At 44.9% G+C, this 112401-nt stretch carries 95 protein-coding genes, 2 tRNA genes, 2 rRNA genes, 1 other RNA gene and 2 pseudogenes (2 of these 102 running past the window's edge); 45 read left to right on the plus strand and 57 right to left on the minus strand.

Annotation, left to right across the window (positions count from 1 at the left end):
* Together rpoB and PLE7327_RS19265 are read left to right on the plus strand one after the other, a co-directional pair.
* Positions 1 to 127, plus strand: partial view of a DNA-directed RNA polymerase subunit beta gene (rpoB, locus tag PLE7327_RS19260; protein WP_015145446.1) — the 3' end only. It extends 3158 nt beyond the left edge of the window; 127 of the gene's 3285 nt are visible here — the last part of the coding sequence; its start codon lies off the left edge, out of view; it ends in the stop codon at positions 125 to 127.
* Between the two features lie 105 nt (positions 128 to 232).
* Positions 233 to 4156: a DNA-directed RNA polymerase subunit beta' gene (locus PLE7327_RS19265; protein ID WP_015145447.1), complete on the plus strand. Its 3924-nt coding sequence runs from the start codon at positions 233 to 235 to the stop codon at positions 4154 to 4156.
* A 228-nt stretch (positions 4157 to 4384) separates the two neighbouring features.
* On the opposite strand, the gene PLE7327_RS19270 is transcribed toward PLE7327_RS19265, so the two are convergent.
* On the minus strand, positions 4385 to 4855 hold the full coding sequence (locus tag PLE7327_RS19270; RefSeq protein WP_015145448.1) for a DUF4079 domain-containing protein: 471 nt from the start codon (positions 4853 to 4855) through the stop codon (positions 4385 to 4387).
* A gap of 136 nt (positions 4856 to 4991) precedes the next feature.
* Between PLE7327_RS19270 and PLE7327_RS19275 the strand changes: the two genes are divergently transcribed.
* The 5 genes from PLE7327_RS19275 (at position 4992) to phaB (ending at position 11190) form a co-directional block, all read left to right on the plus strand.
* Positions 4992 to 6446, plus strand: a complete 1455-nt coding sequence (locus PLE7327_RS19275) for an ankyrin repeat domain-containing protein (RefSeq protein ID WP_015145449.1) — start codon at positions 4992 to 4994, stop codon at positions 6444 to 6446.
* A gap of 305 nt (positions 6447 to 6751) precedes the next feature.
* Positions 6752 to 7576, plus strand: a complete 825-nt coding sequence (locus PLE7327_RS19280; protein ID WP_015145450.1) for an undecaprenyl-diphosphate phosphatase — start codon at positions 6752 to 6754, stop codon at positions 7574 to 7576.
* Positions 7577 to 7793: 217 nt separating this feature from the next.
* Positions 7794 to 8873, plus strand: a complete 1080-nt coding sequence (gene egtD, locus PLE7327_RS19285; protein ID WP_015145451.1) for an L-histidine N(alpha)-methyltransferase — start codon at positions 7794 to 7796, stop codon at positions 8871 to 8873.
* Between the two features lie 219 nt (positions 8874 to 9092).
* Complete coding sequence (gene phaA / locus PLE7327_RS19290) at positions 9093 to 10283, plus strand: acetyl-CoA acetyltransferase PhaA (protein ID WP_015145452.1); 1191 nt, start codon at positions 9093 to 9095, stop codon at positions 10281 to 10283.
* Between the two features lie 184 nt (positions 10284 to 10467).
* On the plus strand, positions 10468 to 11190 hold the full coding sequence (phaB, locus tag PLE7327_RS19295) for an acetoacetyl-CoA reductase PhaB (RefSeq protein WP_041393604.1): 723 nt from the start codon (positions 10468 to 10470) through the stop codon (positions 11188 to 11190).
* Positions 11191 to 11365: 175 nt separating this feature from the next.
* Here the strand turns inward: phaB and aceA are convergent, their stop codons facing one another.
* From aceA to PLE7327_RS19310, 3 genes are all read right to left on the minus strand, one after another.
* Complete coding sequence (gene aceA, locus PLE7327_RS19300) at positions 11366 to 12859, minus strand: isocitrate lyase (protein ID WP_015145454.1); 1494 nt, start codon at positions 12857 to 12859, stop codon at positions 11366 to 11368.
* A gap of 104 nt (positions 12860 to 12963) precedes the next feature.
* Positions 12964 to 14595, minus strand: coding sequence for a malate synthase A (gene aceB, locus PLE7327_RS19305; RefSeq protein ID WP_015145455.1), 1632 nt, complete (start codon positions 14593 to 14595; stop codon positions 12964 to 12966).
* A gap of 1188 nt (positions 14596 to 15783) precedes the next feature.
* The gene (locus tag PLE7327_RS19310; protein WP_015145456.1) at positions 15784 to 16122 is read right to left on the minus strand and encodes a ribbon-helix-helix domain-containing protein; all 339 of its coding nucleotides are present in this window, start codon (positions 16120 to 16122) and stop codon (positions 15784 to 15786) included.
* A gap of 851 nt (positions 16123 to 16973) precedes the next feature.
* Here PLE7327_RS19310 and phaE point away from each other — a divergent pair.
* The 3 genes from phaE (at position 16974) to PLE7327_RS19325 (ending at position 20321) form a co-directional block, all read left to right on the plus strand.
* Positions 16974 to 18065, plus strand: a complete 1092-nt coding sequence (gene phaE / locus PLE7327_RS19315) for a class III poly(R)-hydroxyalkanoic acid synthase subunit PhaE (protein WP_015145457.1) — start codon at positions 16974 to 16976, stop codon at positions 18063 to 18065.
* A gap of 87 nt (positions 18066 to 18152) precedes the next feature.
* Positions 18153 to 19247: a class III poly(R)-hydroxyalkanoic acid synthase subunit PhaC gene (locus tag PLE7327_RS19320; RefSeq protein ID WP_041393606.1), complete on the plus strand. Its 1095-nt coding sequence runs from the start codon at positions 18153 to 18155 to the stop codon at positions 19245 to 19247.
* A gap of 123 nt (positions 19248 to 19370) precedes the next feature.
* Complete coding sequence (locus PLE7327_RS19325) at positions 19371 to 20321, plus strand: patatin-like phospholipase family protein (RefSeq protein WP_015145459.1); 951 nt, start codon at positions 19371 to 19373, stop codon at positions 20319 to 20321.
* A gap of 175 nt (positions 20322 to 20496) precedes the next feature.
* Here the strand turns inward: PLE7327_RS19325 and PLE7327_RS19330 are convergent, their stop codons facing one another.
* Together PLE7327_RS19330 and PLE7327_RS24990 are read right to left on the minus strand one after the other, a co-directional pair.
* The gene (locus tag PLE7327_RS19330) at positions 20497 to 21318 is read right to left on the minus strand and encodes a class I SAM-dependent methyltransferase (protein ID WP_015145460.1); all 822 of its coding nucleotides are present in this window, start codon (positions 21316 to 21318) and stop codon (positions 20497 to 20499) included.
* Between the two features lie 128 nt (positions 21319 to 21446).
* Positions 21447 to 21872, minus strand: a complete 426-nt coding sequence (locus tag PLE7327_RS24990) for a hypothetical protein (RefSeq protein WP_015145461.1) — start codon at positions 21870 to 21872, stop codon at positions 21447 to 21449.
* 653 nt (positions 21873 to 22525) lie between these two features.
* Here PLE7327_RS24990 and PLE7327_RS19340 point away from each other — a divergent pair.
* Positions 22526 to 23227, plus strand: coding sequence for a GDSL-type esterase/lipase family protein (locus PLE7327_RS19340; protein WP_051036483.1), 702 nt, complete (start codon positions 22526 to 22528; stop codon positions 23225 to 23227).
* A 116-nt stretch (positions 23228 to 23343) separates the two neighbouring features.
* On the opposite strand, the gene PLE7327_RS19345 is transcribed toward PLE7327_RS19340, so the two are convergent.
* The 9 genes from PLE7327_RS19345 to PLE7327_RS19385 all read right to left on the minus strand — a co-directional run bounded on the left by PLE7327_RS19345 (position 23344) and on the right by PLE7327_RS19385 (position 31221).
* The gene (locus PLE7327_RS19345; RefSeq protein WP_015145463.1) at positions 23344 to 23616 is read right to left on the minus strand and encodes a hypothetical protein; all 273 of its coding nucleotides are present in this window, start codon (positions 23614 to 23616) and stop codon (positions 23344 to 23346) included.
* Positions 23617 to 24015: 399 nt separating this feature from the next.
* Positions 24016 to 24420 (minus strand): CAAD domain-containing protein, encoded by a 405-nt coding sequence (locus tag PLE7327_RS19350; RefSeq protein WP_015145464.1) that lies wholly within the window; start codon positions 24418 to 24420, stop codon positions 24016 to 24018.
* Positions 24421 to 24496: 76 nt separating this feature from the next.
* Complete coding sequence (locus tag PLE7327_RS19355) at positions 24497 to 25291, minus strand: matrixin family metalloprotease (protein ID WP_051036484.1); 795 nt, start codon at positions 25289 to 25291, stop codon at positions 24497 to 24499.
* Positions 25292 to 25522: 231 nt separating this feature from the next.
* Positions 25523 to 25756: a preprotein translocase subunit SecG gene (gene secG / locus PLE7327_RS19360; RefSeq protein WP_015145466.1), complete on the minus strand. Its 234-nt coding sequence runs from the start codon at positions 25754 to 25756 to the stop codon at positions 25523 to 25525.
* Positions 25757 to 25811: 55 nt separating this feature from the next.
* Positions 25812 to 27410, minus strand: a complete 1599-nt coding sequence (gene gpmI / locus PLE7327_RS19365; protein WP_015145467.1) for a 2,3-bisphosphoglycerate-independent phosphoglycerate mutase — start codon at positions 27408 to 27410, stop codon at positions 25812 to 25814.
* 214 nt (positions 27411 to 27624) lie between these two features.
* A complete protein-coding gene (locus PLE7327_RS19370) occupies positions 27625 to 28143 on the minus strand; it encodes a hypothetical protein (RefSeq protein ID WP_015145468.1) in 519 nt (172 codons plus the stop codon).
* A gap of 65 nt (positions 28144 to 28208) precedes the next feature.
* Complete coding sequence (locus PLE7327_RS19375) at positions 28209 to 29246, minus strand: M42 family metallopeptidase (RefSeq protein ID WP_015145469.1); 1038 nt, start codon at positions 29244 to 29246, stop codon at positions 28209 to 28211.
* A gap of 21 nt (positions 29247 to 29267) precedes the next feature.
* Positions 29268 to 30596, minus strand: a complete 1329-nt coding sequence (locus PLE7327_RS19380) for a dihydroorotase (RefSeq protein ID WP_015145470.1) — start codon at positions 30594 to 30596, stop codon at positions 29268 to 29270.
* Between the two features lie 94 nt (positions 30597 to 30690).
* Positions 30691 to 31221 carry a DUF4330 domain-containing protein gene (locus PLE7327_RS19385; RefSeq protein WP_015145471.1) on the minus strand — a complete coding sequence of 177 codons (531 nt, stop codon included), beginning with the start codon at positions 31219 to 31221 and terminating at the stop codon, positions 30691 to 30693.
* Positions 31222 to 31477: 256 nt separating this feature from the next.
* Between PLE7327_RS19385 and speA the strand changes: the two genes are divergently transcribed.
* On the plus strand, positions 31478 to 33469 hold the full coding sequence (gene speA / locus PLE7327_RS19390) for a biosynthetic arginine decarboxylase (RefSeq protein WP_041393614.1): 1992 nt from the start codon (positions 31478 to 31480) through the stop codon (positions 33467 to 33469).
* A gap of 135 nt (positions 33470 to 33604) precedes the next feature.
* Here the strand turns inward: speA and PLE7327_RS23740 are convergent.
* The 3 genes and pseudogenes from PLE7327_RS23740 to PLE7327_RS19405 all read right to left on the minus strand — a co-directional run bounded on the left by PLE7327_RS23740 (position 33605) and on the right by PLE7327_RS19405 (position 36558).
* Positions 33605 to 34446: pseudogene (locus tag PLE7327_RS23740) on the minus strand (IS5 family transposase).
* A 35-nt stretch (positions 34447 to 34481) separates the two neighbouring features.
* Positions 34482 to 34901, minus strand: a complete 420-nt coding sequence (locus PLE7327_RS19400) for a PH domain-containing protein (RefSeq protein ID WP_041392387.1) — start codon at positions 34899 to 34901, stop codon at positions 34482 to 34484.
* Positions 34902 to 34908: 7 nt separating this feature from the next.
* On the minus strand, positions 34909 to 36558 hold the full coding sequence (locus PLE7327_RS19405; RefSeq protein WP_015145474.1) for an LA_3751/LA_3752 family putative glycosyltransferase: 1650 nt from the start codon (positions 36556 to 36558) through the stop codon (positions 34909 to 34911).
* 20 nt (positions 36559 to 36578) lie between these two features.
* Here PLE7327_RS19405 and cofH point away from each other — a divergent pair, with 20 nt between their 5' ends.
* The 5 genes from cofH to PLE7327_RS19430 all read left to right on the plus strand — a co-directional run bounded on the left by cofH (position 36579) and on the right by PLE7327_RS19430 (position 40438).
* A complete protein-coding gene (gene cofH / locus PLE7327_RS19410) occupies positions 36579 to 37706 on the plus strand; it encodes a 7,8-didemethyl-8-hydroxy-5-deazariboflavin synthase subunit CofH (protein ID WP_015145475.1) in 1128 nt (375 codons plus the stop codon).
* A 272-nt stretch (positions 37707 to 37978) separates the two neighbouring features.
* A complete protein-coding gene (locus PLE7327_RS19415) occupies positions 37979 to 38443 on the plus strand; it encodes a ferredoxin (protein ID WP_015145476.1) in 465 nt (154 codons plus the stop codon).
* 201 nt (positions 38444 to 38644) lie between these two features.
* Positions 38645 to 39292, plus strand: coding sequence for a response regulator transcription factor (locus tag PLE7327_RS19420; protein WP_015145477.1), 648 nt, complete (start codon positions 38645 to 38647; stop codon positions 39290 to 39292).
* Positions 39293 to 39402: 110 nt separating this feature from the next.
* Positions 39403 to 39474, plus strand: a tRNA-Thr gene (locus tag PLE7327_RS19425).
* Positions 39475 to 39667: 193 nt separating this feature from the next.
* Positions 39668 to 40438, plus strand: a complete 771-nt coding sequence (locus tag PLE7327_RS19430) for a pentapeptide repeat-containing protein (RefSeq protein ID WP_015145478.1) — start codon at positions 39668 to 39670, stop codon at positions 40436 to 40438.
* Positions 40439 to 40447: 9 nt separating this feature from the next.
* Here the strand turns inward: PLE7327_RS19430 and PLE7327_RS19435 are convergent, their stop codons facing one another.
* From PLE7327_RS19435 to PLE7327_RS19480, 10 genes are all read right to left on the minus strand, one after another.
* Complete coding sequence (locus tag PLE7327_RS19435; protein ID WP_015145479.1) at positions 40448 to 41323, minus strand: Tab2/Atab2 family RNA-binding protein; 876 nt, start codon at positions 41321 to 41323, stop codon at positions 40448 to 40450.
* 218 nt (positions 41324 to 41541) lie between these two features.
* Complete coding sequence (locus PLE7327_RS19440) at positions 41542 to 42537, minus strand: glycosyltransferase family 2 protein (RefSeq protein ID WP_015145480.1); 996 nt, start codon at positions 42535 to 42537, stop codon at positions 41542 to 41544.
* A gap of 115 nt (positions 42538 to 42652) precedes the next feature.
* Positions 42653 to 43606 (minus strand): glycosyltransferase family 2 protein, encoded by a 954-nt coding sequence (locus PLE7327_RS19445; protein WP_015145481.1) that lies wholly within the window; start codon positions 43604 to 43606, stop codon positions 42653 to 42655.
* Positions 43607 to 43629: 23 nt separating this feature from the next.
* Positions 43630 to 45264 carry a glycosyltransferase family 39 protein gene (locus PLE7327_RS19450; protein ID WP_015145482.1) on the minus strand — a complete coding sequence of 545 codons (1635 nt, stop codon included), beginning with the start codon at positions 45262 to 45264 and terminating at the stop codon, positions 43630 to 43632.
* 12 nt (positions 45265 to 45276) lie between these two features.
* A complete protein-coding gene (locus PLE7327_RS19455) occupies positions 45277 to 47361 on the minus strand; it encodes a hypothetical protein (RefSeq protein ID WP_015145483.1) in 2085 nt (694 codons plus the stop codon).
* Between the two features lie 48 nt (positions 47362 to 47409).
* Positions 47410 to 48984: a hypothetical protein gene (locus PLE7327_RS19460; RefSeq protein WP_015145484.1), complete on the minus strand. Its 1575-nt coding sequence runs from the start codon at positions 48982 to 48984 to the stop codon at positions 47410 to 47412.
* Between the two features lie 60 nt (positions 48985 to 49044).
* Positions 49045 to 50259 (minus strand): hypothetical protein, encoded by a 1215-nt coding sequence (locus tag PLE7327_RS19465; RefSeq protein WP_015145485.1) that lies wholly within the window; start codon positions 50257 to 50259, stop codon positions 49045 to 49047.
* 14 nt (positions 50260 to 50273) lie between these two features.
* Complete coding sequence (locus PLE7327_RS19470; protein WP_015145486.1) at positions 50274 to 51755, minus strand: MBOAT family protein; 1482 nt, start codon at positions 51753 to 51755, stop codon at positions 50274 to 50276.
* A gap of 53 nt (positions 51756 to 51808) precedes the next feature.
* Positions 51809 to 52969: a glycosyltransferase family 39 protein gene (locus PLE7327_RS19475; protein WP_015145487.1), complete on the minus strand. Its 1161-nt coding sequence runs from the start codon at positions 52967 to 52969 to the stop codon at positions 51809 to 51811.
* A gap of 108 nt (positions 52970 to 53077) precedes the next feature.
* A complete protein-coding gene (locus PLE7327_RS19480; RefSeq protein ID WP_015145488.1) occupies positions 53078 to 54967 on the minus strand; it encodes a DCC1-like thiol-disulfide oxidoreductase family protein in 1890 nt (629 codons plus the stop codon).
* Positions 54968 to 55511: 544 nt separating this feature from the next.
* Here PLE7327_RS19480 and PLE7327_RS22895 point away from each other — a divergent pair.
* Both PLE7327_RS22895 and PLE7327_RS19490 read left to right on the plus strand, forming a co-directional pair.
* The gene (locus PLE7327_RS22895; protein ID WP_015145490.1) at positions 55512 to 56258 is read left to right on the plus strand and encodes a response regulator transcription factor; all 747 of its coding nucleotides are present in this window, start codon (positions 55512 to 55514) and stop codon (positions 56256 to 56258) included.
* A gap of 354 nt (positions 56259 to 56612) precedes the next feature.
* Complete coding sequence (locus tag PLE7327_RS19490; protein WP_015145491.1) at positions 56613 to 57101, plus strand: hypothetical protein; 489 nt, start codon at positions 56613 to 56615, stop codon at positions 57099 to 57101.
* A gap of 3 nt (positions 57102 to 57104) precedes the next feature.
* On the opposite strand, the gene PLE7327_RS19495 is transcribed toward PLE7327_RS19490, so the two are convergent.
* Positions 57105 to 58349, minus strand: a complete 1245-nt coding sequence (locus PLE7327_RS19495) for an NAD(P)/FAD-dependent oxidoreductase (RefSeq protein ID WP_015145492.1) — start codon at positions 58347 to 58349, stop codon at positions 57105 to 57107.
* Positions 58318 to 59271 (minus strand): hypothetical protein, encoded by a 954-nt coding sequence (locus PLE7327_RS19500; protein ID WP_015145493.1) that lies wholly within the window; start codon positions 59269 to 59271, stop codon positions 58318 to 58320. The genes PLE7327_RS19495 and PLE7327_RS19500 overlap by 32 nt, the downstream gene beginning before the upstream one ends.
* Before the next feature lie 326 nt (positions 59272 to 59597).
* Here PLE7327_RS19500 and PLE7327_RS19505 point away from each other — a divergent pair, with 326 nt between their 5' ends.
* Positions 59598 to 60269 carry a response regulator transcription factor gene (locus PLE7327_RS19505; protein ID WP_015145494.1) on the plus strand — a complete coding sequence of 224 codons (672 nt, stop codon included), beginning with the start codon at positions 59598 to 59600 and terminating at the stop codon, positions 60267 to 60269.
* Between the two features lie 8 nt (positions 60270 to 60277).
* Here PLE7327_RS19505 and PLE7327_RS19510 read toward each other — a convergent pair whose 3' ends face one another.
* Entirely contained in the window at positions 60278 to 60766 is a 489-nt protein-coding gene (locus PLE7327_RS19510) for a low molecular weight protein-tyrosine-phosphatase (RefSeq protein ID WP_015145495.1), read from the minus strand.
* A gap of 239 nt (positions 60767 to 61005) precedes the next feature.
* On the opposite strand from PLE7327_RS19510, the gene PLE7327_RS19515 reads away from it, so the two are divergent.
* Complete coding sequence (locus tag PLE7327_RS19515; protein ID WP_015145496.1) at positions 61006 to 61641, plus strand: OmpA family protein; 636 nt, start codon at positions 61006 to 61008, stop codon at positions 61639 to 61641.
* 777 nt (positions 61642 to 62418) lie between these two features.
* Here the strand turns inward: PLE7327_RS19515 and PLE7327_RS19525 are convergent.
* The gene (locus PLE7327_RS19525) at positions 62419 to 63390 is read right to left on the minus strand and encodes an aldo/keto reductase (RefSeq protein ID WP_041392394.1); all 972 of its coding nucleotides are present in this window, start codon (positions 63388 to 63390) and stop codon (positions 62419 to 62421) included.
* A 78-nt stretch (positions 63391 to 63468) separates the two neighbouring features.
* Complete coding sequence (locus tag PLE7327_RS19530; protein WP_015145498.1) at positions 63469 to 64059, minus strand: thylakoid membrane photosystem I accumulation factor; 591 nt, start codon at positions 64057 to 64059, stop codon at positions 63469 to 63471.
* Between the two features lie 70 nt (positions 64060 to 64129).
* On the opposite strand from PLE7327_RS19530, the gene PLE7327_RS19535 reads away from it, so the two are divergent.
* Both PLE7327_RS19535 and PLE7327_RS19540 read left to right on the plus strand, forming a co-directional pair.
* Complete coding sequence (locus PLE7327_RS19535; protein ID WP_015145499.1) at positions 64130 to 64624, plus strand: J domain-containing protein; 495 nt, start codon at positions 64130 to 64132, stop codon at positions 64622 to 64624.
* A gap of 89 nt (positions 64625 to 64713) precedes the next feature.
* Entirely contained in the window at positions 64714 to 64986 is a 273-nt protein-coding gene (locus PLE7327_RS19540; protein WP_015145500.1) for a DUF3143 domain-containing protein, read from the plus strand.
* Positions 64987 to 65022: 36 nt separating this feature from the next.
* Here PLE7327_RS19540 and ssrA read toward each other — a convergent pair.
* Positions 65023 to 65406: a transfer-messenger RNA gene (gene ssrA, locus PLE7327_RS23745) on the minus strand.
* A gap of 195 nt (positions 65407 to 65601) precedes the next feature.
* Between ssrA and hemB the strand changes: the two genes are divergently transcribed.
* Positions 65602 to 66588: a porphobilinogen synthase gene (gene hemB / locus PLE7327_RS19545; protein ID WP_015145501.1), complete on the plus strand. Its 987-nt coding sequence runs from the start codon at positions 65602 to 65604 to the stop codon at positions 66586 to 66588.
* A 217-nt stretch (positions 66589 to 66805) separates the two neighbouring features.
* Positions 66806 to 69052 carry an alpha-amylase/alpha-mannosidase gene (locus tag PLE7327_RS19550; RefSeq protein WP_015145502.1) on the plus strand — a complete coding sequence of 749 codons (2247 nt, stop codon included), beginning with the start codon at positions 66806 to 66808 and terminating at the stop codon, positions 69050 to 69052.
* Between the two features lie 4 nt (positions 69053 to 69056).
* Here PLE7327_RS19550 and PLE7327_RS19555 read toward each other — a convergent pair whose 3' ends face one another.
* Positions 69057 to 69548 carry a GNAT family N-acetyltransferase gene (locus PLE7327_RS19555; protein ID WP_015145503.1) on the minus strand — a complete coding sequence of 164 codons (492 nt, stop codon included), beginning with the start codon at positions 69546 to 69548 and terminating at the stop codon, positions 69057 to 69059.
* 250 nt (positions 69549 to 69798) lie between these two features.
* Between PLE7327_RS19555 and PLE7327_RS19560 the strand changes: the two genes are divergently transcribed.
* On the plus strand, positions 69799 to 70668 hold the full coding sequence (locus PLE7327_RS19560) for a LysR substrate-binding domain-containing protein (protein WP_015145504.1): 870 nt from the start codon (positions 69799 to 69801) through the stop codon (positions 70666 to 70668).
* A gap of 1 nt (position 70669) precedes the next feature.
* Here PLE7327_RS19560 and PLE7327_RS19565 read toward each other — a convergent pair whose 3' ends face one another.
* Together PLE7327_RS19565 and PLE7327_RS26770 are read right to left on the minus strand one after the other, a co-directional pair.
* A complete protein-coding gene (locus PLE7327_RS19565) occupies positions 70670 to 71530 on the minus strand; it encodes a trypsin-like serine protease (RefSeq protein WP_015145505.1) in 861 nt (286 codons plus the stop codon).
* A 383-nt stretch (positions 71531 to 71913) separates the two neighbouring features.
* Positions 71914 to 71985 (minus strand): hypothetical protein, encoded by a 72-nt coding sequence (locus PLE7327_RS26770; protein WP_371265305.1) that lies wholly within the window; start codon positions 71983 to 71985, stop codon positions 71914 to 71916.
* Positions 71986 to 72417: 432 nt separating this feature from the next.
* On the opposite strand from PLE7327_RS26770, the gene PLE7327_RS19570 reads away from it, so the two are divergent.
* Together PLE7327_RS19570 and PLE7327_RS19575 are read left to right on the plus strand one after the other, a co-directional pair.
* Complete coding sequence (locus tag PLE7327_RS19570; RefSeq protein ID WP_015145506.1) at positions 72418 to 74049, plus strand: hypothetical protein; 1632 nt, start codon at positions 72418 to 72420, stop codon at positions 74047 to 74049.
* Positions 74050 to 74414: 365 nt separating this feature from the next.
* Complete coding sequence (locus PLE7327_RS19575) at positions 74415 to 77201, plus strand: pitrilysin family protein (protein WP_015145507.1); 2787 nt, start codon at positions 74415 to 74417, stop codon at positions 77199 to 77201.
* Between the two features lie 3 nt (positions 77202 to 77204).
* Here PLE7327_RS19575 and PLE7327_RS19580 read toward each other — a convergent pair whose 3' ends face one another.
* The 3 genes from PLE7327_RS19580 to PLE7327_RS19590 all read right to left on the minus strand — a co-directional run bounded on the left by PLE7327_RS19580 (position 77205) and on the right by PLE7327_RS19590 (position 80041).
* Positions 77205 to 78431, minus strand: coding sequence for a glycosyltransferase family 4 protein (locus tag PLE7327_RS19580; RefSeq protein ID WP_015145508.1), 1227 nt, complete (start codon positions 78429 to 78431; stop codon positions 77205 to 77207).
* Positions 78432 to 78554: 123 nt separating this feature from the next.
* On the minus strand, positions 78555 to 78788 hold the full coding sequence (locus PLE7327_RS19585) for a hypothetical protein (RefSeq protein WP_015145509.1): 234 nt from the start codon (positions 78786 to 78788) through the stop codon (positions 78555 to 78557).
* A 281-nt stretch (positions 78789 to 79069) separates the two neighbouring features.
* Complete coding sequence (locus PLE7327_RS19590; protein WP_015145510.1) at positions 79070 to 80041, minus strand: integron integrase; 972 nt, start codon at positions 80039 to 80041, stop codon at positions 79070 to 79072.
* 298 nt (positions 80042 to 80339) lie between these two features.
* On the opposite strand from PLE7327_RS19590, the gene PLE7327_RS19595 reads away from it, so the two are divergent.
* Together PLE7327_RS19595 and PLE7327_RS19600 are read left to right on the plus strand one after the other, a co-directional pair.
* Positions 80340 to 81305, plus strand: coding sequence for a XamI family restriction endonuclease (locus tag PLE7327_RS19595; protein ID WP_015145511.1), 966 nt, complete (start codon positions 80340 to 80342; stop codon positions 81303 to 81305).
* Entirely contained in the window at positions 81280 to 82866 is a 1587-nt protein-coding gene (locus PLE7327_RS19600; RefSeq protein ID WP_015145512.1) for an Eco57I restriction-modification methylase domain-containing protein, read from the plus strand. Before PLE7327_RS19595 ends, PLE7327_RS19600 begins: the two co-directional genes overlap by 26 nt.
* Before the next feature lie 95 nt (positions 82867 to 82961).
* Here PLE7327_RS19600 and PLE7327_RS19605 read toward each other — a convergent pair whose 3' ends face one another.
* Positions 82962 to 83540 carry a hypothetical protein gene (locus PLE7327_RS19605; RefSeq protein WP_041392397.1) on the minus strand — a complete coding sequence of 193 codons (579 nt, stop codon included), beginning with the start codon at positions 83538 to 83540 and terminating at the stop codon, positions 82962 to 82964.
* On the opposite strand from PLE7327_RS19605, the gene PLE7327_RS24540 reads away from it, so the two are divergent.
* Both PLE7327_RS24540 and PLE7327_RS26775 read left to right on the plus strand, forming a co-directional pair.
* Positions 83524 to 83751, plus strand: a complete 228-nt coding sequence (locus PLE7327_RS24540) for a hypothetical protein (protein ID WP_144266150.1) — start codon at positions 83524 to 83526, stop codon at positions 83749 to 83751. The two genes, PLE7327_RS19605 and PLE7327_RS24540, sit on opposite strands and share 17 nt — an antisense overlap.
* Before the next feature lie 30 nt (positions 83752 to 83781).
* Positions 83782 to 83901 (plus strand): excisionase family DNA-binding protein, encoded by a 120-nt coding sequence (locus PLE7327_RS26775; RefSeq protein WP_144266151.1) that lies wholly within the window; start codon positions 83782 to 83784, stop codon positions 83899 to 83901.
* Between the two features lie 170 nt (positions 83902 to 84071).
* On the opposite strand, the gene PLE7327_RS19610 is transcribed toward PLE7327_RS26775, so the two are convergent.
* The 3 genes and pseudogenes from PLE7327_RS19610 to PLE7327_RS19620 form a co-directional block, all read right to left on the minus strand.
* Positions 84072 to 84539, minus strand: a complete 468-nt coding sequence (locus tag PLE7327_RS19610) for an NAD(P)-dependent oxidoreductase (protein ID WP_371265306.1) — start codon at positions 84537 to 84539, stop codon at positions 84072 to 84074.
* Between the two features lie 119 nt (positions 84540 to 84658).
* Positions 84659 to 85251, minus strand: a pseudogene (locus PLE7327_RS19615) (Uma2 family endonuclease).
* A gap of 111 nt (positions 85252 to 85362) precedes the next feature.
* Positions 85363 to 86781 (minus strand): sodium:alanine symporter family protein, encoded by a 1419-nt coding sequence (locus tag PLE7327_RS19620; RefSeq protein WP_083888346.1) that lies wholly within the window; start codon positions 86779 to 86781, stop codon positions 85363 to 85365.
* Positions 86782 to 86901: 120 nt separating this feature from the next.
* Between PLE7327_RS19620 and PLE7327_RS19625 the strand changes: the two genes are divergently transcribed.
* The 3 genes from PLE7327_RS19625 to PLE7327_RS19635 all read left to right on the plus strand — a co-directional run bounded on the left by PLE7327_RS19625 (position 86902) and on the right by PLE7327_RS19635 (position 89428).
* Positions 86902 to 88245, plus strand: a complete 1344-nt coding sequence (locus tag PLE7327_RS19625) for a Mur ligase family protein (RefSeq protein ID WP_041393634.1) — start codon at positions 86902 to 86904, stop codon at positions 88243 to 88245.
* 258 nt (positions 88246 to 88503) lie between these two features.
* Positions 88504 to 89055, plus strand: a complete 552-nt coding sequence (locus tag PLE7327_RS19630) for a DUF4168 domain-containing protein (RefSeq protein ID WP_015145516.1) — start codon at positions 88504 to 88506, stop codon at positions 89053 to 89055.
* Between the two features lie 55 nt (positions 89056 to 89110).
* Positions 89111 to 89428 (plus strand): hypothetical protein, encoded by a 318-nt coding sequence (locus tag PLE7327_RS19635; protein WP_015145517.1) that lies wholly within the window; start codon positions 89111 to 89113, stop codon positions 89426 to 89428.
* 226 nt (positions 89429 to 89654) lie between these two features.
* Here the strand turns inward: PLE7327_RS19635 and PLE7327_RS19640 are convergent.
* A tRNA-Val gene (locus PLE7327_RS19640) sits at positions 89655 to 89726 on the minus strand.
* 113 nt (positions 89727 to 89839) lie between these two features.
* Here PLE7327_RS19640 and PLE7327_RS19645 point away from each other — a divergent pair.
* From PLE7327_RS19645 to malQ, 4 genes are all read left to right on the plus strand, one after another.
* Positions 89840 to 90391, plus strand: coding sequence for a metal-binding protein (locus PLE7327_RS19645; protein ID WP_015145518.1), 552 nt, complete (start codon positions 89840 to 89842; stop codon positions 90389 to 90391).
* A gap of 22 nt (positions 90392 to 90413) precedes the next feature.
* Complete coding sequence (locus PLE7327_RS19650; RefSeq protein ID WP_015145519.1) at positions 90414 to 90752, plus strand: MGMT family protein; 339 nt, start codon at positions 90414 to 90416, stop codon at positions 90750 to 90752.
* Between the two features lie 303 nt (positions 90753 to 91055).
* Positions 91056 to 92273, plus strand: coding sequence for an ABC transporter permease (locus PLE7327_RS19660; RefSeq protein WP_015145521.1), 1218 nt, complete (start codon positions 91056 to 91058; stop codon positions 92271 to 92273).
* A gap of 93 nt (positions 92274 to 92366) precedes the next feature.
* Complete coding sequence (malQ, locus tag PLE7327_RS19665; RefSeq protein ID WP_015145522.1) at positions 92367 to 93872, plus strand: 4-alpha-glucanotransferase; 1506 nt, start codon at positions 92367 to 92369, stop codon at positions 93870 to 93872.
* 88 nt (positions 93873 to 93960) lie between these two features.
* Here malQ and PLE7327_RS19670 read toward each other — a convergent pair whose 3' ends face one another.
* The 4 genes from PLE7327_RS19670 to PLE7327_RS19685 form a co-directional block, all read right to left on the minus strand.
* Entirely contained in the window at positions 93961 to 94953 is a 993-nt protein-coding gene (locus PLE7327_RS19670) for an adenosine kinase (RefSeq protein WP_015145523.1), read from the minus strand.
* A 106-nt stretch (positions 94954 to 95059) separates the two neighbouring features.
* The gene (locus PLE7327_RS19675; RefSeq protein ID WP_015145524.1) at positions 95060 to 95665 is read right to left on the minus strand and encodes a 50S ribosomal protein L25/general stress protein Ctc; all 606 of its coding nucleotides are present in this window, start codon (positions 95663 to 95665) and stop codon (positions 95060 to 95062) included.
* 68 nt (positions 95666 to 95733) lie between these two features.
* Positions 95734 to 97074, minus strand: coding sequence for an adenylosuccinate synthase (locus tag PLE7327_RS19680; protein ID WP_015145525.1), 1341 nt, complete (start codon positions 97072 to 97074; stop codon positions 95734 to 95736).
* Positions 97075 to 97165: 91 nt separating this feature from the next.
* On the minus strand, positions 97166 to 99232 hold the full coding sequence (locus PLE7327_RS19685; protein ID WP_015145526.1) for a DNA polymerase III subunit gamma/tau: 2067 nt from the start codon (positions 99230 to 99232) through the stop codon (positions 97166 to 97168).
* A 923-nt stretch (positions 99233 to 100155) separates the two neighbouring features.
* Here PLE7327_RS19685 and PLE7327_RS25000 point away from each other — a divergent pair.
* Entirely contained in the window at positions 100156 to 100308 is a 153-nt protein-coding gene (locus PLE7327_RS25000; RefSeq protein WP_015145528.1) for a hypothetical protein, read from the plus strand.
* A gap of 420 nt (positions 100309 to 100728) precedes the next feature.
* Here PLE7327_RS25000 and PLE7327_RS19690 read toward each other — a convergent pair whose 3' ends face one another.
* Positions 100729 to 101169 (minus strand): hypothetical protein, encoded by a 441-nt coding sequence (locus PLE7327_RS19690; RefSeq protein ID WP_015145529.1) that lies wholly within the window; start codon positions 101167 to 101169, stop codon positions 100729 to 100731.
* 97 nt (positions 101170 to 101266) lie between these two features.
* Positions 101267 to 101647: a phasin family protein gene (locus PLE7327_RS19695; RefSeq protein ID WP_015145530.1), complete on the minus strand. Its 381-nt coding sequence runs from the start codon at positions 101645 to 101647 to the stop codon at positions 101267 to 101269.
* Between the two features lie 155 nt (positions 101648 to 101802).
* On the opposite strand from PLE7327_RS19695, the gene gcvH reads away from it, so the two are divergent.
* Together gcvH and gcvP are read left to right on the plus strand one after the other, a co-directional pair.
* Positions 101803 to 102198 carry a glycine cleavage system protein GcvH gene (gene gcvH / locus PLE7327_RS19700; RefSeq protein ID WP_015145531.1) on the plus strand — a complete coding sequence of 132 codons (396 nt, stop codon included), beginning with the start codon at positions 101803 to 101805 and terminating at the stop codon, positions 102196 to 102198.
* A 121-nt stretch (positions 102199 to 102319) separates the two neighbouring features.
* A complete protein-coding gene (gcvP, locus tag PLE7327_RS19705) occupies positions 102320 to 105283 on the plus strand; it encodes an aminomethyl-transferring glycine dehydrogenase (protein WP_015145532.1) in 2964 nt (987 codons plus the stop codon).
* A gap of 99 nt (positions 105284 to 105382) precedes the next feature.
* Here gcvP and pgeF read toward each other — a convergent pair whose 3' ends face one another.
* Both pgeF and PLE7327_RS19715 read right to left on the minus strand, forming a co-directional pair.
* Positions 105383 to 106243, minus strand: coding sequence for a peptidoglycan editing factor PgeF (gene pgeF / locus PLE7327_RS19710; protein ID WP_041392400.1), 861 nt, complete (start codon positions 106241 to 106243; stop codon positions 105383 to 105385).
* 252 nt (positions 106244 to 106495) lie between these two features.
* Entirely contained in the window at positions 106496 to 106717 is a 222-nt protein-coding gene (locus PLE7327_RS19715; RefSeq protein WP_015145534.1) for a Nif11-like leader peptide family natural product precursor, read from the minus strand.
* A 266-nt stretch (positions 106718 to 106983) separates the two neighbouring features.
* On the opposite strand from PLE7327_RS19715, the gene PLE7327_RS19720 reads away from it, so the two are divergent.
* Positions 106984 to 107886, plus strand: a complete 903-nt coding sequence (locus PLE7327_RS19720; RefSeq protein WP_015145535.1) for an alpha/beta fold hydrolase — start codon at positions 106984 to 106986, stop codon at positions 107884 to 107886.
* A 16-nt stretch (positions 107887 to 107902) separates the two neighbouring features.
* Here the strand turns inward: PLE7327_RS19720 and PLE7327_RS19725 are convergent, their stop codons facing one another.
* A complete protein-coding gene (locus PLE7327_RS19725) occupies positions 107903 to 109315 on the minus strand; it encodes a family 10 glycosylhydrolase (protein ID WP_015145536.1) in 1413 nt (470 codons plus the stop codon).
* 301 nt (positions 109316 to 109616) lie between these two features.
* A complete protein-coding gene (recF, locus tag PLE7327_RS19730; RefSeq protein WP_015145537.1) occupies positions 109617 to 110780 on the minus strand; it encodes a DNA replication/repair protein RecF in 1164 nt (387 codons plus the stop codon).
* A gap of 120 nt (positions 110781 to 110900) precedes the next feature.
* On the opposite strand from recF, the gene crcB reads away from it, so the two are divergent.
* Both crcB and PLE7327_RS19740 read left to right on the plus strand, forming a co-directional pair.
* Positions 110901 to 111356, plus strand: coding sequence for a fluoride efflux transporter CrcB (crcB, locus tag PLE7327_RS19735; RefSeq protein WP_015145538.1), 456 nt, complete (start codon positions 110901 to 110903; stop codon positions 111354 to 111356).
* A 193-nt stretch (positions 111357 to 111549) separates the two neighbouring features.
* Positions 111550 to 111912 (plus strand): DUF190 domain-containing protein, encoded by a 363-nt coding sequence (locus tag PLE7327_RS19740; RefSeq protein ID WP_015145539.1) that lies wholly within the window; start codon positions 111550 to 111552, stop codon positions 111910 to 111912.
* 55 nt (positions 111913 to 111967) lie between these two features.
* On the opposite strand, the gene rrf is transcribed toward PLE7327_RS19740, so the two are convergent.
* Together rrf and PLE7327_RS19750 are read right to left on the minus strand one after the other, a co-directional pair.
* A 5S ribosomal RNA gene (gene rrf, locus PLE7327_RS19745) occupies positions 111968 to 112085 on the minus strand.
* 70 nt (positions 112086 to 112155) lie between these two features.
* Positions 112156 to 112401 (minus strand): 23S ribosomal RNA (locus PLE7327_RS19750); it runs 2636 nt beyond the window's last position.

Below are 112401 nucleotides of genomic sequence, written 5' to 3' on the forward strand. Positions count from 1 at the left end.
AGAAACGACAGAAGATGGCACTCAGGATGTGGAAGTCGATTTGATGGCAGATTTCAGCCGACGCACCCCCAGCCGTCCCACCTACGAATCCCTCACGGCAGAAGACCTAGAGGAAGAAGAAGTCTAGATTGGGTCATTGGTCATTAGTCATTGGCGATTAGTAAAAAACAAATGACCAATGACAAAAGACAACTGACAAACACGAACTGATAATTGGTAACTGAAGAAAGAAATGGTATTTTACAATCACATTGTCGATAAAAATCGCCTAAAGAAATTAATTGCCTGGGCTTACCGCCAGTACGGTTCGGCTCGCTGTGCCCAAATGGCAGACGAACTGAAAGATTTGGGCTTTCGCTACGCGACAAAAGCAGGCGTGTCGATCAGCGTAGACGATTTGACCATCCCGCCCACCAAACGCAAGTTGCTCGATTCCGCCGAACAGGAAATTAAAGTAACCGAGCAACGCTACGCGCGAGGAGAAATCACAGAGGTCGAGCGCTTTCAAAAAGTGATCGACACTTGGAACAGCACCTCGGAGTCGCTCAAAGATGAAGTCGTGCGGAATTTCCAAGAGACAGACCCCCTCAATTCCGTCTATATGATGGCATTCTCTGGGGCACGAGGAAATATGAGCCAGGTGCGGCAGTTGGTAGGAATGCGGGGATTGATGGCAGATCCGCAAGGAGAAATCATTGCCCTGCCCATTAAAACCAATTTCCGTGAAGGACTGACAGTGACGGAATACATTATTTCTTCCTACGGCGCGAGAAAGGGATTGGTAGACACGGCGCTGCGGACGGCAGATTCTGGCTATCTGACTCGTCGCTTGGTAGACGTTGCCCAGGATGTGATCGTGCGAGAAATCGACTGCGGCACCACTAGAGGGATACGAGTCACAGCCATGAAAGATGGCGATCGCATCTTGATTCCTCTTGCCGACCGCCTGATGGGGCGAGTACTCGCCGAAGATGTCGTTGTAGGGGGTGAAGTCATTGCCAAGCGCAACGATAGTATCGATCCCGAATTAGCTTCCAAACTAGGCAAGCTAGTCGATTCAGTCCTCGTGCGATCGCCCCTGACTTGCGAAGCAGCGCGTTCGGTCTGCCAGCACTGCTATGGCTGGAGTCTGGCGCACGGTCACATGGTAGATCTGGGCGAAGCGATCGGGATCATCGCCGCTCAATCGATTGGCGAACCCGGCACCCAATTGACCATGCGGACTTTCCACACAGGCGGCGTATTTACCGGAGAAGTCGCCCGTCAAATTCGCGCTCAAACCAGCGGCACGGTGCGCTATAGTTCAGAACTCAGTACCCGTAAGGTGCGAACTCGCCACGGCGAAGACCGCGAACAAGTTGAAGTTGCTGGGGATCTAATTTTAGAGTCCGACTCTGGCGAGTCGATTCGCTATTCTACAACGCCGGGTTCCACCCTATTCGTAGCAGAAGGCGAGCGGGTAGAAGCCGGACAACTGCTCGCAGAAGTGGCAATGGCTAAGTTACAGCGTTCGACGGAGCGAGCAACCAAAGACGTAGCTTCGGATTTGGCAGGTGAAGTTTTGTTTGCCAACGTTGTGCCAGAAGAAAAAACCGACCGCCAAGGCAACACGACGCGCATCGCCCAGCGGGGGGGGTTGGTTTGGATTTTGTCGGGCGAAGTCTATAATCTGCCCCCAGGTGCCGAACCCGTAGTCAACAACGGCGATCGCGTCGAAATCGGAACGGTTTTAGCCGAAACGCGGTTGATTACTAATAATGGCGGTGTAGTACGCTTGACCCCCGGCAGTCGCGAAATCGATATCGTCACGGCTTCCGTTCTGCTCGATAAAGCCCAGGTCAAGCTCGAAAGCACCGGCGGGCGAGAACAGTATACGATCTATACAGCCGAAGGGCAGCGCTTTCTACTCAAAGCTGCACCGGGAACGAAGGTGCAAAACCACGCGATCGTTGCCGAATTAATCGACGATCGCTACCGAACGGAAACGGGAGGCATGATTCGCTATGCGGGAGTAGAAGTCTCTAAGGGAACTCGCAAGCAAGGTTATGAAGTGACCAAAGGCGGAACGATCCTTTGGATTCCCGAAGAAACCCACGAAGTCAACAAAGACATTTCCTTGTTAATTGTTGAAGACGGTCAATACGTCGAAGCAGGAACCGAGATCGTCAAAGATATCTTCTGTCAAATGAGCGGGGTAGTTGAGGTAATTCAAAAGAACGATATCCTGCGCGAGATTATCGTCAAGCCAGGAGACCTGCATCTAGATATAGATCCGGATGTAGCAGCGACGATCGAATTGGGACAACTCGTTCGACCCGGCACCGAAATTCTCCCCGGCGTTGTCGTCTCCGACTTGCGCCAAGCCGAATGGGTAGAAACTACCGAAGGATTGGGGCTACTTTTGCGTCCGGTCGTAGAATATCAAGTCTTTGACGAACCCGCAGCGCCATCTCAAGGCTCCATCAATCAGGAAGGCGGGCGACAGATCGAACTGCGATCGGTACAGCGCACATACTTCAAGGATGGAGAGCGGGTCAAGTCGGTGGAAGGCTGTCAATTACTCAGCACTCAATTAGTGTTAGAGATTTCCGGCGACGAATCGGATTCGACAACAACGCTGTCTGCCGATATCGAATTGCAGGAAGATGAAGCCGAAGGCTGCCAGCGCTTGCAGTTAGTCATTCTCGAATCCCTCGTCCTACGTCGGGAAACCGATATCGACCCCCACGGCGGTAGCATCCAGACTAGGGTTCTAGTTGAAGACGGACAACAAATTCCGCCAGGAGCTGTAGTCGCCCGTACCGAGATTCAATGTAAAGAGCCGGGTCAAGTGCGCGGGATCCGCAGTGGGAACGAAGCCATTCGTCGCGTTCTCGTCGTGCGCAATTCCGACTTGGTAACCCTGTCGATAGCCGAGAAACCATCAGTGGCTGACGGGGACTTAATAGTAGCAGGCACCCAAATAGCGCCGGGATATCAAGCATCGGAGTCGGGTCAAGTTCTCTCTGTGCGAAAATCGGCAGATGCTTACGAAGTGATTCTACGGGTCGCTCGTCCCTATCGAGTTTCTGCTGGTGCCATCCTGCACGTCGATAATGGAGATTTAGTACAGCGCGGCGATAACCTGGTCTTGTTGGTATTCGAGCGAGCCAAAACCGGGGATATCATTCAGGGGTTGCCTCGGATTGAAGAACTGTTAGAAGCTCGCAAACCGAAGGAAGCCTGTGTCTTATCTCGCAAGCCAGGAATCTGCCAGGTAGAGTACTTGGAAGACGAAACGGTCGATCTCAAGATCGTTGAAGATGACGGTACTGTCACTCAGTATCCCATTCTTCCCGGACAAAACCTTATGGTCTCTGACGGACAGCGGGTGGGGGTTGGAGAACCTTTGACCGACGGTCCTGCCAATCCTCACGAAATTTTAGAGGTTTTCTTCGAGTATTATGTGGAAGAGAAGGGCGTTTACGAGGCTGCTTTGAAAGGATTGCAGGCGACCCAGAGTTTCTTGGTCGATCAGGTACAGTCAGTTTATCAATCTCAGGGCATTGATATTGCCGACAAGCACATTGAAACGATCGTGCGCCAGATGACTTCTAAAGTCAGAGTCGATGATGGCGGCGACACGACCATGCTTCCCGGCGAACTTGTCGAGTTGCGTCAAATCGAGCAGGTAAACGAAGCAATGGCGATTACCGGAGGTGCTCCCGCCCAGTATACGCCCGTTCTCTTGGGGATTACTAAAGCATCGCTCAATACCGACAGCTTTATTAGTGCTGCTTCCTTCCAAGAAACGACTCGCGTCTTGACAGAAGCAGCAATTGAAGGTAAATCGGATTGGCTGCGCGGTTTGAAGGAAAACGTCATCATCGGACGATTGATTCCCGCTGGAACGGGATTTAATGCCCATGAAGACGCGATTGTCAACCCTGAGAGTGCGGAAGACATGGGATACGGTCGTCCTCTCGTTTACGGCGTGGACGAGAATTCCTCTTCGTCGCGGTTGTTTACGAACAACTTGGAGGACGATGATAATATGATTCTTGACGATCGCATCGCCAGAGCTTATGCAGGAGGAGACTCTAACGATTCCTTCGAGCCATTTCTAGATGATTTCTCGCCGGATGAGGATGAAGACTTTGATGGCGAAGAAGAATAGACGCGGCTAACGCTTTTAAATTTCATCTATCTAGCTTTGGCACGGACAAGTTTTGTCCGTGCTTTATTTTCTCTTAGTACATCAACGCCCAGAACTAAAGTTCTAGGCTCAAAGCTCAACCCGATTAAAATCGACTGAAATTCCTATTGGGTCTTCTTTAGAAGACTTTTTCGATCGGACAGAAAATTCATTACAACAACAGTTGTTGAGAATGGTGCAAGATCTCAGTTACATCTTACTCACAATTCTTTGTAAAATCTCCATTCCCGTAACGGCTTGCCAGCCAAACAGAACCAACAGCGCTACATTGAGAAAAATATGAGTATAGCGAGCAAATTCATTTCCTTTTTGCATGTAAGGAACCAAGGCAGTAGAGGTAGCGATCGCACCTGTCATGCCCAAACCAACCAGTAAATGCGGTCCGAAAAAGAGTTTGCCATTGTTGATATAGGTTACTGCCATACCGCCAATGGTTCCTAGCACCATTAACGCTAATAGAATCGAACCTACCTTGTGATGTCTGATGTTAAAGCCTTTCCCCATCAGTTCTTTTCTGATTTCTTTTTCGGCGGTACGAGTGCGCCGAACTTGAATGCCAAGGTACAGTGCATAAATGGATAGTCCCAAAAGAACCCACATCAGAATTGGATGACCGAATTGAGACCAAGTTTTTACGGCTTCTGGAATTTCAAAATTCATCGTGTTCTCTCCGCTGAGGTGCGAATCTTAAATCTTCATAAAACTTAACTTAGCACAAGCTCTTTGTGAATTTTGAATTTAGAATTCTCAATGCCTCTAATCTGGAAATAGAAAAATTTTTGTTTTGGGGATAGGCATGGCTTCACACCTAGATGTTCGCTTGATTCAAGCCGTTCGCAGTGGCAATCTCAGTCAAGTCCAACTGTTATTAGCTAAAGGAGCAAGGGTTGATGCGACCGATTTGAACGGTACGAGCGCTCTCATGTATGCTGCTGGGCGAGGAGACTTGGACAGCGTAAAAGTCCTCTTAGAAGCAGGAGCATCGGTAAACCAGCAGAGACAACCCTACGGCGCAAGTGCTTTAATGTTAGCCGCCGCAGCTAACCAAGTCGAGGTTGTACGAGCCTTATTGAAGGCGGGTGCCGATGTCAATCAAACAAATGACGATGGGACTCCAGCACTGACAATCGCGGCATACAAAGGTCACATCGAGGTTGTGAAACTGCTTTTAGCTGCGGGTGCCAATGTCAATATCCAGGATAAGGATGGCGATACTCCTCTGAATGTAGCAGCTCAAACCAATCATCGCGAGGTTGTCGCTACGCTGCTTCAGGCAGGCTCCGATCCCTTCGCCGGAGTAGGATCGTTAACCTTAGCCGTTGGTGCGGGAAATCTGGCTACAGTAGAAGTTTTTTTGGCAGCAGGAATCGATGTCAATACCACCAACGATCGCGGACGAACTGCCCTAATGGAGGCTGCCGCGACGGGAAATATCGCTATTGCCCAAAAATTAATTCAAGCTGGTGCAGACGTAAATTTTCAAGACCCCGATGAAGTCACTCCTCTAACGCTAGCAGCAGAGCAAGGCAATTTGGAAATGCTACAAGTCTTACTCAATGCCGGGGCAAAAGTTCGAGGGGATATTCTCGCCGCTGCTGCCGCCGAGGGGCATTCAGAAATGGTAAAAGCTTTGTTAAAAGCAGGTGCGAACGTTAACGATCGCGATCGCGACGGCGAGACGGCATTACATTTAGCTGCCATTGAAGGTCATCTGGAAATCGTGCGAACCTTGCTTGAGGCGGGTGCCGATGTCCATCTGCGCAATCAGTCGGGAGATACTGCCTTGATAGTCGCTTCTTGGCAAGGTCACGACAAGATCGTCAGAGAACTTTTGCGTCATGGTGCCGATCCCAATGCGAGCAACCAAGGAGAAACGCCGCTAACCCTTGCTCTCGCTCAAGGATTCGATCGAATCGTTCGTATTTTACTCGACGCAGGTGCCGATCCCAATACCCGTTTCCCCGACAAAAAAACGGTTTTGATGCAAGCTTGCGATCGCGGCGATCCTGCGATCGCGCAACTTCTCTTAGATGCGGGTGCCGATCCCAATCTCAAAGATGAGGCAGATGGGACAGCCCTAATGCGGGCTAGCTATCGCGGTCATGCCGATGTCGTCAAGATTTTACTACAAAGCGATCGAGTCGCGCTCAACGAACGAAATCGAGGAGGCTATACAGCTTTGATGCTAGCTCAGCTCAACAACTATCCTGAAGTCGTTCGCTTATTGCAAGTGGCAGGAGCGAGAGAGTAAGGGAACCGAGGGAGTGTGGGGGAACAAGGAGATGGGGAGATTGGGAGATGGGGAGATTGGGAGATGGGGAGACAATTAACGACTAACTACTGTACGGGCGGGTTTTTGACAGTAACTGTTGGTAAATCTCTTGCGTTTTTAGATAAACCCGCCCCTACTAACGACTAACCAATCCAAAATCCTTTCATCCAAAATCGGATCGCTGGTCGCTGGTCACTGATAAGATAGCTTGGGTTAAACCAAGGTTTGGTTTACCTCAAAAAAGGCGGGAAAAGAAATAATTAAAGTAGAGATTTTAAGCATTCATGGAATACATTCAAGCTTTTATTCTAGGGATCGTTCAAGGAGTTACTGAATTTTTGCCAATCAGCAGTACGGCACATCTTTTAATCTTTACCAAAGTATTTGGCTGGAAAGAACTTGGTAGTAAAGACTTTGTTGATGCCATTCAATTTGGTAGCGTTGGGGCAATTTTGCTGTATTTTTGGTCGCTTTTATCCGATTTGCTCAAAGGTGGAATAGCAGCAATACATCAAAAAGACTGGCAGCGGGAAGAATGGAAAATTCTTGTCGGTATTGCAGTGGGAACCTTACCTGCATTAATCACTGGTTTTTTGTTCCAAGATATTTTGCCCGAAAGTGCGCCAATTATTGCGATCGCATCAATTATGATGGCACTTTTATTGGGAGCAGCAGAACAAATTGGCAGCCGCAAACGAGGTTTTGATGGATTGCAAATCAGAGATGGGATCCTCGTCGGATTCGGTCAAGCGCTCGCGCTTATTCCTGGTGTTTCTCGTTCTGGTTCTACGTTGACTACTGGCTTATTTTTGGGTTTGCACAGAGAAGCAGCCGCAAGATTCTCTTTTTTACTAGGATTTCCCACGCTTACCATTGCAACGTTATATAAAGCGCTCAAAATTTTTAAAGACTATCAAGCTCAATTGCTCCCAGATAATATAGTAGGCTTATTGATTGTCGGCATTATCTCTACGTTTATTTTTTCCTATTTGGCGATCGCAGTTCTCCTACGCTATTTGCAAACCCAAAACACTTGGATTTTCGTCTGGTATCGATTAGCTTTTGGAACTGTCATTTTATTGGCGATCGCAACAGGTTGGCAAGCATAGGAGAAGGGGATGGGAGAAGTGTGGGGAGTTTGAGAAGTGTGGGGGAATGGGGAGAAAACTAACCACTAACCATTAACTACTCCTCAATCCTTTCATCAAATGACCGATGACAAATGACCAATCCCCAATCCTTTCATCGAATAACTGACTACTGGTAAGCGATCCCCAGATTGTTGTATGGTTGTCCGCAATTGGCAACAGCAATCAGAGGAGATTTATGGCAACTTTTCCATCCCCAGACAACACCCATCCCGATTTTCACGAAGTTAGGGGAGGCTCTGCCGTCTCGCGGCGGAGTATTTCTAACTCGGCAATTGAGGAAAGATTGCACCTTGAGTACCTGCTCGCTCCAAATCTAGCGACAGAGAAAGAAGACGGACAAGATGTTGTTTGGGGACTAACGCAACCGCAAAAATCTTTATCCCCTCGCTATTTTTACGACGACAGAGGGTCTCAGTTATTCGAGCAAATTTGCAAGCTACCGGAATATTATCCAACCCGGACGGAAGCCTGGATTTTACAAAATTACGCCACAGAAATTGCCCAGATGACGGGAATTTGCGAACTGGTAGAACTCGGTAGCGGCAATTCTAGCAAAACTCGCCTGCTGTTGGATGCCTATCGGGGATTGGGTTATCCTTTGCGCTACGTGCCAATCGATGTCAGTGCAGGAATTTTAGAAGCGAGTGCCAAACAGTTGCTGGCGGATTATCCGACTTTACAGGTTTATGGGTTGGTAAGTACCTACGAACTTGCCCTCCAAAAGTTAATGCCAACGCCGCTACCTTCGCGCACGATTTGTTTTTTGGGAAGTACTTTAGGAAATTTTAATCAAGCGCAATGCGATCGCTTTTTTGCTCAAGTGACTGCGGCATTACAACCAGGGGATTATTTCCTACTTGGGATAGATTTACAAAAACCAAAAGATATCCTAGAAGCTGCCTATAACGACAGTCAGGGAGTAACGGCAGAATTTAACCGCAATATGCTGCGCCATTTAAACTGGCGTTTTGGCGGGAATTTTGACCCAAATTTATTTGAACATCGTGCATTTTACAACGCGTCTGAAGCGCAAATAGAAATGCATTTGTATGTAAAGCGATCGCACTCGGTTCGTTTGAAAGCTCTCGATTTAACGGTACAGTTTAGCGAGGGAGAAACCATCCTCACAGAAATCTCTCGCAAGTTCGATCGCGAACAGATGCAGAAATACTTAGCCAAGCAAGGATTAAAACTACGACAAACTTGGAGCGATCCCAACAATTGGTTTGGCTTGATGCTCGCTCAAGTTCCTTAAGACTTACGACAATTCGTTTTAGCGAGTCGGGTTAAGGAAAGATAAGAATATCGCTCCACTTTCCGATTCCCATGCTAGCCTCATTCTAAAGAAAGATTCCAATTAACTTCCCGCCAAGCGCAAATGAAGGAATCGAGCCAATACTTATCCATTAGACGTTGAGTAACCACACTCAATTAGCAGCCTTTATTGTCGTCAAAAAAATTCAGGTGAAGACATATGAGCGAAGTTTATATCGTCTCAGCAGTACGCACGCCTATCGGTCGCTTTGGAGGGGCGTTAGTAGATTTTTCTCCAGCCGATTTAGGCGGTCACGCAATGAAAGCCGCCCTAGAGCGAGCAGGCATACCAGGAACAGCTTTAGATCTGTACATTATGGGCAACGTGTTGAGAGCAGGACACGGACAGGCATTAGCCCGTCAAGCGGCTTTTAAAGCAGGCATTCCCGAAGCCATAAATGGATATGCAGTCGATATGGTCTGCTCCTCGGCGATGATGAGCTTGATGAATGGAGCTACAGCGATTCGGGCGGGAGAAGCCAATTTAGTTCTTGCTGGCGGCATGGAATCAATGTCCCAAGCTGGCTTTTACCTCTCCCATCGAGCCAGATGGGGTTACAAGTTTCTCTTGGGCGCTCCAGAGCAACTCGTAGACATCATGCTCAACGACGGGCTGATGGATGGCGTGACTAGAGAGGGAATGGGAGATCAAACCGAACGGATAGCCGAAGAGCATGGCTTCAGTCGCAAAGATGTCGATGAAATCGCCTTCTATTCGCAAAAACGTGCCGCAGAAGCAACAGAACGAGGAAGTTTCAAAAACGAGATCGTCCCGATTGAGATCGAAACGAAAAAAGGCACCCAAGTAGTCGATGCAGACGAGGGGATCCGTGCCGATACAAGCTTAGAAACTCTGGGCAAGCTCCGTCCCGCCTTTAGAAAGGATGGCATCCTTACGGCAGGCAATAGCAGTCAGATCTCTGATGGAGCAGCCGCTCTCATTTTAGCCAGTCAGTCAGCCATAGACCAATACGGACTGAAGCCGATCGCTAAATTTCTGGGAGGAGCTTGGGCAGGCGGTCCGACTTGGCGCTTTACAGAAGTTCCAGTGACGGCAGTGAAGAAGCTCCTAGATAAGCTCGGCAAGCAGCTCTCGGATTTTGAGCTGGTTGAGAATAACGAGGCATTTGCCGTCAACAGTTTACTGTTTAATAAAGTGCTGGGAATTCCTCTCGACAAGCTGAATGTCAATGGAGGCGCGATCGCGCTGGGACACCCCATCGGTGCTTCTGGCGCGCGGATTGTCGTCACCTTGCTCAACGCTCTCAAAGAGCAGGATAAAACTCTCGGTTTGGCAGCCCTCTGTCACGGGACGGGCGGCGGAACAGCGGTCGCGATCGAACGGGTGTAGTCATTTGCCATCGGTCATCGGTCATTAGTCACCAGTCATCGCTCGCTGATGACTGGTGACAAAGGTAAATACAAATACCTTCCGTTCCGCCAATGACAAAGGACAAATGACAAAGGACAAAGGCGAAGCCGAGGCAGGTTCCCTGCGTCCAGGGGAACGTCGGACAAATGACAAAGGAGGAATTATGGTATCTCTGGGATTGGAAGATAAAGTTGTGGTTGTCACGGGCGGTAATCGCGGGATTGGCGCTGCCATTGTCAAGTTGCTGCAAGAATTGGGAGCCAAGGTAGCCTACACCGATATCGCGATCGACGGCGGTCCTAGCGGCGTATTAGCCATTAAAGCTGATGTGACCAAGCTGGAGTCGATGGAAGCGGCAGCAAAACAGATCGAAGAAAAGCTTGGACCCGTTTACGGGATCGTTGCCAACGCGGGGATTACCAAAGATAACTTTTTTGCCAAATTGACCCCTGAAGATTGGGATGCAGTAATTAACGTCAATTTAAAAGGCGTTGCTTACACGATCAAGCCCTTTATCGCCGGAATGTACGAACGGGGAGAAGGGTCTATTGTTGGCATTAGTTCGATTTCGGGCGAGAGGGGCAACCTCGGTCAGACTAATTACTCTGCAACTAAAGCCGGTGTCATTGGTATGATGAAATCTCTCGCCAGGGAAGGCGCTCGCTATAAAGTGCGAGCCAACGCTGTAGCACCGGGATTTATCGACACGGAAATGACTTTGGCAATGCCTGAAAAAGTCAGAGATAAAATTACTGCCGAAATTCCTCTCGGTCGCTTTGGCAAGCCTGAAGAGGTCGCTTGGGCAGTGGCATTTCTACTTTCTCCAGTTACCAGCAGCTTTGTGACCGGAGAAGTGCTGCGCGTCAACGGTGCCCATCATACTTAATTAAGAGCAATAAGAAAATGGAAGGAGTCAAGGAGATCCACAAAGAAGAGGTATGCAATCTCCTTGGGGATGGAGAGACAGTGGGAGGAGAAGCTAACCAAATCATCCTCCCCAGGTGGAAGCTCTGGAGACCTACATCCTTCATCCTTCCTCCCTCCACTGACTAAGCTTGTCTCTAGTCGTCGTCGTCAAGGCGAGCGAATTCTTCTAATTCTCGATAAGCTTGCTTGAGGCGAGCATAGTGAGCTTCTTTAATTTCCTCAAGCGCTTCTGTATCGACGAGGTGGCGATACACCGAATTAACTAATTCCGCATGATAGGTTTCGCGTTCGTTACTGTAGTCAATCGTCACGCGAGAGCTATTATATTCATCGTCGGTATAGAACTGCTTCGCTTCGGTAGACGCAGCCATAGCAGTTGTTGACGATTGTCCGCCAGAAATCGCCATGGAGACGGCATCAAAATATCCGGTGCCGACTTCGCGCTGGTGGCGCGTTGCCGTATAGCCGTGAACCTCGCTAGCAAATTCGGCTTCCTGCATTTGGGAGTAGGCAGCCATGCCGCTTTGAGCATAACCGCGAGCCAACTCAAACATGCTGTAGTTGAGAGCGTGGAACCCAGCTAGGGTGACAAATTGGAATTTATATCCCATTGCTCCGAGTTCTTTTTGGAACTTGGCAATGGTGGACTCGTCTAGGTTGGCTTTCCAGTTAAACGAGGGAGAGCAGTTATAAGCCAGCAGCTTGCCAGGATACTTGCTGTGAATCGCTTCTGCAAACAGGCGGGCTTCTTCCAAATTCGGCGTAGAGGTTTCCCACCATAGCAAGTCGGCATAGGGGGCATAAGACAAGCCGCGAGCAATGCAGTGAGCAAGACCGGAACCGGGTTTGAGGCGATAGAATCCTTCAACCGTTCTTTCTCCCGTAATAAAGGGGCGATCGCGCTCGTCCACATCGCTGGTAATTAGCGTGGCACTTTCTGCATCGGTGCGAGCAACGACTAGCGTAGGGACTCCCATCACGTCTGCCGCCAGCCGTGCGGCGTTGAGGTTGCGAATGTGGGCGGCTGTGGGAATTAGAACTTTCCCGCCGAGATGACCGCATTTCTTTTCAGAAGCGAGTTGATCTTCATAGTGTACGGCAGCAGCACCAGCCTCGATATAGGCTTTCATGATTTCAAAGCTGTTTAAGGGACCGCCAAATCCAGCTTCTGCGTCGGCGACGATGGGCGCAAACCAGTGGATATTGCCTTTTCCCTCCAGGTGTTGAATTTGATCGGCTCGCTGAAAAGTTCGGTTGATGCGACGGCACAATTCCGGACCGCTATTAGCCGGGTAGAGGCTTTGGTCGGGATACATGGCTCCGGCGACGTTAGCGTCGGCTGCTACTTGCCAGCCAGATAGGTAGATTGCCTTGAGTCCGGCACGTACCATTTGCATAGCCTGATTTCCCGTCACTGCGCCCAGCGCGTTGATGTAGTCTTCGCTGTGCAGGAGTTCCCAAAGCCGATTGGCTCCCATTTCAGCTAAGGTGTAGCAAATGGAAATCGAGCCGCGTAGTTTCTGTACGTCTTCGGGGGTATAATTGCGCTCGATCCCGTCGAAGCGACCTTTAGGGGCATGGGGAACGAGTTGTTCAAAGGTTAGTTGGCGTTGGCTAAGTTGACTCATCTGCTCGTAATTCTCCTCTGGTTAATCTCAAAAATTGACAAAAGATTCCTCACCCGATCGCAAACGTTGATGAGATCGGTTAATCGTTGCGCCAATCGGTTCGGCTAGTTAGAAAAAGTAACGAGGTGCCGATAGGCAGGTAGCGTTAAGAACTCTTCAAAGCGCTCGGAAGTTACCAGCTCTGTGAAAAGCTCTGTGGCGCGATCGAAAGTAGCCGTCCAACTGCTGCGATCGGCAATTTCTCGACGCAGTGCCGCAATTTCTTCTTCCAAAATGGTTTGGAAGAGGGCGCGATCGACAGTGCGACCGTCCTCTAATTTTGCCTGGTGGCGCAGCCATTGCCAAACCTGGGCGCGACAGATTTCAGCCGTAGCTGCGTCTTCCATCAGGTTATACAGAGGCACACAACCATTTCCAGCCAGCCAAGCCGTTAGGTATAAAATCCCGACGCGAATGTTATTGCGAAGACCGCCTTCAGTAATTTTCCCCCTTGGGATGGCGAGCAGATCCTCTGCCGTAATGGTGATATCATTCAGGAGAACAGACAGTTGATTTGGACCCGTCATTTGTCTGTCAAACACCTCGCGTGCGATGGGAACGAGCGCGGGGTGTGCTACCCACGTGCCGTCGTGACCGTCGCCGACTTCCCGCTCTTTATCGGCGCGTACCTTGGCAAAGGCAGCTTCGTTAGCTGCGGGGTCGTTTTTGATCGGGATCTGAGCTGCCATTCCGCCCATGGCAAAAGCACCGCGACGATGGCAGGTTTTGATTACCAGTCGGCTGTAAGAGCGCATGAAATGACACGTCATGGTCACTTCATTGCGATCGGGCAAGACGAAATCGGGGCGATTGCGAAACTTTTTGATAAAGCTGAAAATGTAGTCCCAGCGACCGCAATTGAGACCGACGATATGATCGCGCAGTTCGTATAGAATTTCGTCCATCTCAAAAGAAGCGAGAATGGTTTCAAGGAGGACAGTCGCCTTGATAGTCCCAATCGGCAATCCAAGCGCTTCCTGAGCCGCTACAAAAACTTGGTTCCACAAAGCCGCTTCGTACCTATTTTCCAGCTTGGGCAGGTAAAAATAGGGACCAGTGCCGTTTTCGATTAGCTTGCAGGCATTGTGAAAGAAATAAAGCCCAAAGTCGAATAGCGAACCCGACATGGGACGACCGTCTACTAGAACGTGTGATTCTAGCAGATGCCAGCCACGGGGTCGAACGATCAAAACGGCAGTTTTTTCGTTGAGCTTGTATTCTTTTCCAGTTTTAGAATCGGTAAAGCCAATGGTTCGGTTGACGGCATCGCGCAAATTAATTTGCCCGGATACCATATTGTCCCAGGTCGGACTGTTGGAATCCTCGAAATCAGCCATAAAGGCATTAGCCCCTGAGTTGAGGGCATTAATGACCATCTTGCGATCGGTCGGTCCGGTGATTTCAACGCGACGGTCTAGTAAATCTTGGGGAATTGGCGCAATTTTCCAGTCGCCGTTGCGGATCGCTTCGGTTTCGGCGGGAAAGTCCGGCAGTATGCCAGCATCAAATTGCTGCTGAGCATATTCTCTAAGTTTGAGCAATTGCTCGCGTTCGGCACCAAAACGGCGTTGCAACATAGCGATAAACTCTAGCGCCTCTTTTGTCAAAATTTCAGCATATTCTGCCGATACTTTGCCGAGAAGATTTACTCCATTGACTATTTGATTATCTTTCTGTACGGGAGCGGTAAATGTCATTGTCGTTTCTCGCTTTTTAGTATTACCGATCTCTACTTATAGCCAGTCTTGTTTGACTTTTCGTGCGTGAAAATAACGCAAAATTAAGTAAAGATACCTACAATAAATACAGCCCTTTTCTAAAAATGAAAAACCCCTCACACCTATCTTTTTTAATAGGCTGTATCGAGAATTTGACGAACTAGCAAAGTTTTATTGACTAGGTGGAGTTATATAGGCATTTGTTCACCTAACCTAACAGCTTAGTCATTTTTGGGAGATTATCGTCGATCCCCAAAGATAACTGTATTTGGTTATATGGAATTTTAACAAAAAATCTTATTAAGTTTAGAGATTTTTCTCAAGATATTAACAAGATTTTAATAATCTACACTCATTATAGTTTAACCTCAAGTTTTTGGCAGGCGATCGCGTTTCCTAGAACATTTTTTTACAGTCAACTATGTTATTCAGTGTGTAACGATTAAGATTTTTTTATATATACTATCGCTGCTCGATCTTCTTGTTTTGATTAACAGGGTTATTCAGTGTAAAATTAATATCAATAATGTTTAATAAGGCGAGATAGAGTCAAATCCATCTAGCTTTTTTTCTATGAGTAGAAACAACTAATAAATAAAAAAATTGTATTTTGAGAACTATTGTTCGATCGATTTAACAAAACTAATTTTAAGTTCGATCGATCGTCAAAGGCGTTCTATTGTCAAAAAGAGTGAGGATTCTAGTTAACTGACAAAACTCAAATCGCCCTCACCCTAACCCCTCTCCCAGAGCGGGAGAGGGGCTTTCAACTTAAGACTTTGTCCTGAAGTTCCTTCGTCCCTTGTGGGAGAAGGGATTTAGGGATGAGGAGTCAAATCGTGAGACTGGGTATTGGGTTATTAATATGCAATAGATTTTACAAAGTAAGACAGTGTTTACAGCCATGGTTGCGTTTGATTCACCAAAAGTGACTGTCGCCCATTCCAGGTGCGAAATAGTTATTAGTCATTGGTATAAGTGACAAGTGACAAAGGACACGAATGGGGGAAATGCATGGCAAAGGCAAATGGTATTTGTCCCAATACCTTGTCTGTACTACACTGCTCGATCGTTGCTCGCAAATTCTAGAAATTGCAGAAAGCTCCATCTCGCAGACAAAGTGACTGGGAAAATATTAACTTCTGCCCTGGAGCTTCTGCCTTCTGCCTACTGTTTTTTAGCCGGGATGAGCTGTCGTTTCAAATTGTAGGTGTAGGCTAAAAATTTGTTGTCAATATAGTCTTTAATTTGCCGTTCTAAGTGTCTTTGATAGCGTTGAAGTGCCGTATTGATTCTTTCGTCGATAATGTCTGGCGCGCGATCGTCGCTAGACTGCAATTGCATCTCGTGTTGTACTAAAAATTGCTCGATCGCATCCAAAATCACTTGAGAGCGATTAGGGTTTCTTCCTGCTCGACGCGATGGATACAATTTCTGTGCCAGCAAATCGATGCGTTCCAATGTTTCGGGTGGAATGCGGATAGATACTAAGGGGGATTTTGTCATTTCTATTAATTTTTACCTCATCTGTTTTACATTGTATAACATAGTCATACTAAATGTCGTCACCCCAACGTGAGAACTCGTTACCCAACCGTTGCTCTATTGAGATGGCAGCATGACTTGCGAGCGCTCCTTGCTTTTTTGTGTCGCTCAAAGTACTTGTGCAGAGATAAAAAGTCTGCATCTAAAAAAATAAAAATATGGAAAATTCTACTTTAGAAATCGATAAATATCTTAGTTTTGCCGTTTTCTTGGGATATTTTAGCAAAATCTGCTAAATTTTTAGTTGGGAATTTTCACAGTGCGCGATCGCTTCCAAGCAATCCCGAACAAAATCCGAACTCAATAATTTGTCTAGATCTCTATATTTCTAGAATAAATTAAGATTTTAAGATTTCCAGATGAGAAATATAATCTTTATAAAGATTTAAGATTAAGTCATCATTACCAGTATGATGTTAAGAAATGTTATTGTTACTCTAACAAGAGTAAGAAGCGCTCAGCTGTGGTGGGATGGCGGTCAAGCTCTGGGGTCATTCATGCAAAATGTCTAAGAAAGAGAATTTTATAGAGCGATCGAATCTGTTTCTGGTTCAAAATAACCGATTGACAAAAAAGAAAAAGTAGGCGAGCTGCGATCGTCAATTCTTGACGATCCCTTAATTCTAAGATAGTCAGTTATCTAGTAGATATAAAATAGTAAATGGAGCAAGAATAGAGGTAAATGCGCAACAAATTTAAATTTTTTCTAAAGAATTAAAGCCATGTCTAACTAAAGATAGAAGAAAGGAATAGATTAACACAGAGTAGAGTCACCGAGCAAAATTTTGTTTGTACTAAATTGAGGAAAGATCATGGTAGAAACAACGAATCACTGGAGTGAGATGACCAACGATCTCGTTCGAGCTTGGGCTGATACGGGAACTCAAATGTGGAAAAGCTGGTTTAACTTGATGGGACTAGCACCAACTGCTGAGACGGTTGCCGATGCCAAACCGGCATTCAAGTACGTTGCCCAGCGATTTGTAGATAATCAAGACCTGTTTGTGCGCTTTCTCAGATTATCCTATAAAGCCTGGACGGATATTTTTCCCAAGGTAGAATCGGGCGAAGACTGGCAACAGACATTGAGCAAATACACCGAGCAGATTCGCCAGCAGTTTGACCAGTTTTTCACGGGAACGCTTAGAGTGAGTCAAGATACAGCCCAGTTGTGGCAGCTATACTTAAAAGAAACGCAGAAATTTAACCAGCTTTGGGCATCTGCTCTCCTGTCGTCCTCTGGATTGATTAGTAAGACGGTCACGGGAACCAGCACGCCTTGGATCGAGCTAAATAACCTCTACTGGAACTTACTGTACGAAGAAACCTTTGGCAGCTTGATGCAAAGCCCCATCCTCGGACCGACTCGCGAGTTCAATGGTAAGTTGGTACGAGCTTTCGATGCCTGGACAGATCTTTATCAGGCGACCATCAATTATCAAATCGTGCTAGCCAACGTCCAAATTCGTTCTTTTGAACAGTTGATGCGGGAGTTGGTTTCTTTAGCCGAAAAGGGCAAAACAGTGAAAAACTGGCGAGAGTTTCAGGATATTTGGAGCCAGGTTGCCGACGACGTTTTTGCCCAGGCGTTCTGCGATGAAGAGAACCTCAAGATTCGGGGTAAGTTCCTCAACTCCCTTAATACCTATAGGCTCCAACAGCAAGAGCTGTTAGAATTGTGGATGAAACTAGCGGGAATGCCCGTGCGCAGCGAAGTAGACGAGATGCATAAGAATATTTACGAGCTGCGTAAAGAGGTCAAGAACCTGAAAAAAACTTTGGCGAGGTATGAGGCGAGCGATCGCGAAAACCAAGAAGTGCTCAAGGAACTCAAGGCTCTCAAACAAACCCTACTTGCCTATGAGAGTAGCGAGCCACCAACCCAGCCACAAGCCCAAGATTAACCTCAATAGGAAATAGGACTGATGCATTTTGATAGTCCTACAAGAAAAATTCATCTAGCGCAGTTAGATAAAGAGGAAACAAAAGATATGCTGCCGTTTTTAACTCAGATACGCCTTGAAGATGTGAGCCACGAGTACACCGAACTAACTAAAAAAGTCCTTCAAGGCATTGAAAATCTAAGTCGCTTGCGAGAGGAAGATATTGAAATCGGCGCTACGCCTAAAGAAGCGGTTTACAAAGAGGATAAAGTGATTCTATACCGCTTCAAGCCGATGGTCGAGCAGCCTTTGAGCATTCCCCTCCTAATTGTTTATGCTTTGGTTAACCGTCCCTATATGGTCGATCTGCAAGAGGATCGATCCCTGGTTGCCAATTTGCTCAAACTGGGTTTGGATGTCTATTTGATTGACTGGGGATACCCCAGCAGAGCCGATCGCTGGTTAACTCTCGACGATTACATTAATGGCTATATCAATAACTGTGTCGATTTCATCAGAGAAAAGCACGGTTTGGAGAAAATTAACCTTTTAGGGATTTGTCAAGGGGGAGCTTTCAGTCTATGCTACTCTTCCCTTTATCCCGAAAAGGTGAAAAATTTAATCGTCATGGTTGCGCCAGTAGATTTTAACATGCCCAACACCTTGCTCAACATGCGCGGAGGCTGCACCCTTGGGGCAGAAGCTTTGGATGTGGATCTGATGGTCAAGAGCCTGGGCAATATTCCTGGCGATTTTCTTAACCTTGAGTTTTTGATGCTCAAACCCCAGCAGTTAGGAATTCAAAAATACCTTGACTTTCCAGAAGTCATGACCAGCGAAGACAAGCTATTAAACTTTATGCGGATGGAAAAGTGGATCTTTGACAGCCCCGATCAGGCAGGGGAGGCATACCGACAGTTCATGAAGGATTTTTATCAGGAAAATAAACTCATTAAAGGGGAAGTGATGCTCGGCGATAAGCGAGTGGATCTAAAAAACGTGCGGATGCCAGTCTTGAACCTTTACGCCGAAAAGGATCATCTGGTAGATCCCGAATCTTCTAAAGCACTAGAAAAATACGTGGGAACAGACGATTATACGGTGCGCTCCTTCCCAGTCGGTCATATCGGCATGTATGTCAGCGGCAAGGTACAGCGAGATTTGCCGCCTACAATCGTCGATTGGTTAAAGGCACGGATGTGAATCTCATAGTTGGCTGCTGGCGATAGAGTTGACTTTGCAGACGTTTAGAGACGTAGATAGTATGCTACGTCTCTACCTGTGAGAGGCTATTTCTCAATTCACAACAGTAAGGACTTAGAAAAAATGCGAGAAAATGGTGAAAAGCGGCGGGTTGCGCTCGCCTGTCAAGGAGGTGGTAGCCATACGGCGTTTACTGCCGGAGTTTTGAAAAGAATCCTCAAACAAGCAGGAGAAGAGTTGGAAATTGTGGCTCTGAGCGGAACTTCAGGAGGCGCTATCTGCGCTCTCTTAACTTGGTATGGTCTGCTCTTGGGAAGTCAACAGAAAGCGATCGAACTGCTCGATACTTTTTGGCGCGATAATTCTGCTACGTCGTGTTGGGATAGTTATCTCAACAACAGCCTTGTTTGGGCTTCTCGCCTTAGTAGCGTTTTTTCACTGCCCGAAGTTAGCCCGTATTTTTACCCCAATTGGGGTCAGCAGATCCTCAAGCAACTGTTGAAAAAGCACGTTCGATTTGACAAAATCGGGGAACTGCTCGACGAGTCAAGTCCCGTGTTAATTGTGGGAGCGGTCAACGTCCTTGACGGTCGTTTTAAAGTTTTTAAGAATGCTGAAATTACTCTAGAGGCGATTCTCGCCTCAGCCGCGATTCCCATTTTATTTAGAGCCGTGCGAATCGGACAAGCGGCGTTTTGGGATGGGCTGTTTACGCAAAACCCCCCGATAAGAGACTTGCCAGATGCCAAACCCGACGAGATCTGGGTCATCCAAATCGAGCCGCCAGCTCGCAAGGAGGAGCCAAAGTCCGTAGAAGACATACGCGATCGGCGTACCGAACTCTCTGGTAATCTTTCCCTAGAACAGGAAATCCATTTTATAGAAAAGATCAATCAGTTGCTCCAAAGCAAGCTCCTTATAGATAGCAAGTACAAGCCTATTGAAGTCAAGCGAATTATGATGCTTCGCGAGCTTGATTATTCGTCCAAAATAGATCGCAGCCCTTCATTTATCCAGAGTATGATGGCTTATGGTGAAACAGAGGCTGAAACCTTCTTGAAGAGTTATCAATGAAAATAAAACATCTGGTTGACTGACAAATCTTTATCCCCTCATCCCTAAATCCCTTCTCCCACAAGGGGCGAAGGGACTTCAGGCAAAAGTTTTAAGTGGAAAGCCCCTCTCCCAGAGCGGGAGAGGGGTCGGGGTGAGGGCGATTTGAGTCTTGTCAGTCAACTAGATAAAACATTCAATTTCCAATAGGAGTCAACTTTGTTTCCAGAATCAGGCAAAAATTCCGTAAGGACGGTAGCCAAAATAGCAGCCACCACCCTCCTAGCCGCCAAATGTTACCCCAGCGTTCTGGATAGGCATCTAACAGGGGCTGCACCCTCACTAAAGATAGTCCTAGCGCTGCCACATCCCGTTCGTCTTCTATAAACCATTTCATTGGCGCTCCCACACGGGTGGCTTTTCTCTCGTTGTACTGTTGGTAACCCTTTCCGCCAATATCTAAAGCTAGTGTAGCACCAGCAAACTTTTCTCGAAGTCGTTGGACTAATTGCTTAATTTCTGACTCTTCAAAATAGTAAAACAACCCCTCAGCAATAAATAGAATATTTTCAGGCGAAATGCCAGGAATTTTATCCATCCAAGCCCAATCCAGTACCGAATATGCCAAAAATTGATGTTCGCTCGTCTGGGTGTCAAGCATAAGGCGGATGTCAATTACTTCTGGCAAGTCTAGCTCAATCCACTGAGTTTTTCCCACTCCCACGCGATAGTAACGAGAAGATAAACCAGCTCCCAGTTCTACGACTAGAGAATTAGGGCGAGCGGCAATGTGCCGTGCTGTAATGTCATCCAATAGTTTTGTCCGCACGCTAATGCCGATTTGATGGCTACAGCCATACCAATCTTCTAAACCAGCATCCCAAGGCAGAGATTGAAACCATTCAACCGCGCGGGGATCTCGAAACAAGGCATCGGCACGCGCATGTTCCTCCGCTCTTGCCCGCAGGGTAAAAAGCAGGGTACATGAAACTCCACTCAGTCGCTTTTCCTCTAACATTTGTATTCTTCTAAATGGAAACCCTCAAGCGCGATCTTGAGGGTTGGCTTTATTACAGTAGGTTTACGGCAGATCTTTTGAACCCTTTTTAGTTGGCTGCAAGAAGCACTCAAAGGTTGAGTGCAAATTTAATTAACACTATTGACTTGTGTTATAGCACTACTGACTTGTGTTTTCTGCATCATATCGAAATAGCTATTCCAGAGCTGCCGTTGGGTTTCCACTATCGTTGGTGTTTTTTGCAGCAAGTCAAAATAGTTATTTACAAGCTGCTTTTGGGTTTCCATCACCGTTGGTACTTTCCGCAGCAAGTCAACATAATTATTCCAGAACTGTCGTTGGATTTCTATTAGCATCTGAGCTGTTTTCTCTTGAGCTTCAAGGGAAGTTTTTACGACTTCTTCTTGGAATTTCATTGTTTTATCGAAATTTTCCGAGAAATTGAGTGTATTGTTCCCAACAGTAGTAGGTATTGTTTCGAGCCAAATGTCGAAATACTTTTTCTGCCAATTGGCGATTTCTTGTTGATAATCTTCAAATACTTTGGTATCCATTGATTTTTTGACCGCTAGATACCCCATCCTTTTTTGTGGATGGAGAGGAAGCGGGGCGGGATATTAACCACTTCCTAATTTTTCCCTCTCATCCATTAATATTATAGGCTTTCGCCTTAAATTGAAGTCTTAAAAATAACATCTCGAAACTTACAATTCTTATCAAAACTTGACAAAGTCTAGTCAAATTCTCATTTAGGTAGGAAACGATGTTTAATTATTTGTTGAAAAATGTTAAATAGATAACAGTCCCAATGAGTTGAATTGGTTACAATCTATCATTAGAGAGATGAAAAGATTAAAGATGTAACAGTCTTTACACAACTGAGTAAGGATTCACTTTTCTCGCTAGTATTGTTCTGTAAAGCTTTTGATTCTTATTCAACAATAGCTTTACCAGAGTTTTACCAAGAATTAAATTAGTAAAGAAGTTTGTGATTCTCTAGATGAGTATTTGTGTAGATATTGCGCTAAAAATAATCATCAAAAAGAATTATCGCGTCTAGCGAGTTACTATGTACTACTTCTTGACTAGGATTCAAAAACCTTGATAGTCGATCTAAACCTAAGTTCCAAAGAGAATCTGCCGAACAGACCTTATCTATCAATTTGTAGATAGATTTATAGACAGACGAGGTTGAAATAAATGCACCATGCCAAATCTTTCTTCTCCCACGATGACATCAATGCTTCAACGCCATCGCTTTCCGCTAAGGATTATTGCCCTTGGGGATAGCCTGATCTATGGCTTTGGCGATCCTGTCGGCGGCGGTTGGGTAGAACGTCTGCGAAGGCAGTGGATGCATCTCGATGGTTCCGGTCACGCTCTCTATAATTTGGGCATTCGCGGGAATGGTGTGGCTCAAGTGCATCAGCGACTCGAACAGGAGTTTCGCCAACGGGGCGAGCTGAAAAATCGAGTCCCAGATATGATTATTCTCTCGGTGGGAGTTAATGACTCGCCGAGAGTGGGTCGTCGAGACGGACGCACCTTAACCGATTTTGGAGTGTTTATGGCACAGCTAGCCGACCTGTTAGATCGAGCACAGCAGTTGTGCCCAGTCATGTTTGTGGGGATGACACCAGTCGATGAGAGCAAGATGCCCTTTCTTGACTGTTTGTATTACAATCGCGCCGAACAGTACCGCTATAAAGAAGCCACCAGAATTGCTTGCAAGCTGCGCCGAATCCCTTACTTAGACATTTTTGACCTGTGGATGGAACGCGGAGAAAGCTGGATAAAATCGCGCCTTTGCCCAGACGGACTTCATCCGAACGTTAAAGGCTACGAAGCTTTGCTAGAAGATATTCGGGCTTGGGAACCGTTTTCAAAGCTCTTTGTTCGCCATTCTTAGCTGATTTCTGTGGAAAACCCTCAACTGCGATCGCAGTTGAGGGTTCAGTTTAGAATTAATATTTAACTGCCCGCCGGCTGGGCGCCGGAATACTGACCGCAACCTTCCTACCCAATCTAACCAGAAGTCGTAGCAGGTGTTTTGCGCATTGTTTCAAAATAATCACTCCAGAATTGCTTTTGAGTTTCTATCAGCATCTGAGTGGTTTTTTCTTGGACTTCGAGGTAAGAGCGTACTATTTCCTCCTGGAATTTCAACGTTTTCTCAAAATTCTCTCCGAAATTTAGAGCATTTTTTCCATTGGGTAGACTTTCAAGCCAGGTGTCGATAAACTTTTTCTGCCATTCGGAGAATTGCTTTTGATACTCTTCCCAGATTTTCGTATCCATTAGCCTTCTACCGCTAAATTTCCCATCCACAATTGGGACGGAGAGGAAGCGGGGCGGAATCTTTACCGCTTCCTACTTTTTGCTTTTACACCCTTATTATAGTCAATTTTTCTCCGCATACTTCATAAATTTAAGCAATTAAAAGATAATAAACTTTATTAAAAGTTGAAAACTTTTAAACGATTACATTGTCACGATCCCCTGATATTTTTAACTAGCAAGATCGCTAAAAAACTTTGAAAAAACGCAATTTGTAGATTGACTGACCTTATTTTTGCTGTAATAATTCTATGGCTGCCTTAAATTTTGATTGTTTGTCAAAAAATTAAGCGCCTAGAAGCCTCCGTCGTCAACGACAGTATAGAATTGGTCTCTATTTTTTGAGCGGAACTGTAGGAATTAGCGCTCCGATGGTTCGAGCTGGATAGGAGTTGACGATCGCTGATAAGAGCGAATTAGATAGCGAGAACCGAACCAAACCGTATAGCCTAGACCGACAAGTTCAAATATCGGTTCTAGTAAGGGAACGTCGTTAATAGCACCCATTACAGCCAGGGTTAGCTTGAGAGCGATCCCCGCTCCTACAAACCAACCTAGCAGGATTACAGGTTTCTTGTAAGCTTGCCATAAGTCATTCCAATATTGTTGCGACTGTTCTATATAATTGGTGATTTGCTGTCCCAACAGCAGCGACTTTTCTTGGTACGATCGCGGCGCTAAAGTACCTGCGGATTCGGTACCGAGCTTGACTTGGGGAGCTTCGGTTTTAAGCAGTTGTTCTTGTGGCACAAATGGTTCAACCATATTCATTCCCAATCTTTCTAAAGGCGAGAATGCCAACCCATCGAGTGGGTTTAATGTAATTTATACTAGCGTTTTTTTACGGCGACGAATTTTTGAATCGTAATGCCCAACCCAATCGCGTTGGCTGCTGATAAACTTTTTTGAGCGTGTTGATATCTCTAGGAGAAATTGAGGGCGGAGTGCGAACTTGAGAAAAATACATAATATCGGTTTCCACCCGACTGTGCCCCCAGATTCCCAGAGCGTGACCGAGTTCGTGGCGCGCGGCTGAGAGGATCGAGCGATCGCTCAACCCTGGATTAATGAGAATCGTCATGCGATGGGATAAAATAGGCGGATTTCCTTCGCGGATATAAAATTCGCAGCGAGTTTGCGCCGATCGCGCTCTAAATCTCGTTATCCGTCCCGTTTCGCGGTCTATTTGCACTCCTAAAGGTGGCTGCGATCGCTCGATCGCGATATCTGCCAGTTCCGGTTGCCTAACTTCTATCAAAGGTAGATAGGCATTCCATTCCCGGATCGCTGTTGCAACGGCATTTGCCCATTGTTGGAAACGGCGGTTGCTAGCTGAGGAGTCTTGGAAATTTTCAGGACGATCTAGATAAACTTTAATCGGAAACTCAGACCAAACTAAATAACCCGCAGCAGTAGACTTAACCTCGGAAAAATAGTCCCCTGCATTCGAGAGGACTTGCCACTGTGCCAATGTAGGCGGCAAGGGATGAACCTGTAAGGGAGGTAGAAAAGAATTGGGTTCTTTCGCTTTTACGCCCCGAAATTCCAAGAGGATAACGAGAATGCTAATCGCGATCGCAACTCCTACCGCTAAGAGACAGGGGGAGTGGGGAGGGTGAGGGGAGTTGGGAGACAAGGAAGAGGAGAAGACTGGGGGACGGGGAGAGTGTGGAGAGTGTGGGAGGAAATGGAAGGGTGGGGAGACAATTAACAACTAACTACTGTAGGGGCGGGTTTTTGACAGTAACTGTTGGTAAATCTCTTGCGTTTTTAGATAAACCCGCCCCTACTAACTACTCCCCAATCCAAAATCCTTTCATCGAATGACTAATGACAAAGAACAAAGGACAAACGACCGATCCCCAATCTACCGATTCAACCAACCAGCACTCAGGACTATCGTTGTTCCCATAAATATAGCAGTCAGCGTCCAAGCGATCTGGTTCAAGGTTTTTTCTGCGCTTTTGGCGCTGGTGAATAATTGTGCTTGTCCGCCGATTCCGCCTAACCCGTCTCCTTTAGGACTGTGGAGTAAGACGATAACGACGAGCAACAAAGCAGATACTGCCCAAATAATTTCAACCAGTTGAACGATAGTCATGACATTCAATGAAAGGATGTTAGTTTTTAGATTTTGGCTAGAGCCTATATCTAGATTATAGGGAAACCCGGATCGGTGTCCGACTGGGTTTGACTTCAAACTCTATCGGTTTAATCAGCGATCGCCCGGTCATTTCCTCTGGCTGAGGGATTTGTAAAATTTCGAGGATCGTTGGGGCAATATCGCACAACCGTCCGTCATCGCGAAGTTCTACTTTGGTACCGTGTCCGGGAATTTTGCGTCCTTCTCCTTCTATAAGAATCAAGGGTACGGGATTGGTTGTATGAGCCGTCCAAGGATTTCCTGCTTCATCGCTCATATATTCTGCATTGCCGTGATCGGCGGTAATCAAAACGGTTCCGCCCATTTTACTAATGCTCGCGAGTAAGCGTCCCAAACAGCGATCGACGGTTTCAATAGCTTCGATCGCCGCTTCTAGGTTGCCCGTATGACCGACCATATCGGGATTGGCGTAATTCATGACCGCGAGGGAGTAAATCCCTTTTTCAATGGCGGCACAAGCGACATCGGTAACCGCTTCTGCCGCCATGGCAGGAGCTTTATCGTAAGTCGGCACCATTGGACTTTGAACCAATTCTCGATCTTCCCCTTCAAACGGTTTTTCCAATCCACCATTGAAGAAGTAGGTTACGTGGGGATATTTTTCCGTTTCCGCCGTGCGAAACTGACGTAACCCATGTTTAGATACCACTTCCCCCAAAATGTTGCTCAGATTTTGCGGTTCAAAGGCAACGCTGACGGGTAAAGTAGGGTCGTATTGAGTAAAGGTAACAAAACTCAGCGGCTTAATCTGTTCTCTCTCAAAGCCGTTAAAACCAGGGCTTACGAAAGCGTAACATAACTGTCTGGCTCGATCTGGGCGGAAATTAAAGAAAATCACTCCATCTCCGGCTTCTACGGCACCAGGTGCGAGCCGAGTTGGTACGATAAACTCATCGGTAACGCCTTGGGCGTAGAAATCTTGCAAGACTTGAGTCGCCGAACGCCCGTCTCCTGTCCCATCTTGCACGAGCAGATCGTAGGCTTTTTTGGTGCGATCCCAGCGGCGATCGCGATCCATTGCATAATAGCGACCGCTAATCGTGGCGATGCGCCCTATCCCAATTCTATCGATGTGTGCCTGGATTTTACCAATTGCGATCGCGCCTTCAGTCGTATTCGTATCTCGACCATCGGTGATGGCGTGAACGCAGACATTGGCAATAGATTGTAGCTTGGCTAGATCCAGTAACCCTAATAAATGCGTTAAATGTGAGTGGACGCCGCCTTCGGAACACAAACCGATCAGATGGAGTTTGCCGCCACAGGCGCGAACCTCCTCGCAAACTTTTACTAAGGCAGGGTTGCGAAAAAAAGAACCGTTTTCTACCGCATCAGAAATACGAACCAACTCCTGCGGCACTACTCGTCCAGCACCCAGGTTGAGGTGTCCTACCTCAGAGTTACCCATTTGACCGTCTGGAAGTCCTACGTCTTTGCCGGAAGTGCGAATTAAGGTTCTAGGGTAGGCTGCCCATAGGCTATCCATAATGGGGGTTTTTGCCATTGCGATCGCGTTGGCTTTTGTTTCTTCCCGATAACCCCAGCCATCTAAAATAACTAGCACCACCGGAGATATAGGTGCTTGTGCCATGATGATTGTCCTATCAATAATATTTCTACATGCACATTGATAATATCATTGACTTCTCTGTCATGCCTAATTTTTTGCTTTTTCTGCATAAAGCTCTCAGCGATTTTCCGCTCCTCTGTCCGATTTATCTGTCGGAAAAATGCTTAATATTATCATAGTCAATCCCCTCAAAAGATGAGGGGATAAGATGAGTTGCTATGCAATTTCTGCATGATTAGCTGAGATGGCAAGAACTGCGGTAGCACCAGCGCAGTAAAGTTGTTCCTGCTACCAACTTGAGAACCTCTAGCAACCAGTAACCTTCATGCAGGGAAATCATGGCGGCAGGCATAGTGGTCGTTGTTTCAAATAGCTTTAGATTTAATCCCAAGCCACTCATTTGGGGAGTTAGAAAATAGATGTAAATTAGGGGAATAATGACAAGGAGTCCTGACAAAATAATCGACAAGCGTTCTTGCAAGAGGTCTGCATAGGAAATGAGATGGGAGAAACGAAGCCCTAAAAAACCTGTTAGCACTAAAGCGGCACACAGTAATTCGATGCGGTTAAACATTCCAAAGATCGTATAGCCAGCGCTAGCAAATCCGGCTTGATTCATCATTCCAGAAGCCCATAAGCTGGGAAGAATTAGCAGATCGAGAATCAAGCTACCACTGAGCCAGAAACCCAAAGCAAACAAAATAACAGTTGACCAGCTTATGGACTTAAAGCCACGGTCGGATATAGCATTCATAATCGTATAATTCCTCGGCTTTTAGTCTTATCTCCATTCTATGAGGCGATAGATATTCTCAAGTTTTAAGAAGTTTGACAAAAAGTTTTAAGTAATGTGATGCAATTAGCGATCGCGCCTAAATGAGCAATTTCGTAACCGTGGGTATTTTGCGTCGGAAACCCCAAACAAGCAGCACGAGCAACGTGACCGAATTTCATGGCGATCGAAGCATCGCTGCCAAATCCGCTAATTGCCGCTAATTGTAAGGGAATTTCCTCTTTTTGGGCAACTTTTCGCAATTCATCGTTCAACTTTTCATCGTAAATGCCATAGCTATCCTGAGATAGCAACACGGGCGCTTCTCCGTCTGCGATCGGATATTCGGAAGATAAAGGACAAATTTCTAGGGCAATCAGCGCATCCAAAGGCTGATTTTGAGTAAAAAAGAGCGCCCCAATCGCACCCACCTCTTCTTTTGCCGAGGCAACTAAATAGATATCTACTACAGGATCTTGCAAATATTCCGCCAGTGCCAGCAAAATTGCCACAGAAGCCTTGTTATCCAGAGTATAGCTAGCAATATGGTCTTTTAAGCGAATAGGACGCTTGCGATGTTTTCCTACAACGACTCGACTTCCGGGACGCACGCCTACTTCGGCTAATTCTGTCAAACTCCGTTTAGTTTCTACCCAAGCATCTTCCCAGCGCAGCGGGGCATTGTCCTGTTGTGCCTTTTGGGGAGACTCGTGCGAGATGTGGCGAGAACCAAAAGAGAGAATACCGCTAATCGTTGCCTTGTCGCCCAAGATATCGACTACGCCTTCGCCATACACCCAAGGAAAAGAACCGCCGAGTTTGCGAACTTGCAAGCAGCCATTTTCGTCAATGGATTTAACGATCGCGCCGATCTCATCTTTATGACCCGTAATCGCAATGGATCTTTGAGAATCTTGACCGGGAATTTTGGCAATAATATTTCCTGCCCGATCCTGCCAAGTTTCTAATCCGAACGATCTAAAGCGATCGAGTAGAAGGCGATCGATTTCCTCCTCTACGCCGCTAGGAGAATGATGTAGAACTAATTCTTCAATAGTTTTAAATAATGTATCGTAAGCTAGCATTTTTACAGATAAAATCGATCGCTAACTGGTAACTGGTAACGGGTCACCGATCTTGGTTACAACGCGACCCGTTATTGGTTTTCCCAACCAAGGAGTATTGGTAGAAAGAGAATTCAACTCTCGCTGTTCTACCGTCCACGTAGCTTTTGGATCGAACAACACCAACTCGGCAGGTTGTCCGGGGGTACAACTTATCGGTTTTTGATGCAAACACGATAGAGGACGAACGCTCAAACACTGCCATAACTCAAGCGCAGACCATTCGCCGCTTTCAACCAAGCGCTCCCACAAAAGTGGCAAGGCTAACTCCAAACCGATTGCTCCCGGCGGTGCCTCAGCAAAAGAAAGGGTTTTCTCCTCATAAGTATAAGGCGTGTGATCGACCGCAACAGCATCGATAATTCCCTGCTTCACGCCTTCGATTAAGGCTTCCATGTCTTCCTTGTTGCCCAAAGGAGGCTCTAAGCGTAAATTGGGATCGTAACTGGCAACGTCGTTAGTATTGAGCAATAGATGCATCCAAGTCGTACTAGCAGTTACGGGTACTCCTCGCGCCTTAGCTTGGGCGATTAACTCGACACCCCGACGTGTCGATACTCTCATTAGATGAACCGGAGTATCGGTAACGGCGATGAGTTCTAATAAAGACGCGATCGCGGCAGCTTCTGAAACGGCTGGATCTCCAGGCAATCCATAGCTAATCGAAGCCACTCCCTCTCGCATTACCCCTTTACCCTTGAGGGACTCGTTTGCTGGAATTAGGGCGACTGGCTTGTTTAAAGGTTTGACATACTCCAACAATCGCCGCAGCAAACCTAAGTTTTTCACCGGACGACCGTCTGCAAACCCCACCGCGCCTGCCGCTGCTAAGTCGGTTAGTTCTGTCATCTGCTGCCCTTCAATGGCAACAGTCAAAGCGCCCCAGAAGTTGAGATGGGGAGACTTGGGGAATGGTTTTGTCTGACTTGCGACTTCTAACTTCTGTTGGAGAAGGGCTAAGGTGGCGGGATTATCGACAGGAGGAATGGTATTGGGTAAAATTGCTAGACGAGTAAAGCCTCCTGCTTGGGCTGCGGCTATCAGAGAAGAAAGCGTTTCTCGTTCTTCGTGTCCTGGTTCTCCGCTGTAGCTGTAGAGATCGACCAGTCCCGGCGCTAAGATTAATCCTTCAGTCTCCAAGACTGATGCATCTTGAGGAATGGAATCGAAATGCGTTTCAATTGCCTCTATGCGATCGCCAGCAATGAGAACGTCGGCGATGCGATCGGTATCGGAAAGCGGATCTAGAACCCTTACTCGTTGCAGTAATCGTTTGGGTGAATTTAGCAATTGCAGCAGTAAAGTTTTCAATCAGTTAAATCGTATCAAGTTTTGGTTATCTCCGCTCTTGCATCATGTGAATTTAGACCCCGCTGTTCCAAAAAAGCTGCGATCGTACAAAGCCTCACTCTTTGATGCGAACGTCAATAATGGTAGCGTTAAAACTGTAGTTAAATCCTTCTAATTCGATCGGTACGCCAATCTTAATTTTTTCACCCCCTAAGACGGCACCGTTTTTAGTAACTTGTGCTTTGCCTGCCAAGGTTAAAAGCAGATCGGCAGCGTAGGCATCGGCTTTGGGATCGGGAAGGGCTTTCACCGTACCGTCGGGTTGAGGTACAGTTACCGTCCTGGTAAGTTGCTTCACCGCTTTAATGTCGATCTGACCGTGGGGTTGTTTGCGGATAATGAGATTGGCTTTATTGGCTTTATCAAACTCGCTCAATAAAACTTTTGGATCGCGGATCCCCAATCCCCGAACGATCGCGTCAATTTCAATGGGTTTCATTCCAGTACCGCTACCAGCAATCGACGTACCAGACGTTCCAGGAAAGAAAAAGATCCCAATAATCACTAAAAGAATAACGCAGGCAGCACCCAAATCTAGGATACTGATCGTTCCAAATAAACGTCCTTTAGAATCTAGAATTTTCATAGCCAATTGTTTATTAATTCTCTACATCTACTTCTCAATCGCCAATTGTCAATTGTTGTGAGTTACCTTGTCTTCCTCTCTCCCTATCTCCCTCTCAGTTCTTTTGAGAATCTATCCGAGGAAATTTTACCATAGCCATTACTTAACCCCGTTCAAACGGTAGAAAAGCTAAGATAAGAAACGGTTGCAATTGAGAGGTAACGATAGAGTAATGGGTGCAAAAATCAAAGCGCTAGGGAAAATTCATCCAGAAAAAATGCCAACCCAACAACAATTCGACTCCCAAGAAGACGGCAATCGAGAGCAGAAAGTTGCCAGTCGGTCTTGGACGATAGAAGATAGCGAAAACCTATATCGCATCCAGGGATGGGGAGAACCTTACTTCTCAATTAATGCAGCAGGTCATGTGACGGTTTCGCCTCAAGGCGATCGCGGCGGTTCTTTAGATCTGTACGAACTGGTTGCAGCGTTGCGTCAGAGAAATATCGGACTGCCCTTACTGATTCGCTTTTCAGATATTTTGGCAGATCGGATCGAGCGCTTAAATGCTGCTTTTGCTCGCGCGATCGCCCGCTACAACTACCCTAATGTCTACCGGGGAGTTTACCCGATCAAATGCAACCAGCATCGCCACATCGTCGAATCCCTAGTTCGTTATGGCAAACCTTACCAATTCGGACTGGAGGCGGGATCGAAACCCGAATTAATGATTGCGCTGGCGACTCTAGAACCCAGTTCGGAAGCTTTATTGATTTGCAATGGCTACAAAGATCGAGAGTATATCGAAACGGCACTTTTAGCGAGACGACTGGGACATCAAACGATTGTCGTTATCGAGCAACTCGAAGAACTGTATATAGCGCTTCAAATTAGCGAGCAATTGGGGATCGAACCCGTTTTAGGCGTTAGAGGCAAATTGAGTACCAAGGGATCGGGGCGCTGGGGCACTTCTACGGGCGATCGCGCTAAATTCGGTCTGACTATTTCCGAAATGCTCGAAGTCGTCAATGAGTTACAAGCAGCGGGAATGCTTCATTGCTTGCAACTGCTTCACTTTCATATCGGCTCTCAAATTTCTTCGATTAGCGTCATCAAAGATGCCATTCGCGAAGCCAGTCAGATTTACGTACAACTAACTAGATTGGGAGCGAATATGCGCTATCTAGACGTAGGAGGCGGCTTAGGCGTTGATTACGACGGTTCTAAAACCAACTTTTACGCCTCGAAAAACTACAATATGCAGAATTACGCTAATGATATCGTCGCATACGTTAGAGATGCTTGCAAGCAAGGTGAGGTCAATGCTCCCATCCTCGTGAGCGAAAGCGGGCGGGCGATCGCTTCCCATCAATCCGTTCTCATTTTTGATGTTTTGGAGACTAACGATGTTCCCTCTACGCCGCCTCAAGCTGTAGAAGAGACAGAACATTTAGTCCTGCGCAATCTTTGGGAAACTTACGAATCTATTAATGAGAATAACTACCAAGAAACCTATCACGATGCCATTCAATTCAAAGAAGAAGCCACCAGTCTATTTAACTTCGGCTATTTGAGTTTAAAAGAAAGAGCCAGAGCCGAACAATTATACTGGGCTTGCTGCGGTAAAATTCTCGATATTGCTCGCCGTCAAGAATACGTTCCCGACGATTTAGAGGACCTAGAAAAGATAATGGCTTCTATCTATTATGTCAATCTTTCTGTCTTCCAATCGGCACCAGATTCCTGGGCGATCGATCAGCTTTTTCCTATCATGCCCATTCATCGCTTGAATGAAGAACCAACCCAACGGGGAATTTTAGCCGATTTAACCTGCGATAGCGATGGCAAAATCGATCAATTTATTGACTTGCGAGACGTTAAATCCGTCTTGGAATTGCATCCGCTCAAACCGCTGGAAAAGCCGAATAGCGATCGCCAAAAATCTCACGAACCTTATTATTTGGGAATGTTTTTAGTAGGAGCCTATCAAGAAATTATGGGCAATTTGCACAATCTTTTTGGCGATACAAATGTCGTTCATATTCAAATGTCTCCAAAAGGATATCAAATTGAATATTTAGTCAAAGGCGATACCATTACTGAAGTTCTGAGCTACGTTCAATACAAGTCAGAAGATTTACTAGAAAATATTCGCCGCCGCACCGAACAAGCCTTACAAGAAAATCGAATTACTCTCAAAGAGTCTCAACTTTTACTCAACGACTACGAACGCAGTTTGAGTCGCTATACCTATTTAGTTGGAGAGTAAGAGAACTTTGGTAATGTAGCGAGTCATTGTGCAAAATATTGTTGACTCTTCTTTTCTTAAGAAGAAACTTGCTGTAAGAACTGCAAAAATTCGTCTGGATTTGTCACGCTCATCAAAAGACCTCCTGCAAAAGTGTTACGCGATCGCATAATTGGAGTGGGAAAGAAGTTCATAATTATAAATGCCAGCAATCAAATTAAATCTCAACCCAAACCGTCTTCTTCGGTTGCGATATCGACTTGAAAGAATTCTGAATATTTTTAGACTGCGATGAATATTTTCAATTACAATCCTTTCACTTGCTAACTTACGATTAAACTTCTTTTGCTCTAGACTTAACTGTTGATTGCGCTTTTTTTGTTGGGAATTCTACTGTTGGGATGAAGTTTCTGAATTCCTTGATATCCTTTATCAGCCAAACATTCTATCTGTTGTTCGATTCCTATTTTACTATTTTTCCAAATCTTAAAATCATGACTTTTTCCCTTCTCATGAGCAATACAAAGAATTTGTCTCGTTTTTGCGTCAGCTAAAACTTGCGATTTTATCGTGTGACACTTTTGCCGACCACTGTAGTAAGCTTTTTGTTTTTTTCGGTCTTTCTATTTCATGTTCTGCTACATCTACTACGACAATTTCAATTTCTGTATTTTGGGGTTGAACAGCTTTTTTCCCAGGCAGATTGAAAAGTCCCGATTTCATTAAAATATCTTCTACTTTTCTGGTGATTCGTAAAGCCGTTGTCTCGTTTATTCCCCAGCTAGTTCCGATATGAAAATAGGTGCGATACTCTCGCCAATATTCAAGAGTCATTAAGATTTGGTCTTCTGCGCTTAATTTATTTGGTCGTCCTGTTTTTTTTGTAAGACTTTTTCGGCTTCTAGAACTTTTACCATCTCTTTAAACGTCTCTGGATATACTCCACAAAGCCGTTTAAACTCTGTCGGTTTTAAATTTTTTACTTGAGAGTAAGTCATAACTCGAATTGTAATTTGGTTTTATTTTACCTAACTTACTCTGACTTTTGCTGGAGGTCTAAAACAGAATAGCCTTCTCGCGTCGGCAGATAGACGACATCTGTTGTCTCGGTGACAAACATGAACGCTTTCTCTCCATTGCGAAGCTTGAACCAACCAGCACGGTATCCAGGTACGGCAGTGCCGTTGGTTCTCCATTTTGGCTGATATTGTGGCAAATTGTTTAAATCTATTTTCCTTGCCTCATCGACAACAAGAGATGATATTGGAATTTTTCTTCCATGGAGATCGCCTTTAATGCGAAGTCCCTCTTCAGAAAGTTCAAACTGAGTATAACAAGAGGAATAGCCAAGATAGATGGTTACTAGCAGCAATATAGCAACAAATAAAGCTAGACTACCAATTAACCAAAGAGCTTTACTAGAAGCAGGAACGATAGGAAATATTCTACTCATATTTGCGCTACCATAAAGGCGATCGCTTGATAATCGATACCTCATATATGGGATATTTACCAAATTTTCCTAAACTGAAAAATTCAATTTTTATCTCTCGATCTTTTTGATAGATTTTCAGATTTTCTGAGGTTTGTTTAGGGAGATCGCAAGGACGATGAGGATAGCAAATATAAATAAATTTTTGCTGCTTCTGGGCTAGTAAAGCCAACCCTAATTTTTCTAAATCTTTTTGATTTTCTACCCAGAAAAATAACTTATCTCGATTAAGAGATGCTTCTAGGGCTTGTGCCACATATTGATGAGAGATCGCGATTACATTATCAGGTGACTTTTGTAAAAATTGAATGGCAGGTAAGACGCCTTGATAATTTTTTTGTAAAAAAACTGTTGCTTCATAGGTATTTTTATGAATTCCCCAGATTAAAAGTAGAGAAATGATAAAAATCGCTGTATATCCTAAAATAGAACGACCTATTTCTCTGAGTCGAGTTAACTCTTGAAACGTCACTACAGAGACTATTGGAATTAGTATGAATAAAAATCTCGCTCCCCATTGCTTTCCACCAGCAATTAATCCTTGTTTTCCGAGAGGAACTATTAAAGATACGCCAAAAATAAATGAAATACTAATTAAATAGATCGAAAGTAATTTAATATTAAATTTACTTTTTTTTGTTTTTAAAAGCAACAAAAGAGGAAGAATTAATAAAAACAAAGCAATTGGAAAGTACTGAAAAAAGGCAAATCCAAGTTGGCGGAAATTTTTCCAACTATCTTTCAATTTTTGAGCTAGTGAAGATTCTTCGACTACCTGAATGGCATGAATGCCCAAAGGATGGTTGTAAATTAACTTGTTGCACAAGAAAAATAAACTAATCGTTACTAACATGCTAGCAACGAAGATGTTTTTATTTTTTGCCAAAAAAGCAAAAGAATCTAAATTGATTTTTTTTCTCAGACTTGCCAACGGACTTGTCTGAGTTAGCGCAGCAAAATAAACCAGTACTGCAAGAGTGCTAACCCAACACAAAAATTCAGGTCTAAACCAAACAGACAAACCAATTAAACTGCCACTAATGACAGCATTTTTTATCGATAATCCCGATGAGTCTTTAGAGACGAATAGGATTGCTGTGCCAGCAAATGCGAGAACAAGAGCGAGGGTATGTTCCCAATACATGGCACTATAAATTGTTATGGGCGATGCAAAGATTAAGTTGATTAGCGCTAAAGAAGTGTCTAGATTATTCAACTTCAATTGTTGACAAACCCAATAGAAAATAAACCAAATTGTCCAGGTAGAAATAAGAGGAATTAGATAAAGACCTCGATACCCAAAAAGTGCCTCAAAAGGAGCAGTAACTAGCGGAAAAGTAAAAGGAAAAGTAATATAATATTTGTCGGCTACGTTATAAACATAGGGTTTGTCATAGGGATACAATCCTTGCGCCCAAAGATCCCGCACCCAACTTTGGGTGGGAGGAACGAGATCGAAATGTAAAATTCCATCGCTTAACTGTCGTGCAAGTAATGCTTTCAGTCCGGCATCGCCGCTAAAATAAACCCCATCTGGAACTTGCCATTGTAAATAAATTGAGAATACAATTCCAGCTAAAATAATTAACAGTGGAAGATAAAACGGTTTGAGTTTCATTAGAAATCTGCGATCGCAAAATGGAAGCTGTTAAAGCTATTTTAGAACGAGCAAAAAGCGGTGCTGACTTATCAGAAACAGAAGGAGTTGTTCTCCTGGGGCAAAAGGAACCAGAAGCGATCGCTGAGATCTGTAAGACAGCCGATGACCTACGTCAGAAACAAGCAGGCGATACCGTTACCTACGTCATCAATCGTAATATAAACTTTACTAACATCTGCGAGCAGCATTGCAGCTTTTGTGCCTTTCGCCGCGACGAAGGAGAAGAAGGGGCATTCTGGTTAAATACTAGCCAAATTTTGGAGAAAACAGCCGATGCTGTCCGACGGAACGCGACAGAAATCTGCATGCAGGGAGGCTTAAATCCCAAGGCGAAACTAGATGGCGCTTCCTTGCCTTATTATTTGCGATTGGTAGAAGCCATCAAAGCAGAATTTCCCCAACTCCATCTCCATGCATTTTCTCCCCAGGAAGTACAATTTATCGCCAGAGAAGACGGGATTAGCTACGAAGATGTTATTATCGCCCTACGAGATGCGGGCGTAGGTTCGATGCCGGGAACTGCCGCCGAAGTTCTCAGCGATAGCGTCAGACGAGTGATTTGCCCCGAAAAAATCGATACCGCTACCTGGCTAGAAATTATTAGGATCGCCCATCGTCTGGGAGTTCCAACCACCAGTACCATGCTATGCGGGCATATTGAAACCCCAGAAGATGCGATCGCCCACTTACAAAAATTGCGATCGCTACAACAAAATGCGATCGAAAAAGGATACCCCGCTAAGATTACAGAATTTATTCTCTTACCTTTCGTCGGTCAAGAAGCACCCAAACCTCTACGAAATCGAGTCGGACGCGATCAACCCATTCTAGAAGATACTTTACTGCTAACCGCAGTCGCTCGTATCTTTCTCGGTAATTGGATTGCCAACCATCAACCAAGTTGGGTCAAACTAGGTTTAGAAGGCGCTATAGAAGCTCTTAAATGCGGCTGTAACGACATTGGCGGGACGTTGATGGAGGAACACATTACCACCATGGCAGGGGCGCAGGGAGGCACGTGCATGGAGGTAGAAACCTTACAGAACGCCATTCAATCTATCGATCGTTCCTATCAACAAAGGAGTACGCTTTACGAGTACCTATAGAAAGGCTCCTACCTGATTTAGAATTGCTATAGTTGTACTTTGAAGCCAACAATAACCTTTTTGTTTTCTCTATTTTCTAAGTTTAAATAAATTTAGCTGCTCGTACCTTTCTTTCAGGGGAATTTCCTTCTGACTCGATTGCATCAAGAAATCAATTTCTTGTCCCCCAAATATCAGTTTAATTTTCATAAATATATGATTACAATGGGATTCGGGCTTGAATTTAAGTGAAAATAATAGATTCTGAAAGTATGAGCGATCGAACAACTGTCATGCAGTCTAGTCCAGAAGAACAAAATATTGCGCTAGAAGTAATTAGAAAAAACTTAACCGAAAGCGTGAAAAATCTTGGACTCAAACAAATTCAGCGACATATTTTTATTTGTGCCGATCAAACTAAACCAAAATGCTGCTCGAAAGAAGCGGGTTTAGAAGCATGGGACTATTTAAAACGCCGCCTGCAAGAACTAGGACTCGATAAACCGACAGAAGCTAATCCCAGTTGCATTTTCCGTACCAAAGCCAATTGTTTGCGCGTGTGTACCGCAGGACCTATCCTGTTAGTTTATCCTGATGGCGTGTGGTATCGTCATGCTACCCCAGAAGTCATCGAACGAATTATCCAAGAACATTTGATTAGCAATAAGGTAGTCGAGGAATACGCCTTTCTGACTCATCCTTTACCAGAAACGACAATAGTGGTGGAAGCCGATAGCAATAAAGTCGATCGCGTTTAAAACGCTGCTACTAGAGATAGGTAAAAAACTTTAATGCAGATTAAAGTCTCAAATATCTCAGATTAAATTAACATAAAAGTTAGCGAATAAATCGAGCCGATGGGCTAACGTGCTTTTAGCTCATAGCCGATAAATGGATAAAAAAATAGCGATCCCACTACTAAATCCGTGAATTCAAACTGGCATAGTCAAGTATCGCCCATGAAAGACAACTCCCATAAAGATAGTAAGAAACTGCTGCTAGTTGACGACGACCCCAATCTAATTTTGTTGGTCAAAGATTATTTAGAGTTTCAAGGCTATGAGGTTATAACAGCCGAAAACGGTCGGGAAGCCTTAGAAATTTTGGAAAACCAAACTCCTGACATGATTATTTGCGATGTAATGATGCCAGAGATGGATGGCTATGCCTTGGTAGAAAAGGTCAGACAAGATTCCCGCACCAGTTGGATTCCTTTTATGTTCCTTTCAGCCAAAGGTCAAAGTCAAGACCGCGTTAAGGGACTCAACACGGGGGCTGACGTGTATATGGTGAAGCCTTTTGAACCGGAAGAACTCGTAGCCCAGGTAGAATCATCTCTCAAGCAAGCCAAGCGCTTGATGAAGCAAAATACAGCCAAAACAAACGAGGGATCGAAAATTCAGGTGCCTCAAAATGTGGAGTTGACCCCCACCGAGTTGAGAGTCGTTCAGTTGTTAGCCCAAGGAATGGCAAATAAGGATATTGCCGAAAAGCTGAACGTCAGTCAGAGAACGATTGAAAGCCACGTATCCAACATGCTCAACAAAACCAATCTCAAGAATCGGACGGAGTTAGCGCGTTGGGCGATAGAAAGTCGGATGGCATAACAGTTACCAGTTATCAGTGACCAGTGACCAGTTGTCTTTGTGCATTCTGACTTCTGGCTCCTGAGTCCTCGATTGTGGCAACTGATATGCTATTCTAAACTATGGTATCTGCTGGTGTAGCTCAGTGGTAGAGCACCCGCCTTGTAAGCGGGCGGTCGAGGGTTCAAATCCGTCCACCAGCTTCTAAAAATCGATGATTTAGCGGCTATCTAGCAGTTGGAATCAAAAATCCTATCGATGATGTATCCGCAGTGGCTCTTCATGGGTACACTTAGGAAAATCCTTCTGTTAAATTGGAGGGTCTAGATTGACACTCCCAGTCTACAAGTAAATCATTAGATTAGAATAGTGCAACTGATATGCAAAAGGTGCATTATGAGTATCAGCCTAGGTTTTGAGATTAGGAAGAAACTTAGTGAAGGGCAAAAAGACTTCAAAAACATGGATTTAAAAATGGTTTACTTAGAGAGAGTCGATCTAAGTCATACCAATTTAGAAGAGTCCGATCTAAGTTACGCTAATTTAAAAGATGTTAACTTAAGTTGCGCCAACCTAAAAGGAGCTTATTTAGAAAGAGCTAATCTTACAGATGCTAATTTGAGCGCAGCCAATCTAAGGGGAGCTAACTTACAAAAAGCTTGCTTGATTGGAGCTAATTTAAGGGACGCAGAATTAGATGAAGCCGACTTAAGCGGCGCTCGCTTGAGCGGTGCCAATCTTCACGAAGCTTTGTGGACTAGAATTTATTATGATAACAATACTGAATTCGGAGCGGAATTCGATCTAAATTTATTAAAAGATAAAACAACTTATAATTTAGATCTTTTCTCAGAACAGCAAATCACTATAGAAAAAATCTTAAGGCAACTAAATGTTGTCTATAAATCTGCGAAGTATTACTTAGGAAATAAATTAGCAACAAAATATTTACACGACTCAAAACCAAATTTAGACTGGCTAAAAGGCTTCGAGATCGCTCGCAATGGTGAAATAATTTTTACAGGAGCATTAATAGAGCATGTGGGATCGATAGAAACAAAATTGATGGAAAAATTGACGGCAAAGTGGATAGCAGATTTTACTAAAAATTGTGCTCAAATTATCCCTCATTTCTCTTGCCCCCTCGATCGCGAGCAAGACAAGTAATGCGATCGCTCAAAATTTCTCTTCCTTCAACAACCAAAATCCTGCAAACGATTGCGATTCTGGATTCGATTGAATTGCCAGAAAATGAACTTGTTGCGCCTTCTGTTTAGCTTCCTCAAATCCTTTGGCTTCTGCCAGCATTTTGGGATCGGTTAGGCTTGCTAAAATCCAACTATCGCTAGCCCCCGTCTCTAAACGAACTATCGGTCGAGATCCGCCTTCAAACTTGAGAAAAGCCAATTCTAACCCCGACATCCAACCCGCCAAAGGCAGCGCCCTAGACGAGAAAATAATCAACCCTGGAATTTTCGTGTCGGGAGTCATGCCAGTCAGCGAGAGGGGAAACGCCTCTCCAAAAGCAATATCCCACTCATTCATCTCCTCGAAGGCTGAAGCCTCTAACGAAACGAATGCCCATTTATCGCCTTTATCGCCTCTAACGGCATCGGGTAAGGGAGTAGCATTCAAAGGGGGATACTGAACGGAAGCCGATTTGGCAGCTGCTGCATCGTATCCGGGTTGGTTTGGGTAAAATTCATCCAAGCGCTGCGACAGCCACCGTTCGAGGGCGTAGGTGCGGCGGCTGGGAGCGGGTGGAATTCCCAAATCTTCGCAGGCTTTGACGATCATATTATTCATTTGACGGCGAAAAAAGCGGATTTTTTTGGGGGCAACGCCCGCTTGTGCGATCGCCTTTTCAATTTCTTGCTGCAACCAGAGAGAATTGACGCTCTGATTGGAGCAAAATTGCGAGTATTTAAACAAAGAATCGAACGATTGTTTAGAATCGGTAGGAGTTTCGCAAATTAAAACTTCCCAGAGCTTCTTGTTGTTTTCATCTAAAATCGGACGCGAATAAAAATCTAGTTCCCAAATTTTGGTCATTTGTCATTCGATGAAAGGATTTTGGATTTTGGCGAAGCCGCCGCACGCTCCTTGAACCTCTTCAAGGAGAACGGCGGATGAAAGGATTGGTTAGTCGTTAGTAGTTAGTGGTTAATTTTCTCCCTTGTCCCCAAGTTCCCCGTCTCTCAGTCTCCCCGTCCCTCACACTCCTGTGTTCTCCGCCCTCCGCCCTCTTCCCTCAGAGAAGTCCCCGATCGCTATTCAACTACCTCGCGCACTCGATAGATCGGTCGCTTCTGAGATTCATGGTAAGTCCGCATGACCAATTCTGCCAACAGCCCGAAGCTAAATAACTGTACGCCCGTCAAAAAGAGAAGAACTGCTAAAATCAGCAAGGGTCGATTGCCGATGCTTTGTCCCAAGCCGAGTTTGAGGAAAGTAAGATATCCCCCTAACACAGTTCCTAAAACTATCGAAATCAGACCTAACAGTCCAAATCCGTGCATGGGTTTAGTGAGGAATTTTTTAATAAAATAAATAGTCAGCAAATCCATGACAACTCGAAACGTCCGTCCCAAACCGTATTTACTTTTTCCGTAACGACGGGCGTGGTGAGAGACAGGCAATTCCGCAATCCTCGCGCCTTCAATGTATGCTAGGGCAGGCAGAAAGCGATGTAACTCCCCGTAGAGGTTCATATCGGCAACTAATTCTGTCCGATAAGCTTTTAAGGAACACCCATAGTCGTGTAATTTTACCCCAGTCACTCGTCCGATCAGCCAGTTGGCCACCTTAGAAGGAAGCAGTCGCGTGAGGGCATCGTCCTGCCTCTGCTTGCGCCAGCCGCTGACGAGATCGTATCCTTCATCTAATTTAGCGATGAGTTTGGGAATATCGGTCGGATCGTTTTGCAAATCGCCGTCGAGGGTAACGATGACTTGACCCCTAGCATATTGAAATCCCGCCGCCATCGCTGGCGTTTGTCCATAGTTGCGGCGTAAAAGAACTGCTCTTAGATCGCTACGATTTCGAGCTAACTGGCGCAATATCTCGGTCGAACCGTCAGTAGAGCCATCATCGACGCAGATAATTTCATAATCGAGTCGATCTCGTTCTAGGGTAGTTGCGATCGCATCGATGAGGTGAGATAAACTTTCTACCTCGTTATAGATGGGAACGACTATTGATATTTCGGGAAAGGCAGAGACAGTCTCTGGCGTTTTAATCCCATTTGACGATCTAGAATAACTCATCCTCACACCTTATTTCAGTTATCAGTTATCAGTAATTAGTTATTAGTTAGTGGTTGGTTTTCTCCCCACTCTCCCTTGTCTCCCTGTCTTCTTGCCCCCAACTCCCCTATCTCTCCTACTTTTTATTGAAGCCATAGCAGTCTCGCACTAAGTATAGCGGGCGCTGCTTAACTTCATCGTAGACGCGACCGAGATATTCGCCGATAAAACCCAGACTAATGAGTTGAACTCCGCCAAGAAATAGTACGGCTACCATGATTGACGCATAACCGGGCACATCTATCCCCAAAATCAGGGTACGAATCACTAAAAAGCTGGCATAGACAAAAGATATCAGGGAAACGAACACTCCGATATAGCTCCAAACCTTAAGCGGGACAAAGCTAAAGGAGGTAATCCCTTCTAGGGCAAAGTTCCAGAGTTTCCAGTAATTCCACTTTGTCGTGCCTTGATAGCGGGGATCGCGATCGTATTCGATAGCAGTTTGTTTGAATCCCACCCAAGCAAACAATCCCTTCATAAAACGCCGTCTTTCCGGCAAAAGCTTGAGTGCTTCTACCACTCGTCGGTCGAGCAAGCGAAAATCGCCCGTATCTTTTGGAATTTGGATGTGAGTCATCCCAGAGATAACGCGATAGAATGCTCCAGCTGTAGAGCGTTTGAGCCAGCTTTCGCCTTGGCGGGAGCGACGCACGCCATAAACTACATCGTAGCCTTCGTGCCATTTTTCTAGCAGTTGCTCGATAAATTCCGGCGGATCTTGGAGATCGGCATCGATAGGCACGACGGCTTGACCAGAAGCATAATCGATTCCTGCCGAGAGCGCGATTTCCTTCCCGAAGTTACGGGATAAGTTAACCACCTTGATAGCCGGATTGCGACGATGGTATTCGACTAGGTATTTTAGGGTATCGTCCCTGCTGCCATCATTGACGCAGATAATCTCATACTTGAGGTTAAGGCGATCGAGGGCGGAGGTCAATCGCTCGAATAGATAATGAATATTTTCTTCCTCGTTGTAACAAGGAACTACCACAGAGAGTACTACGTTTTCTAAGTCTGGGGACATATGCCAGCACCTCGCAAATCTTTTTATTTTGTTAGTTTCCAAAGCGTAGTTTTAATTTCATAGACGGGTTCAATTTGTTTTTTCCATTCGTAAACGCGATCGATTCGGTAGCCTGGTTTTGTCTCCATTAAAGCCTTTAAAGCCTTGGAAGATTCATAAACAAAGATCTCGCTCCCGCGATTTCCTTCCTCTTGGAGAGAGATCGGTTGCCTCTCCAAAGGCTGAAGTCTGACTTGAGGATGAAATGCATGACTAAAAGCCATCAAACCATGCCAAGATGTAACAAAAATTGGATTGGAAGACTGATTCACGACGCTTACTACTTGGGGAAGCGTCGCAGCATTGTATTTATTCCACCAAACTCGTGCTTGAGAACTAACCGCACAGGAGACAATCCCGCCGGAAATCAGAACGACTGTAGCAATTCGCCATAACTGTTGTTGCCATGGACTGGTAGCGATGGAGGTAATTTGAAAAGCCAGCAGATAAGCGACGGCAATTTGAATGCCTAAAAAACAGGGGATCGCGTATCTCGCCACGCTAGAGCGTATTCCGCCAGAAACCAAGTCGGGCACAATTAAGATAAATGCCGTCCCCCCTATCAAAGTCAGGACAAATAACCAAACACGCGGTTGGGTATGGCGACATAGAAAATAAATCGAATATCCTACCAGAATAACTAAGAGGAAAATAACTGCATACATCAATAAATTTTGAGTAACAAAGTTGTAATTAAAATCGACGAAAGGACGGCTGAGATTGAGGAGCCAGTTTTTTACTAAAGATTTTAGAGGGACTTGCATCGCCGTCCAATTTGTTGTCGCATTCGCTTCTGAAAAATTGGTTAAAACTGCAACAATCCAAGGGGAAAAAAGAAGTAGGCTAACGGCTAGAGAAATTAGATAATTTCTGACGATTTTTGTTAGTTTAAATCCTTCGTTAATAAAAAGGTAAATTCCATGCGCGATCGCAATGGCTCCAGACAAAGCAAAAGTATAAAATCCTATAATTAGCGTCAGTGCGTATAAGCGCCAACTAGCGTTTGTTTGTAGTCGCCTCGCACGCAATAAAGCTGCACTAGAGAACAGAATCGTTAACGTCCACAAACTATTCGATCGCGCTTCTTGTGCGTACAATAGGTGAAATGGAGAGATAGCCATCAGTGCAACGGCAATCCACCCAGTCAGAGGAAATTTAAATAATTCTTGGGTTAGCCAATAAACGCAAGGAAACGCCAGCAAACTAATGACAGCAGAAAAACTTCTCGTTACTGTGACTGAGTTACCAAATAATTGTACCCAAATTTTTGCCAGGACAAAATAGAGTGGTGGGTGTTGAGGTTCTTCTGCTGCTAATCCTTTAATCGTATCGAGAACGTTTTTTTCTGGATTGGGATACTGATATTGCTGCATTTGGGCTACAGTTATCTCCTCACCTCGAAATGCTAGCTGTTTCAATTCTGCTAGGGTATGACCAGAAATTCGCAGCGAAGTAACCGTTTCATCTCCCCAATAAACTTTGGTATCGAGGTTGGTAAATCGAAAAAAAACGCCAAGGATTAATAGGATAGCAATAATAAACCCCAGAAAATCTCTTTGCCTTTTGAATTTCCTTTGGCAGGTCGATTGTGGAAGTTCTAAAATATCTTTAGCTCTCATCAATCTATAACCTTATTTTTTGATATAAGTTTGAAGCCGAAGATTAGCACCCCTAGCCAAGTTAACTTTGCGCCTTAATGCTGGAGGTTTCGGAATAAACTTAATGCGCCCCCCTCCAGGAACCAATGTTTCTATTGCAGGTTTACCAAAGCGCGTGTAAAACTCGGCGACGCAATCTTCTGGTAATAGATCTACGTAAAGATTTATGCCAGCAAAGTCGTTCAAGATATAAAAATCTGTAAAAAACGACCATTCTTCCCGTCGAAAACAGCGTTTTTGACGTTTTGCTTGACCGTGTTTATCGGGCTGGTCGGGTAATAATAATTGACCCCATCCAGCTCGAACGTATGGCTCAATTTGAGAGGGATGCAAGCGACCAAAATATTGACCCATTACTTTTTTCTCGTGAAACCTTCTGAGTGCATAGATTCCGCCATTAAATCTCCAGTACGGACACAAACCAGATTCATTACCTACAGTATTACCTCCTATTACACAAAATGGCCAATCTAAAACTGCTTCCCCTGGTTGTTCTTTTACATAATTCATGTAATTAAAAAAGTTTTTTTCAAATGAGTAAGGTTTATAGTCTAATTTGAAGGAGTAGGCAGTGTAAGTTTCAATACATATTAAAGCCACTAAAAATATTGATAGCACTTGTCTGCGAGAAATAAGCTTATTAAGGTTAATTTCTAGAGCAAATAGAGACAAAATCACTGGATATATTATAGTGCTACGACTTGGAACGCGATTAAATGAGAACCAAGGAAATATTTTTAGGGTTGGAAAATATACTTCGTTATAGAAAAGTAAGCCAAGTACGACGAACAATAAGGGTAAAAAGAAAGCCATCCGTTTGCGGACTAGCCATAAACTTATAATTCCTATAATCAGTAAGGAAAACCTCTTGAGAGTTGGGAAATATTCTGGATGATAGAAAATACAAAGGAAAAAAATTATTAATAGAGGGATAAAAATAGCAATTCGTTTACGAGCTTGGCATAAACCGAAAAAACCTATAATGAGTAAAAACAAGCCAGGACTTCCTGCAAATAAATCTTCTGGCGCATCCCTAAAAACTTTTTTCCAAGGTAATCCTGGATTCAAGCCTGGTAAAAATGGAATCAGCAACCTGTAGGCGCTAGTCCACCACCCTGTAGGTGGTTGATATTTCCTATTTAGCTCGAAAATGTTCGCTGCTGTGTCTCTAGCTTCTGCATAGTTAAAGTTTAAACTCCTAGCCTCTGTAGCAATCTGAAAAGCTAACGGTAGGTAAATATATGCAACAATAATGCCTATACCGAGCAAAGCTATAGAAATACGGGTATGAGCCAAAAAATCTTTTTTATAAGTTGCTATAAAATTTGAAAGTAGCCCGGTTAAATTAAAATAACCTTTGAAATATCTGTAAGTTAATAGTGCAGCAATAAACAGAACAGAAACCGTGAAAGACATTAGGGCAAAACCAGCTACATATCCTAAATCTTGACCCAATGACAGCACAAGCAAACAAGCTCTGATAAGAATGAGTCTTAGAGAGACATGTTGGTTCAAAACAATCCTTTTTACAATCAGAAAGTCGGCTATAAAACTGAGGGTAGTCCAGTGGACTATAGACATGTTGAGGTGACGTGGAAACTTGTAAATGGCGTAAAAATTAGAAAATGAAACGAGAAGTCCGACTCCGCTGGCACGAGCTAAACCATAATTTCGAACTAAGAGAGTACAAGCTCCAATCGCTGTTATTAATATAGTTAAAAGATAATAGAGCTGTAACCAAGGTCCAATACCAAACAATGAGGAAAAAATAGAAGAGAAAATATCACGCTCAATTCCCCAAGCTTGAAATACACTATTTGTTCCATAGGGATAAAATACCTGATTGTTAGTAAAATCGAGATGAGGAAAAGGAATAAAACTAAGATTTTTAGCGAAGTAAAATCCTGTATATTCCCAAATATTTACATCAATATCTTCAGAGAAGATTGGATGAAAGAAATCTTTAATTACCAACAAACTAAAAGCGCAAGATATACAAATAAGAGCTAGTAGTGGAAATGCGATCGCTCTTACTGGTACTCTTAAAATTTTACCCATAATTAATTTAATCTAATAGATTTCCGTGTAAGATTGCCAAAAATCGCTCTACTCGACAACATAAACATATGCTGCTGGCGTTTTCAAAAACAGACGGTAATTCTCTTTAAGTTGTTCATTTTTTAAGCGAGTAAACATGGGCCAAGAAATTTCAATGGCTTGAATGATTTCATTTTTGGGTTGCAATGCATAGTTTCCTGGCTGACAGTTTTTCACAAATTTCAAGTCTCTTTTAGAAATATACTTATCTAGATATTTGTAGGAATAGGAAATATTGAATAACTGCCATTTTTCTTCTGCTTTTAGGTCGCAAACCGTTGATTTAGCTGGTATTTGCTCGAATATCTCAACAATATCGGCAGTCGATATCGCTCTATCCGCTCCATACTTAGAAGCAAACAACTTAGTATTAAAATTAAGATTTAGAATTATAGACAACAAAATCAATAAAGTTAGTATAGCGATCGCAATTTTATTCAATAAACTAGAAAAGTCTAAAGAATCTAAAGCGACAACCGTTATCAGGATTGGAGCAAACAAAATAATAAATTTGTTGTGAATGACAGATAATCCCCAGAAATTGGAAGCAGCATAAAGATAAACTAGCCAAGTAAATGCTAGAAAAAGAGTAATAGTCGAGTTTCCTTTGTATTTTTTATAGGTCAGAAATGCCAAAACTAATAAAAGCGAAAAGAAAGCAATAGATATAGCAGTTCGCCACCCAGAAAATCCTAAAAAGTAAGCTTGCTGGGCAAGTTCGATAAAAGTTTGAAATGCCTTGCCGATTCTTTCTAAAATATTGCGATTGCCTGCTTCTGCGCTAGCACTGGTAATTTTAGTTAGAATCCCTTTAGTATTAGTCCAATTGCGACTCAATTCGCCTCTCCAATAAGGCGCTAAAGAGACAATCGCCGCAGCAACAGATAATAGTGGGAGCAAACATTTCTTAGGATTTTTACGATTTCTTGAAATAAACAAAATACAGCTAGCAATAAACGCCACTGGCATAACAAATAGTGTCGTTGAATGCAAACTAACTAAAATAGCTAAAACAATTCCATATAATATCCAAAGACCAACTTGAGCTGAATGAGGAAGTTTTGCTTCTAACTGCCATTTGTATAGCAACAGAAAGCAAAGCATAAAGAAAGGAATCGGACCTGGATTCCAATGATAGGTATTAATAAAAATTTCAACAAAAAGTAAGCTATACCAAAAACCAGCTAGCGCTGCTAAAAACAATCGTTTTGAATTCTCAGTCTTTTCTAACAGTTGATAAACGAAATACATAAGTAGGGGAATCGACAGAAAAGATAGTAAGGCATTAGGCAAAACTTGAAAAACTGGATCGACTCCCAAAATAGTAGAAGGAAAAACAAGATAATAATAGAGTGGCAGTAATTTATATCCGCCTACAGAAGCACCAGGTCCTAAAGTTGGCAGCTTTCCCTGCCACATGCTCATATAAACTTCAGCGTCTCTAACCTGATCTGGATAAAAGAAAGTTATATACCTAAAAACAGCAACTAAACGACTGAAAAAACCAAAAGCTAGTGCCAAGCAAATTAGACTATAGGCAGCTATTTTTAGTCGATCTCCTTTAACTTTAAATAGTTCAGACATTATTCCCCGTGCCTCTTCGTCTCTGCGTAAAATAAAACTTACTAAATATTCTCCACAAGTTTATTTAGTTTTCTTGATTTCTCGTTCCTGCTTAATTATTTTGACTAATTCAGCATCATTGGGATTAACTTTTACCCACTTTTCTCGATTGGCTCGAATTTTTGCTAAATGAGACTCTATATTGTCTGGTGTAAGGTAGGCTCCAAAATCTTTAGGTACCTCACCTTTTTTGTAAGATAGAATGCGATCGAGAACTAAATTTCCAATCGCTTCTTTATAATGGGAACTATCAATATAATTTTTCATCTTCTCGCTGACTGGTTCTGTCGTGATGCTGTTATAGTCAGAAAAATCCCAGACGGGCAAAATTTTGACAACTTCTCGCTTCCATTGCTCTAAAATTTGCCATTGTCCGGCAGCATAAATTGCCTCCGATTGAGTAACATGAACAGGAGAGATAAAACCGATTAAAGTAATGCCGCGTTCTCGGCACAGATTGACAATTTCTCTTAAATCATCTAAGTATTGTTGCGAGAGCTTATAGTTGCTGTGGACATTGAAATAAACCGCGATCGATTTTTTAAATTCTGTTAAGTTTTTATCTTTGTCTCCTCGCTGAAGGCGCATGAAACCGTTAGGATAATAAATATCGCGATCTGAATTAGTTCTGTTAGCTTCAATAGTCTTTTCGCTCAAAGATAAAGTATCTAATGAGAAAGTCGTGTTAATAAAATCTTGAGAAGTTATTGCCTGTTTTTCTAACCTTCCTTCATCAAACCCCGGTTGATTTCCTAGCTCCTGGTTGAACATAATAAAATCGAGACCCAGAATGACTAACTTAAGGTCTTTTTGATTCTCTATCGCATGTTGTAAGTAGCGTAGCGTTTCATAAGTATTAGCGCCATTAAGTCCGAGATTGTAGGCAGGTTGCTTGTCATCGAGTGCCGAATAAGCAGGATTCAAGCCGAGATTCATTCTTGAAGATCCCAAAAAAATTGTAACGGGTTTGATGCGCGTAATTGCGATGGCTTTAAATAACCTCTGGTGTTTCCATTTTTCGGGTTTTAACTGGTTAAATTGATTAAAAGTAGGGCTATTATAAATCCCATAAGGATCGACAGCGACATTAAAAATCCCAACTGAAATTAAGGGAACTAAAGCTGTCGTCAAAAAGATTAAATTAAAACGACGATATTTAGCTTTCTTCTGGTTAAATTTCTTCTTGCCAATCAGAAAATCTGATAAAGCAAACTTTAATCGACTGTAGGCACTCATTGCGACAACCTCCATCAAAACTGGAAATAGAGAAATTCAGACACGCGGTTAAGTGATAGTAGAGATAAGCTAGTTATCATTCCTACCCATATTGCCCACCACCACGTTGGCTTAAGTTTCTGAATTATTTGCTGCGTATTTGGCAATAAAGTGACGCATAATGTTAGTCCAGCTAAGATGTAAATGCTCAAGATTTTACTACTATTAATTTCTGGAAGATAGGTGAAATTTTTCCAATTTTGAAGCTGCAAGCCAAACTGATTTAAGAAAGATAATTTACCTTGAGGATTGCCGGGTAACACGATGCCTTTCATGCCTGTCATCGCTTTAATAATTTCTGCTGCATCGTGAAAATTCATCGCCCTAAATAAAACCCAACTAAATATGACAGCCAAAAAAGTTATTACCCATCCCAATAATTTTGGTAAAGGAAGATTTAATTTTCGCCATCCGTGATTAATAGATAAATATGCACCGTGCAATCCTCCCCACACAACAAAAGTCCAGCCCGCACCATGCCATAAACCGCCCAATAACATAGTTGTCATAAGATTAGCATAACGGCGTATTTGTCCTCGGCGGCTGCCTCCCAACGGAATGTATAAGTAATCTCTCAGAAAGTTTGATAAAGTAATGTGCCAGCGCCGCCAAAAATCGATAATAGAAATAGCTTTGTAGGGCGAATTAAAATTAATGGGAATGCGAATATTGAACATCAATCCCAAACCAATTGCCATATCTGAGTAGCCAGAAAAATCGAAATAGAGTTGAAACGTGTAGCTTAAAGCACCTACCCAAGCCTCAAGAAAAGTAACCGCATCGGCATTATTAAAAACCGAGGCTACCCATGGCGATAGATTATCGGCAATCAACACTTTTTTAGCTAACCCCAAACCAAACATTGTCAAACCTAAAGCAAGATTTTTTTGAGAGAAAAGAAAGCTTTTTAGCTGGCGAAATTGGGGAATAAGTTCATCGTGACGGAGAATTGGTCCTGCAATAAGTTGAGGGAAAAAACCGATAAATAATGCGTAAGTTACCAAATCATATTTATTGCTTTTGGTTTCTCCTCGATAGGCATCTACTAAATAAGCTATTTGGGTGAAAGTATAAAAAGAAATCCCCGGCGGTAAGACGACTCTTGAAAAGCTAAAATTAGTCTGAATAACGGTATTTATAGAAGAAAGAAAAAAATTAGCATATTTGTAGTAGACAATGATAGTTAAATTAAGAATAATGCCGATTAAAAGAATAGTTTTTGCTTGTTTGCTAGCAGGTTTAGTTGAGGCTATTAATTTACCTAGTTGATGGTTAATAATAATAGAAATAACCATTACTGGCAGATTGGCAAAATCCCAATATCCATAAAAAAATAGCGAACTGATAGTCAGCCAAATTAAAGCGGCTTTAATTAAACGAAAGCGAGAGAAGCCAAAAAATATTAGAAAAGTTATAGGCAAAAAAGCAAAAATAAAAACATAAGAGTTAAATAGCATTTGTGTTTTTAAATATTAAAGTAAATTTTCTTGAAAAGCAGGGAAAATTTTAGTCATACTACTAGAGAATACCCACAGCTCCAAAAGACCATTAAAAATCCTTGTATCAAAGCTAAAGATAAAGTTACAACTTGGTCACATGAACGATTACTTGCTAGTTTAGCTAACAGAATATAAAGAGGAAAAATAGGTAAAATAAACCGAGGCATAGAATCTATTCCAGCAAGAAGAGGTACTACTATCGAGTAGATACTAAATATCCAGTAGGAGACTGGGATTTTTCGGAAAAATATGCATAAAAGTCCTAGTGCAGCTATGGAAAAAGTCGATTCTAACAGGGCTTTTATTTTGAATAAAGTACGCACGTTTGGTTGAAGAAAACTTTTACGTAAGCCATTTACTATTGCCGATAAAGGATTGGATAGACTTCGATTCCAAGCTGATTGAATGTTTGAGAAAGCAAAGAAATTTCCTGTCAAGTGAAAGTTATAGATAGCGAACAAAGATAATCCTAGAGGGATTAATAATAGAAATAGGATATCATACCGAATCTTCTTCGCCTGAAAGTCTTTACTTTTAAAATATTCGTAAAGCATGGGAACAACGATCAAAATCCCAACACTTCTCGTAAAAGCCAAAAAGAAACCTGCTATTCCTATTAAGATCCACTGCTTTTTCTCGGCAAGATAAAAACATAGAATAGCTAACATTAAATAAAGAGATTCTGTAAAAACCCCTGATAGAATAAAAGCAGTTGGCGACACTAATAAAAATTTGACAGACTGCAAAGCATTTTCTCGGTCGGATTTTAACCGAACTAATCGGTAGAGTAAATAACAAGCAATAATTAAACAAACATTAGAAATAATAATCCCAGCAATAAAATATTTCCCCCCCATGACTGTTCCAATTAGTCTCATTAACATGGGATAAAGCGGAAAAAAAGCATAATTGGCTTGAGTTTCGGAGAAAGAAGTACCAACTTTTGCTGAATAACCGCCTTCGGCAATATTTATGTACCAATATGAATCCCAAACTCCCCAGATGTCTAACCAAAGTTGAGTGGAGTAAATATATTGTTTGCCGTACTGTCGTTCTAGGAGAGAACGAGAAATAACTCCAATAATAGTTAAAACGAGTCTAGTAGAGAGAAATAATAAAAGAATGTATTTTAGTTCTGGCAAATTTTTCTTTAGGGTAGCGGCAATCTTCATTAATTTTTCTTTTATGAAAACATTAGCAGATAAATTCCGGTATTATCTCTAGCACTCTTACCAAGAGACATAGCTTACTTTTAAATTCAATAAATTGCCAATCCTGACTTATTTTGAATCAGAGGAATCGGAGCAAGATTGTTGCCAAGGTAGCGTTTTATCTACCGTTTGAGTCTCGCCGGGAGGAACAGTTCTTTCGCTCATAAAATAAATGTCAATCCTCTCTAATTGTTGTGAATTTTTGTGAATTGCATTCCAATTTCGACATAAATATGCACCATAAAAAGGATAAAGCGCTTTACCAATGCCGCGATTGAGATTGATAAAATAAGTCCGCCATTGCATATTTCTATAAAGTGCATTGCGCTGACCAATTGTCGGCTTCTCCCAACTCACCGAACCGCTACCTTTGAGGACATCAATTGTCGTACCATCTTTAAGTTTCCCTTCGATAACGTGCCATCCATCATCTCTCGGCGGTGCTGGTGCAAAAATACTCCAAGATTGATCTAATCGCGTAACGCGACTGAGAATATCGAGTTGTTGAACTGTTCGTCTCTTGAAAAATTTATCGGTTGCACTAACCCAATCATTTTTAGGTTCTTCTCTTCTCGCAACTGTTTGTTCGACAAAACTTTTTAGATTCCAAAGCGAGGTGTAGACTAATAGGAATAAAGTAACAATATTTAGCCACAAAGAAGACCGAATTTCCAACGGACGAAATTTAAACGGTCTGGTAAACACGCCTGCCGTTCGCCGATTAGAAGCAATCGTCTCATAAAACTTAGTTCCTACAACCATTAAAGGTCTCCATTTAAGGATGGGTGTGAGAAACCAAAAAACGGGAGATAAGCTACAAATATAAGCGATCGCTTCCCATTTATAATGCCGATTTTCCTGCCAATCCACCACAACCCAAGAATTTGTTTCCTGCATATCGGCATAAATTGAAGGATCGTCTTGTGCTACCAATAACGGCGTTTTGGGTAAAATTAAGAAAGTGCGTAGAAAATGAACGACCTTTTTACAAAATCCGCAGTCTGCATCGTAATTAATTCTCAATCCAGCTCGCTGGGGAGTATATAATTTCTTCGCCAGCGCATCCCAAATATTAGTCGGAATAAAAACTAACCAACTGGAAATACTTAAAAAGGGAAAAATTCCCAATTCAAAACACAGTCCGAAAGAAATATGCAAAAGAATAAAACAGACAATAGCAACGCAACGGAAAAAGCTGTTATAGAAGGGAATAAAAATCATCAAAGGTCCCAACCACTCAAACCAAAGAGCAGATAGGGTTAGCAACCTTAACAACTCAACGGGCAAACTCAAAAGCCATTGACCGAATGCCGTTCCGTATTGGTCGAAACTTAACGCATAATAGACCGCATCCCCATCAGGAAACCAAAGTTCGCTTTTGGTTTTGTATGCCGCCGACCAGATATAGATAAAGCAAATTTGCACCATGAAGGCAAAAGTTGCCCCAGAAACTACCCGCTTGGGCAGCGGGTTAGGAGAGGAATTCAAGGCGCTGTCGATGGAATAACAAGCTCCCAGAGGTAAAAACATCGCCCAGAAAAGCAACGCCCTCAACACGTCATCGGCAGCAAAAATGAGAGCGGGGTTGCGGTTGTGAATAGAGATAATCATCGCCCAAGTCGCGATCGTTGCCAGTCTGGTGCGGTATCCGACTAGCATTCCCAGGACGAAAAAGATAGCCAACAAAAATATTAGCCCTTGGATAAAAGGCTGACCGCTAATCGATAAAAACGACCAATGCCAAGGACTGGGAAGAATGCGATCGAGGGCAGTGCGGGGCAATACGCCAACATCGCTATAATGTGCCGTCAAGTCGCCAAAACGGATGATGAGATCGGTGAGAACGACCAGGGCTAAGCCAATGCGAAATAGGGCGAGCGATCGCAGGTCAAAGCCCAAGACTTCCTCGATCTTGGCAGCTAATTGATTTTTTGCTCTTTTTTCCTCGCTGGCAGTCATGCTGCAATACCCCTCGGTAAACAATTAGCACTTAGCCAACAATTCTCGCATTACATTATCGACTCGGCAAGCCAATTCGGAACTTAAAGTTTTACAGCTCTTCGCAAATGGTTTCTTGAAAAGAATTTTTTCTCTTTTTTTCTAGTTTTCTATATATTCCCGCCTCAGAAGCTTTTTTGACTATCTTAAATAGCATTAATTAAACGTTCCTTAAAAAGGTTTATAGATATTTTTGGGTTCAATTGGTTTCCAAGAAATACTTTCTGTGCGTTTCGGCATCAACTCGAATCAAATCCCTCGAACCATGACTCTAATTGCGGTACGAATCCTACATAATTTTAATTTTTATACAAAAAATAGAAATAAAAGTTGATAATTTTAGTTTACATATTTCGACATTGGCGAAGGTTTGAGAATTTGAAAACAGGCAAATTAAATCTCTCAAAACTACCTAGAAAAAGCCAATGTGCAGCTTAATACTTTTTCGATCGCTTCTGAAAGAGTAAGCTTTTCTTTCAGACTGAGTTTTTCGCATTTCCCTATTATGATTCGCATTCTAATCGTTGACGATCTCTTAAGTATTCGGGAAATCTTGACTGAAGCTTTAGCTGTCGAACCGGATTTCCAAATCGTAGGAACGGCTTGTGACGGAGTTGATGCCATCGAGAAAGTCGATTGTCTCAGACCAGATGTCGTCCTCATGGATGTAGAGATGCCGAAAATGGATGGATTGAATGCTACTCAAATCATTTCTCAGCAATGGAGACAGGTAAAAGTATTAATTTTGACCGTTCACGAGTGCGAAGAATATTTCGATCGCGCCGTGCAAGTAGGAGCTAAGGGCTATTTTCTCAAGACAACTCCCACAGAGGATTTAGTCCGGGCAATTCGCTATGCGGCTCAAGGCTATTTCCAGCTTCCTTTTGACTTGGTGAATAAATATCTCTCAAAACTCGTTGAAGTGCAAGCGACTTTCAACGAGCTAGCTTCCCTAAAACAAGTGATTCAGACGCAATTGGAACAATGCAAACAATTCAGCTACCTGTCAGGGGAAAAGTGTCTTCAAATCGAGCAAGAACTTCACAAACAGCAAAAGACGATCGGCATCTATTTTCACCAAAGCCAAATCGAACAAGACTGGCACAGGAGTCAAGTGAACCAACACTTAGTCCATTTGAAAAAAGATTTACTGGGTCTGAGACGGACGCTTTGGGTACTGATAGGCATTCTTCTCTCGCTGCTGTCGTTTGGTTTGGCTTTGGGAGTAACTCTTTGGTTAAAAAGGTCTTAATCCCAATTTGAAACGACAAAGCTTAGTGCTTCTGACATTTTTATGTCACTTTTTCACATCACAATAAAAGTAACAACAGTTGGGAAGTCGATCGCCCTAGAAAAGGTCGCTTAAAACTGATGCACTCTGAAAACTAGAACAAGTTAAATACGTTTGAGGAAACAATCTTTTTACTCATTGAAGTTGCATATTATATCAAATCCGAACGAACAAACACAATAACCAGTAGCGCGAGCTAGAAGCTCGCGTTCGAGCAGGCATGAAAAGCGAGCGAGACATATGCGCTTACGCGCACGCTACGATGAGCGCACTGCACCACACATTATGGTCAATTAAACGGATTTAATATTAAAAATGCTGAAAATTTCTCGTTTAAGAACTGTCCTATCTACTTTGGTCAGTACCTCGATCGCTAGCAGTTTGCTGATTTTCCCGCTTGCAAGCGCCGTTCGGGAAGGACAGGCTAATCTGTCAGCCTTAACTGCTAGCGATGAAATTGTTAACACGAGCGTGGATTCTACTGGAGTTCGCTCCTTAGATGAAGCTGAAAAAATCTTGGGGATAACAGCACTGGGATTAGGAGCTGGTGCTGCTGGTATAGTTTGGCGTAGAGCAAAGGCAAAAAAGCCATTGGTTTTTAGCTCTACTCGTCTAGAAAATGCCCTCTCGATCGATCGCGCTAGCCCTCAACTGCGGCAGAAGCTGCTGAGACTGCTACATAACGATCGCCCGACTGCCAATCGCTTGCTTGCCGGAGCGCAAATCCAGCATCCCGAACGATCGGTTAATTGGTTAGTCGAGAAAGTAATTTACGATCTAGAACGCGATCGCGGTCGCTATTAATTTCTAGCGCGATCGCCTACGAACCAATAAGCGTTTAAATCGATCCAGAATTCCCAACACAACCTTAACCAGCAAATGCTTAAAAACTTGCAGGCGATGGCGAAGGGTTGGGAGGCGCTGAATATAGACTAGCCGCCTGATCGCGGCGGCTGGCTTTCCTTCGATATTGAGAAGGGAGTTGGAGACTACTGCGGCTCCCTTGCCCAAGGTCAGCATATCTCCCAAGTGCAAATAGCAGAAGGGTTGCAACCGCTTGCCTTGCAAGGTAGCCGCGATGTTTTTTGCCGCACGACTTGCCTGTTGATAGGCGGCTTGCGCCGTCGCGGGGACGGGTTGGCTGCCATTGCCAATATCCGCCAAATCTCCGAGAGCAAACACTTCTGGATAATCGACTAACTGTAGGGTTGGATAGATGAGAAGCTTACCGCGATCGCTTTTAGGGCAATCGAGGCGAGCAATCCAATCTCTGGCTTGAGTTCCCGCCGTCCACAGCACTAGATCGACTGGCAGCACAACGATTTTGCCGTCCCGAACGACTGTCATCGAATCGGCTTCAATCGCTGTCACCTCAGTGAGGCGATCGATTTTAATCTTGCGAGAGCGCAGCGCTCGATAGGCTGCCTTGCGAACGCCAGATGAGAAGTTTTTGAGGATTTCCTCTCCCCTTTCGATTAAATGTACTTGTCCTCGCCTACCCAAGCGATCGGCTAGCTTGCACGCCAATTCTACCCCGTTAGCACCGCCGCCGATCGCTGCCAGACGAAGGCGCTGGCGATCGCTAGCTTCGAGAATTTTCAGTCTTGCCTCCAGACGTTCTACATCGGCAAGCGTGCGGAAGGTAAGCGCATGGGTTTGAACCCCAGGGATATTTGCCCAGCGATTCTGAGTCCCAACGGCTAGAACGAGATAGTCGTAGGCGAGTTCTACGCCGTCGTCGAGTACGACTTGACGAGTTTTGAGGTCAACGTCTCGAATGGTTTGCTGATAAAAAGCAATCTCGGTACCGCCGAGTAGTTTTTGATAGGAAGGAGCAATTTCCCAGGGTTGCAATTCTTCGGTAATCAGTTCGTAAAGCAAGGGCGTAAAAAGAAAGCGATCGTTTTGCTCGACCAGAATCATTTTGCATTTGCCCGCTCTCACCCAAGCAAAGCGACTCAAATACAGAGCCGTATATAAGCCGCCAAAACCGCCGCCGAGAATGCAAATGCGGATTGGGTTAGCGATTGTTGGTTTCACTTTGTCGCGCATCGACCCCAATTAATGGTTTTAGCTGTTCGACGAGCTGCTGCGCTCGAATTTTTCTGGCTTCTGGCAAGAGATGATAATGGGTATCGGCAAATAAACTTGAATCGGTTTTCAGATTTAACGAGTCTTTTTCATAGATGAGGGGAGCAATTTTAGCCAGTTCTTGAGCCGTTTTTTTCACGCTAGCAATTGTTTTTTCGTCCTTGCTCGCGTAAACCCAGGGCAGCGACAGAATGAGTTTTCCTCCTGTGGCTTCCACTTCTTGACGAAATTGACTAATCCGCTCGATCGCATGGCTGGAAATGGGGCTGTCGATTGGCAGTTGCCACCATTGGCCGACTCGCACTTTCGTGACTGTAGGGTCGCCGCGATCGCTCACGGGATCGGAATAGTACCCCGTCATTTTTCCCCGCTCGACCAAATCTACCGCAGATTTGGTTAGCGCTCTCAGGCTCGGAATCCCAAGCAGCCAAACCTCTTGAGCGAGTTCTTTGGGTGGAATTCCGCCCAATCCCGGTCGGGCGATCGCCACGCCAAAACTAGCAGAGCGATCGCCCAAACCATTATCATCTAGCAGGATTAAATATTCGGGAATCAGCAGAACGATATCCCCAGAACGCACTTGGTCTATGACGCTCGGTAGGATTACATCTAGACCGACGGGTCCGTCCAATCCCAGATTCACTACCGGAATTCCCAATCCCCTTTCGAGCGCTTTGGAGTCGATGGTGTAGTGAGCGCCCGACCCGCCAGTCACCAGCAAGCGTCTGGGAGCTTGGATCTGAGCTGCTATTGCCATTTTGTCTTTATACATCTGACGCAGCCAGCTCAACTCGCCGCCGTAGTAAACGTTATAAACGAACCCTAACGACCAAGCTGCACCCACTGCGATTAAGTAGGGAACAAGCCCAAGCAGTTTTCCCATTAGCTCTTAATAATCCTTAATCTCAATCATATCAACAACACTGGTTCGTGTCATTGGCGATCGGGAGTCAGGAATCGTACAGACGCGATAGGAGCGCGCCTGTACCTAGTTAGATCGATTCCTATCTTGGCTTACAAATCTCTTTCCCTGCTTCAAAAGTCTCCCTGGCTCGCCATTTGTAGCAAGATTAAAGAGAAACGATATTAGTAGTTAGTGGTTAGTTGTCTCCCCAGTTCCCCAGTCCCCCAGTTTCCCCACTTCCACCTATTTCTTACAGGAGTGATAGGCTAAAGATAGTAAAGAAATCGTTTTTTTCTCGGTCAAATATGCCTCTTTTGATCCTGATCGCAGATGACGATCCAGGAATTCGATTAGCCGTTAAAGATTATCTAGAACTCGCAGGATATTCGGTCATTACTGCTCAAAATGGACGAGAAGCGCTCTTCCTGCTGGAAACCTATCACCCTTACCTGCTGGTTTCCGATATCAAAATGCCAGGAAAAGACGGTTACGATCTCGTTAAGCAAGTTCGCCAACGTCCCGAATTCCGACTGCTGCCCGTTATCTTTTTGACACAGAGAAATACGACCGAAGAGCGAATTATTGGCTATCAGGCAGGATGCGATGTCTATCTGCCCAAGCCTTTTGCAATGGAGGAACTGGGGGCAGTGATTCGCAATCTGTTAGAGCGATCGCAGATGATTCAGTCTGAAAGGCAATTCTCCGATCGCCAATCTAAACCTAAACCTTTACAGGCACAAGAAGGAAGCGAGCAAGTCCCTTGTGTCGAACAACCTCCCTCTTTCAAGTTCACCCAGCGGGAGGAACAAGTTCTGATCTTACTGACGAAAGGACATTCCAATGCCGAAATTGGCAACGAGCTTCATTTAAGTCCTAGAACCATTGAAAAGTACGTTAGCAGCCTTCTCAGAAAAACAGAAACTAGCAATCGAGCCGAATTAGTCCGTTTTGCTTTGGAGCACCATTTAGTCGATTAGTCAGAGATTTAAGGTTTTCTGCCATTATTTAAATCGCTGACGTGGTTCAACAACCCTTCACAGGCATCCAAGAGCAAATTGAAAACCTTCTCAAAACCCTCTCTACCGCCATAATAAGGATCTGGAACTTCTTTGGCTTGATGGCGAGTAGCAAATTCACATATTAACTTTACTTTGTCGCTATGTTGCTTCTGAGGGTCGAGAGCGAGAATATCCCAATAATTTTCGCGATCCATTGCTAAAATTAAGTCAAATTTTTCAAAATCGGCAATCTGAAATTGTCTGGCTTTGCCCTTCATGGAAATTCCGCGAAGTGCTGCGGCTTCCGCCATCCGACGGTCAGGAGGGGAACCGATATGATAGCTCGAAGTTCCGGCTGAATCGCAAATAATTTCTTCGCTCAAACCTGCTCGTTCGATCAGATAATTCATGATATTCTCTGCTGCGGGAGAACGACAAATATTCCCCAAACAGACAAAAAGTAATCTGTAAGCCATAAATATCGGTTGAGTGCCATCAAAATTAAGATTATAACCAGATTTGAGCGAGTCGGTTCTCAATAGTTGGAAATACACCACACAGACAAATTCTCAATTCTTGCTTGCTCGCTCAAATCGAGAAATGCGATCGCGCTCTTGACATTTAGATAACTATTGAGGAAACAAAGATCGAGAATTGATAGGCAGCCTTCGTGCTATTGTGGTGGCAGTATATCTGAGGCAAAGATAACAGACGAATGCGATCGCTTAATTTTTTAAGCATATTTGCATTATTTGTAGGTTTATCCTGCTTTCCCATTGCCTGTCATTCTCAGTCAGAAACTACTGGGTTGCAACCCCCTTTATCTTCTCAGCCTAAACCCGATCGTGTAACGGTTGAAAGACCAACGGTTCGACAACCAGAAATTCGGCAACCAAAAGTCGAAGCTCCCCAAGTTACGATTCCAGAAGTGCAAATTCCGGAAATCACCTTTCCTGGCATTCGCGTACAACAGAGTCAAAATTCAACTGTTATTACTATTGCTGCTGATATACTATTCGACTTCGATCGAGCCACCCTTCGACCTGATGCTGAAGCTGCACTGCGACAAATCAGTACTGCAATTGCTAAACACTATCCCCAGAATCCGATGCAAATTCAAGGACATACGGATGCGATCGGAAGTGATTCGTATAATCAAGATTTGTCAGTGCGTCGCGCTGTTGCTGTCAAGCAGTGGTTGCAACAACAAGGAAATGTGGCTGCATCACGCATGAGTGCGATCGGTTATGGTGAATCTAGACCTGTAGCTGCCAATACAAAGGCAGATGGTTCAGACAATCCTGAAGGACGACAAAAAAATCGTCGAGTGGAAATTGTCATTCGTCGCTGACAACGGAAGTAGTGAAAAATGGTCAATCATGGTGGTAACAAGTCATTTTTTCCTAGCGATCGCGTGACAGAACATTTCAGATTCCGACGGAGATTTTACGAAAGGAGATTGGTGAATGCTGGAATTGAAAAGCAAAATTCCTACGGATACCTGGATAACGGCATAATATCTCATTTTCTTAATGATATGCTTAATAGCAGCAAAATTACCGTTGCGGCGATCGCACAAAATTTACGACTCCTATTTACCATATTTAACAGGTTATCCCATAAAGTCTAGAAGGTCATTTTGAGCAGAGCGATCGCGAAGCGAAACATCTTATAGCAATTCGCCGATGCTCCTCCACTTCGTGAGAGTCCGCGTCGGTTGGCAATTATCAGTTCGCAATTAGGAAATAGAGATGGATTCTAGCTAGAAATTCAATGTTTTTAGATTTTAATGGCGAATTGCGAATACAATCGCTTCAGAGTTTCTAGCAGTGCTTAAGGAAAGATGGAGTGGTTGTCGCGAGCCTTCGCGAGTATCTTGAGGACGAAGATAGATCCTCCCCGCAGGTATGGTCGCTTGGATTGGATTCCGTTATGAGAGAAGCGATCGCTACTTTGTGTTTCAAATTCGCGATTGGAGTAATGATACTTACGATATCACAATCCGTTAATAAGTTAGACATCACCTCAGTATAACATAAAATTATGTCTAGGATTGTTTAACTATGTCCGATTATTTAAGTTCTGTTAAAAACCCTCGTTTTAATTCCGACTTCCGACTTCCGACTTTTTAGGTCCACTGACGGAAGAAAGTATTATCTTCCCAAACCTGGGCAGTAAGCTGTTCGATTTTGGTCAAATCAGCTTGTGCGAGGGGTTTGAAGGCTTGGGCGACGCGGACGTTCCCTTTCAACTGCTCTGCGTTCTCAGCTGCTATGATACAAGTATGAACGCCATCGAGCGAAAGAACGTAACCCATCGCCTGATGCATTCCCTCTAGAGCGCCCGGTTTAAACAGACGACCATAGGCAGGCACTTTCATGGCAATTACGCCGACATTTCTTTCCCGTGCTGCAGGCAACACCACGGGCGCAAAAGGACGGGGATGGTGAATATCAGCGGCATTGAGGGATACCAAAGTGGTGTCGAAGGGATAGCGGCGCAATCCGGCAGCAATTACGTCGGGTTCGTGGTGTCCGGTGATGCCGCTGAATTTGACGATCTTTTGCTCCTGGGCTTCTTCTAGCGCTTTAGCTGCTCCATCGTTGCCAAAAATTTGGTCGAGTTGCTCGTGAAAAGATACGCTATGGAATTGCCACAGATCGATATAGTTGGTATTTAATCGTTGCAGCGATCGCTCTAAATCTCTCCATGCACCATCGCGATCGCGAGCTGCTGTTTTAGTCGCTAAAAAGATTTTATCGCGATAGGCGGGAAGGACTTTTCCCATGTACCCTTCGCTCGGACCGTAACCAGCAGCGGTATCGAAATATCGAATGCCCAGAGAAATCGCTGCTTCGACTAGCTCGATCGACTCTTTCTCTTTTCCTTCTCCAGACAGAGGAGTCTGTCCCGCTCCCCCCAGTCCTAAAATGGGAACGGAGACTCCTGTTTTGCCTAAAATTTTTTCGGGCATAGTTTGGTTGGGAACTGAGGCAACAACTTGTTCGGGTTGCCTCTCTATGGCAGAACTGCAAGCAATCGTCCCAGCCATTGCAGCAGTTCCAATGAGAAAATTCCGCCGTGTTGTATTTTTTGTCATAAGAAGCGACCTGACCCAGACAGCGATCGCAAGATCGATTTCTTTTGCTAGTCTAGCGTTCGCTCCGAAAAAATTTGGTTAATTATTGACTAATTCCGTATTGAACTCGTTAAAGGAACGACGCTTCAATTCTACCGATTCGGAACGAGGCAATAGATCGAATACCTCTCTCAACACGTCATCGACTGCTTCGTACTTGACCTGTCCCTTGCCGTTGAAAACAACCTTTCCAGCTTCATCGAGAACTACGGTTTGAGGCACGACCCCCGTATAATAATAACCGACTTCGTTGGGCGAATAAGTCGATTTGACGGGAATGCTATCGACGCTGACGGGAATGATACTCGCCGCCCGACCGTAAAATTCTTGTATGCGAGAAACCACGATCGCAAATTCTTTGCAATCCCTACTGTCGTCTAGGTAATAGACCAGTACGGCAGGCATTTTTCGTTTCAAGGACTCTGCTAGGGTTAAACGGGGAGGCACGAGCGAGCCATTGCCCGCATAGACGACAAAGACGTTACCGTCGAGGCGATCGTCGTTTATACTAGCCCACGCGGTTGGCGTTTCCCAGATCGACCAACTGGCACATAGAGCGATGGAAACTGCTAAGCAAAGGGGAAAAAGCTTTTTCCAGTAAGATTGCACGCGATTTTGAATGGTACCCATAAGTGGATTTCGTGTTCTAGTGTAACTTCGTTAAAATAATGTCACAGGAGAGAGTAATGTAGAAAACCCCGTGAACCGACAACGGACAACGCAACAATTTACAGAGCTGCAAATACCAGCGTCAACTCGGCTGGCAAACAGCTACTATGCTATCCTGGGATTACATCCTTCTGCATCTGCTATTGAAATTCGGCGAGCCTATCGGGAGATGAGCAAGCGCTACCATCCCGATACCACTAAACTATCCTTGGAGGTTGCTAAGGCGAAGTTTCAGCAACTCAATGAAGCTTATGCCACTTTGAGTAACCCAGAGCGGCGATCGCTCTACGATTTAAAAATCGGCTATTCTCGCTGGAACGTTATCCAAGTACCGCTAGATTTAGAACGAACTGCTCCTCAAACCTGGCACCAAGGGTCTAATTCTGCCTACCTCGATCCGACTGACCGCCCTTTGTCGGCAGGAGAGATTTTTGTGTTGTTTATTCTCGCTTTAACTTTTGTCGGATGCTTATTGTTGGTAGTTGTGGTAGGTTTATTGAGAGGAGAAAACTCTTTTTTGGTCTAGATTCTGCCTGGCGATCGCTTGCAGGCAAGTAAGCGATCGCATAGCTAATTTTCCCAAACTGATTTAGAAAATCTAAACTTCAAAATCTAATGACACTTCCATCCCCAGATACTCCTCTCTACAATCACCCCCTACCCCAAATCGAACAGTGGTTGTCAGATTTAGGCGCTCAACAAGATCGCGACAACTTACATTGTTGGAAGGTCGAACGCCCAACTTGGAAAGCCGATTTGTGTCTGGATGTAGAAGAGTTGGTCGTTTGCTATATCAATGCTGGCGCAGACGGAAGCGATATTAAGCGTTCCTTCAAATATTCTCTGAGCCGTCAGGATATCGAAGCAGCGGTTTTTTCAGGCCCTTAATGTTAGCCTCTAGCTCTTGTCGCTGTCTTAATAATAAAATGGAGCCGAGCAGAGTTGAACTGCTGTCCAGGCTGGGTATTGACTTTCCGCTCTTTCACAGGTTTAGCCTTTCTTATCCTCAAGGCGGGAACCATCTCTTATCCCGGATGGTGGGATGCTCTGGTATTATCTTAACTCTACAGCCGACCAGAGGCGGCTAGAGAGTGCATCCGTTGGGGTTGACCCTTAGTTCTTAACGGAGTCGAACTAAGAGTAGCGCAGTCGATTACAGACTCTTAGGCAGCTACTGCTACGCGCTTGAAGCTTACGATGTTGTTCGCAGTTACTTTTTTGTTGAGCCTTGGATTTACGAGAGACGACTCACTCTCGACCTGCATCACGGGCTAGCTTTCGCCAACCTGTCGAAACCGTTGCGGCCCCTCGTGACTATTTTTATTATAAGAAAAATTTCCCACAGCTGCAACAGTAGGAGGTTTTGTGGCGATCGCCGACCGAGTGAGACTAACGTTACGAAACATTGAGAAATGCGGTTGGTTCTAATGAGAGAGAGAGCGATCGCCTTAAACTATTCTGAGACCTTCATTTGATAATTGAAACTTATTTAATATCGAGCATATGTTTCCCATTACTCGTCCTCGCCGTCTTCGCCAAACGCCTCAATTGCGCCGTATGGTGCGCGAAACCGTCCTCACTGCCAACGATCTGATCTATCCCCTGTTTGCCGTGCCAGGAGAAGGCATTGCCCAAGAAGTAAAATCCATGCCGGGAGTCTACCAACTCTCGGTTGATAAAATTGTTGAGGAAGCAAAAGAAGTTTACAAGCTAGGGATTCCTGCCATCATCCTCTTTGGCATTCCAGAGAACAAAGATGCCGACGCTACGGGGGCTTGGCACGATTGCGGCATCGTTCAGAAAACAGCTACAGCCGTTAAAGAAGCCGTACCAGATTTAATCGTCGTCGCCGATACTTGCCTGTGCGAATACACCGATCACGGTCACTGTGGTTACTTGCAAACAGGCGACTTGTTGGGACGGGTTTTAAACGATCCCACCTTGGAACTATTAAAGAAAACCGCCGTCTCGCAAGCGAAAGCCGGCGCAGATATCATTGCTCCCTCTGGGATGATGGATGGATTTGTAAGGGCAATCCGAGAAGCCCTCGACGAAGCAGGATTTCAAGATACGCCCATTCTTTCCTATGCGGCTAAATATGCTTCAGCCTATTACGGGCCATTCCGCGATGCTGCCGAGTCAGCCCCCCAATTTGGCGATCGCCGCACCTATCAAATGGATCCCGGCAATGCCCGCGAAGCCCTCAAAGAAGTCGAATTAGATATTGCCGAAGGGGCAGATATGCTAATGGTCAAACCCGCTTTGGCGTATATGGATATCATCTGGCGGGTGAAAGAAATAACCAATTTACCCGTTGCGGCATACAATGTTTCGGGAGAATATTCGATGATTAAAGCAGCCGCCCTCAACGGTTGGATTGACGAAAAGAAAGTTACTTTAGAAACTTTAACGAGCCTCAAGCGATCGGGTGCCGATTTGATTTTAACCTACCATGCTAAAGATGCCGTTCGCTGGCTGCAAGAAGAATAAAAAACTTCTGAGACGGAGGGTGTGGGGAGTGCGGGAGGTGTAGGGAGATGGGGAGACTGGGGGACTGGGAGAGAATTAACTACTAACTACTAACTACTAACAATCCTCAATCCTTTCATCCGCCGTTCTCCTTGAAGAGGTTCAAGGAGCGTGCGGCGGCTTCGCCAAAATCGAAAATCCTTTCATCGAATGACCAATGACCAATGACTAATTGAATATGTCTCATCCCTTATATGTTGCTTTTATCTGGCACCAACACCAGCCACTCTATAAATCCCGCGAAGCCGCTGCCGATGGCGGGGGACAGTATCGCTTGCCGTGGGTGCGGTTGCACGGCACTAAAGATTATCTAGATTTAGTCCTAATTTTAGAACGCTATCCCAAACTCCATCAGACAGTCAATCTCGTTCCTTCCTTAATTTTACAACTGGAAGAATATGCGGCAGGAGAAGCGATCGATCTCTATCTAGCGCTGACGGTGACTCCTGAAGACCAACTGAACGAGCAACAAAAACGCTATATTATCGAGCATTTTTTTGATGGCAATCACCACACGCTCATCGATCCCCATCCTCGCTACAGCGAACTTTATGTCCAACGCCAGGAAAAGGGACGGTCTTGGTGTTTTAAACACTGGACTAATCGAGATTATAGCGACCTGTTAGCATGGCATAACCTATCTTGGATCGATCCTCTGTTTTGGGACGATCCAGAAATTGAGGCATGGCTCAAACAAGGGAAAAACTTTACTTTGAGCGATCGCCAGCGCATTATTTCTAAACAAAGAGACATCATTCGCCGTATTGTTCCCCAGCATCGACAAATGCAAGATGCGGGTCAGTTAGAAGTGACTACCAGTCCCTATACCCACCCGATTCTCCCTCTGCTTGCCGATACTAATTCTGCTTTGGTGGCAGTTCCAGAAATGGTTTTGCCCGAAGGACGCTTTCAGTGGGAAGAAGACATTCCCCGCCACCTGCGCAAAGCTTGGGATTTGTATACAGACAGGTTTGGCAGACAACCTCGCGGTTTGTGGCCTTCGGAACAGGCTGTCAGTCCTGCAATATTACCCCACGTTGCTAAAGCAGGATACCGATGGCTTTGTTCTGACGAAGCAGTTTTAGGGTGGACGTTGGGGCGCTATTTTCATCGCGACGAAACGGGTAATGTCTCGGAACCGGAATTACTCTATCGTCCCTATCGCTTAGAAACGCCCTACGGAGATTTAGCAATTGTCTTTCGAGACCATCGCCTCTCCGATCTGATCGGCTTTACCTATGGGGCAATGGAACCCACTCACGCTGCATCGGATTTTATCGGACACTTAGAAGCGATCGCGCGTTCTCTCAAACATCAACAAGCAGAAGAAACGACTGCTTTAGAGAAACCATGGCTGGTGACGATTGCCCTCGATGGAGAAAACTGCTGGGAATACTATCAAAAAGACGGTTTGCCTTTTCTGGAAGCACTCTATGAAAAGCTAAGCGACGACGAAGAGATTAAATTAGTGACCGTTTCCGAATTTCTAGAACGGTTCCCGCCGACAGCAGCCATTTCTGGGGACGAATTGCATAGCGGTTCTTGGGTCGATGGCAATTTTACAACCTGGATCGGCGATCCGGCAAAGAATAAGGCATGGGATCTCCTCATAGAAGCCAGACAAATGTTAGCCAAGCATCCAGAAGCAACAGAAGAAAATAATCCCGAAGCCTGGGAAGCTTTGTATGCGGCTGAAGGTTCGGACTGGTTTTGGTGGTTTGGAGAAGGTCATTCATCCAATCAGGATGCCGCGTTCGATCGCCTCTTTCGAGAACACCTTTGTGCTATTTACCGTGCCGTAAACGAACCCGTTCCCCCACGATTGCACCAGCCTGTAGAAGACCACGAGGAAAAAGAACAATATCGTCCGCAAACCTTTATCCATCCACTGATTGATGGTCGTGGCGACGAACAAGATTGGGACAAAGCAGGTCGGATCGAAATTAGTGGTGCTAGAGGTACGATGCACCGAAGTAGCGAGGTTCAGCGCTTATTTTATGGCTGGGATCACCTAAATTTCTATCTTCGCTTCGACTTTAAGGCAGGAGTCAAACCCGGTCGCGATTTGCCCCCACAATTGCATTTACTATGGTACTATCCCGGCATCCCGATGTGCGTTAGTCCCATTCCTTTGTCGAGCGTGCCCGATCTGGCTCCGCTAAACTATTTATACCGCCATCATTTGGGCATTAATTTACAAACGGGTTCCGTTTGGTTAGAAGAGGCGCAAGAAGGTTTTAGCTGGCATCCGAGGGCTACTCGTGCCGATATCGCTTTCAAGCAATGCTTGGAGATAGCAGTTCCTTGGGCAGATTTGCATATCGAGCCGGATGATTCTTTACACCTGATCGCAGTTTTAGCCGATCGCGACGAGTTCCATAGTTATTTACCAGAAAATGGGCTAATCATGTTACAAGCGCCATAGTATCCTAGCAACTGCAATCGCAACTTGCGATCGCATTTTTATCCAATCGACACAATCTAACTTTTTGGCTAATTGTCGCCCCTATTCTTTCGTAAAATTTGATGCCCCTTGGGTTATTAATAGAGACTGTCCAGTCAATTCTGCCACAATTATTTGCTTGGGCTATTTGACACAAACGTTCAATCAATGCCGTACCTATACCTTTACTTCGATGTTCGGGTTTGATATACAAATCATCTAACCAAAGGCAAGTTTGAGCGAGAAAAGTTGAGTAGATGTAATGATAGCTAGCAAATCCAAGAATTTCGCGCTCGCTTTCCGCCAAGAGAATAAATTCAATTGGATTTTTGCAGAACAAAGTATCTTCTAATTTCTGAAGTGTTGCTTCAACTGATTCGGGACAACCATCAAACTGTGCTTTGAGATGAATCAGTTCCAACATAATCGGAAGATCGCTTTTTGTTGCTTCTCGAATTAATAATTGTTTATTTTTCATAATTCTAAGTTTTGAAATTTAAATTGCATCTTCCATACCAAGTTGCAGTTAAAGATATTGCTTATCATTCTGAGCGATGCGAGCCAAAGCGCGTAGGAGAATAATCCCCAAGATCCTTCGCTATCGCGACTGATGACATTTTTGAACGCAACCTAGTATCGCCTAAGATTTACTGTACGAAACTTACAAATAGATGTCCAATATATATTTAGTAGTAAAAATATATGTTGAGAATATAAATAGTTGAATTATGGAACTGCGACACCTGCGCTATTTTGTGGCGGTAGCTGAAGAACTTAACTTCAGTCGCGCAGCGGAAAAACTACATATCGCTCAGCCGCCTCTTTCTCAGCAAATCCAGGATTTAGAGGCAGAATTGAGCGTGCAGTTGTTTGAGCGAACCAAACGTCGCGTTGAATTGACTGAAGCAGGTAAAATATTTCTAGCCGAAGTAGAAAAAGTCTTCGAGCAAGTCCACCAGGCGGTCAAAGCCGCACAAAGAGCGAGTCGCGGTGAAGTAGGAAAACTTGCGATCGGGTTTAATAGTTCCGCTACTTATAGCGTTTTGCCGGATTTGCTGCGTCAATTTCGCCAACACTGTCCCGATGTGGAACTGATTTTACGAGAATTGACCACGAGTCAGCAGTTAGAGAAGTTGCAGCAAAATCAAATCGATCTCGGACTGTTGTATTTACCCGTAGATACGAACGAGTTGAAGGTAGTATCCGTGTTAAAAGAACCTTTGATGGTAGCTTTGCCAGAAACTCATCCTTTGGCAGATCGAGCTGAAATTGCGATCGCGCAATTAATTAACGAACCTTTTATCTTGCCACCACCTCGCTTGGGCGAAGGGCTTTACAGTCAAATCATGCGCTTTTTCGATCGGATTAGCTTTCATCCCAAAGTTATCCAGACTGCTACTTTACTGCAAACCGCGATCGCGTTGGTTGCTGGAGGGGTAGGCGTTGCCTTAGTTCCCGCATCGTTACAAAACCTGAAAAGAACGGGTGTCATTTATCGGGCGATAGTACCAACTGCACCGGAAGTAGAAATAGTCCTCGCTTGGCGACAGAATAATTTATCTCCAGTTTTGCAGAGGTTTGTTGAGCTTGTTTTGTAAACTACTTACTGCTCAATTTAAAACGGAACAGTGCCATCAGTCCGCTGACCAAAAGCAAACCAATTGATATTGTAGGTTCGGGTATCCTTTCCTGTTGGTTTTGTTGGGAACTTGCCGCGAGTGCGGATACAGAATTTAAATTGTTAACCGTACCCGAACCCGATAGCGAGGCACTACTTGCGACTGTTGGAGCTAGACCAGTGATAGGCGCAATCCAGGGAACAAACGACGATACGCGCGTAGAAGCCATCAAATCGCTGTAATCAGCTAGGTAGGAATTACCAGAAGTGTCCATCATAAAAGAAGTAACACCAGCTAAATATCCATCTATAAACAAGCCACCACCGCTATCAATGGGAGCGACAGAGCATTCTAGTGGAAGAGGAGTTGGCGAACCTATGCGATTAGAGAGCTGATTTGGACTGTCAAAGTCTGCCACCAGAAGGGTGTCCAACCATCTAGCGCCGTTAGGATCGACGAATCCGGCACTATCAACTACGTTTTGGGCACCTCGTTTTATTCCATCAAAGCTTCTCTTCCTCGACCGCCCATTACCCGTATTACCGAAGCCAACATAGTCGCCGATTCGTCCAACTTCGTTAGCTCCGGTCATGAGAAGAGCAGGAGCCACATCGAGGACAGGTGTACTTAATTGCAAAAGAGCAATATCTCTGCCTGCGGCTAGATTGGGAGCAAGCTGAGGCTGAGACCAGTCCTGAGCCATCCAGTCTGGATACACTTGGGCACTCGCAACTGGATAAGCGGCTGAACCGACATTAAAATAAGCAGATTGGTTTTGGCCGAGAATGACAGATAAATTCGGATTGTTAGGATTGTACGCACAATGAGCAGCCGTCAGCACCAATATGGATGAACGAGCGTACCCGAACAACGAAAGACGAGGGTATTAGCGGAGTTATAAAGGAAAAATTTAATAGTCAATAATTCTTATTAGACCTTCCACAGCAGCAATTTTAGACGAGTTGGTACCAAATAGCAGCTTCCCTAACCATAACCCCTTTCCTTACAACGAAAGACGAGGGTATTAGCGGAGTTATAAAGGAAAAATTTAATAGTCAATAATTCTTATTAGACCTTCCACAGCAGCAATTTTAGACGAGTTGGTACCAAATAGCAGCTTCCCTAACCATAACCCCTTTCCTTAAGCCGTAGGAGCCAAGAGATCTCGCTATCGACCCAGCCGAGATCTTGTCCACTTGTCGTCGCGATCGCGTCGTGAAGTGCTTATCCCCGTCCGGTATGAGGAGCCGCGATGACTTCGATCCGTTTATCTTTCTGTTCGTAATGACGAGCGATTTCAACAGAGCGATCGGTCGAACCATTGTCCTAGATTAGTAGCTCAAAATCTTCCCTTGTCTGGGATAGAACGCTTTCAATCGCGGCACCTAGATAGCGATCGCGGTCTTTTACTGTGATAATCAAAGAAATTGGAACCCTCAAGGGAAGACTCCCGGCTTGGCTTGACAAATTCTAGCTACATATCGAGTCAAAAGCGCGATTGAAGGGAGCCAATGCGTAAGGACGCGATAGCACACACCTGTAATATTTCTGTAGTACTAGCGGGCGCGATCTCGCTAGCTGCTAAAAAAATTGGCACTTAAGCTACCTGCAAATCAGCTCGCACATCATTAAAGTATGAAGATTAGACTATTTGTTTTTGTGAAGATTTTAATTATGGGGCGATAGAGAGATTGTAAACTCTAAATTATCCTTATAATTGTCATAAATATGACTAATTCTATTCCTCCCGACCTTTTGGTTGGATTAGAGGGTGGTTATAGTAAAGTTCCTGAAGAAGTAAGAGAATTCCTTCGCACAGAACCGCGCCCACCAGAAACCGATCCAACTTTGGGAATCTCCGTTGCAGTCGATAGACAAGAAACGCCGCAACATCGTTTAGTGACAATTGGAGATTCGTTAACTCACGGCTTTCAAAGTGGAGCAATCTTTAAGACTAATTTATCCTATCCCATGCTAATTGCTCGCGAAATGGGTTGGAGCCGGAATTTTCGTTATCCTAGCTATTCTGGACCAGGAAATGGTCTTCCCCTCAATTTGGAAAAGTTAGCACGAGAATTAGGCGATCGCTATCAGATAGCAGATGGGATTAATGCGATCGATGCCGCTTTATTGTTACCTTGGCTGAGAGGCTATCTTGACCAAATAGAAGATTATTGGGAACGAGGAGAGGGACTGAATGCACCCGAACGAGGAGCGATTAACCATAATTTAGCTGTGTATGGATGGGATCTACGCAATACGCTATCTCGGAATGCCGATCTAGCTAAAGACGTTATTAGACAAACCCCCACCAAAGAGGATTTTCTTCGGCAAGTTCCTGAAAACGCTAATGAAATTGCAACGCTGTGGGTTTTGAATAGCGCCAGAAATTCTGCCAATAAAGCCTTAACACCATTGGAAGCAGCAAAAGCTTTGGGAGAAGAAGGCGGGATAGAGACTCTAATCATTTTAATCGGCGCAAATAATGCATTAGGCAGTATTTTGACCTTTAAACTCAGGTGGTCTGATGTTGGCTACCAGGATATGAGGGAAAATGATAAATATACCGTCTGGCTCCCCAGTCATTTCAAAGACGAGTTAGACCAAATTGTCGAACAAGTTAAGCAGATTAAAGCCCGTCACGTTATTTGGGGAACAGTTCCCCATGTTACGATCGCGCCTTTTGCTCGCGGTGTTAGTGAAAATGGTCAAAAAATTCAACCAGGCTCTCGATATTTTCCCTTTTACGTGCCAATTTGGTTAGAAAATACTTTCCATCCTAATAATCGTCGCCATCCTCGTTTAACTGCCAATCAAGCTAGAGGCATTGATAGCGCGATCGACAAATACAACGAATATCTTGTCGAAGCCGTCCGTGCAGGTCGTCGGCAAGGAAAAGACTGGTATTTGTTTGAAACGGCTGGATTGTTAGATCGCTTAGCTGCGCGACGTTACATTGAAGATCCGATCGCTCATCCCAATTGGTGGACTGAATATCCATTGCCAGAACCCTTGAAAAACCTAAATCCGCAGCCAACTTCATTATTTTTTAAGTCCAATCAACAAGGTCGTCAGCAAGGCGGACTGTTTTCCTTGGATGGCATTCATCCAACCACAATTGGTTACGGAATTTTGGCACAAGAGATTATTAATATTATGCAATTGGCAGGGGTTGAATTTTATGAAAGTAATGGAATTACTAAAAAGACGGGCAAGATCGAAATTGATTTCGATCGCCTAATTAAAGAAGACACCCTAATTTCTAAGCCACCTCCGGCTGTCTCTGCTATCTTAGACTCCATCGGCTGGGTCGACAGCATGACTGGGATTATTTCGCAACTGTATCAAAATAATATTTAATATTTTGCCAAAGTTATCGTTGAGGGAGTTGCGATCGCTCTCATCTTGATGCGGGAACAATTGGAACAACAAATAGTTTGTTTAATTAAGATTAGCAGAGTGTTTTGAATTGCAATTTAAAAATTTAAAAGACAGTATTTGACAGAAACTTTACTTTCATAAATTAGTGATAAAAGAAATATAAAATTAACCCTCTCAAAGCCAAACGAGGAGTGCGCAAGGTTATATTGGGATTGAGTCTTTGCAGCAACTGTAGCAGACATAGTGTAAAATTCTGGTGCCCGAAACGAACAAATTGTCAATGATTTGTAGTTTCGCCAAGCCTCGGCTCGATCTTGTCTGAGTTCATTTCTCCTAATCTCGCCATGCGTTTTTCCTCAAAAGTGCGATCGCTCCTTCTCGTCGGCTTGTTCTTGAGCTTTCTAATCGGCAGTCTCGGATGGGTAGACGGCGATCGCGTTAGCGCCACAACGCCAACAGAAGCCACTTCCCTATCCGCTACCTCGCTCACTCAAGGGGTACATAAAACGGTTTTAGACAACGGTTTGACCGTACTGACCAAGGAAGTTCGCACCGCCCCCGTAGTCAGCGTGCAGGTTTGGTATCGAGTCGGATCGCGCAACGAGGAAGCAGGAGCTAATGGACTCTCCCACCAGCTCGAACACTTACTTTTCAAGGGCACAACCGAACGCCCGGTGCAGTTCGGTCGGCTACTCGGCGCTTTGGGCAGCCAGTTTAACGCCTTTACCAGCTATGACGAAACCGCCTACTATGGAACGGCAAAGCAAGACAGACTGGAAGCACTGCTGAGTTTAGAAGCCGATCGCATGGTCAATTCCATCAACGGATTCGAACAACTGGCGAGCGAAAAGCGCGTAGTGATTTCCGAGTTGCAAGGATACGAAAATTCCCCCGACTATCGGCTCAGTCGAGCCGTGATGAAGGCAGCCTTCCCAAATCACCCCTATGGCTTGCCTGTAGGAGGCACAAAAGCCGATGTCGAGAAATTTACAGTAGAGCAGGTACAAGATTATTACCAAACCTACTACAGTCCTGATAATGCCACACTGGTTATTACCGGAGACTTCGATCCGAAAACTGTCCTCAACGCTGTAGAAGAAACCTTTGGCAAAATTCCCAAACGGACGACCAAAGCGGGACAGGAAAAGAAAATCGTAGAAGCCAAATCTCCCTCATTCTCACCAGCTAGCCAAACACCTATCGTGCTAAGAGAACCGGGAAGTTCGGCACTGCTGCAAGCGATTTATCCCCTGCCCAATATCAATCATCCCGACGTAAGCGCGATCGATGTCATGGATATCATCCTCACGGGTGGACGCAGTTCGCGCCTTTATCAAGCGTTGGTAGAAACTGGATTGGCAAGCGAGGTAGGAGCTAGCCCCGCAGAACTTATCGAACCGGGCTGGTATGCGATCTCTGCGACGGCAGCTCCCGGTCAAGCCCTCTCCAAAATCGAGCAGGTACTTGAGCAATCCCTGGCAAAGCTTCGGCAGGAACCAGTCACCCCAGAAGAATTGAATCGAGCCAAAACTCTATTGCAAACCTATTTTGTTTTGAGCAATCAGGACATCACCTCTCAGGCAAGCCAACTAGGCTACTATCAGACCGCAGCGGGAGATTATCGCTATGTAGAGCGGTATTTAGATGCGATCGCCAAAGTCACAGCTGCCGACGTGCAGCGAGTAGCACAAACCTACCTCGCTCCCGACAAACAGACAATCGGCTTCTTTGAACCGACCCAACCAGACGGGCAATCGGGAATTTCTAGCACTGGTTCCGATCGCACCGTGGAAAACTTCAGTCCCGGCAAACCCGTAGACCCAGCAGAACTTGCCAAGTATCTACCTCCCATCAAGTCATCCACCGCGTCCGCGTCGCAACCGCTGCCAGAGGAAGTGACTCTGGCAAATGGGATGAAAGTTTTCTTGCTGCGCGATCGCAGCGTACCTACCATCAATCTGAGCGGACAGATCGATGCTGGAACGGGCTTCGATCCCGAAGGGAAAGCCGGATTAGCCAGCTTGAGCGCCGATAACTTGATGAATGGTACGCAAACGAAAGACGCGCTGACACTGGCAAAAGCGCTGGAAGATAGGGGAGTAAACTTGGGCTTTCGTGCCAATCGGGAAGGAGTCACTATTAACGGCAATGGGTTGTCGGCAAATCTGCCAGTCTTGCTAGAAACTCTGGCAAACATACTGCAACGCGCCACCTTCCCAAACGACCAACTAGAATTGAGTCGCCAGCGCGCTCTAACGAGTCTTAAAGTAGAGCTAGACGACCCCGGCACCTTGGGACGGCGAGTATTTCAGCAGGCAATCTATCCCAAAAACCATCCTTTCCATAGCTTTCCCACCCCAGAGAGCCTCAAGAGCATCACCCGCGCCGATCTGGTACGCTTCTATCGGGAACATTACCGACCGGATACCACAACCCTTGCCCTAGTGGGCGATTTCGACCCAGCAGAGGTAAAAGCCTTGCTAAACGAGACGTTCGGCAAGTGGCGATCGCGAGGCAAGCCTCCCATTCTTAAGGTGCCTTCCGTATCCTTGCCCAAAGCGATAACGCGCCTCAATAAGGCCATTTCCGGCAAAGCAGAAGCCGTTACCTATATCGGTTACAACGCCATCTCGCGCAAAGATCCTCGTTTTTATGCCGCTGTAGTGTTAAATCAGATTTTGGGGGGAGATACCTTGTCGAGCCGACTGGGAACCGAAATACGCGATCGCCAGGGGTTAACCTATGGTATTTACAGCGCCTTCGCTGCTGGCAAGAATGCTGGGCCATTTTTGATTCAAATGCAAACTGCTCCCGAAGATACCAACAAAGCGATCGCCAGCACTCTAGCCCTCTTAAAACAGTTGCGGCAAGAGGGAGTCACCGAGGCAGAGTTAAACACAGCCAAGCGAACGATTACCAACGGCTATCCCGTCGATTTAGCCAATCCCCCTACAGTGGCAGACACGATTTTGAGCAATGCCGTCTATGGACTGAGCAAGGCAGAACTACGCGAATTTCCCAAGCGCATCGAGGCAGTCACGATGGCGCAAGTACGGCAAGTCGCTCAAGAATTGATTCATCCAGACAATTTGGTCATTGTTACAGCAGAACCCGGACAAACTCAGTCTTAAAAATTAGAGGGACTCACGCGGGTTCGTTGATAAATTAATCCATTGCAGATGCTTGGTTAATAGTTTGGATAGGGCATAATTCTCTAGAATGGTTTCCCTAGCTTTAGTGCGAATTGGAGACATTTTTTCGAGGTTATCCAGCGCTTCTTCGACGCGATCGCAAATTTCTTGAGGCGAGAAGAAATTAACTAACAAGCCATTCACCCCATCCCGAACGACCTCGCTTACGGGTGGAGTATCCGAAGCCACCAATAAGCATCCCGTCGCCATTGCCTCTAGCATCGACCAAGACAAGACAAACGGATGAGTTAAATAAATATGAACGGAAGACGCTTGCAGTACCTTCAGGTATTGACTGTAGGGGAGTAACCCCGCGAAGTGCAGTCGAGATAAGTCTAAGGGCAGCTTTTCGAGCATGAGCTGTTTGTAGGTCTTTGCGTCGGGAAGCGCGCGCCCATAAGCCACCCGCTCTTCTCCTACGACGACCACATGACAATGAGGTCGTCGCTGTTGCAAAAGCGCGATCGCTTCCATAAACTGGGGAAAACCCCGATAGGGTTCCATGCCTCTCGCAACATAAGTGATAATTTCTTCGGCATGGGATAGATCCGAGTTAATGGCGCTTAAGACTAATTTAGCACCGGGTTTGGGCTGAAAGAAAGCAGTATCGATACCGTCGTGGAGTACGGTAATTTTGCTCTGGTATTCAGGAGGAAATTGTTGCCGCTGCCAATTGGTCGGAGATAGACCGCGATCGCAGCTATACAGATCGACCAAAATGGGCGAATTCTTGATGCGAATGCGAGCCACATCGTCAGGCGTAAGCGGTTCGCTGGGATCGAAGTCCGCATCCGAACCGCGAGCGTGGTAAAACCATTCGAAATAGCACAAAAGTTGGCTTTCGGGAAACACATCTTTGATAAACAAGGTCGGACCCCAACCCGAATGACCGTAAACTACATCGGGAACAAACCCCTGAGCTTTTAGTTGCTCTGCCATCCGGTATACAGCCTGTCCCTGAAGTACGGCATTTTCTAGCGTCCGAACGTAATGGTGAGTTTCTGGACGAACTTCGCGAGAAGGACTGTATACGGCTTTGTATACGCCAGCCAGTTGACCTTCTTTGCGAGTCGTTCCAAAGACTACTTGATTTTGCTTATCTTGTGCTAATGCTACTGCCAGATGGCGAAACTGAGCTGGAAAATTGGGATGTAAAAATAGAATTTTCATACAACTCGCCCTGCAAGTTTAAGGTTGATGGGTTTGTCCCAACAACCCGTTCTTTTTCTTCCTGTAATTTTCGCAGTTACTTGCGCTCGATTAGTTGCCCATCCCAAGTTTCTTTAATTGTGCCTAGAAAGACACATCGCCAATTCCCAATCCCTGTTTGCTTCTCTCCAACTGTGCCCAGAGATTTTGTAGTTCAGCAAAAGCTTTCTCAGCAGACAACTTACCGTTAGTTTGTAGAGCGCAAATATAGTTAGCTTTTTGGGTAAACTCCTGTAAGTTGGCGTTAAAAACCAGGAGTTCGGGACTAAACTTACCTCTGTATTGACTGCGGGGATAGAGAAAATTGTCTTTGTTCATGGCGGAACTCCCAAGTGACGTGGCGTGGCGAGAGATTATAATTCTGCCGACTTGACAGAACGAGCTTAGACTAGAAGCTAAATTTACAAGGGTTTAGAGTCAAATGTCACTAAGATAAGAAGCGATCGATCGATCGATCGCGGGCAACAAAAAATACCGCCGATTTCTGCTCAGATAACAACAACCTTAGAGAGCATTTATAAAGTAAATCTTAAGTCGAATTTGAGAAATGAAAGCGATGTCTGACGACAAAGCTATTCGCGCCTTAATTCTCGATTAACTTATTGAAAATCTAGTGGACTACGAACGCCTCGACCACCACGATTAAGTACGTGAGTGTAAATCATCGTCGTGCGAACATCTTTATGTCCTAATAATTCCTGTACCGTGCGGATATCATATCCATCCTCAAGTAAATGTGTAGCAAAGCTGTGGCGAAAGGTATGACAACTGGCGTGTTTGGTAATTCCTGCTTGGCGAATAGCTGTCTTTACTGCCCTCTGTAGCGAATCTGGGTAGATATGATGTCGGCGAACTATACCCGAACGTGGGTCTTTGGAACGATTATTAGCAGGAAAAACAAATTGCCATGCCCATTCCCGATTGGCATGAGGATACTTTTGCTCTAAAGCATAAGGTAAATATACTACGCCATATCCTTGAGCTAAATCCTGTTGATGTAAATATCTTGCATTTTCCAACTGAAGTTTAAGCCCTTCAATCGTTAATTTCGGCAGTGTTGTAATGCGGTCTTTATGTCCTTTTCCATCTCTGATTACAATTTGCTGATACCCAAAATCAATATCTTTAACCCGTAAATTTAAGCATTCTGTTAAACGCAAACCCGAACCATAAAGTAAACTAGCCATGAGGTGATGAACGCCCTTCAAATTTGCCAAGATAGCTTGTACTTCTTCACGAGTAAAAACCACAGGCAGTCTTTGGGGACGTTTGGCGGGTTGAATTCCATCAATAAAAGGTAATGCGATCTGTAGGACTTCTTTGTATAAAAACAATAAGGCATTTCTGGCAACATTTTGTGTTGATGCTGCCACATTTTTATTGATGGCTAAATGGGAAAGATAGGCTCTAATTTCCTCAACTCCCATTTCTCTGGGGTGACGTTTATTGTGAAAAAGAATGAACTCCTTGATGTAGTAAACATAGGACTTCTCGGTTTTTAGGCTCATGTGCTTAAGACGCAATGTGTCACGCACTCGGTCAAGCAGACGAGGTGGTTGTGGCTCGGTCATCTATCAAGTTTAGTAAAATGCTCTCATTCTTATTGTTCCCAGATTAGTGTTACTAGATAGCAAACTGCGGTAAAATTTACGAAATTTGAGGTGTTATATAGCAAGGTGCGGTTTTTGCCCCTTATAATGAATACTAGACAGCAAACTGTAGTAATGCACTCATATAGTGAGTGCTAGATAGCAAACTACGGTTGAATATATAGTTAGGTGCTCAATCTTCGGTGCTGACGTGAGTAAAAATTTTATTCGTACCGTAATTAAGGGGTAAAGTAGAGACGCACAATTCTCCAAAGCTCGAATGGCTGTAAATCGTGATAAACCAGATCGCTGGAAAGCAGATGTAGCCGAATCTGTGGACATGTATAACTCTTGGTTCATGGATTTCGCACCACAGGCATTCCGTGATACTCGCATTCAAGTCACGGAAGTTGTAGCCTCGACTTTGAAGGCAACCAATAATCTCAAAACGTTGCACCCGGAGATTCTTCGGCAGAATCCAGGCATATTACCGACTCTCAGGATGTGTACCTGTCCACCCATTGCTAGAGATCGTCTCATTGGACTAGCGAATGTAGCTAAAAGCGTTGTCGATTGTATGGAAGTCTTAGGAAAGTTACCTGTTAGGCTCACAGAAGCTCGGCTTGATGAAGAATTAAGAAAGATTACAGACATTGTGGCAAGACTTGCCGATCGAGATATCTTCCCTTGGCTAGACAGCAATCAAACACCTCTGGAAAGCGAAATTTATCGTGCAGCAACAATCGTTGCTGATCGGTTATGTGGTTCGTCAGCAGATCCGATTGTTCGCAATGCTCAAGAGGCAAGGCAGTTAAGGGAAATCGCAGCATGGCTTGATAGCCGTGGGTACCGTTTATTGCCCGCTAGCCAACGAGTAAAGTTTGATGAAATGCCTCCAGGAACCTATAGCTTTCGGCTAAACATCCCTGTCAATTTGGCTGAAGAAGGTGGAAAGACAGTTAATATCCCGGTTGATGCGGTCATTATGCGTAAAGCTGCCCAACCTGGCGATCGCCCGTTATTGGTCGAGGCAAAATCGGCAGGGGACTTTACAAATGTCAATAAGCGTAGAAAAGAAGAAGCCCGAAAGGTTCAGCAGCTAAATGCCACGTATGGCAATACAATTGAGTTTGTTTTATTCCTGTGTGGCTACTTTGACAGTGGCTACTTAGGGTATGAAGCTGCCGAAGGGATAGATTGGGTCTGGGAGCACCGTATCGATGATTTTGCAGAATTTGGATTGTAAACAATTTTATAGTGTTGACTTAACAGAAGCTGAAAGAGTCGTTGAGCAAATTCGACTGGATGCTTCTAAAAATTCTGTAGAGCGTAACCGATTGGGGCAATTTGCTACACCCAATTTGCTTGCAATTGAGATTCTTAAGTACTCTAAGACTTTACTTCCAGCTAGTGAAGAAATTCATTTTTTAGATCCAGCGATTGGTACTGGTTCGTTCTACTCAGCATTACTACAGTCATTTCCGATTGAAAAAATTAAAAGTGCTGTTGGCTATGAAATTGACCAAGACTATGCTGAAGTAGCAATCAAGTTGTGGGCTAAGACTCCTCTTAAGCTCCATATTGCAGATTTCACAGAAAGTACTCCACCCCAAGATGAGGTTCTTAGATCTAACCTGTTGATTTGCAACCCACCCTATGTACGTCATCACCATTTATCAAAGAAGAGAAAAAATGCCCTGAAAAGACTAGGAATAAAAAACACGGGTATTGAACTGAGTGGTTTGGCAGGTCTTTACTGTTATTTCCTGTTGGCGGCGCATAGCTGGATGGCACAAAATGGTTTAGCCTGCTGGATAATTCCTTCTGAATTTATGGACGTAAACTATGGGAAAAAACTCAAAAAATATCTACTAGAGCAAGTCACCCTATTGCGAGTGCATCGATTTGCTCCTGACGACTTGCAGTTTGGTGATGTTCTAGTTTCTACATCAGTGATTTGGTTTAGAAACACAAAACCGGATTGTAGCTACTTGGTAGATTTTACTTATGGAGGAACTATCACTCACCCAATCTGCTCAAGCAAAATCTCGTCAAAAACGCTGAAAGAGCTATCAAAATGGAACTACACTTCAATTTCGCTACTTCAAAAAAATGATATTCAAGCTGGAACTAAGTTATCTAGTTTATTTGAAATTAAACGAGGAGTTGCAACTGGAGCAAACGACTTTTTTATTCTCACGCCTGAGCAGATCGACGATCTTCATATTCCGTTTGAACTTTTAACTCCCATCCTTCCTAGTCCTCGGTACTTGCTAGATGATGAAATACTTTCAGATGAGCAAGGTAATCCGAGGCTGGAACGCAAGCTTTTTTTGCTAACTTGCAAACAACCAATGGAATGGTTACAAGTTAAATATCCTTCAGTGTGGAGCTATCTCAAAAAAGGTGAGAGGATTGGAATTTCAGATGGTTATTTATGTAGACATCGATCACTTTGGTATCTGCAAGAAACTAGAGATCCTGCAATGATTTTATGTCCATATATGGGACGGCATGAATCTAGAAACAATAAGCCTTTTCGATTTATTCTTAATCATTCCAAAGCGATTGCACCTAATGTTTATCTGATGATGTATCCAAAAACAGAATTAAAGAACTTGTTATCAAAAAAACCTGAACTAATAAAATCTATTTGGAATGCCTTAAATTTAATTCCTATCGAAAGCTTGATTCACGAAGGACGGGTTTACGGGGATGGGTTGCATAAACTGGAACCGAGAGAGTTAGCAAATGCACCAGCAGACCTCCTACTGAAAGCTTTAGAAAACTATAGCAACCGCACCTAACAACCCTGGTGCAGCGGACGGTTAAGAGATCTTGGTGGTGGTGCAAAAGTGATCTGCCGCCGCTGACCAGGAACGTTCGTCAGCTTTCGCCTGGGCTATGGCAGTCCCGCAATCGAAGACGCTATATCGTTAAAATCGAGTTCGCGAAAATCGGGGAACTCGGCGTAAGGGATCCCAACCAGATAAAGGCGTCGTCCACGATACCAAGAGTGCTCAAAAACTATGTGTGCTCCCCACACCTTTGCGGACGAGGCGGCATCGTTAAATTTGTACGGAGGCCATTTGAAGTTTGGCCACGTGAGCGTAAAGAACTTTGATTTGCCTTGAAAACGCAGATCGCGATACAGGAGTGCCGAACCCACTTCGCTGTACAAATGGTACTGATCGACCCGATTGCGTTGATGTTCGGAGCTTAGCGGATCGAGGTCACAATTCAGCAGTTCGTCAGTTCGACTCTGCGCCTGCTTCAACATGAAATACTCAACCGCTATGTCCGGATTGCCGACGACGTCCTTCTGAATGGCCGCGATTCGATTCTCTGTGGCCTCCAAGCTTGCGCCAACTTTTCGGTCGGCGCGCTCTACGTATTGGATGAATTGGTCGACGGTCCAATCCCGATGAATCTGGGGTTTTCCGTCTTGCAATTGGATAGCGAAAGTGTCCTGGGTAGCCACGAAACGTCTCCTGGGTTTGAGAAAATGGACAGCACCTGCTGACGAACGTCAAAGTTGTGCGGCGGCAGATAATCTCGAACTCTCACCAATACCCTATGTTCTGTCCGCACCGACGCAGTGTTCGACGGCTGAGGCTAACTTTAGGCAAAACATCGAGACAAGAACATTTGTTCACAATGCTTGCAAGTGTACTGCTAAAGCAGTAAAATGAGTGCCTAATTTTAGTTTCGTTTCCGAAAGCATGGCTACCCAATACATCTCTGTAAAAGAGACCTCTGAAATCTTAAACTGCTCGGAGCAATACGTTCGTCAGCTACTCCGGTATGGCGAAATCAGCGGTGAGAGGATCGGCAGCCGGTGAATCGTAGCATCAGAGTCTGTTTAGAATTAGCGCATCAAGGGAGAAGATACAAGCTTAAGCATTCCCGATCGTGGGCGGCGTGCGTTCAGCAAACTTGGTCTAAAAGCTTTGAGTTTTTTTCTGGTTGTATGGGTCTAGACTTGGGACTAGAAAAAGAAGGCATCCAGGTACTACTGGCTTGCGAAATCGAGCCAGCCGTTCGCAAAACGATCGAGATCGATCGACCAGATATGGCGCTGATTTAAATAATCTCCGTCTTTTTCTGTTACTGCTTTCTGAATTTCTCGACTTTGAGATGGAGAAATCGTCCCCATTTGAATAACAGTACGATTGGTTAAGGATGATGCGACATTTTCAGATAAGATAACTTCTTTAATTGCATCAGCATTAGCGAGCATTAAAATCAAACAATTCGATGCTTGAATTGCTTCAATTGGAGAATTGGCAATTTCTGCACCTGCTTCTTTGAGAGTGTCTAATTTCGATTTGGTACGATTGTATGCAATCATTGAAACTTGGGCAGATAACAATCGTTCTACCATTGCTTGTCCCATCAATCCAGTTCCCAAAAATCCTATTTTCATGGCAAATAAATTATTAATTTCAACATTTGATCGAGGAAAAAGCCTTACACCCAGAGCGGCTGACTAATTGCGAACTGATAATTGCCAATTGCCAATTGCTATAAGATGTTTCGCGTCGCGATCGCGACGCGAAACATGATATTCTATACTTTTGGGACAACCTGTTAGAAGCATTATTCCCCAGTTAATTCAAAATTAATCCCCTCATAAATCTCGCGAATAACTAAAGCAATACTGACTGACTCTAGATTAATTTCTCCTTTACTTCCTCGATATTCCCCCAGCAACCATTGACTTTCTTCTATTTTGGCGTAATATGTTCGATAAAATACTCGGACTGGTTTACGAGTAAATATTCCCGAAATTCAGGAATTGAGCGATAGTAGAGGAACTTATCGCCGCGATCGCAACTTGCTGTGGATTTGGAAAGGACTTCGATAATCAGACAGGGATTAAGAATTTCGTCAGTTCAATTCTCATTTAAGACGGGTTCCCCAGCAATAACCATTACGTCGGGATAAAGTCCCTTGCGATACTGAGGAATCCACAAACGCAGATCGCTGGGAAACACTTCATAAGCAGTAGACTGAAAGGCAAGATCTAGGAGGCGTACTAAATTGCGAACGATGCGATTATGATTAATCGTTCCTCCAGTCATAGGGATAATTTTTCCATCATGGTATTCGCTGCGGGACTCTGCGGTTCCCTCTAGCATGCGGTATTCTTCGAGAGTGTATCTTTTAGAAGAAGAAAAATTGGCAAGCATAACCGTCCTCAGAGATCGTTATACCATTTTGGATTTTGGATTTTGGTCGCCGTTGTGCTGGAAGTCAAAGATGGTTCTCATTAGGGTTTAAACCATCTATTTAACGCATGTTTAATTGATGAGCGATCGCTCGGAATTTAGATAGCTTTTAAGACTAGATTTCTGACGATTTAAGCGTTTCCAGTAATCTTTTAAATCTCTAGCAACTTTCCCAGACAAAAGCATACAACCGATTAAATTGGGAATCGCTGTTGCTAGGAGCATCATATCGCTGAAATCGACGATCGCACCTAAATTAACAATCGAACCCAGAAAGATACATGCTAGAAAAAGTATCTTAAAAATCCCAACGCTGGATTCGCCCAATAAATATGCCCAGCATCGCTCTCCATAGTAACTCCAGGCGATCGTCGTCGAAAAGGCAAACAGAAAGATAATGGCGGTTAACAGCAAAGGAAACCAATCGATAACCGTCTCAAATGCCACTGCAACGATCTCAGAACCGGAACCAATTTCTGCTGTCTGGCTACCATACGTGCCAGTAATAATCACCACCAAGGCAGTCAGGTTGCAGATAACAACCGTATCGATAAACGGTTCCAAAATTGCCACAACTCCTTCCCTGACGGGTTCTTTCATCTTAGCAGCTGCATGGGCGATCGCGGCAAACCCCAATCCGGCATTATTAGAAAAAGCACTGCGGCGAACCCCCTGCACTAATGCGCCAGCTAAGCCTCCCGCCAACGCCTCTGGGGACATACCTTGCCCGACAATTAACATTACGGCATTAGGAATCTCAGTAAACTTAATTCCCAGCACCCACAGGCAGGCAACGATATACACTGTCACCATCGTCGGGATTAAGCGACTGGCAACGACGCTGATGCGGCTAATGCCACCGAGAATGACCAGTCCGACTAAAATAGCCGCAATAATGCCAAATAACCAGTTATAATTTGCCGCCATTGGCGTAACTTTCACAAAAGCGGCAAAAGCTTGATTCGCCTGGAACATATTGCCGCCGCCCAAAGCAGCCCCAATGCCAAAAAAGGCAAAGGAAAGCGCCAAAACTTTACCCAGTTTTGGCAGTCCGAGTTCTGACAATCCCCCAGACAGATAGTACATCGGTCCTCCAGTCAGAGTACCATCGAGTTTAACGGCACGGTATTTCAGCCCTAACGTACATTCGACAAACTTGCTGGACATCCCCAAAAGCGCTGCAACCGTCATCCAAAAAACGGCACCGGGACCGCCCATTTGAATCGCGATCGCAACTCCAGCAATGTTTCCCAACCCCACGCTTCCCGATAAAGCCGTCGCTAGCGCCCCAAAAGAAGACACTTCTCCTTCACCATGACTGCGAGCGCGATCGTATTTTCCGCTGGCTACTTTTAGGGCATGATTGAATCCTTGGACATTAATAAACCCCATGCGCCAGGTGAAGAAGATGCCTCCTCCCAGCAACCAGAGGATAATCAGAGGAATGCCGCCAAGAGATAGGAAAAGAACTTTTTCGGCTGCGGCAACCATTCGCGAAAAGACTGCATCAATAGAGTCTAGAGATAGGAATATCAAATGCGTTTCAACCACCACTAAAATTACTTTCCATATTGTAAATTTATGTTAATTCCAGGAGTAGCCATTAATTGTATGAAACTGCCAGACAGAATTCGTTTAGCCTTAGCCGTTGGAGTCGCCAAAACCGTCACGGCGATCGTTCGCGGGTTGAAGCTTGGGGCAGCAAGCGTCCTGCCGGGAGAAATTGCCCGTCGCCTTCATCCTCGGTTACTATCGCTGCTGTGCGAACAAGTAAATCGCGGCGTAATTCTCGTTGTCGGCACCAACGGCAAAACCACCACATCTTTGCTGCTGCGAACGATTTTGTCAAGTCAGGGATGGAAAGTCGCGCACAATGCGACGGGCGCCAATTTGCTGAATGGATTGATTACCACACTTCTAGGCAATACCGATCTAGTCGGTCAACTAAGGGCAGATTACGCCATTTTAGAGGTCGATGAGAATGTTTTGCCTCTGGTGTTGCGAGAATGCCAGCCACGCATTATCCTAGCCTTGAATTTATTTCGCGATCAGCTCGATCGCTACGGCGAAGTCGATACCATTAGCCGACGCTGGCAAGAAGCGATTTCTCCCTTACCCCAAGACACCATTGTCGTTCTCAATGCAGACGATCCCACTCTTTCTCATCTGGGGCAACAGTTACCCCAACGGGTGCGATTTTTTGGCTTAAGCGAACCTTCCCTCTATCTCGACAAAATTCCCCATGCTGTAGACTCGATTTACTGCCCTAGCTGCGGACATCCTTTAGACTATCAAGGCGTTTATCTGTCTCATTTGGGAGATTTTCAGTGTCTAAATTGCGGTTTTAGCAAAAGTCAACTCGCCTTAGACAGCCAGGCGTGGCCTCAAATTCTCATCGGCGTTTATAACAAATACAATACCCTAGCAGCTGGCTTAGTTGCCCAAGAGATCGGCATCGAGAGGAATGCTATTTTTGAGATCGTCAAAAACTTCAAAGCCGCTTTTGGCAGGGCTGAGGAATTAACCGTTAACGGCAGGCATGTGAGAATTTTACTCTCCAAAAATCCCGTCGGCATGAACGAGACAATTCGGACGGTTAATGAGATTAAAAAAACGGGGAAAGCCTCTGTAGTGCTGTTGGTTTTGAATGATCGCATCCCCGACGGCACGGACGTTTCTTGGATCTGGGACGTGGATACAGAAAAGCTGGTAGACGGCGGAGGAACGTTGATTGTCAGCGGCGATCGCGTTTATGATATGGCGTTGCGCTTGCAATACAGTCGAGAGCAAACCAATGGAAACGACGATGTGCGGTTAATTATCCGAGAAAATTTAGAAGAAGCGATCGCTACTGCCCTAGAATTCACTCCCGCTAGCGAAACTCTTCATATTCTTCCGACATATTCTGCCATGCTCGAAGTTAGACAAGTGCTAACGGGACGCAAGATTTTATAACACCAAAGATAGAATTTTAAATTTGCACTTTTGGTAGATGCGATCGCGCTTGCAAGCGCAATTGAGCCTTCGATCTACAAATCGCATTCCAATCTAAAGTTTAAAATCCACAATTCAAAATCGAAAGACTATCGAAATCTTTACTTTTTGCTTTTAGATTTAGGTAGAGAAAATTCAGGGATGCAACCCGAAGAAGCCTAGTCTCGCTATTGGTTGCGGCTTGTAGCAGTGCTGGCAGTCGTAAAGGAAAAAAAGGTCATGTACAAACGGATATTATTAGGGAGTTTTGCGCTTACCCTATTGATGACAGCGGGTTTGCCCGTTCGCGCTCAGACGACAGAAAGAGCTCCTGCAACTCAGGAAACAGAGCAAGCGCCTGCAACTCAAGATTCACAACAAGCGCCTGCAACTCAAGGACAAGAATCCCCCCAATCATCGCAGGTTTCTCAAGAAGACCTTCAGAAATTCGCTAACGCCATCAAGCAAATACAAACTATTCAGAAAGATTATCAAGGTCGAATGGTTCAAGCTGTTGAGGGTGAAGGACTCAGCCAAGAACGATTCATGGAGATCCAACAATCTCAAAGCAATCCTTCCGCTCAGCCGAGTACCCAAATTTCTAACGAAGAAAAGCAAAGTTTTGAGCAAGCCAATGCTAAAGTATCGCAACTTCAGCAAGAGGCTGAGTCAAAGATGAAAGAAGCTGTTCAAGCTCAGGGATTAGATATACAGCGTTTTAATGAAATTTTTGCCGCGATTCAACAAGATCCATCCCTGCAACAGCAAGTTCAGCAAATGATTCAACAATAGCTTGTCTGAAGTGGCAAAAGCATCGAAAAACAAGTTAAGTATAGGAGGTTTTACAATGAAGAAGTTAATCGCTTTATCGGTTATTCTTGGTTTCACAGCTTTTCTAGGCGCATGCGCCCCGCAGGAGTCTCCTTCCGATACTACCGCACCTTCAGGTACGGAGCAGACTGCGCCTGGTAGCGAGCCGACAGCTCCCACAGGCACCGAATCTCCTGCTGCTCCAGATAGCACTTCGCCCGAAAGTACCGCTCCTGGAACAACCGATCCCGCCAGCGATCCCACCAAGTCTGAAACCAAAGAAGAACCCAGCGATGCTGGAAGTATGACAGCTCCTGAAGAAGCTCCGGCAGAACCATCTGGTACTGGCAACTAATTAGTTCGTCATAACGATCTGCTTGGATGGGTAAAGTGATCGCTTTCGCTTTACCCATTTAACCCATTTATGCTACATTGCGGATGCAGAAAATTTTTTCTTCCATCCGAACACAGGCACGGATTTAGGAATTAATACCGATTTGCACGATATTACCTGTCATTTGAATATAAATGCTTTGCCAGGATTTACCCCTTTCGATTGCCAAACGCTGCTATTCTTCACATGGGCGGTATTGGATTTGAACCAATGACTCTCTGCTTGTAAGGCAGATACTCTACCGCTGAGTTAACCGCCCGCAACCACGCCTACTGAGTATAACATGATTTTATTTGAAAACAACACTTCGAGCAACTTGAGCCAGAAAAGTCGTGTCTAGATCGATCGCTGGCTTAGTTTTAGATTTTATCTATGCCTTCCGGTCGAACTCACGATCGCATTACTTTATGGAGTTTGCCACCAATCGTGGGACTTTCTTATCTGCTGACGCGCAAGGGCGAACTAACCTTCATCATCGCAGGTGCTTTTTTATTCGGCGGATTGATGTTTGGTCCCGATTTAGATATTTACTCGCTTCAGTACAAGCGTTGGGGCAAATTGCGCTGGATTTGGAAACCTTACCAGTCGCTTGTCGGTCACCGTTCCCAACTCTCTCACGGGTTGATTATCGGCACGATCTTACGGATAATCTATTTACTAATTAGTACGATCGCGATCGCAACACCGGGAGTCGCTATCGCGCAGTTAATTTGGGGATTTGACTGGAATTGGCAACGAGTCGCTCGCACTGCGATTCAATCGATTTCCCAGGATTATCGCCAAGAAGCGATCGCGCTAGTCATCGGTTTAGAACTAGGCGCGATGAGTCATTCGCTTAGCGATTGGATCGGTTCTACCTGCAAGCGCTGGCAAAAGAAACCCTCTTTCAAAAGTAAAAAGGAAAAAATAAAAAGGAAAAAGTAAAAATTGATTTTTTGCCTTGCCTATGAGTGCCTACGACAAGATCTATGCGATCGTGCAGCAAATTCCTTTTGGTCGCGTGGCAACTTACGGACAAGTAGCGGAATTAGCCGGTCTTTACGGACAAGCGCGTTTGGTTGGATATGCACTCTATCAAATCAACTCAAGCGCATCCGAAATTCCTTGGCATCGAGTGGTTAATGCCAAAGGAGAAATTTCCTATTCGAGTTTGCGACGCGGGGACGATTATCTACAGCGATCGCTCCTAGAAAACGAGGGGATCGAATTTAGTCAAGACGGTAAGATTGACTTGCGCCACTATCAATGGCAACCTGAAAATCGTCTTTGGTCATTAGCAAGTTAAACAAAAACTACAGATTGCCTACTTGGCATTTTTCTATGCCACGATGAGAGTAAACAAAATCGCTAACCATGACCCTAATCGATACCCATAGTTTTCATACTTTAACCAATATTTTGGGGACGCTTTTGTTTATCGCGTTTATAATTTGGGCTTTGTGGTTTGCCTCACAAATGGATTAGCCCAGTTCGGTAACTTTTGTTGTCTCGATCTTTCTTGAGTGAAGTCAAAATTTGGTCGCCAGTTCCGGATTCATCCGTAAGATCGATCCACAATCAATAATCCAAAATCGATTGATTTTCAATCATGGCACTAATTGAAAACACCAAAATGGCTTTCTCAGCGCTGCTAGCTCATAAACTCCGCAGCAGCTTGACCATGATAGGCATCGCAGTTGGTAATGCTTCCGTTATCGCCATGGTCGCCGTAGGAGAAGGCGCGCAAAAAATGACAGCCAAACAATTCGAGTCTCTCGGACCGAAAGTTCTTTACGTCAGTCTCACTGCCCCAAAAATTAGAAGAGTTCTTTCAGAGACGACCAAACCGCTAGTCCTAGCAGATGCAGAAGCGATCGCGACGCAAGTGCCAACTGTAGCTGGGGTAGCTCCTGAAATTCATTCAAAACAACTATTAACCTATCGCCAGCAATCGATCGACAGTCAAATTGTGGGAACGACGGCAAGCTATCTTAACGTTCGCAACTTTAAAATGGCGCGGGGAAGGTTTCTCAGCGCCGTCGATCTCAAGCGCAACCATCGCGTCGCGGTACTCGGCGCTGAAATTGCCGAGCGATTGTTCGGCAAGCAAAACCCGGTAGGAAAATCGATTCGTATCAAACAAACAAGTTTTCAAGTCGTCGGCGTGCTTGCTCCCAAGGGAATGCTATTTGGAACCAATCAAGACGATAAAGCGATCGTTCCTCTAACAACGATGGCGTATCAACTCCTGGGAAGGACTTCTCCTTACGGAATTCCTCTCAGCGTTATTGCGATTTCGGCTAGAGATAAAAATAGCATCAGTGCCGCTCAGTTTCAGGTAACGAATTTGCTGCGAGTGCTAGATAAAAATCGACAAGAGGATGCCGTCAATATCTATTCCCAAACGGCTTTGATGGAAACGGCGCAAGAGACCGATCGCGGATTGACGATGATGCTAGCTGCGATCGCGGGAATTTCTCTATTTGTCGGCGGAATTGGGGTGATGAATATCATGCTGGTTTCGGTGACGGAACGGACGCAGGAAATCGGACTGCGCAAAGCGATCGGAGCAAAAGAGCGAGATATTCTCTTTCAATTTTTGCTAGAAGCTGTCATTCTAGGAACCACGGGAGGGGTTATCGGCGTTCTTCTGGGAGTTGGGGGAGTTACCATTACCAGCGCCGTTTCTTCGCTTTACACCAGTCTGTCGCCCATTTCCATCGTCGCGGCGGTAGGCACTTCCGGCACCGTCGGTCTATTTTTCGGCGTATTGCCTGCAAAAAGAGCCGCCAAACTCGACCCAATCGCTGCCTTGAGAAATTCTTAACTCTGGTCGGGTATAATTTTGCTTTATCTTATCCTGGTTTTTGTGTTAAAAATCCTCAAGCAACATCGATCGGATTAGGGGCTGCAACCATTAATGTTTGATAAAAGAGCGAGCGGTATTTTATTGCATCCTACCTGTTTTCCTAGCCGTTTTGGGATTGGCGATCTAGGAGAGGAAGCTTATCGATTTATTGATTTTTTGGCAGATAGCTACCAGCAGATATGGCAAATTCTGCCTCTGGGACCGACAGGCTACGGGAATTCTCCTTACTTATCTTATTCGGCGCTAGCTGGCAATCCTCTGCTTATCAGCCCCGAAAAACTGGTAGAAGATGAGTTGCTCGACGAGGAAGATTTTGCTAACTTGCCGGATTTTCCGTTAGATAGAGTAGATTTTGAATTAGTGACTCAAACCAAGATGCCGCTCCTTCAAAAAGCGAGCCAGACTTTTAAGCAGGCGGCATCGGCTGAATTACAAGAAGAATTCGAGAAATTTTGCGATCGCCATAGCGATTGGTTAGAGGATTACGCCTTATTCATGTCTCTCAAACAATTGTTCGAGGGGGAAAGTTGGAACAAGTGGGATAAAGACATTGCCAAACGAAAACCCGACGCGATCGCCCAATGGAAAGATCGTCTCGGCGAGTCAATTTTCTTCCAGAAATTCCTGCAATTTCAGTTTTTCCGCCAATGGTCTGCCCTCAAGCAATACGCCAATGAAAAAGGCATTAGTATCTTTGGCGATATTCCTATTTACGTCGCCCACGACAGTGTAGACGTTTGGGCAAATCCCGAACTCTTTTGTTTAGATGAAGAAACTGGGGAAGCGGCCTTGATGGCAGGCGTTCCGCCAGATTATTTCAGCGAGACGGGACAGTTGTGGGGAAATCCCGTTTACGACTGGGAAAAACACCAACAAACCAATTTTGCCTGGTGGATGCGTCGAGTTGAGGGAATATTGGAGTATGTAGATATCATCCGCATCGATCATTTTCGCGGCTTTGAGGCTTTCTGGGCCGTCCCTCAAGGCGAAGAAACCGCGATGAATGGAGAATGGATAGAAGCCCCTGGAGAAGCTTTCTTTAACCTGCTCAAGCAAAAATTAGGCAAATTGCCGATTGTTGCCGAAGATTTGGGCGTAATTACGCCAGAAGTCGAAGCTTTGCGCGATAAGTTTGGCTTTCCAGGCATGAAAATTCTACAATTTGCTTTCGATTCGGATCGCGCCAATCCCTTTTTACCTTTCAATTACGTCAATCGCAATTGCATCGTTTATACGGGCACTCACGATAACGATACGACGGTGGGATGGTTTAATGCGCGATCGCCCGAAGAACAAGCGCGAGTGGTAGACTATTTGGGCTGCATTAGTCCCGATGGTATCCACTGGAGTTTGATTCGCCTCGCCCTCGGTTCGGTTGCCAATCAAGCCATTTTCCCGTTTCAGGATCTCCTGGGTTTGGGGAACGATGCTCGCATGAATACGCCAAGCGTTCCCGATGGGAATTGGGGCTGGCGCTATCGTGCCGAAGCGGTAAACTCGGAAGTAGGCGAGCATCTCAAATATTTGACCTATCTCTACGGTCGCGCGCCATACTAATTAGTCGTCCCTGAAAAATTTTTAATCTTACAAAGTGGTGCGCTACAAACTGTAACGCACCATACTAATTACTAATCAATAAAAAATATCAGCGCAGACTGGCAATTAGAAATTGCATTTCTTGTGCCTCTAATCTCGGACCAAAACGAGTCACAATTCGAGAGGCAGCCAGAGAAGCCAACTTGCCTGCTTCGGCATAGCTCATGCCGTGAGTAATCCCGTAGAGAAAAGCCCCCGCATACATATCGCCAGCGCCAACGGTATCGATCGCCTGCACTTTAACTGCATCGATCTCGATAAGCTTTTGACCGTCATAAATCAGAGAACCTTTCGCGCCACGGGTAATAGCAAAGCTTTTGGCTAAGGTTTTGAAGTATTCTAGCGCTTGAGAAAGCGCGTTAGTTTTAGCCATTTTGAGCGCTTCAGCTTCATTGGCAAAAACCAAATCCAACCCCGAACCGATAACTTTCAGAAGTCCCTCTTGAAAAAATTCCACCATATTGGGATCGGATAAAGACAAAGCCGTTTTCACCCCAGCCTGTTGAGCGATTTCGCGGGCTTTAATGGCTGCGGCTTTCGCAGTAGGCGAAGAGACGAGATAGCCTTCCGCATATAGATATTCCGACTCGACTAGCGCTTCTGGAACGATTTCCACTTCGGATAGGTTTGCCGTGATGCCTAAAAACGTATTCATGGTGCGATCGGCATCTGGAGTAACCAAGACCAGACATTTTCCCGTAATCCCGTTTTCCTCATCGCCGTTGTGGGAATTGGTATCCAATCCGCAGCGGCGTAAGTCTTCCAGATAAAAATAACCGCTCTCATCCTTGGCGACTTTACAAGAATAAAAGCCTTTACCCCCTAACTGAGCGATCGCGACCATCGTGTTCGCTGCCGAACCGCCACTGCTTTTTTTACAGCGCAAACCGTCTACTTGCGCCATGATTTCTGTTTGACGCGCTTCGTCCACCAACGTCATGACCCCTTTATCAATCTTCAACTGTTGCAGGAATTCGGGGGTGACTTCAAATTCCATATCGACTAAAGCATTACCAATTCCGTATACGTGATATTTACCCATAAACTTCTATCGTTTGAGAGGAATTTTTCTAGATATTAAGGAATAAAGTGCAAAAAAACCAGGGAACATCTGTCTCCCTGGTTTGAGAAAGAAATAACAAGAAACTTTAGGATTCCTTAGTCGTTTCTTCAGCTGCGACTGTTACTTCTTCTGCCATGACAGCGGGAGCAAGAATGGAGAGAACAGTTGCATTGGGATCGTCTGTTGCGACTACTCCTTCTGGCAACGCTAGCTCGCTCACTTGTACGCTATCGCCAATATAGAGATTGGAAATATCGATCTCGATGGATGCCGGGATGCGATCGGGAGCGCATTCTACCGTTAGTTCGGTCAGCATTTGCTCTAGAATCCCACCCTGTTTGACTCCGGGTGCGTCTCCAACTGGGTTGAGAGGCACCGTCACCTCAATGCTGGCGTGAGCAGCAACCGAGAAAAAGCTGAGATGGTAAAGCGTCTTTTTCCAAGGATGAGCTTGAACCTCTCTGATCAAGACTTTTCCATTCCAAGGGAGATCGGGAATTTGGAGGTCAACTAAGGTATTGTTGACAAAAGCTCGTCGAAGTAAAAAATATGCGTCTTTCTCGTTGATAGTTAAAGAGACGGATTCGGCACCTTGGTGTCCGTATAAAGCGGCAGGAATCAATCCTTGACGGCGAAGTGCGTTTGGTTTACTGCCTTCTGGTCTTTTACGACATTCAACTGTAACTGACATAGGATTCAATAGTTAGTAGTAGTTAGTGGTTAGTAGTTAGTAGTAGTTAGCTAGTAGCCAATCGCTGATTACTGGTTACTGATTATTGGCGTGCCATTAGCATCGAGCAAGGCTCGTTTTGGTCCGTGGATTGGATCTTCTACTATAATGGTTTGGTCGCGGCTTGCGCCAAGAGAGACGATCGCGATCGGGACTGCCATCAATTCGGCAAGACGTCTAAGATAGCTTAAAGCCTGTTTTGGCAAATCATCTAGAGAACGACAATGAGCTGTGGGCTGCTTCCAACCCGGTAAGGTTTCATAAATGGGCTTGCAGCGAGCAAATTGACTGGCATTGCTGGGGAAGTGATGGCAAGTTTCGCCATCTAACTCGTAGGCGACGCAGACTTTGATTTCGTCTAATGCGTCGAGAACGTCCAACTTAGTAATCGCCAGACAATCTAACCCGTTGATCCGTACTGCATAGCGACCGATTACCGCATCGAACCAACCGCAACGGCGGCGGCGACCCGTAGTCGTGCCGAATTCAGCCCCGCGATCGCACAACAGTTGACCGATTTCGTCATTGAGTTCGCTCGGAAAAGGACCTTCTCCCACGCGAGTCGTGTAAGCCTTAGCTACGCCGATAACTCGGTCGATCGCGGTAGGACCGATTCCCGATCCCACGCATGCCCCACCTGCCACTGGATTGGAAGAGGTGACATAGGGGTAGGTTCCGTGGTCTAAATCTAGGAGAGTGCCTTGCGCCCCCTCAAATAGTATATTCTTTCGTTTCGCGATCGCCTCGTAGATTTTGAGAGAACTATCGATCGCATAGGGACGCAGCCGTTCTGCATAGCCGATATATTCTTTTATGACAGCTTCTGGGTCTAAAGGCGGTAGATTATACAGTTTTTCTAAAATGACGTTTTTATAGTTAATCGTCCACTCCAGCTTCTGCCGCAGGTCGTTCTTATCCATCAGGTCTATGACCCGAATACCGGTACGTTCTGACTTGTCGGCATAGGTCGGTCCGATGCCTCTTCCGGTCGTACCGATTTTGCGATCGCCTCGGCGTTCTTCAGCTGCCTTGTCTATAATTCGATGGTAAGGCATCGTTACGTGGGCAGTTTGGGAAATCATCAAATTGCTAGTCGAGACCCCCAACGCTTCGAGGCGATCGATTTCTTCAAGCACCACTTGCGGGTCGATTACCGTCCCAGAGCCGATGATACACTCGGTGTCGGGATACAATATGCCAGAGGGGATCAAGTGCAGTTTAAAGGTTTGTCCTCGGACGACAATCGTATGTCCTGCGTTAACTCCACCTTGAGAACGTACGACTACATCTGCCGACCGACTCAACAAGTCTGTTATTTTACCTTTTCCTTCGTCGCCCCATTGGGCACCAATTACAATGACGTTAGCCAAGAGCTTATCAAATAAGTTTAAAGTTCACACAAACTACAATTATCTCTAGCTGAGGTCATGAGTGTCAACCTTTTTGGGAGAAGAGTTCAGCTCAAAAGGGAATGTCATCTTCATCGGTGAAATTGCTCAAATCCAGTCGCTGTGGGGTCGGGGGAGATTCCTCTAAATCCGGCTTGGTTTCTTGAAGGGGTTGGGAAACCCGAAGATCTGCTGCTTTCTCATTGGTTGTGGGAAATTCGTCATTGATAGGGCGATCCAGGTGGACGATTTCTCCCTCAAAACACTTAGCTAAGCTTTCAGCCGCTTTCTGAAGCTCATCTTCGCAAGAAAACTCTGAAGTCGAGCCATTCTTTATTGCAAGAGATGGGGAAATACCAAGAGAACCAGGTCGGGTTTCCTTCCTGCCATTATTATTGATGCTCTGCTCGGATCTGACAGAAGAGAGAGACTGTTGCTGCGATATTTTTTCTGGTTGGGCTGCTGTTGGTTGGCTTATCGGTTGCGATTCTATAATTTTTGAGGACTCATTGGCAGTCGAACTTGAGGAATGGCGATTTTCCCCATTTTCCTTTCTTTCCATCCCCGCGTCAGAATTAGATAACTCTTCTGAATGCGACTCAGGAGCCGTTGGTACTGCGACTTGAAAATGAACCTTAACTCGATGGTGACAAACAGCCTGAAAAGCTGCTTCAATTTCAGTCAGTTTATCCCTCGCCAGTCCGAGTAAACGCTCGTTTTTAACTCCAATCCAAGCGACGTTTTCGTCTAAACTAATTAGATGACAATGCGAACGGAGCAAAGCTTGGGTAAATATTTGAAGGCGCTCTAATAATGCTTGCCAAATTTGCGTTTGAGAAATTGAGTCGGCAACGGGAACTGGCGCAGCAGGAGAGTCTATTGCTTGAGGTGCGGGAGTGGGTAATTGCGATCGCGGTTTTTCCTGTGGCGGCATGGATGGAGTCGTTGCCATAGAATTGCTAGCAGAAGGCTGTAGCTGCGTTGCTCGACGAGAGAGCGCGATTTCTGAGCTAGTTGGCGGTTGTCCGACGACGGCTCCCCCAGGATGATAAGCAGATGGCAATAATCCCAGTAAGGTAACTTCTAGCCACAGGCGCGGTTGAGTGGTGTTTTTTAGTTGTGCCTCGCTGTCTTTGAGGTGCTGTTGTCCTCGCAGAATTGCGTTCAATTCCCAGCGTTGCGCTTCCTGGCACAATTGCTGCCAAGTTGACGAGGTAACGGCAACCATATCGGGACGGTTGGGTGCAGTTTTGGCAATGAGAAGATTGAGGTAAAAATTGGCTAAATTTTGCAAGATGACTAAGGGTTCTCGACCTCGGTTCATTAAGTGGCGGCATTGTTCTAGCACAGCTTCTGCCTTATCTGAAGCAATCGCGCGCAGCAACTTTAGTAAATCCCGTTCGGCGACAGAACCGACTAAATCCCAAACGCGATCGGGGGTGATTTTACCCGACAATAAACTTAATTGATCCAACAAACTTTGAGCATCTCTCAATCCGCCATTGGCAATTTGTGCGACTAAAATAATCGCTTCGTCATTAATCTCGATATTTTCTTGGCTGGCAATGTACTTTAGATGGGCTACCATCGACTCTAAAGGAATCCGCCGAAAATCAAAGCGCTGGCAGCGAGAAATAATCGTAGGCAAAACTCGCTGGGGATCGGTAGTGGCAAGGATAAAGATTACCCGTTCTGGCGGTTCTTCTAAGGTTTTTAGCAAGGCATTAAACGCGGCAGTGCTGAGCATATGGCATTCATCGATCGCATAAACCTTGTAGCGACACTGTACCGGGGCAAATTGCGCTCTTTCGATGAGATCGCGGATGTTATCGACTCCCGTATTACTGGCTGCGTCAATCTCGATCGCGTCTAAGGCAGAACCCCGCGCGATCGCCCGACAAACCTCGCATTTTCCGCATGGCGTTGGCGTTGGTCGCTCGCTTGACAGACAATTGAGAGATTTCGTCAAAATTCTTGCTGAAGATGTCTTCCCCGTTCCCCTCGGTCCCGCAAATAGATAGGCAGGTGCAATTCGTTGGCTGACAATGGCATTGGTCAAGGTAGTCGCGATCGCTTCCTGTCCCACCAGGTCAGCAAAGGTTTGAGGGCGGTATTTGTGATGCAGAGGTTCGTAAGACATATATCAGTGACCAGCGATCGCTAACCAGTTATATCAAATCCATTTAATTAGTCATAATATGTAGTGCGACCATCTTGGTCGCGAGCGGGACTTGTTATTGTGGTCGTTCAACCGGATTTGATATTATCGGTGATTCGATTTTGGTCGCCGTTGTGCTGAAAGTTAATGCAAGCGGCGTGCGGCGACTGCGTTCTCCAGATTTTAGATTTAGGAGTAGTTAGTAGGAATTGGTCAGTTGTCTTTTGTCATTGGTCATTGGTCATTTGTTAGTGGTTAGCCTTGTTTCCCTTCTCCCCCTGCCTCCAACACTTCCCGCACTCCCCACCCCCCTCTGTCCTTCCCGTGCTTTTGTTATCTGCTCACGGGGGAGTTCTATTATCCTACGTACCATCCCGCAATAGATCGGAACAAATGTATTATATCAAGGGCATCTTCAATCTCAAAAAAAAACCTCAGTTTTTACCGAGGTTAGGATAGGAGAACTCAATGTCAATGGGAGATAACAAAACTATGAACCCTTTGCTCGATCTTAAAAAATTTAAGCTCCAAGCAGGGTTATTGTCATATTATAAACAAAAGTAACAATTATGTAACAAAATATCTATAAGAATTGACAAATCGCAATTTATTCTATATGGATTGACATGCTAGAGGAAGTTAAAAACTAGCGATCGCTCATCCGCTCATCAAGCCTGACCTAAGCGAAGTCCATCAAGCTCAAAACTACATATAACTTCGTAAAAATACAAACAAGCGACAGAAAAAACAAAGTAATCTAACAATCCCTCAATAATTATTTCGATTGGGTGTCAATCTCTAATTCGGTCGAGATAATCAAGGATAAGTAAAGACCGAATTAATTTCTTCTCTGGCACCACGAAAATTTAATCAAAGTTCTCAAGCAGAATAGGAGAGAAAAAAATATGACTATTACTAATTTTTTACAAAACTTTGTTCAATATCTTACAGAAGCTTTTGCTCGAATTTTTGGTCCCAATGACGATGAATATCCTAGCATTGGCATACAACCATTTGAAGGAGAACCTTACGAGCGAGCTTCAGAAGCAGAGTGGTGATCTTTCAAAATCAAAAAGGCAGTTTTACGGAGTTTTTTTAGATAAACACCTTGGATAATCTTCTTATCCAAGGTGTTTTCAGTATTTATTTATTATGTTATGTTTAGCTAGCTAAAACAAGGGTTGACACGTTTGCTATCTACGACCGTTCTGATAGAGAGTTTAGTCTCCCTTCGATAGCAATAAAGTGGAGGAAGCGATAAAAACTCCACACCGCTTTTATAAGGTTTGTTTATTATCTCCACCGCCTACACGTTTGACATCGCTCTCCTTCAACGTATAGTAAGGGAACACAACGGCAAAACTTCCCTACGGTGCTTTTATATCTTGTTATCGAAGTAACTCGCTCTCCTACCATCAATCTTAAGTCAGATTCAAAAATCTCGATCCATGAGTTACAAAATATGAATTAAAAAAATCTTATTGAATATTTTCCCAATCAGGGCAATTTCGATCGTCCCAACCGTAAGGATGCATTCCACAGACAAGTAAATTTTCTCCGTATACTCGACCATGATAGTGGCGACACCCGATACATGCAGGGTGAGTTTCTAAAGAAGGTTCTATTTTGGGATTGAATGTTAATCCGAACTCTTCTAAACTTTCTTGGAAAATCCAATCCTCATCCTCGTTAAAAAGCGAGTCTAATCTTTCTGAGAAAAGAAACTCGTTTTCAAAATCGATTGCCACTTCTAAAAAATCCTGACAATTTTGCAAAAACTGCACTAAGTTGCTTTCTATCTCGTTTTTGACTTGTTCGGCAACATCGATCGTTTCCTGACTAACATCTTGGAAAAATCGGTCGATGGCATCTGCTGTACTCTCCAGCATTTCCCAAACATCTTTTTGCCAGTCTTCCATGGACAATCCCTGAATAAAAAATTAAACACTTCAGAGGTGAGAGAGAAACTTTTCTTACTCAAAAACTATCGAATCTAAGCGGGCAAAATTGAGAAACTTAGCCATCGCGCCTAAGCTTGCTCAGTTCCTCTTGAAGGGATTGCACCTGTCGGCGTAAAGAATCTAGATCTTCTGTTTCAGATTGTTGCGATTCCTCATCTTCGACAACAATTTCGATCGGACGAGGTTCTCTAGACTTAGATTCAGATCTTTCTGACTCACGGATGGATTGTTGCTGTTGAGCTTGTTTAATCATGTCATCAACGTATTTGCGTGCCTCTTCTGTGGTCATCTCACCTCGCTCCACCATCTCGTCTGCGAGCTTTTGAGCTTGAGTCTTTAGCTCAGCTAAAGTACTGCCTGCTTTTTCAGCAGTGTAGGAAGCGAGTCCTACCCCCAGATAAAATGCTTTTTGAACGATGTCTCCAAGACCAGCCATAAATAAAATTCAACTATAAACTTGATAAGTCCTTACACTTCTAAGGATAAGAGACAAAAAAGGAAAGTGACTACCCAAGCGAGGAAAACAAAATCTAATAACTGATAGCAAAGACGTTGTAAACTAAGCTTTGCTGCGGATTTAGAGGATAGAAAATGGAACTAGAATATCCAGACGATCTCAGATATCTCGACTCCCATGAATACGTTCGTCTAGAAGGCGAAATCGCTACCATTGGCATCAGTGCCTTTGCCATCGATCAACTCGGCGATATCGTCCTTCTAGAATTGCCAGAAGTTGGCGAGACGCTAAAAATTGGCGAAAGCTTCGGTACGATTGAATCAGTTAAAGCTGTTGAGGATTTATATCCTCCCGTCTCCGGTACGGTAATCGAACGAAACGACGCTATGGTTCAATCGCCAGAACTCATTGCTGACGATCCTTATGGCGAAGGATGGTTATTAAAAGTTCGAGTAACCGATCCCGACACTGCACTTGCCCACACGCTATCTGCGGACGAGTATCGATCGCACGTCGAAGGCGAATCTTAATCGAGATTTGGCTACAAAAGTTGGAAGTTGTTTTCAAGGGTTTGTTACAAAATAATAAAGAGGTAGCGCTAGGATCTATCCTGGCAACACCCGACAACCCTTATAGCAATTCGTCCTAGATATGCCTAATTTGGAGATCGCAGTCGATCGACAGACAAATCAACGACAACAACCTTTATCACCAGAAACTTCGTTAGCGCCTACCGATTCATTTGTCAAACGGCACATTGGTCCGAGTCCGAATGAAATCGAGCAAATGCTCGAAGTCTTGGGATTTTCCTCCCTAGAGCAGCTCGTCGAAAAAACCGTCCCCGCAGCGATTCGACTCGCTCAACCCCTGCAATTACCAGAGGCACAAAGCGAATACGCGGCTTTGGCGCAGTTGAAGTCCATTGCCTCCAAAAACGAGATTTTCCGCTCGTATATCGGCATGGGGTACTATGACTGCATCACTCCATCCGTCATCGAGCGCAATATTCTAGAAAATCCCGGTTGGTATACCGCTTACACCCCTTATCAAGCAGAAATTGCCCAGGGACGGTTAGAAGCTCTGCTGAATTTCCAAACCATGATTATCGAACTGACAGGTTTGGAAATTGCTAATGCCTCTTTGCTCGATGAAGGGACAGCCGCCGCCGAAGCGATGAGCATGAGCTATGGGTTGTCAAAAAAGGGGGCAAATGCCTTTTTCGTCTCTAGTAGCTGCCATCCCCAAACTATCGAAGTTGTCAAAACTCGCGCTAACCCTCTAGGCATTGAGGTTATTGTCGGAGACCATCGCCTGTTTAACTTCGAGAGACCCGTCTTTGGCGTACTCCTCCAGTATCCAGCTACCGATGGCACTATTTATAACTATCGCGAATTTATTAATAAGGCGCACGAAGCTGGCGCTTTAGTCACGGTAGCTGCCGATCTTCTCAGTCTAGCGCTACTGACTCCTCCTGGCGAATTTGGGGCAGACATTGCCGTCGGAAACACGCAACGCTTTGGCGTGCCGTTAGGATATGGCGGTCCTCATGCCGCTTACTTCGCGACCAAAGAGGAATATAAACGTCAGATTCCAGGGCGTATCGTTGGGGTTTCCAAAGATGCGCAGGGCAAGCCAGCTTTGCGATTAGCACTGCAAACGCGGGAACAGCACATTCGTCGGGATAAAGCTACCAGTAATATTTGTACCGCCCAAGTCCTATTGGCAGTCATAGCTTCTATGTATGCCGTCTATCACGGTTCTGAAGGGATTAGAAAGATTGCCCAACGAGTCCATCGGTTGGCGGTCATCCTAGCAGAAGGGTTAAAGCGTCTCGACTACAAGATCGAATCAGAACCGTTCTTCGATACCTTACGAGTTGGCGTAGGCGACGGTAAGGCAAGAACGATTATTAAGGCGGCAGAAGCTCGTCGGATTAATCTACGCTACTTCGATGAAGACTCAATCGGCATTAGCCTAGATGAAACTACGACGGCACCAGATTTAATCGATCTATGGCAGATTTTCGCACACAAGGAAGCGTTGCCCTTCTCGCTAGAAGAATTGCTGCAAGAGGCAGAATTTGAATTTCCGGCAACTTTTACCCGGACTAGCAGCTATCTGACCGATCCCGTTTTTAATCGCTATCATTCGGAGACAGAATTGCTGCGTTACTTGCATCGTCTAGAAAGCAAGGATTTGGCTCTCAATACGTCGATGATCCCCTTGGGTTCATGTACGATGAAGCTGAATGCGACGGCTGAGATGATGCCCGTAACTTGGGCGGAATTTGGCAAGCTGCATCCTTTTGTGCCGCTAACGCAAACCGAAGGCTATCAAATCCTCTTCCAACAGTTGGAAAGCTGGCTGGCTGAAATTACTGGCTTTGATGGGATTTCTCTGCAACCGAATGCGGGATCTCAAGGAGAGTATGCGGGACTACAAGTCATTCGCAAGTATCACCAAACCAGAGGGGAGGGACATCGCAATATTTGCTTGATTCCCGAATCTGCCCACGGAACCAATCCGGCTAGTGCGGTGATGTGCGGGATGCAAGTAGTAGCGGTAAACTGCGATCGCGATGGGAATATCGATCTCGACGACCTCAAGGCTAAAGCCGACAAGTATCGCGATAATCTCGCCGCCTTGATGGTCACATATCCCTCTACCCACGGCGTATTTGAGGAAGGGATTGTCGAAATCTGCGAGATCGTCCACCGTCACGGCGGACAAGTGTACATGGATGGGGCAAATATGAATGCCCAAGTTGGACTGTGCCGTCCTGCGGATTTTGGTGCCGATGTCTGTCACCTCAATTTGCACAAAACCTTCTGCATTCCCCACGGCGGCGGCGGTCCCGGCATGGGTCCGATTGGCGTAAAGGCTCATCTCGTCCCCTTCTTACCCGAAATCTCTGTCGGAACGAACGGTTATCTGTTTGAAAACAACAGCAATGACAAGCCTAAACAATCGATTGGCGCGATTTCTGCTGCTCCTTGGGGAAGTTCGAGCATTCTGACGATTTCCTGGATGTATATCGCCATGATGGGGCCGCAAGGACTGACAGAAGCGACCAAGGTGGCGATTCTCAATGCTAACTATATCGCCCATCGTCTCGCATCTTACTACCCCGTCCTGTTTAAAGGCAAGGAGGGGACAGTCGCCCACGAATGCGTAATCGATTTGCGCCCCCTCAAGAAACAGGCAGGCATTCAGGTGGAAGATGTCGCTAAGCGATTAATGGACTATGGCTTCCATGCACCTACCGTTTCTTGGCCCGTACCGGGAACGATGATGGTAGAACCGACAGAGAGCGAGTCTAAGGATGAATTAGACCGCTTCTGCGATGCGATGATTGCCATTTATCAGGAAGTCGAAGCCATTGCCCAGGGCAAGATCGATCCCGAAAATAATCCCCTCAAAAATGCGCCCCATACGGCAGAAGTGCTGATTGCAGGAGAATGGAATTGTCCCTACTCCCGCGAACAAGCCGCTTATCCCGCACCTTGGACAAAAGAATACAAATTCTGGCCCCCTGTAGGACGAATCGATAATGCCTATGGAGACAGAAATTTAGTTTGTTCTTGTGAGGGTATGGAGGCATACAAGGAAGGGTAAAAATTGAATGGGTGGGCAATGCCCCACCCAATTAGCTAGAAAAAATTAACCCAATTTATCATTGCAATCATTACTGGTCGCAGGGATATACTTGGCGAGCTATCTGTTGCCGGATTTTAGAGAATCGGTATTACTGACAATTCCCGACCATTGAACTTTCTTTGCTTTGGTTCGACGATAGGAAAAGAAATATTCTGGGTGCTGATAAGTACACTGAGGCGCGATCGCGATCTGTTCGGGACGAATACCCAGTTCGATTAGCTGAAGATAATTGACTCTGCGCACGTCTAAACGCACTCGACCTGGATGGGGATCGTCGAGTATGGGCGGATCGGGAATGCTCTTGAGAGCCGCTAAAATTGCCTCTGGGGTATCGGCAAGCTCTTTTGAAATCAAACTTGTTCCCACCTCGGCGGCAACCTGTTCTGAGACTTGGTAAACCACACCCGCGATCGCCGGTCCGAGAGCAATGCGGAGGTTTTCTAGAGCGCTTCCATATTCGACAAAACGAGCGATCGCTTCTGGCACGATCCGCTGTGCCGTTCCCCGCCAACCCGCATGAATTGCCGATACCATACCCGTCTGTCCGTCGCCAATAAGCACTGGCGTACAGTCTGCGCTCGCCACCCAAATGGCTTGCTGGAGACGATCGCTTAAGATTCCATCGGCAGGAGGAAATCTATTTTCTGAATCTTCTAATTTTTGTTCCCGAATTTCCTGTTCGATTTCTCCCGCCGTTAGCACCCGGTTTCCGTGAACTTGCTTAACTCGATATACTTTGGCATCGGGGTTTAAGACTTCTGCTAATGTTTCTGGCGCACTGGGATAAAATTGTTGGGTAAAAAATCCATGCTGCCAGTCTCGTAATAAACTACAGGTTAAATAAGGCAAACCGTTCCAATTTTGCCACTGCCAAGTAGGTGCCTGGGTTTGAGTTTCAGGAATTGCCGATACCACAATGTCAACCTCAAGTGTTGCTCAGATCTTATCTATCCTAGTCTAAACTCACACTCGTTGCTTTCGTGGCAAAATTTGGGAGATGCTCGATGTTTCCTCTCTCTTGCTTGCCTTACGGTAAATATAACAAATCAGACAAAACTGCGTCGCGTTAACAATAACAAAATCGGGTTTATAGTCGAGCTAGAACTCTCTGAGAGTCTTCTTTGCCGCTACAAACCCGAAACGTTTCTCTAATACAATAAAAGATTAAGTTTATTTCCACCAAATATCCCGTTTGGCTGGATTTCCCGTCCGCTCGAATGAATCGCCAGTTTCTTTCAAAATGGCATCGAGTTCTTCAACGGTAAACACAAAACCATCGGCTACTGCTTGTGCTACAAATTCCTCCTTAGTTTTGATGGCATCATATTTGGCTTGTATATTCTTGTCTTGTCCGCCTGCTTCGAGAAGGGCTACGACATTTTTTTTAGACATTGTTCTGTCCTAATGTTGTCTTCTTCTTTAAGAATAAGAGAATCTTCAATTTGGCAAATGAATTCATTTTGACAAATCGAAGATCTTTAATGAAATTTTAATTATTTTTTTTAGATTACTAACTAGAATTAAGAAAAAAATTGATAAAAAAAGAATAAAAGTTTCAATCAGTTACATATCTTTAGATAGATAAGTCGGGGATTCAGTCTCCTACAATCGTATGTAGAGTGACTATTAGCGACGCTATTATCTACAACGAATGAATTATGACAGCCTTATCAAAATCTTCCCCTACATCCGCTAATGCTATCGGCGGTACGGTGCAGCAATATTCTTGGAACTGGCAAGTACAGCCAGTAACGGTTGTTTATGAAACTCTCGGTCAGGGAATGCCAGTCCTGCTACTTCCTGCCTTTAGCACGGTTTCCACGCGCACGGAAATGGCAGAAATTGCGCGATCGCTGGCTTCCCAGTTTCAAGTTGTCGCCCTCGATTGGTTGGGATTCGGTCAATCGGATCGCCCGCCTTTAGATTATCAACCAAGCCTTTACCACAAATTGCTACAAGATTTTGTACGCTCCGTCTTCAGCACGCCCGTTATCGTCGTCTCGGCAGGTCATGCGGCGGGCTACGCCCTACAACTGGCAAAAGAACGCCCCGAAACGATATCCAAATTGATTTTAGTAGCTCCGACTTGGCGAGGTCCTTTGCGGGCGATGGGAGTGCCCAAGGCGATCGCGGGAGGGGTCAGACAATTAGTGCGATCGCCAATTCTGGGAGAAATTCTCTACCAACTCAACACGACCCCATCATTTCTCCATTTCATGTACAGTCAGCACGTTTATGTCGATTCGACTCGCCTCACCCCGGAATTCATCGCCGAGAAACGAAAAATTACTCAACAACCGGGCGCTCGATTTGCTCCGGCAGCGTTTGTTACCGGGGCGATCGATCCGGTTGAAACTCGCTCGGAGTTCCTAGCTGATATCCAATCGCTATCCATTCCCATTTTGCTAATTCTGGCAGAACAAGCGCCTCCCGTCTCGAAAGGAGAAATGGAAGCGATCGCGCGCCTCTCCAACGTTCGGACAGTCCGGCTCCCGGGTACTTTAGGCATTCACGAAGAAAATGCAGCCAGCGTTGCTCAAGCGATCCTGAGTTTTGTTTAGGGTGAGTGGGAAATTTTTACTGCAACTTACAGAATCGGCGTTCGCGATCGAATTCAGGCTCTATCGAGGGAAAGGCAAAATGACTGACGGAATTCACTTGCGGCAATGCGGCACGGATTCCTTGCATTTGCTCTTCCAGGGAAGGACGGTTATTGTAGCTTCTCCCCCAGAAACCTGCCAGCACCGGAGCGACTTGAGTTTGAGAAGGAGCCATACTCCGCACTCGTTTCACTTGCTCGACAATACAATTGGCATTACCGCAAATCGCATAGGACATGGGGTGCCACTCCATAGATGCGGGAAATTGGTCCCACGCCTGCAAGCGAGAGTCATATCCGCCTCGACCGACGACTCGGTTGCCCTCTGGGAAAAACACGGCTCCAGCGGGGATCCCTTGGCGTTCGACGTAGTAGGCAGCAAGAGAAACAAAATCAAGTACGCCTTGAGCAGCATGAGCGACGCTGAGCTGCCACAAATCCCAATTTAATTGCTGGACGCTCTCAGAAGACGAGGTACGCCCTTGCCATGAAGGAGCGCCTTCATCGGGATACATTTTCTTGACAGCGGCGACATCGGTGGCAGAGATCCTGCCCCGATCTAAATAGCGCTCGATTAAAGCGCGACCTTTATTGTTTTGTGCTCGATTGTAGAGGGCTTGCCGAGAAGCTTCTCCGAAAATCCACAAGTCCTTGACATCGTTAGTCACCGATCGCTCTCCCGTTCCGCGCGGATAGCGCACGTAATCGAATAAAACGCCATCGGGTCGTCTTTTGAGAATTTCGACAAGAACCCGCGCGTAGTCTTCTTGTGCTTGGGGATGATAGGGATCGATAAAAGCTTGCGATTGGTCGTCAACTACGGTGATGCTAGTTTCGCCCTGACCGTTGCGGGCAAGGACGTTTTGGCGATCGCGACGCTGAGCGTAAGCATAGCCAAAATTCATTGTAAACAACCAAGCGTAAACTTTTAGCCCCCTTGCTCGCCCTTTTTCAATCGTTTGTGCCAACAAATCGACATTTTCTGCGCCGCGTGCTTTGACTACGGGATCCCAAGGAGTCGGATTGCTAGCAGGGGGTAGCAAGACTTGACTGTCGCCAAAGGTTTCTACGTAAACGGCGTTGTAGCCTCGGTTGACGATACGGTCTAAGACGGCATCGATCGCGCCGGGACGCACGTCGCAGGGATAGAGCCGCAACCAAATTGCCTGTTCTTGGGGCCAAGTGTTAGCGCGGCACTGACGCAACCAATCGGCGTGTTTTTGCACGATCGCTTGGTACTCTTTTTGGGCATTGGCACTGCCTTTGAGAGAAGAGGCGAGGAGAGATTCCTTTTGAGCGATCGCGTCGGCAGAAAATTGACAGTATGCGGTTATTTGGGCGTGAAGGGGTCGAGCTAACCAGCAGCTACTACTAGCAATGGGCACTGTCATCAGAGTGCTCAAGAAACGCTTAATCAATGATTTCCCGTTCGCGAATTTTTCTTTTGATGCCACTTTAAACTACATAGCTATTCGATCTGGCGATTGTATAGTATTTTTACCATTTCAGCCAGTTGCTTGTGTCAACATTTTCCGTTACACTTTTGCCACCTTTATCGGTATTATTCCGGAAACGCTAATCCATAGTTGATTGGGGGTTAGTGGAAATCAAGTATTACAAGGCAGCGATCGCATTTCTTTTTTTTTATAGCTTTAACCTTTCTAGCACTTTTATCTTTAATGCAAATTTGTGTTAAGAAAAAACTGAGTTTATAATCTTTCCTGCCCTAACTGAAAAGATTTGAGAAGACTTGAGCCACTGAGCATCAAAAGAATTGAGATGAGTCGTAGTAATCAGAGTCTGGAAACGACCTTGAATTGCGTCGAGCAATTGGTTTTGACGATTGGGATCGAGTTCTGCTAAAACGTCATCCAAAAGTAACAAAGGCGATTCTCCGACTACTTCCTCAATCAGTTTTAACTCTGCCAGTTTCAAGGCAAGTACTAAAGTTCGTTGCTGTCCTTGAGAACCATAAGATTTCGCTGGCGTTTGATTAATCATAAACTCCACTTCATCCCGATGGGGACCTACTACCGTCGTCCCTAATTGCTGTTCTGCAATTCGACGCTGTTCGATTTTTTCTAGAAAAGCTTGTTGCACGCTTGCTGCATTGTCCTCTATCCAAATAATATTGGGAACGTATTTAATCTCTAAAAGTTCGGTTTTACCGCTAATATTCTCGTGCCAAGCTTGAGCGAGAGGAGCAAGTCTTTCTAGCACTCTAGCGCGTCGCCTCGTCACCCGCGAACCTATCTCCGCCAATTGCTTATCCCACAGTTCCAATTGCGAAAAATCGCGGTCAATTTTGGCTATTTGAGACTCTTGCGTTTGTGCAGCAGTTTCTTTTTGTCGAATGTCTTTTAAAAGCGCATTTCGCTGTCTGAGAACTTGGTAATACTGATGCAAAATATAAGCATAAATCGGCTCTAATTGAACTAGAAGGGAATCTAACCAATTGCGACGGCATTCTGGGGCACCTCGTACCAACTCCAAATCTAGACTAGAAAACTGAACTGCGTTGAGAACGCCTAAAAAATCGAGCTGGCGGCGTAAAGGTTCTCCATCGCGTGTTAAGGTACGCCGTCCCGAAGAACGCAACGTAATTGCTAGTTCGGACTGCCCATAATTGCGTTCTAGAGTAGCCAGAATTTGACCTACCATAGTACCTTCTAAAATCAAATCGCGATCGCGACTAGTTCGGTGGCTTTTTAAAGTTGACAGCAATTCTACTGCTTCGAGTAGATTAGACTTTCCCTGAGCATTATTTCCCACCAAAATCGTCTTTTGGGCGTTAAATTCTACCTGCTGGTCTGCGTAGTTTCGGAATGCGCGCAGGTGTAGGCTTTTTAAATACATTAAGGAATAATATTAAATACATTAAGGAATAATAAGTTAAGATTGGTCGATCGCGTGTAATCTAGATTTTATCTTAGGTAGATATGGCTCAAAATCTTGCCTCAATTCTGGGAGTTATGAATGCTAGCCGGTTTATTTCACGCGTGGCTAAGTGGGTTGAATAAAACGCTGGGTCTAGTATTTCCATCCGCTCCAGTGATTCGCGCTTCTTTTGCAATCAGCCTTGGTGCTATTCCCGGTGCTTTAAGTCGCTACTACCTAACCCTATTTTTGGCTCGTACTTTAGGAACAAGTTTCCCCTTTGGCACATTTGTTATTAACATTACGGGTGCCTTAGTGATGGGCTTTTTTGTCACCCTAACCCTAGAGCGAACTATCACTTCCCCAGACCTACGCCTGTTAATTGCTGTAGGCTTTTTGGGATCTTACACCACATTCTCTACCTATGCTTTGGATACTTCTGTCCTCTTACAGTCAGGAAATAAGGGGCTAGCGCTATTTTACTGGTTAGGAAGTGCTGTTTTAGGGTTTTTGAGTCTGGAAATCGGCAGCTTTTTAGCCAGAAAGCTCCCATGAGTGTTTGGGAGCAACTTAATTAATCTCTGTTTAATTAATCTCTGTAAATTCCCAACAATCTTTCTCGTTTTTTTTCTCCATAATTGAAATAGATAGATGTTTTTATTACAGACAAAAATCAAAAAACTGTGTGACTTTGTCGATCTGAAATTGTGCGACGCGAATTCAAAAGCAGTTTAATGAGAAAGTGACAATGAAGACTTTAGAACGGCTGACGATTTATGTAGGCGAATCAGATCGGTGGCATGGAAAACCCGTATATCTTGCTTTAGTTGAAAAAGCCCAGCAGAGAGGACTCGCGGGAGCGACCGTCACTAGAGGAGTAGTCGGTTATGGAAAGCGAAACCATCACAGCATTCATACTGCCAGAATTTTAGAACTTTCCTCAGATTTGCCAATGGTAATAACAATTATCGATACTGCGGACGCGATCGCTGCTTTCCTTCCTTTAGTACAAGAAATGGTTGTGGGAGGAATTGTCGTTCAAGAAACAGTTAGTGTGCCTCACCATGCGCCTGTCTCTAGCGATCGTGACGAGAACTATACTAAAACATAACAAAAAACTAGAGCTTCTCCTTGTTCATGGGGAAAAGCTCTAATTTTAAAGTTTAACCTGGCATCGAACTATTGTCCCAGTCAGCGACCCGACCAGTATCTTCGCCGCTGCTCCGTTTCACTTTCGAGTTCGGGATGGAGTCGAAGTGGAACCAGAGCGCTCGCGACACCAGGAAGAGAGTGAGGTAGTTGAAGGGAACCCTCAAGACTGCACGAACGAGACAACAGAAAATGATGCGGCGCTCAGGTCAAGCCCTCGGTCGGTTAGGATGCCTCGGCTGCATGCATTGCTGCACTTCCACCTAGCACCTATCAACGGGTGTTCTGCCCGTGACCTTACTGGATTAACTCCATGAGAGCACTCATCTTGAGGTGGGCTTCCCACTTAGATGCTTTCAGCGGTTATCCGCTCCGCACTTGGCTACCCTGCGTCTACCGTTGGCACGATAACAGGTACACCAGCGGTGCGTCCTTCCCGGTCCTCTCGTAC

This window comes from Pleurocapsa sp. PCC 7327 (genome assembly GCF_000317025.1).
Taxonomy (GTDB): domain Bacteria; phylum Cyanobacteriota; class Cyanobacteriia; order Cyanobacteriales; family Microcystaceae; genus Hydrococcus.

Bases quoted from the DNA above. Each gene is read 5' to 3' on its own strand.
- PLE7327_RS19695 (WP_015145530.1), bottom strand. From the start codon at position 101,647: ATGGCTGGTCTTGGAGACATCGTTCAAAAAGCATTTTATCTGGGGGTA.
- PLE7327_RS19405 (WP_015145474.1), bottom strand. From the start codon at position 36,558: ATGAAACTCAAACCGTTTTATCTTCCACTGTTAATTATTTTAGCTGGA.
- PLE7327_RS19420 (WP_015145477.1), top strand. From the start codon at position 38,645: ATGAAAGACAACTCCCATAAAGATAGTAAGAAACTGCTGCTAGTTGAC.
- PLE7327_RS19555 (WP_015145503.1), bottom strand. From the start codon at position 69,548: ATGAAAAATAAACAATTATTAATTCGAGAAGCAACAAAAAGCGATCTT.
- PLE7327_RS19345 (WP_015145463.1), bottom strand. From the start codon at position 23,616: ATGGATACGAAAATCTGGGAAGAGTATCAAAAGCAATTCTCCGAATGG.
- phaA (WP_015145452.1), top strand. From the start codon at position 9,093: ATGAGCGAAGTTTATATCGTCTCAGCAGTACGCACGCCTATCGGTCGC.
- PLE7327_RS19445 (WP_015145481.1), bottom strand. From the start codon at position 43,606: ATGTCCCCAGACTTAGAAAACGTAGTACTCTCTGTGGTAGTTCCTTGT.
- PLE7327_RS22895 (WP_015145490.1), top strand. From the start codon at position 55,512: ATGATTCGCATTCTAATCGTTGACGATCTCTTAAGTATTCGGGAAATC.
- PLE7327_RS19310 (WP_015145456.1), bottom strand. From the start codon at position 16,122: ATGACAAAATCCCCCTTAGTATCTATCCGCATTCCACCCGAAACATTG.
- PLE7327_RS26775 (WP_144266151.1), top strand. From the start codon at position 83,782: ATGGCTACCCAATACATCTCTGTAAAAGAGACCTCTGAAATCTTAAAC.
- recF (WP_015145537.1), bottom strand. From the start codon at position 110,780: ATGTATTTAAAAAGCCTACACCTGCGCGCATTCCGAAACTACGCAGAC.
- speA (WP_041393614.1), top strand. From the start codon at position 31,478: ATGCCAACCCAACAACAATTCGACTCCCAAGAAGACGGCAATCGAGAG.
- PLE7327_RS19595 (WP_015145511.1), top strand. From the start codon at position 80,340: ATGGCTGTAAATCGTGATAAACCAGATCGCTGGAAAGCAGATGTAGCC.
- PLE7327_RS19645 (WP_015145518.1), top strand. From the start codon at position 89,840: ATGCCTTCCGGTCGAACTCACGATCGCATTACTTTATGGAGTTTGCCA.
- PLE7327_RS19265 (WP_015145447.1), top strand. From the start codon at position 233: ATGGTATTTTACAATCACATTGTCGATAAAAATCGCCTAAAGAAATTA.
- PLE7327_RS19505 (WP_015145494.1), top strand. From the start codon at position 59,598: ATGCCTCTTTTGATCCTGATCGCAGATGACGATCCAGGAATTCGATTA.
- PLE7327_RS19690 (WP_015145529.1), bottom strand. From the start codon at position 101,169: ATGGAAGACTGGCAAAAAGATGTTTGGGAAATGCTGGAGAGTACAGCA.
- PLE7327_RS19450 (WP_015145482.1), bottom strand. From the start codon at position 45,264: ATGAGAGCTAAAGATATTTTAGAACTTCCACAATCGACCTGCCAAAGG.
- PLE7327_RS19470 (WP_015145486.1), bottom strand. From the start codon at position 51,755: ATGCTATTTAACTCTTATGTTTTTATTTTTGCTTTTTTGCCTATAACT.
- PLE7327_RS19415 (WP_015145476.1), top strand. From the start codon at position 37,979: ATGCAGTCTAGTCCAGAAGAACAAAATATTGCGCTAGAAGTAATTAGA.
- PLE7327_RS19385 (WP_015145471.1), bottom strand. From the start codon at position 31,221: ATGAAAATTCTAGATTCTAAAGGACGTTTATTTGGAACGATCAGTATC.
- gpmI (WP_015145467.1), bottom strand. From the start codon at position 27,410: ATGGCACAAGCACCTATATCTCCGGTGGTGCTAGTTATTTTAGATGGC.
- cofH (WP_015145475.1), top strand. From the start codon at position 36,579: ATGGAAGCTGTTAAAGCTATTTTAGAACGAGCAAAAAGCGGTGCTGAC.
- PLE7327_RS19430 (WP_015145478.1), top strand. From the start codon at position 39,668: ATGAGTATCAGCCTAGGTTTTGAGATTAGGAAGAAACTTAGTGAAGGG.
- aceB (WP_015145455.1), bottom strand. From the start codon at position 14,595: ATGACATTTACCGCTCCCGTACAGAAAGATAATCAAATAGTCAATGGA.
- PLE7327_RS19580 (WP_015145508.1), bottom strand. From the start codon at position 78,431: ATGAAAATTCTATTTTTACATCCCAATTTTCCAGCTCAGTTTCGCCAT.
- PLE7327_RS19635 (WP_015145517.1), top strand. From the start codon at position 89,111: ATGAAGAAGTTAATCGCTTTATCGGTTATTCTTGGTTTCACAGCTTTT.
- PLE7327_RS19490 (WP_015145491.1), top strand. From the start codon at position 56,613: ATGCTGAAAATTTCTCGTTTAAGAACTGTCCTATCTACTTTGGTCAGT.
- PLE7327_RS19625 (WP_041393634.1), top strand. From the start codon at position 86,902: ATGAAACTGCCAGACAGAATTCGTTTAGCCTTAGCCGTTGGAGTCGCC.
- PLE7327_RS19320 (WP_041393606.1), top strand. From the start codon at position 18,153: ATGCTGCCGTTTTTAACTCAGATACGCCTTGAAGATGTGAGCCACGAG.
- phaE (WP_015145457.1), top strand. From the start codon at position 16,974: ATGGTAGAAACAACGAATCACTGGAGTGAGATGACCAACGATCTCGTT.
- phaB (WP_041393604.1), top strand. From the start codon at position 10,468: ATGGTATCTCTGGGATTGGAAGATAAAGTTGTGGTTGTCACGGGCGGT.
- PLE7327_RS19510 (WP_015145495.1), bottom strand. From the start codon at position 60,766: ATGGCTTACAGATTACTTTTTGTCTGTTTGGGGAATATTTGTCGTTCT.
- PLE7327_RS19740 (WP_015145539.1), top strand. From the start codon at position 111,550: ATGAAGACTTTAGAACGGCTGACGATTTATGTAGGCGAATCAGATCGG.
- malQ (WP_015145522.1), top strand. From the start codon at position 92,367: ATGTTTGATAAAAGAGCGAGCGGTATTTTATTGCATCCTACCTGTTTT.
- PLE7327_RS19575 (WP_015145507.1), top strand. From the start codon at position 74,415: ATGCGTTTTTCCTCAAAAGTGCGATCGCTCCTTCTCGTCGGCTTGTTC.
- PLE7327_RS19560 (WP_015145504.1), top strand. From the start codon at position 69,799: ATGGAACTGCGACACCTGCGCTATTTTGTGGCGGTAGCTGAAGAACTT.
- PLE7327_RS19480 (WP_015145488.1), bottom strand. From the start codon at position 54,967: ATGACTGCCAGCGAGGAAAAAAGAGCAAAAAATCAATTAGCTGCCAAG.
- PLE7327_RS19475 (WP_015145487.1), bottom strand. From the start codon at position 52,969: ATGAAGATTGCCGCTACCCTAAAGAAAAATTTGCCAGAACTAAAATAC.
- PLE7327_RS19525 (WP_041392394.1), bottom strand. From the start codon at position 63,390: ATGACAAAAAATACAACACGGCGGAATTTTCTCATTGGAACTGCTGCA.
- gcvH (WP_015145531.1), top strand. From the start codon at position 101,803: ATGGAACTAGAATATCCAGACGATCTCAGATATCTCGACTCCCATGAA.
- PLE7327_RS19725 (WP_015145536.1), bottom strand. From the start codon at position 109,315: ATGACAGTGCCCATTGCTAGTAGTAGCTGCTGGTTAGCTCGACCCCTT.
- PLE7327_RS19465 (WP_015145485.1), bottom strand. From the start codon at position 50,259: ATGAGTGCCTACAGTCGATTAAAGTTTGCTTTATCAGATTTTCTGATT.
- PLE7327_RS19660 (WP_015145521.1), top strand. From the start codon at position 91,056: ATGGCACTAATTGAAAACACCAAAATGGCTTTCTCAGCGCTGCTAGCT.
- hemB (WP_015145501.1), top strand. From the start codon at position 65,602: ATGTTTCCCATTACTCGTCCTCGCCGTCTTCGCCAAACGCCTCAATTG.
- PLE7327_RS19330 (WP_015145460.1), bottom strand. From the start codon at position 21,318: ATGTTAGAGGAAAAGCGACTGAGTGGAGTTTCATGTACCCTGCTTTTT.
- PLE7327_RS19435 (WP_015145479.1), bottom strand. From the start codon at position 41,323: ATGACCAAAATTTGGGAACTAGATTTTTATTCGCGTCCGATTTTAGAT.
- PLE7327_RS19275 (WP_015145449.1), top strand. From the start codon at position 4,992: ATGGCTTCACACCTAGATGTTCGCTTGATTCAAGCCGTTCGCAGTGGC.
- PLE7327_RS19590 (WP_015145510.1), bottom strand. From the start codon at position 80,041: ATGACCGAGCCACAACCACCTCGTCTGCTTGACCGAGTGCGTGACACA.
- PLE7327_RS19630 (WP_015145516.1), top strand. From the start codon at position 88,504: ATGTACAAACGGATATTATTAGGGAGTTTTGCGCTTACCCTATTGATG.
- aceA (WP_015145454.1), bottom strand. From the start codon at position 12,859: ATGAGTCAACTTAGCCAACGCCAACTAACCTTTGAACAACTCGTTCCC.
- PLE7327_RS19340 (WP_051036483.1), top strand. From the start codon at position 22,526: ATGCCAAATCTTTCTTCTCCCACGATGACATCAATGCTTCAACGCCAT.
- PLE7327_RS19540 (WP_015145500.1), top strand. From the start codon at position 64,714: ATGACACTTCCATCCCCAGATACTCCTCTCTACAATCACCCCCTACCC.
- PLE7327_RS19720 (WP_015145535.1), top strand. From the start codon at position 106,984: ATGACAGCCTTATCAAAATCTTCCCCTACATCCGCTAATGCTATCGGC.
- PLE7327_RS19375 (WP_015145469.1), bottom strand. From the start codon at position 29,246: ATGCTAGCTTACGATACATTATTTAAAACTATTGAAGAATTAGTTCTA.
- PLE7327_RS19670 (WP_015145523.1), bottom strand. From the start codon at position 94,953: ATGGGTAAATATCACGTATACGGAATTGGTAATGCTTTAGTCGATATG.
- PLE7327_RS19570 (WP_015145506.1), top strand. From the start codon at position 72,418: ATGACTAATTCTATTCCTCCCGACCTTTTGGTTGGATTAGAGGGTGGT.
- PLE7327_RS19685 (WP_015145526.1), bottom strand. From the start codon at position 99,232: ATGTCTTACGAACCTCTGCATCACAAATACCGCCCTCAAACCTTTGCT.
- PLE7327_RS19550 (WP_015145502.1), top strand. From the start codon at position 66,806: ATGTCTCATCCCTTATATGTTGCTTTTATCTGGCACCAACACCAGCCA.
- PLE7327_RS25000 (WP_015145528.1), top strand. From the start codon at position 100,156: ATGACTATTACTAATTTTTTACAAAACTTTGTTCAATATCTTACAGAA.
- PLE7327_RS19325 (WP_015145459.1), top strand. From the start codon at position 19,371: ATGCGAGAAAATGGTGAAAAGCGGCGGGTTGCGCTCGCCTGTCAAGGA.
- PLE7327_RS19350 (WP_015145464.1), bottom strand. From the start codon at position 24,420: ATGGTTGAACCATTTGTGCCACAAGAACAACTGCTTAAAACCGAAGCT.
- egtD (WP_015145451.1), top strand. From the start codon at position 7,794: ATGGCAACTTTTCCATCCCCAGACAACACCCATCCCGATTTTCACGAA.
- PLE7327_RS19370 (WP_015145468.1), bottom strand. From the start codon at position 28,143: ATGAATGCTATATCCGACCGTGGCTTTAAGTCCATAAGCTGGTCAACT.
- crcB (WP_015145538.1), top strand. From the start codon at position 110,901: ATGCTAGCCGGTTTATTTCACGCGTGGCTAAGTGGGTTGAATAAAACG.
- PLE7327_RS19675 (WP_015145524.1), bottom strand. From the start codon at position 95,665: ATGTCAGTTACAGTTGAATGTCGTAAAAGACCAGAAGGCAGTAAACCA.
- PLE7327_RS19460 (WP_015145484.1), bottom strand. From the start codon at position 48,984: ATGTCTGAACTATTTAAAGTTAAAGGAGATCGACTAAAAATAGCTGCC.
- PLE7327_RS19495 (WP_015145492.1), bottom strand. From the start codon at position 58,349: ATGCGCGACAAAGTGAAACCAACAATCGCTAACCCAATCCGCATTTGC.
- PLE7327_RS19650 (WP_015145519.1), top strand. From the start codon at position 90,414: ATGAGTGCCTACGACAAGATCTATGCGATCGTGCAGCAAATTCCTTTT.
- PLE7327_RS19620 (WP_083888346.1), bottom strand. From the start codon at position 86,781: ATGGTTGCCGCAGCCGAAAAAGTTCTTTTCCTATCTCTTGGCGGCATT.
- PLE7327_RS19400 (WP_041392387.1), bottom strand. From the start codon at position 34,901: ATGAGTAGAATATTTCCTATCGTTCCTGCTTCTAGTAAAGCTCTTTGG.
- PLE7327_RS19515 (WP_015145496.1), top strand. From the start codon at position 61,006: ATGCGATCGCTTAATTTTTTAAGCATATTTGCATTATTTGTAGGTTTA.
- PLE7327_RS19455 (WP_015145483.1), bottom strand. From the start codon at position 47,361: ATGGGTAAAATTTTAAGAGTACCAGTAAGAGCGATCGCATTTCCACTA.
- gcvP (WP_015145532.1), top strand. From the start codon at position 102,320: ATGCCTAATTTGGAGATCGCAGTCGATCGACAGACAAATCAACGACAA.
- secG (WP_015145466.1), bottom strand. From the start codon at position 25,756: ATGACTATCGTTCAACTGGTTGAAATTATTTGGGCAGTATCTGCTTTG.
- PLE7327_RS19585 (WP_015145509.1), bottom strand. From the start codon at position 78,788: ATGAACAAAGACAATTTTCTCTATCCCCGCAGTCAATACAGAGGTAAG.
- PLE7327_RS19440 (WP_015145480.1), bottom strand. From the start codon at position 42,537: ATGAGTTATTCTAGATCGTCAAATGGGATTAAAACGCCAGAGACTGTC.
- PLE7327_RS19280 (WP_015145450.1), top strand. From the start codon at position 6,752: ATGGAATACATTCAAGCTTTTATTCTAGGGATCGTTCAAGGAGTTACT.
- PLE7327_RS19500 (WP_015145493.1), bottom strand. From the start codon at position 59,271: ATGGGAAAACTGCTTGGGCTTGTTCCCTACTTAATCGCAGTGGGTGCA.
- PLE7327_RS19530 (WP_015145498.1), bottom strand. From the start codon at position 64,059: ATGGGTACCATTCAAAATCGCGTGCAATCTTACTGGAAAAAGCTTTTT.
- PLE7327_RS19715 (WP_015145534.1), bottom strand. From the start codon at position 106,717: ATGTCTAAAAAAAATGTCGTAGCCCTTCTCGAAGCAGGCGGACAAGAC.
- PLE7327_RS19270 (WP_015145448.1), bottom strand. From the start codon at position 4,855: ATGAATTTTGAAATTCCAGAAGCCGTAAAAACTTGGTCTCAATTCGGT.
- PLE7327_RS24990 (WP_015145461.1), bottom strand. From the start codon at position 21,872: ATGGATACCAAAGTATTTGAAGATTATCAACAAGAAATCGCCAATTGG.
- PLE7327_RS19600 (WP_015145512.1), top strand. From the start codon at position 81,280: ATGATTTTGCAGAATTTGGATTGTAAACAATTTTATAGTGTTGACTTA.